Origin of the sequence: uncultured Campylobacter sp. (assembly GCF_937980635.1) — a bacterium.
Lineage (GTDB): Bacteria > Campylobacterota > Campylobacteria > Campylobacterales > Campylobacteraceae > Campylobacter_B.
In genome coordinates, this window is sequence record NZ_CALJPG010000021.1 from 57672 (window position 1) to 173014 (window position 115343).

At 47.1% G+C, this 115343-nt stretch carries 104 protein-coding genes, 1 tRNA gene and 1 pseudogene (2 of these 106 cut by a window edge); 32 read left to right on the top strand and 74 right to left on the bottom strand.

The features are described from left to right. Together Q0460_RS05085 and Q0460_RS05090 are read right to left on the bottom strand one after the other, a co-directional pair. On the bottom strand, positions 1 to 4399 hold the 5' portion of the coding sequence (locus tag Q0460_RS05085) for an autotransporter outer membrane beta-barrel domain-containing protein (protein WP_299085590.1). The gene continues 2735 nt to the left of window position 1, outside the view; only the first 4399 of its 7134 coding nucleotides appear in the window; it begins with the start codon at positions 4397 to 4399; its stop codon lies off the left edge, out of view. An 881-nt stretch (positions 4400 to 5280) separates the two neighbouring features. Then, the gene (locus Q0460_RS05090; protein WP_298987319.1) at positions 5281 to 6702 is read right to left on the bottom strand and encodes a Do family serine endopeptidase; all 1422 of its coding nucleotides are present in this window, start codon (positions 6700 to 6702) and stop codon (positions 5281 to 5283) included. 168 nt (positions 6703 to 6870) lie between these two features. On the opposite strand from Q0460_RS05090, the gene Q0460_RS05095 reads away from it, so the two are divergent. The 3 genes from Q0460_RS05095 (at position 6871) to Q0460_RS05105 (ending at position 10240) form a co-directional block, all read left to right on the top strand. Further along, entirely contained in the window at positions 6871 to 7785 is a 915-nt protein-coding gene (locus tag Q0460_RS05095) for a DnaJ C-terminal domain-containing protein (protein ID WP_299085592.1), read from the top strand. A gap of 12 nt (positions 7786 to 7797) precedes the next feature. Then, positions 7798 to 8109: a helix-turn-helix transcriptional regulator gene (locus Q0460_RS05100; RefSeq protein WP_299085594.1), complete on the top strand. Its 312-nt coding sequence runs from the start codon at positions 7798 to 7800 to the stop codon at positions 8107 to 8109. Between the two features lie 499 nt (positions 8110 to 8608). Then, entirely contained in the window at positions 8609 to 10240 is a 1632-nt protein-coding gene (locus Q0460_RS05105; protein ID WP_295152028.1) for a cation:proton antiporter, read from the top strand. A 291-nt stretch (positions 10241 to 10531) separates the two neighbouring features. Here Q0460_RS05105 and Q0460_RS05110 read toward each other — a convergent pair whose 3' ends face one another. The 23 genes and pseudogenes from Q0460_RS05110 to Q0460_RS05220 form a co-directional block, all read right to left on the bottom strand. After that, entirely contained in the window at positions 10532 to 11644 is a 1113-nt protein-coding gene (locus tag Q0460_RS05110) for a hypothetical protein (protein ID WP_299085596.1), read from the bottom strand. A gap of 266 nt (positions 11645 to 11910) precedes the next feature. Continuing rightward, positions 11911 to 12720 (bottom strand): class I SAM-dependent methyltransferase, encoded by an 810-nt coding sequence (locus Q0460_RS05115; RefSeq protein WP_299085598.1) that lies wholly within the window; start codon positions 12718 to 12720, stop codon positions 11911 to 11913. Positions 12721 to 12993: 273 nt separating this feature from the next. Further along, complete coding sequence (locus Q0460_RS05120; protein ID WP_297959516.1) at positions 12994 to 13455, bottom strand: hypothetical protein; 462 nt, start codon at positions 13453 to 13455, stop codon at positions 12994 to 12996. Positions 13456 to 13588: 133 nt separating this feature from the next. Continuing rightward, positions 13589 to 14122 carry a hypothetical protein gene (locus Q0460_RS05125; RefSeq protein WP_299085600.1) on the bottom strand — a complete coding sequence of 178 codons (534 nt, stop codon included), beginning with the start codon at positions 14120 to 14122 and terminating at the stop codon, positions 13589 to 13591. After that, complete coding sequence (locus tag Q0460_RS05130) at positions 14115 to 14798, bottom strand: hypothetical protein (protein ID WP_299085602.1); 684 nt, start codon at positions 14796 to 14798, stop codon at positions 14115 to 14117. The genes Q0460_RS05125 and Q0460_RS05130 overlap by 8 nt, the downstream gene beginning before the upstream one ends. A 197-nt stretch (positions 14799 to 14995) precedes the next feature. Then, a complete protein-coding gene (locus Q0460_RS05135) occupies positions 14996 to 15262 on the bottom strand; it encodes an ABC transporter ATP-binding protein (protein WP_299085604.1) in 267 nt (88 codons plus the stop codon). A gap of 349 nt (positions 15263 to 15611) precedes the next feature. Next, a complete protein-coding gene (locus tag Q0460_RS05140; RefSeq protein WP_299085606.1) occupies positions 15612 to 16250 on the bottom strand; it encodes a YggS family pyridoxal phosphate-dependent enzyme in 639 nt (212 codons plus the stop codon). After that, positions 16247 to 17362 carry an RIP metalloprotease RseP gene (gene rseP, locus Q0460_RS05145; protein ID WP_299085608.1) on the bottom strand — a complete coding sequence of 372 codons (1116 nt, stop codon included), beginning with the start codon at positions 17360 to 17362 and terminating at the stop codon, positions 16247 to 16249. Before rseP ends, Q0460_RS05140 begins: the two co-directional genes overlap by 4 nt. Positions 17363 to 17487: 125 nt before the next feature. Further along, the gene (locus Q0460_RS05150) at positions 17488 to 18069 is read right to left on the bottom strand and encodes a restriction endonuclease subunit S (RefSeq protein ID WP_299085610.1); all 582 of its coding nucleotides are present in this window, start codon (positions 18067 to 18069) and stop codon (positions 17488 to 17490) included. Between the two features lie 51 nt (positions 18070 to 18120). Further along, positions 18121 to 18417 (bottom strand): restriction endonuclease subunit S, encoded by a 297-nt coding sequence (locus Q0460_RS05155; protein ID WP_367178659.1) that lies wholly within the window; start codon positions 18415 to 18417, stop codon positions 18121 to 18123. Then, positions 18378 to 18611, bottom strand: a complete 234-nt coding sequence (locus Q0460_RS05160) for a hypothetical protein (RefSeq protein ID WP_299085614.1) — start codon at positions 18609 to 18611, stop codon at positions 18378 to 18380. Before Q0460_RS05160 ends, Q0460_RS05155 begins: the two co-directional genes overlap by 40 nt. Before the next feature lie 2 nt (positions 18612 to 18613). Further along, positions 18614 to 20404, bottom strand: coding sequence for an N-6 DNA methylase (locus tag Q0460_RS05165; RefSeq protein WP_299085616.1), 1791 nt, complete (start codon positions 20402 to 20404; stop codon positions 18614 to 18616). 153 nt (positions 20405 to 20557) lie between these two features. Continuing rightward, positions 20558 to 21115: a CDP-diacylglycerol--glycerol-3-phosphate 3-phosphatidyltransferase gene (pgsA, locus tag Q0460_RS05170; RefSeq protein ID WP_299085774.1), complete on the bottom strand. Its 558-nt coding sequence runs from the start codon at positions 21113 to 21115 to the stop codon at positions 20558 to 20560. Then, positions 21112 to 21891 carry an enoyl-ACP reductase gene (locus tag Q0460_RS05175; protein WP_299085618.1) on the bottom strand — a complete coding sequence of 260 codons (780 nt, stop codon included), beginning with the start codon at positions 21889 to 21891 and terminating at the stop codon, positions 21112 to 21114. Before Q0460_RS05175 ends, pgsA begins: the two co-directional genes overlap by 4 nt. After that, positions 21892 to 22788: a 4-hydroxy-tetrahydrodipicolinate synthase gene (dapA, locus tag Q0460_RS05180; protein ID WP_299085621.1), complete on the bottom strand. Its 897-nt coding sequence runs from the start codon at positions 22786 to 22788 to the stop codon at positions 21892 to 21894. Continuing rightward, positions 22781 to 24034 (bottom strand): pitrilysin family protein, encoded by a 1254-nt coding sequence (locus Q0460_RS05185; RefSeq protein WP_299085623.1) that lies wholly within the window; start codon positions 24032 to 24034, stop codon positions 22781 to 22783. Before Q0460_RS05185 ends, dapA begins: the two co-directional genes overlap by 8 nt. Before the next feature lie 1010 nt (positions 24035 to 25044). Then, positions 25045 to 26097, bottom strand: a pseudogene (locus tag Q0460_RS05190) (quinone-dependent dihydroorotate dehydrogenase); the annotation flags it as partial. Between the two features lie 353 nt (positions 26098 to 26450). Continuing rightward, positions 26451 to 27689 (bottom strand): hypothetical protein, encoded by a 1239-nt coding sequence (locus Q0460_RS05195; RefSeq protein WP_299085625.1) that lies wholly within the window; start codon positions 27687 to 27689, stop codon positions 26451 to 26453. Continuing rightward, a complete protein-coding gene (locus Q0460_RS05200) occupies positions 27686 to 27982 on the bottom strand; it encodes an AtpZ/AtpI family protein (RefSeq protein WP_299085628.1) in 297 nt (98 codons plus the stop codon). The genes Q0460_RS05195 and Q0460_RS05200 overlap by 4 nt, the downstream gene beginning before the upstream one ends. Positions 27983 to 28013: 31 nt before the next feature. Next, positions 28014 to 29285, bottom strand: coding sequence for a glutamate-1-semialdehyde 2,1-aminomutase (hemL, locus tag Q0460_RS05205; protein WP_299085630.1), 1272 nt, complete (start codon positions 29283 to 29285; stop codon positions 28014 to 28016). Further along, positions 29282 to 29674, bottom strand: coding sequence for a cytochrome C oxidase subunit III (locus tag Q0460_RS05210; protein WP_299085632.1), 393 nt, complete (start codon positions 29672 to 29674; stop codon positions 29282 to 29284). Before Q0460_RS05210 ends, hemL begins: the two co-directional genes overlap by 4 nt. A 50-nt stretch (positions 29675 to 29724) precedes the next feature. After that, entirely contained in the window at positions 29725 to 30966 is a 1242-nt protein-coding gene (locus tag Q0460_RS05215; protein WP_299085634.1) for an ArsS family sensor histidine kinase, read from the bottom strand. Positions 30967 to 31451: 485 nt separating this feature from the next. Further along, positions 31452 to 32129, bottom strand: coding sequence for a response regulator transcription factor (locus Q0460_RS05220; protein WP_298787186.1), 678 nt, complete (start codon positions 32127 to 32129; stop codon positions 31452 to 31454). Between the two features lie 326 nt (positions 32130 to 32455). Between Q0460_RS05220 and Q0460_RS05225 the strand changes: the two genes are divergently transcribed. The 7 genes from Q0460_RS05225 to Q0460_RS05255 all read left to right on the top strand — a co-directional run bounded on the left by Q0460_RS05225 (position 32456) and on the right by Q0460_RS05255 (position 36601). Continuing rightward, a complete protein-coding gene (locus tag Q0460_RS05225) occupies positions 32456 to 32752 on the top strand; it encodes an HU family DNA-binding protein (protein WP_177389243.1) in 297 nt (98 codons plus the stop codon). 70 nt (positions 32753 to 32822) lie between these two features. After that, positions 32823 to 32909: transfer RNA gene (locus Q0460_RS05230), tRNA-Leu, on the top strand. Positions 32910 to 33024: 115 nt separating this feature from the next. Further along, complete coding sequence (locus tag Q0460_RS05235; RefSeq protein ID WP_299085637.1) at positions 33025 to 34458, top strand: acetyl-CoA carboxylase subunit A; 1434 nt, start codon at positions 33025 to 33027, stop codon at positions 34456 to 34458. An 8-nt stretch (positions 34459 to 34466) separates the two neighbouring features. Further along, positions 34467 to 34736 carry a hypothetical protein gene (locus Q0460_RS05240; protein WP_297960022.1) on the top strand — a complete coding sequence of 90 codons (270 nt, stop codon included), beginning with the start codon at positions 34467 to 34469 and terminating at the stop codon, positions 34734 to 34736. Beyond that, entirely contained in the window at positions 34729 to 35448 is a 720-nt protein-coding gene (locus Q0460_RS05245; protein WP_299085639.1) for an arginyltransferase, read from the top strand. The genes Q0460_RS05240 and Q0460_RS05245 overlap by 8 nt, the downstream gene beginning before the upstream one ends. A gap of 265 nt (positions 35449 to 35713) precedes the next feature. Further along, positions 35714 to 36112, top strand: coding sequence for a hypothetical protein (locus Q0460_RS05250; protein WP_297996637.1), 399 nt, complete (start codon positions 35714 to 35716; stop codon positions 36110 to 36112). Beyond that, the gene (locus tag Q0460_RS05255; RefSeq protein ID WP_297996635.1) at positions 36113 to 36601 is read left to right on the top strand and encodes a hypothetical protein; all 489 of its coding nucleotides are present in this window, start codon (positions 36113 to 36115) and stop codon (positions 36599 to 36601) included. It begins immediately after the preceding gene. A 159-nt stretch (positions 36602 to 36760) separates the two neighbouring features. On the opposite strand, the gene Q0460_RS05260 is transcribed toward Q0460_RS05255, so the two are convergent. The 4 genes from Q0460_RS05260 to Q0460_RS05275 all read right to left on the bottom strand — a co-directional run bounded on the left by Q0460_RS05260 (position 36761) and on the right by Q0460_RS05275 (position 39708). After that, entirely contained in the window at positions 36761 to 37579 is an 819-nt protein-coding gene (locus tag Q0460_RS05260; protein ID WP_299085642.1) for an ATP-binding protein, read from the bottom strand. Positions 37580 to 38356: 777 nt separating this feature from the next. Then, positions 38357 to 39079 (bottom strand): LPS export ABC transporter ATP-binding protein, encoded by a 723-nt coding sequence (lptB, locus tag Q0460_RS05265; RefSeq protein WP_005870257.1) that lies wholly within the window; start codon positions 39077 to 39079, stop codon positions 38357 to 38359. Further along, complete coding sequence (tsaE, locus tag Q0460_RS05270) at positions 39072 to 39479, bottom strand: tRNA (adenosine(37)-N6)-threonylcarbamoyltransferase complex ATPase subunit type 1 TsaE (protein WP_297946471.1); 408 nt, start codon at positions 39477 to 39479, stop codon at positions 39072 to 39074. The genes lptB and tsaE overlap by 8 nt, the downstream gene beginning before the upstream one ends. Beyond that, positions 39463 to 39708: an RNA-binding S4 domain-containing protein gene (locus Q0460_RS05275; RefSeq protein WP_297904011.1), complete on the bottom strand. Its 246-nt coding sequence runs from the start codon at positions 39706 to 39708 to the stop codon at positions 39463 to 39465. The genes tsaE and Q0460_RS05275 overlap by 17 nt, the downstream gene beginning before the upstream one ends. Before the next feature lie 88 nt (positions 39709 to 39796). Between Q0460_RS05275 and Q0460_RS05280 the strand changes: the two genes are divergently transcribed. From Q0460_RS05280 to Q0460_RS05360, 17 genes are all read left to right on the top strand, one after another. Next, entirely contained in the window at positions 39797 to 41017 is a 1221-nt protein-coding gene (locus Q0460_RS05280) for an argininosuccinate synthase (protein ID WP_299085644.1), read from the top strand. A 175-nt stretch (positions 41018 to 41192) separates the two neighbouring features. Continuing rightward, a complete protein-coding gene (gene rplI / locus Q0460_RS05285; RefSeq protein WP_295152082.1) occupies positions 41193 to 41636 on the top strand; it encodes a 50S ribosomal protein L9 in 444 nt (147 codons plus the stop codon). After that, positions 41629 to 42177, top strand: coding sequence for an ATP-dependent protease subunit HslV (gene hslV / locus Q0460_RS05290; protein WP_005870266.1), 549 nt, complete (start codon positions 41629 to 41631; stop codon positions 42175 to 42177). The genes rplI and hslV overlap by 8 nt, the downstream gene beginning before the upstream one ends. Beyond that, positions 42174 to 43493: an HslU--HslV peptidase ATPase subunit gene (hslU, locus tag Q0460_RS05295; RefSeq protein ID WP_299085646.1), complete on the top strand. Its 1320-nt coding sequence runs from the start codon at positions 42174 to 42176 to the stop codon at positions 43491 to 43493. Before hslV ends, hslU begins: the two co-directional genes overlap by 4 nt. A 490-nt stretch (positions 43494 to 43983) precedes the next feature. Then, positions 43984 to 44853 carry a GTPase Era gene (gene era / locus Q0460_RS05300; RefSeq protein WP_299085648.1) on the top strand — a complete coding sequence of 290 codons (870 nt, stop codon included), beginning with the start codon at positions 43984 to 43986 and terminating at the stop codon, positions 44851 to 44853. Between the two features lie 62 nt (positions 44854 to 44915). Next, entirely contained in the window at positions 44916 to 46436 is a 1521-nt protein-coding gene (locus tag Q0460_RS05305) for a hypothetical protein (protein ID WP_299085650.1), read from the top strand. Further along, entirely contained in the window at positions 46436 to 47089 is a 654-nt protein-coding gene (locus Q0460_RS05310) for a hypothetical protein (RefSeq protein WP_295152091.1), read from the top strand. Before Q0460_RS05305 ends, Q0460_RS05310 begins: the two co-directional genes overlap by 1 nt. Next, the gene (locus tag Q0460_RS05315; protein WP_299085652.1) at positions 47089 to 47517 is read left to right on the top strand and encodes a hypothetical protein; all 429 of its coding nucleotides are present in this window, start codon (positions 47089 to 47091) and stop codon (positions 47515 to 47517) included. The genes Q0460_RS05310 and Q0460_RS05315 overlap by 1 nt, the downstream gene beginning before the upstream one ends. Beyond that, positions 47495 to 49003: a pilus (MSHA type) biogenesis protein MshL gene (gene mshL / locus Q0460_RS05320; RefSeq protein WP_297951162.1), complete on the top strand. Its 1509-nt coding sequence runs from the start codon at positions 47495 to 47497 to the stop codon at positions 49001 to 49003. Before Q0460_RS05315 ends, mshL begins: the two co-directional genes overlap by 23 nt. Continuing rightward, on the top strand, positions 48996 to 49829 hold the full coding sequence (locus Q0460_RS05325) for an ATP-binding protein (protein WP_297960242.1): 834 nt from the start codon (positions 48996 to 48998) through the stop codon (positions 49827 to 49829). Before mshL ends, Q0460_RS05325 begins: the two co-directional genes overlap by 8 nt. Continuing rightward, entirely contained in the window at positions 49822 to 50829 is a 1008-nt protein-coding gene (locus tag Q0460_RS05330; RefSeq protein ID WP_299085654.1) for a hypothetical protein, read from the top strand. The genes Q0460_RS05325 and Q0460_RS05330 overlap by 8 nt, the downstream gene beginning before the upstream one ends. Next, positions 50826 to 51365, top strand: coding sequence for a hypothetical protein (locus Q0460_RS05335; protein ID WP_177389145.1), 540 nt, complete (start codon positions 50826 to 50828; stop codon positions 51363 to 51365). The genes Q0460_RS05330 and Q0460_RS05335 overlap by 4 nt, the downstream gene beginning before the upstream one ends. A gap of 5 nt (positions 51366 to 51370) precedes the next feature. Then, on the top strand, positions 51371 to 53119 hold the full coding sequence (locus Q0460_RS05340) for a GspE/PulE family protein (RefSeq protein ID WP_040303655.1): 1749 nt from the start codon (positions 51371 to 51373) through the stop codon (positions 53117 to 53119). Further along, on the top strand, positions 53116 to 54360 hold the full coding sequence (locus Q0460_RS05345; protein WP_005870289.1) for a type II secretion system F family protein: 1245 nt from the start codon (positions 53116 to 53118) through the stop codon (positions 54358 to 54360). The genes Q0460_RS05340 and Q0460_RS05345 overlap by 4 nt, the downstream gene beginning before the upstream one ends. 159 nt (positions 54361 to 54519) lie before the next feature. Continuing rightward, positions 54520 to 56763: a DNA translocase FtsK gene (locus Q0460_RS05350; RefSeq protein WP_299085776.1), complete on the top strand. Its 2244-nt coding sequence runs from the start codon at positions 54520 to 54522 to the stop codon at positions 56761 to 56763. 1625 nt (positions 56764 to 58388) lie between these two features. Continuing rightward, positions 58389 to 59549, top strand: a complete 1161-nt coding sequence (locus Q0460_RS05355; RefSeq protein ID WP_297923671.1) for an FtsW/RodA/SpoVE family cell cycle protein — start codon at positions 58389 to 58391, stop codon at positions 59547 to 59549. Between the two features lie 137 nt (positions 59550 to 59686). Further along, on the top strand, positions 59687 to 60700 hold the full coding sequence (locus Q0460_RS05360; protein ID WP_299085656.1) for a UDP-N-acetylglucosamine--N-acetylmuramyl-(pentapeptide) pyrophosphoryl-undecaprenol N-acetylglucosamine transferase: 1014 nt from the start codon (positions 59687 to 59689) through the stop codon (positions 60698 to 60700). A gap of 268 nt (positions 60701 to 60968) precedes the next feature. Here the strand turns inward: Q0460_RS05360 and Q0460_RS05365 are convergent, their stop codons facing one another. Then, complete coding sequence (locus Q0460_RS05365; RefSeq protein WP_299085658.1) at positions 60969 to 61610, bottom strand: tetratricopeptide repeat protein; 642 nt, start codon at positions 61608 to 61610, stop codon at positions 60969 to 60971. 17 nt (positions 61611 to 61627) lie between these two features. Further along, a complete protein-coding gene (locus Q0460_RS05370) occupies positions 61628 to 61978 on the bottom strand; it encodes a hypothetical protein (protein WP_299085660.1) in 351 nt (116 codons plus the stop codon). Positions 61979 to 62295: 317 nt separating this feature from the next. Here Q0460_RS05370 and htpG point away from each other — a divergent pair, with 317 nt between their 5' ends. Both htpG and Q0460_RS05380 read left to right on the top strand, forming a co-directional pair. After that, the gene (htpG, locus tag Q0460_RS05375) at positions 62296 to 64137 is read left to right on the top strand and encodes a molecular chaperone HtpG (protein WP_299085662.1); all 1842 of its coding nucleotides are present in this window, start codon (positions 62296 to 62298) and stop codon (positions 64135 to 64137) included. 444 nt (positions 64138 to 64581) lie between these two features. After that, on the top strand, positions 64582 to 65973 hold the full coding sequence (locus Q0460_RS05380) for an OprD family outer membrane porin (RefSeq protein WP_299085664.1): 1392 nt from the start codon (positions 64582 to 64584) through the stop codon (positions 65971 to 65973). Positions 65974 to 66463: 490 nt separating this feature from the next. Here the strand turns inward: Q0460_RS05380 and Q0460_RS05385 are convergent, their stop codons facing one another. The 4 genes from Q0460_RS05385 to Q0460_RS05400 form a co-directional block, all read right to left on the bottom strand. Continuing rightward, the gene (locus tag Q0460_RS05385; protein WP_299085666.1) at positions 66464 to 66916 is read right to left on the bottom strand and encodes a hypothetical protein; all 453 of its coding nucleotides are present in this window, start codon (positions 66914 to 66916) and stop codon (positions 66464 to 66466) included. Positions 66917 to 67299: 383 nt separating this feature from the next. Next, entirely contained in the window at positions 67300 to 67971 is a 672-nt protein-coding gene (locus Q0460_RS05390) for a NapC/NirT family cytochrome c (protein ID WP_299085779.1), read from the bottom strand. Further along, the gene (locus Q0460_RS05395; RefSeq protein WP_299085668.1) at positions 67968 to 68399 is read right to left on the bottom strand and encodes a cytochrome c3 family protein; all 432 of its coding nucleotides are present in this window, start codon (positions 68397 to 68399) and stop codon (positions 67968 to 67970) included. The genes Q0460_RS05390 and Q0460_RS05395 overlap by 4 nt, the downstream gene beginning before the upstream one ends. 81 nt (positions 68400 to 68480) lie before the next feature. Beyond that, positions 68481 to 70022, bottom strand: a complete 1542-nt coding sequence (locus Q0460_RS05400; protein WP_299085670.1) for a flavocytochrome c — start codon at positions 70020 to 70022, stop codon at positions 68481 to 68483. Between the two features lie 139 nt (positions 70023 to 70161). On the opposite strand from Q0460_RS05400, the gene Q0460_RS05405 reads away from it, so the two are divergent. Then, positions 70162 to 71073, top strand: a complete 912-nt coding sequence (locus tag Q0460_RS05405; RefSeq protein ID WP_299085672.1) for a LysR family transcriptional regulator — start codon at positions 70162 to 70164, stop codon at positions 71071 to 71073. Positions 71074 to 71163: 90 nt separating this feature from the next. Here the strand turns inward: Q0460_RS05405 and Q0460_RS05410 are convergent, their stop codons facing one another. The 8 genes from Q0460_RS05410 to Q0460_RS05445 form a co-directional block, all read right to left on the bottom strand. Continuing rightward, the gene (locus Q0460_RS05410; protein ID WP_299085674.1) at positions 71164 to 71313 is read right to left on the bottom strand and encodes a hypothetical protein; all 150 of its coding nucleotides are present in this window, start codon (positions 71311 to 71313) and stop codon (positions 71164 to 71166) included. A 105-nt stretch (positions 71314 to 71418) separates the two neighbouring features. Continuing rightward, entirely contained in the window at positions 71419 to 73554 is a 2136-nt protein-coding gene (locus Q0460_RS05415; RefSeq protein WP_299085676.1) for a hypothetical protein, read from the bottom strand. Next, a complete protein-coding gene (locus tag Q0460_RS05420) occupies positions 73547 to 74074 on the bottom strand; it encodes an outer membrane lipoprotein carrier protein LolA (RefSeq protein WP_299085678.1) in 528 nt (175 codons plus the stop codon). The genes Q0460_RS05415 and Q0460_RS05420 overlap by 8 nt, the downstream gene beginning before the upstream one ends. A 33-nt stretch (positions 74075 to 74107) precedes the next feature. Continuing rightward, entirely contained in the window at positions 74108 to 74653 is a 546-nt protein-coding gene (locus tag Q0460_RS05425) for a thioesterase family protein (RefSeq protein WP_299085680.1), read from the bottom strand. Further along, positions 74640 to 75764, bottom strand: a complete 1125-nt coding sequence (locus Q0460_RS05430; RefSeq protein ID WP_299085683.1) for a hypothetical protein — start codon at positions 75762 to 75764, stop codon at positions 74640 to 74642. Before Q0460_RS05430 ends, Q0460_RS05425 begins: the two co-directional genes overlap by 14 nt. Continuing rightward, positions 75757 to 76752, bottom strand: a complete 996-nt coding sequence (locus Q0460_RS05435) for a glycosyltransferase family 2 protein (protein WP_299085684.1) — start codon at positions 76750 to 76752, stop codon at positions 75757 to 75759. The genes Q0460_RS05430 and Q0460_RS05435 overlap by 8 nt, the downstream gene beginning before the upstream one ends. Beyond that, positions 76733 to 78871 (bottom strand): AMP-binding protein, encoded by a 2139-nt coding sequence (locus Q0460_RS05440; RefSeq protein WP_299085687.1) that lies wholly within the window; start codon positions 78869 to 78871, stop codon positions 76733 to 76735. Before Q0460_RS05440 ends, Q0460_RS05435 begins: the two co-directional genes overlap by 20 nt. After that, positions 78852 to 79391 (bottom strand): DNA gyrase subunit B, encoded by a 540-nt coding sequence (locus Q0460_RS05445; protein ID WP_299085689.1) that lies wholly within the window; start codon positions 79389 to 79391, stop codon positions 78852 to 78854. The genes Q0460_RS05440 and Q0460_RS05445 overlap by 20 nt, the downstream gene beginning before the upstream one ends. A 544-nt stretch (positions 79392 to 79935) precedes the next feature. Between Q0460_RS05445 and Q0460_RS05450 the strand changes: the two genes are divergently transcribed. Beyond that, positions 79936 to 80139 (top strand): hypothetical protein, encoded by a 204-nt coding sequence (locus Q0460_RS05450; RefSeq protein WP_299085690.1) that lies wholly within the window; start codon positions 79936 to 79938, stop codon positions 80137 to 80139. On the opposite strand, the gene Q0460_RS05455 is transcribed toward Q0460_RS05450, so the two are convergent. From Q0460_RS05455 to Q0460_RS05590, 28 genes are all read right to left on the bottom strand, one after another. Then, positions 80136 to 80414 carry an acyl carrier protein gene (locus tag Q0460_RS05455; RefSeq protein WP_298062739.1) on the bottom strand — a complete coding sequence of 93 codons (279 nt, stop codon included), beginning with the start codon at positions 80412 to 80414 and terminating at the stop codon, positions 80136 to 80138. The two genes, Q0460_RS05450 and Q0460_RS05455, sit on opposite strands and share 4 nt — an antisense overlap. After that, complete coding sequence (locus Q0460_RS05460) at positions 80407 to 80673, bottom strand: phosphopantetheine-binding protein (protein ID WP_299085692.1); 267 nt, start codon at positions 80671 to 80673, stop codon at positions 80407 to 80409. Before Q0460_RS05460 ends, Q0460_RS05455 begins: the two co-directional genes overlap by 8 nt. Beyond that, positions 80670 to 81425, bottom strand: coding sequence for a 1-acyl-sn-glycerol-3-phosphate acyltransferase (locus Q0460_RS05465; protein ID WP_299085694.1), 756 nt, complete (start codon positions 81423 to 81425; stop codon positions 80670 to 80672). The genes Q0460_RS05460 and Q0460_RS05465 overlap by 4 nt, the downstream gene beginning before the upstream one ends. Further along, positions 81422 to 81991 carry a hypothetical protein gene (locus Q0460_RS05470; RefSeq protein WP_299085696.1) on the bottom strand — a complete coding sequence of 190 codons (570 nt, stop codon included), beginning with the start codon at positions 81989 to 81991 and terminating at the stop codon, positions 81422 to 81424. Before Q0460_RS05470 ends, Q0460_RS05465 begins: the two co-directional genes overlap by 4 nt. Continuing rightward, entirely contained in the window at positions 81981 to 82526 is a 546-nt protein-coding gene (locus Q0460_RS05475; protein ID WP_299085698.1) for a hypothetical protein, read from the bottom strand. The genes Q0460_RS05470 and Q0460_RS05475 overlap by 11 nt, the downstream gene beginning before the upstream one ends. Further along, positions 82516 to 84051, bottom strand: coding sequence for a beta-ketoacyl synthase chain length factor (locus tag Q0460_RS05480; protein ID WP_299085700.1), 1536 nt, complete (start codon positions 84049 to 84051; stop codon positions 82516 to 82518). Before Q0460_RS05480 ends, Q0460_RS05475 begins: the two co-directional genes overlap by 11 nt. Then, positions 84041 to 84463 (bottom strand): excinuclease ABC subunit A, encoded by a 423-nt coding sequence (locus tag Q0460_RS05485; protein ID WP_299085703.1) that lies wholly within the window; start codon positions 84461 to 84463, stop codon positions 84041 to 84043. Before Q0460_RS05485 ends, Q0460_RS05480 begins: the two co-directional genes overlap by 11 nt. Positions 84464 to 84473: 10 nt before the next feature. Continuing rightward, complete coding sequence (locus Q0460_RS05490) at positions 84474 to 85703, bottom strand: beta-ketoacyl-ACP synthase (protein WP_299085705.1); 1230 nt, start codon at positions 85701 to 85703, stop codon at positions 84474 to 84476. After that, positions 85697 to 86431: a 3-oxoacyl-ACP reductase FabG gene (gene fabG / locus Q0460_RS05495; RefSeq protein WP_299085707.1), complete on the bottom strand. Its 735-nt coding sequence runs from the start codon at positions 86429 to 86431 to the stop codon at positions 85697 to 85699. Before fabG ends, Q0460_RS05490 begins: the two co-directional genes overlap by 7 nt. Further along, positions 86424 to 86852, bottom strand: a complete 429-nt coding sequence (locus Q0460_RS05500; RefSeq protein WP_299085709.1) for a hypothetical protein — start codon at positions 86850 to 86852, stop codon at positions 86424 to 86426. Before Q0460_RS05500 ends, fabG begins: the two co-directional genes overlap by 8 nt. Beyond that, entirely contained in the window at positions 86849 to 88339 is a 1491-nt protein-coding gene (locus Q0460_RS05505) for a beta-ketoacyl synthase N-terminal-like domain-containing protein (protein WP_299085711.1), read from the bottom strand. Before Q0460_RS05505 ends, Q0460_RS05500 begins: the two co-directional genes overlap by 4 nt. Further along, positions 88320 to 88736, bottom strand: a complete 417-nt coding sequence (locus tag Q0460_RS05510; RefSeq protein ID WP_299085713.1) for a hypothetical protein — start codon at positions 88734 to 88736, stop codon at positions 88320 to 88322. The genes Q0460_RS05505 and Q0460_RS05510 overlap by 20 nt, the downstream gene beginning before the upstream one ends. Next, entirely contained in the window at positions 88733 to 89275 is a 543-nt protein-coding gene (locus Q0460_RS05515) for a 4'-phosphopantetheinyl transferase superfamily protein (RefSeq protein WP_299085715.1), read from the bottom strand. The genes Q0460_RS05510 and Q0460_RS05515 overlap by 4 nt, the downstream gene beginning before the upstream one ends. Positions 89276 to 90070: 795 nt before the next feature. Further along, positions 90071 to 91060: a c-type cytochrome gene (locus Q0460_RS05520; RefSeq protein WP_299085717.1), complete on the bottom strand. Its 990-nt coding sequence runs from the start codon at positions 91058 to 91060 to the stop codon at positions 90071 to 90073. Between the two features lie 1495 nt (positions 91061 to 92555). Beyond that, positions 92556 to 93734, bottom strand: a complete 1179-nt coding sequence (locus Q0460_RS05525; RefSeq protein ID WP_299085719.1) for a pyridoxal phosphate-dependent aminotransferase — start codon at positions 93732 to 93734, stop codon at positions 92556 to 92558. Then, positions 93731 to 94210 (bottom strand): hypothetical protein, encoded by a 480-nt coding sequence (locus tag Q0460_RS05530; protein WP_299085721.1) that lies wholly within the window; start codon positions 94208 to 94210, stop codon positions 93731 to 93733. The genes Q0460_RS05525 and Q0460_RS05530 overlap by 4 nt, the downstream gene beginning before the upstream one ends. A 10-nt stretch (positions 94211 to 94220) precedes the next feature. Next, positions 94221 to 94916, bottom strand: a complete 696-nt coding sequence (gene cysE / locus Q0460_RS05535; protein WP_299085723.1) for a serine O-acetyltransferase — start codon at positions 94914 to 94916, stop codon at positions 94221 to 94223. Beyond that, the gene (gene speA, locus Q0460_RS05540) at positions 94913 to 96751 is read right to left on the bottom strand and encodes a biosynthetic arginine decarboxylase (protein WP_299085725.1); all 1839 of its coding nucleotides are present in this window, start codon (positions 96749 to 96751) and stop codon (positions 94913 to 94915) included. Before speA ends, cysE begins: the two co-directional genes overlap by 4 nt. Continuing rightward, positions 96748 to 97989, bottom strand: coding sequence for a histidine--tRNA ligase (hisS, locus tag Q0460_RS05545; RefSeq protein WP_299085727.1), 1242 nt, complete (start codon positions 97987 to 97989; stop codon positions 96748 to 96750). Before hisS ends, speA begins: the two co-directional genes overlap by 4 nt. Positions 97990 to 98201: 212 nt before the next feature. Then, a complete protein-coding gene (locus Q0460_RS05550; RefSeq protein WP_299085729.1) occupies positions 98202 to 98753 on the bottom strand; it encodes a hypothetical protein in 552 nt (183 codons plus the stop codon). A gap of 333 nt (positions 98754 to 99086) precedes the next feature. Continuing rightward, positions 99087 to 99569 (bottom strand): hypothetical protein, encoded by a 483-nt coding sequence (locus tag Q0460_RS05555; RefSeq protein WP_299085731.1) that lies wholly within the window; start codon positions 99567 to 99569, stop codon positions 99087 to 99089. Positions 99570 to 99781: 212 nt separating this feature from the next. Further along, positions 99782 to 101065 carry an ATP-dependent DNA helicase RecG gene (recG, locus tag Q0460_RS05560; RefSeq protein WP_299085780.1) on the bottom strand — a complete coding sequence of 428 codons (1284 nt, stop codon included), beginning with the start codon at positions 101063 to 101065 and terminating at the stop codon, positions 99782 to 99784. Positions 101066 to 103848: 2783 nt separating this feature from the next. Then, entirely contained in the window at positions 103849 to 105108 is a 1260-nt protein-coding gene (locus Q0460_RS05565; RefSeq protein WP_299085733.1) for a pitrilysin family protein, read from the bottom strand. A 704-nt stretch (positions 105109 to 105812) separates the two neighbouring features. Further along, positions 105813 to 106862 (bottom strand): dehypoxanthine futalosine cyclase, encoded by a 1050-nt coding sequence (locus tag Q0460_RS05570; RefSeq protein ID WP_299085735.1) that lies wholly within the window; start codon positions 106860 to 106862, stop codon positions 105813 to 105815. A 2-nt stretch (positions 106863 to 106864) separates the two neighbouring features. After that, complete coding sequence (locus tag Q0460_RS05575) at positions 106865 to 107239, bottom strand: 2-isopropylmalate synthase (protein ID WP_299085737.1); 375 nt, start codon at positions 107237 to 107239, stop codon at positions 106865 to 106867. Beyond that, positions 107232 to 107582 carry a nucleotidyltransferase family protein gene (locus Q0460_RS05580; RefSeq protein WP_299085739.1) on the bottom strand — a complete coding sequence of 117 codons (351 nt, stop codon included), beginning with the start codon at positions 107580 to 107582 and terminating at the stop codon, positions 107232 to 107234. The genes Q0460_RS05575 and Q0460_RS05580 overlap by 8 nt, the downstream gene beginning before the upstream one ends. Before the next feature lies 1 nt (position 107583). Then, entirely contained in the window at positions 107584 to 108156 is a 573-nt protein-coding gene (locus Q0460_RS05585; RefSeq protein WP_299085741.1) for an NfeD family protein, read from the bottom strand. Continuing rightward, positions 108153 to 109073: a stomatin-like protein gene (locus tag Q0460_RS05590; RefSeq protein WP_299085744.1), complete on the bottom strand. Its 921-nt coding sequence runs from the start codon at positions 109071 to 109073 to the stop codon at positions 108153 to 108155. Before Q0460_RS05590 ends, Q0460_RS05585 begins: the two co-directional genes overlap by 4 nt. 118 nt (positions 109074 to 109191) lie before the next feature. On the opposite strand from Q0460_RS05590, the gene Q0460_RS05595 reads away from it, so the two are divergent. Beyond that, positions 109192 to 110382 (top strand): MFS transporter, encoded by a 1191-nt coding sequence (locus Q0460_RS05595; protein ID WP_299085746.1) that lies wholly within the window; start codon positions 109192 to 109194, stop codon positions 110380 to 110382. 10 nt (positions 110383 to 110392) lie between these two features. On the opposite strand, the gene Q0460_RS05600 is transcribed toward Q0460_RS05595, so the two are convergent. The 3 genes from Q0460_RS05600 to cysS all read right to left on the bottom strand — a co-directional run. Then, complete coding sequence (locus Q0460_RS05600; protein ID WP_295152293.1) at positions 110393 to 111544, bottom strand: MFS transporter; 1152 nt, start codon at positions 111542 to 111544, stop codon at positions 110393 to 110395. A gap of 525 nt (positions 111545 to 112069) precedes the next feature. Continuing rightward, positions 112070 to 113791 (bottom strand): ABC transporter ATP-binding protein, encoded by a 1722-nt coding sequence (locus tag Q0460_RS05605; protein WP_299085748.1) that lies wholly within the window; start codon positions 113789 to 113791, stop codon positions 112070 to 112072. 1077 nt (positions 113792 to 114868) lie between these two features. Further along, a protein-coding gene (gene cysS / locus Q0460_RS05610; protein ID WP_299085751.1) for a cysteine--tRNA ligase crosses the window boundary here: on the bottom strand, positions 114869 to 115343 show its end. Its footprint extends 956 nt past the window's final position; only the last 475 of its 1431 coding nucleotides appear in the window; its start codon lies off the right edge, out of view — the gene reads right to left on this strand; it ends in the stop codon at positions 114869 to 114871.

The following is a 115343-nucleotide window of genomic DNA, read 5'->3' on the forward strand; positions in this document are numbered from 1 at the left end:
CTTGGAAATTTATAGTACCGTTATCCTTGCTGATTAACTTATAGTCTTTATTATCATCAAGGTTATTGGTATTTACATTAACATTCGTCTGGCTAAGATCGGTAATAGTACTTCCTGTAAGCTTAAGTGCAGGATCGTTTCCGTTGTAGTTGTTAGGGAGATTAAAATCGATCTTCTTAAAGCCTGCGATGTTTTCTGCTTCTATACTTCCAGGGGTCATAGAGCCGTCATCTTTACCTATCTTTAAAGTATCGTCGTCATCGCCGGTAATAGTTCCTATATTATTACCCTCTACTAGAGTAACGGTTGCTTTTATAGGTTTAGCAGGATCGGCATTTACCGTATTTATTTTAAGTCCGTTAAAGTTCTTGTTTTCGCCGGCTTTACCTACGTTGATTATAGTACCTGCGGTAAGATCGGGATCATATTTTAAGACCTCTTCGCTATCGAAGTTTTTATCTGATGAGATATTGCGTTTGGTATCCTTTACTCCTTGGATAAAGATGGAGTGGTTATCCGTGCTCTTTAACATACCCTTTAAAGAGATCTCATAGGTAGAAGCATCGGTGATATTAAATACGTTTGTCTGCTGCTTAGCTTTCTCTTTGAAATTTGAGTAATCGCCTCCGTTTTTAATTAGATAATACTCCTTACCCTCTTCGATATTTAAAGAGCCGTAGCTATCGTTACTTGGATCGTAGTCTATTCCGTTTAGTTGGAACTTAGCGTTATTGATATCGGTATTGCCAGCAGTGGTTAAATTTAAAGCTGCGGCATCTGCGCTACCGTTAGCGTTTGAAATTCCATTGAAGTTTAATACATTTAGATTTGCTATATCGCCTGCGGTTTTTTGAGTAGAGGCGTTATATACGTTTAGGCTATTGTTGGTACCGCTTGTATTAGATAGACCATAGATCGTTCCTCCTACGCTTCCGCTATGGAAATTTACGCTGTTACCGCTACCGCTGCTTGCATCTGCAGCGTAAACGTTACCGTCAACTCTAGCTGAGCCTTTTAAATTTACTGCGTTATTGGTTGCGGAGCCGCTAGCTTTTGCGCCTTTTATGTCGCCGGTAACTTTGCCGTCGTTTAGAGTTATAGTGTTGCTATCCGCATTACCATTTGCTGCTTCACCGCCGTAAGCGTTTCCGTTAATAACGGTATCGTTTGTAGTTACGGTATTATCGTGAACGTTTCCGTTTAAGGCATAACCTGCGCTTACGTTTCCGTTTACCACCGCACCTTTTGAGCTATCTTCAAAGCTTAGCTCGTTGTGGTGAACCTCTTGGGTTCCGCTATCGCCGTAACCTGCATTTACGTTACCGAAATTTGTTCCTCCCTTAACTACAGTCTTATTGTTATAGATGGTATTTGGAGTTACGCTGTCTTTGACATCAGCTCTACCCGAGCTTATATTCTTACCGTTTAGATCTCCTGCGCTTTGAGATACGTTTACGGTGTTTCCTTTATTACCGAATAACTTATGAGCTCCTACTTGAGCATCATTGTTAGCTTGGTTCTTGGTTAGCTCCGTGCTATCGAAACCGTTATCGATCCAAGCATCCGTAATGGTGCCCTTTCTATATACTAGCTCTTTATCTGCGTTTTGTTTACGGAAGGTTTCACCGTCATATTGGTAGTGATCTTTATCGGTAATGGTATAGACCTGATCTTTTTGGGTGCTTCTATCTTGGAAATTTATAGTACCGTTATCCTTGCTGATTAACTTATAGTCTTTATTATCATCAAGGTTATTGGTATTTACATTAACATTCGTCTGGCTAAGATCGGTAATAGTACTTCCTGTAAGCTTAAGTGCAGGATCGTTTCCGTTGTAGTTGTTAGGGAGATTAAAATTTAACTTACCGACTCCCTCGATATTTTTAGCGGCAATATTGCCCGGCACTAGCGGATTGGCACCGTCTTTACCGACATTTACAACGTCATTGGCGTCGCCTTTTATCGTCCCGATGTCGTTGCTGCCGATCAAATTTACGGTAGCGTTAGTTACGTTGGTGGTATCGATATCTAGCCCACCGAAATTCTGCGGTGCATTTGGATTTTCGCCTACGTCGATAGTAGGATCGCCTGCAGGACCGGAGTATTTACCAACCTCGCCGTTATCGAACGCTCCATCGATAGTGCGATCGGTTTTCTTTTTACCTTGGATTACGATGGATTTTCCGTCATCATCTTTCATCAGACCCTTTAAATTCATCGAGTAGGTAGTGGCGTTTTTGATCGTAAATACGTTATCGGTGCGCTTGGTCGTTTGCGTTTCGTCAAAACCGGTAAATCCGTTTTCATTGTGGATCAGATAACGCTTCTCGCCGTCGCCTATAGCATAGGTATCTACATTATAATCGGCGCCGTCAAGTTGAAATTTAGCGTTATTTATATCGGTTTGAGCTCCGCCCGTGATTTGAAGAGCGGCTTTGCTTGCATCGGAATTCGCATTTGATATACCTAAGAAATTTAAAACGTCAAATCTAGCGATATTGCCTGCTTTATTAGGAGCAATAGTGTTTGAAGCATTTATCAAGGTATTGCCACTGCCACTGCCGCTACCGAATAATCCGTAAATCGTGCCGGTAACGGTGCTATTCGTTAAATTTACCGTATTATTATTGCTGCCTGCAGCGGTAGCTTGCGCACCATAAACTACTCCGTTTATCGTGGAGCCTTGCAAAATTACGGTGTTATTGGTTGCAGAGCCCGCCATAGCGTTACCGCCTTTTACTTGGCTATTTCCGTTGACTGTAGAATTTACCAAGGATAAAGCGTTTTGTACGGCATTGCCGCTTGAGGTAGTTCCGCCAGAAACGTGGTTGTTGATAGTCGTTCCGGTCGCGAAGAATTCATTGCCGCTGACGCCTTGTTCGCCGCGTCCGCCCAGAGCAGGACCGTTTAGTGTTCCGCCGGTTATTTGGACGTGGTTATTGTTTGCCGTTCCGCTGCCGCTACTGATTTTATTAGTTCCGCCGATTACCTGAAAGACGCTTTTGCCGGTTAAATCAGCTACTACCCAGTTAGCCTCGGCCTTGCCTTCTTCACTTCTACCGCCGATGATATCGTGGCTCATCGTAGCGCCGTTTGCGATCTCTACTCTGGCGCCCGTAACGTCGCCGTTAACGCTATTTCCGCCGATGACATCGTGGCTCACTTCACCACCGTTTAGAGTTACTTTGGTGTTTGAAATTTTGCCATTAATGCTGTTTCCGCCTATAGCATCTTGTGCTACTTTGCCTCCGCTCATTTCAACGTAACTATTTTTTATCTCTCCATTTGCGTTGCGGAAGCCGTAAGCGCTACCGCCTATCTCGCCGCCGCTTATTTTGACGTAATCATTCGTGCTAGTAGCGACGTGATTGGTACCAGAACCTCCGCCGAAGCCTCCGTGAACGTCACCTATAACCTTTCCGCCGCTGATTTCAGAGTAATTGTCGTTAGAAACGGCTGCCATATATGAGCCCGTAGTAGATTGAACCTCTCCGTTTTGTAGCTTTACGTAGTTTTTGCTAGCCGTAGCGTTGCTTCCAATGGTAATACCCTCTCTAGTAGCATTGGCGCCTGTTATATTTTGAAGCTTAGCACCGGCGCTGTTTATGACGACATAGTTTTTCTCTAACGTACTAGCGGAATTTGGAGATACCGATACCGCGCCGTCTATTTCTTGACCGTTGCTTAAGACGATAGCGCCCGTAATATTTACGCCATTGCCTTTCGCGGAGCCGCCTTGGTGTATGGTAGCGCCCTCTATCCTATATTTATCTATTTGCGCTGCACCTTTAATATTTACCGTATTATTTTCTGCGGAGCGACCATATCTAGCACGACCTCCTGATACTATAGCTTCGAAGCTCCCCATGGTGTTATTATCGCCGATTATATGGCTATTGCCTTCGATATTTACGGTGTTGCCGACGGCGTTTCCCGAATATCCTGGCTTTCCAGCCCAAGTGCCGTTGCCGCCGAGAACGACTCTATTAACGGTTGCATTTATTATGTTTACGGTATTGCCTGTTGCGCCTATGCCTTCACCGCCTATTACGGTGGTAACGGTAGCGCGGTTTTGAACGGTGATCTGATTTCCATCGGCCGATGTCGTAGGCGTAATGCTAGGATGGCCCATACCGCCGCCGTATATACTGTAGCCAGACATATCAGTACCTGAAGCATTTCCGGTGATAGTTACTATATGATTTTTGGAGCCGCCTCCGTTACCGGCACCTTCATAACCACCCGAGTAATACCCGCCGCCTGGAGTATGCAAAACACCATCACTACCGCCGCCGGTTACTGTCGCTTTTGCATTGTCGGCTAAAGCTTGCACCGGCATCAGTGCTAGCGTAGCAGCGATGCTCAGACCTGAGATAATTGGTATCTTAATATCTTTCATAGTTGTAATCCTTCGTAAAAAATAAAAACTATCCATTATACTATAAAAATACCTATTTATAATAAATTTAATAAAATTTCTAACGAAAGGTAGCTTAACGCGAAAAAATGGGTATCGCGATGTAACGTTTTCGATAATAAAGTAAAATTTCAGCTTATTTTTGTTATTGAAGCTTAAACGAAAAATTACGATTACAAAATGATGAAATTTTAAAATTCCGACCTTAGAATTTAACCAACGGAACTCCCAAGAAGCGTCGCTGCTAGAAAAGCATTAGAATCAAGAGGCAGTAGTTTCTGATGTCAAGAAATAGGGTAGGGCATAAATTTTATAAATTTGGATTTGTAGAATTTAAAGTGAAGTAATATACAAGAGGAATTAAAATTTGAAGTAATTCTAGGTTAAAAGCACATATTTCTGCGGTATGTTGTTAGCAAAGAGATTAAAATTTTAAAGCAGTCCCAGACGAGGCGATAAAAACGATAAAGTAGCGGCGTGGAGGGTTAAATTTTAAAAATTCTAAGTGAAAACAAAAGCAAAAAAGTAAAATTCTAAGAATTTCAAGCGAAAAATCTGGGCTTTCAGTTGTGTTTGAAATGGCAAAGGGCTTTTGGAGCTGTTTAATTAAAATAACAGAGGGCTTTCAGAGGTGCTTGAAATAACAGAGAGCTTCCGGTAGCTTTAATGCCTGCCAAAAGCCCATTTTTATAGTTTATGTATCTCTTACGCTCGAAAGCTAGGAATTCCGCTTGTCAAAAAGTCCAAAACCTCAAAAGATTCTGTTAGCTTATTCGCATGTTCCGTAATGCTTTGTCCTGGGCTTGCCGCGGTTAAATTTTAACGCTTTCGCGTTTCTCGCCGCTAAGCTTAGTGGACCAAGCTTAGCGGATTACAAGACCTTGCGGAATTCCGCGTCTGATAACCCAGACTAGGGTTTTCTTGCCCTTGTAATCTTTGATATATCGATCAAAGTCGTCTGAGCTTTTGACATCGTTTTGACCGACTTGGATGATCACGTCGCCTACCTCAAAGCCGTAATCATCGGCTTTTGAGCCATCTTTGACGCTTAAGACGAGGGCACCCGAGACATCGTCGTCGAGGTTATATTTGCGGCGCAAGCTGTCATTTAACGTCCTTAGCTTTAGCCCCTCTATTGCGCTTTTTGAGTCCTCGCCAGCTGAGCCTAAGGTGGTGGAGTCGGATTTCATCGCGTCTAGCTTGATAGTCGTGCTCTTGCTTTTGCCGTCGCGTTCAAATTCTACATCTACCGAACTTCCCGGAGCCATTGAGCCGATTAAATTCTTTAGCTCGTTGGCGTTTTTGATAGACTTGCCATTTATTTTGGTAATCAAATCGCCGCGCTTGATGCCTGCTTTATCGGCAGGCATGTCTTTTTCGACGCTTGAGATTAGCGCGCCCTCTTTGCTTTCATAGAGCTCTTTTTGATCTTTAGACATATCTGAGATCGTAACGCCTATAAAGCCACGCTCGATCTTGCCGTTTGTGATGAGCTTTTCGGCGATCTCTTTTACCATATTTGAAGGGATCGCAAAGCCTACGCCGTTATTTCCGCCGCCGCGACTTAAAATAGCGGAATTTATTCCCAAAAGCGCGCCGCGACTATCCACTAGTGCACCGCCTGAGTTGCCCGGATTGATCGAAGCGTCGGTTTGGATGAAATTTTCATATTGATTTAGCCCGATATTGTTTTTATTTAGCGCCGAGATTATGCCTTGAGTGATGGTGCCGCCCACGCCGAAAGGATTTCCGATAGCAAAGACGATATCGCCCTCCATAGCCTTGGACGAGTCTGCAAATTTAACCGCAGAGAGATTTTTTTCGTCGATTTTAATAATTGCAAGGTCGGTTTTAGGGTCGGTGCCGATCACCTTGGCTTTATATTCCTTATCGCCTTCTAATAGCGTAACTACGATTTCGTCGGCGTTTTCTATTACGTGATTATTTGTGACAATATAGCCGTCTTCGGAGATGATGACACCAGAGCCTAGTGAGCTTCCCTCGCGCTCCTGCTGCTGCGGAATGTCAAAGTCGAAAAATTGCTTAAAAAACGGATCGTCAAACATCTGTGACATCGGGCTGTTGCCTGCTTTGATCTTGGTTTTAGTTGCAATATTGACGACGGATTTTTTTACGTCCGCAACGGAGCTGTGATATGAGAGCACCACGTCTTGATTAAAGCCCGGATTTACGCGCTCATAATTGCTTGGAGCTTCTTTAATGTCTATATTAGCGCCAAAAAGCGCACCTGCTAAAGCTATCGATATGATGATCGATTTTTTCATTTTTGCTTCCTTTGTGATAATGAAATTTTGGCGGAATTATAAATTTTGTCCGCTAATATATTCTTAACGCAAAATTAAAATTTATAAATAGAATTTAGCAAACTTGATTGACACTCACTAAAGTTTTATGATATAATCTACATAAATTTTAAGATTTTAAGGATTAAAATGGCAAGCACAAGCAGTTTATACGAAACCTTAGGCGTAGATAAATCAGCAAGCGCCGAGGAGATTAAAAAAGCTTACCGCAGGTTAGCTCGCAAGTATCACCCGGATATCAATAAAGAACCAGGAGCTGAGGATAAATTTAAAGAGATTAACGCCGCGTATGAAATTTTAAGCGACGAGAAGAAGCGGGCGCAGTATGACCGCCATGGCGATGAGATGTTCGGTGGGCAGAATTTCCACGATTTCGCGCAGGGCTCGGCAAACATGGGCGATCTAAACGACATCCTAAACAGCATTTTCGGCGGCTCCTTCGGCGCAAAAAGCGCAGGTTCGCGCGGTGGATTTAGTTTCAGCTCTTTTGGTGGCGGCGAAGGTTTTAGTGGCTTTAGCGGCAGCAGTTTCGGTGGCGGATTTGGCGGCGCGCAGAGCCTAGATACGCACAGCTCGATTGAAATTCCTTTTGAAACCGCGATACAAGGTGGCGAGATGAGCGTGCGCGTAAGCGGCGAGACGGTTAAATTTAAAGTGCCCGCGGGCATCAATGCAGGCGAGAAGCTGCGCATCAGGGGAAAAGGACAAAAATCAGGCGCTCAAAGCGGCGATCTGATTTTAGAGATAAAAATCGCGCCAAGTGCCGAGTATAGCCGCGAAGGCGACGATCTTTTCAAAAAGATTGACGTGCCTTTGAAAACGGCGATGTTTGGCGGAAAGGTAGAAATTTCGACGCCGAGCAAAAGCGCAACAATAAAGATCGCAAAAAATACCAAAAACGGGCAGAAATACCGCCTAAAAGGCTACGGCGTGCAAAATCGCAAGAGTAAAATTTTAGGCGATCTATACGCGGTGGTAAATGTCGTTTTGCCCGACGTCGATTCGCTGAGCGAGGACGTCAAAGCCGCGCTACAAAAGCTATAAGGAGGCACCAAAATGTATGATTACGATGAGCCGGTTTATCTCATATCGATAGTTTCGAAGGTTCTAGATATCCATCCGCAGACGCTGCGGCAATACGAGCGCGAAGGGCTCGTAAGCCCGGGGCGCACTGAGGGTAAGATGCGCCTGTACTCGGCGCATGATATGGATCGCATACGCATGATTTTAAACCTTACAAAGGAGCTTGGCGTCAATCTTGCGGGCGTGGACGTGATCTTTCGCCTGCAAGAAAGGATTGCCGAGTATGAGCGCGAGATCGAGGAGCTGCGGGCTAGAATTTTAGAGCTTGGCGGAGAGACAGATTAAAGTTTGCGAAATAAAAATTTTAAAGCTCAGCAAAAATCAGATCCTGGTGCTATAAGCTGAGATTTTAATGCTATCAAAAAGCAAGATCGCCTCGCAAGCGTAGATCCAAGCGATAAATTTTGATTTTCAGTGCGGATTTGTGGGCGCGTTAAATTTCGCGTTAAATTTAAAGTTGCGCTAAGCAAACCCAAGTAAATTTGCTTGCGATTAAATTTAAAAGCCGTCTTATATAATTTAGTTTTAAAATTTAAAATTTCAAGCCGCGTTAGATTTTAAAATTTTGTCGCGAGCCTCTAAATTTAGCGATAAAGTGCGACATAATTTCTCTATTTTTAAGCGGGATTTTAGTAAAATCACATTATAAAATTTACCCGTAAATTTATATGAAAAGATAAAATTTCATCGATTATCGCCTCCGGTAAATGGTCGCGGATAATGTAAAATTTGACAATAAATTTAGCGCTAAATTTTATGCATAATCTTACAAAAAAGGGAGTTAATGGAGCTTGTTATAGAGCTATTTCTTGCGATCACCGCGCTTGCGATAGTGCTAAATATCGTCTTTAAAATTTTTGAAATTCCCACCATCATCGGCTATATCGTCGCGGGCGTGTGCTTTTCGCAGATCTATAGTCTAAGCAGTGTCGAAAACGCCCATATGTCTGAGCTGGCAGAATTCGGAATTGTTTTTTTGATGTTTACCATCGGGCTTGAGTTTAGTTTCCATCACCTGATGAGTATGAAAAAGGACGTATTTTTTAACGGCATACTCCAAGTACTCGGCACCGGTATTATCTTGGCACTCATCATCGATCAAGCTTTCGGCGGAAATATAAAAACCGTGATGATTATCGGGCTTGCGCTCGCGCTTAGCTCTACGGCGATCGTGCTAAAAACGCTCAACGAAACAGGCGAAATCAACCAAAACTACGGGCGCAAGGTGCTTGGCATCCTGCTATTTCAAGACCTCGCCGTCATCCCTATTTTGCTGATGATTGACATATTCGGCTCGACTGACAATACCCCCGTGAACTATCTAATCTTAAAAACCGCTGTAAGCGCCGCCATAGTGGTAGTGATCCTTTTCGTGCTCGGTAAATTTGCTTTTAACCGCTTCCTCTACTACGTCGTAAGGACAAATTCTAAAGAAATTTTCATCGCGACCATTCTTTTTACTGTCGTGGGGGCTAGCTTTTTGGCGCATGTTTTTGGTTTTTCGTACACGCTGGGCGCATTCATCGCGGGCATGCTCATCGCAGAAACCGAGTATAAACACGAGATAGAGGCCGATCTGACGCCGTTTCGAGACATACTGCTGGGGCTTTTCTTTATCACGATTGGCATGCAGATAAATTTTGAAGTAATCGTCTCGCACTATGGGCTGATCCTGCTCGCTATTATCGTTATAATGGCGCTTAAAACGGTTGTGATTTACGCGATCTTATTTCTCTCGACCGGCAAAAGGATAGCGCTAAAAGCGGCGCTGTCGCTATGCCAGATAGGTGAGTTTGCGCTTGCGATCTTTTCGCTACTGATGAGCCGCGATATGCTAAGTAAGGAAAACGGGCAAATTTTAATTACAGTCGTAACCGCGACGATGATTTTAACGCCGTTTATTCTTAAAAATTTAAACAAAATCGCCAACCGTTTCGAATCTAAGGTTGAAAAGCTCGAGGATGAGGAGCATAAAACTCAAATCCCGCCGATGAAAAATCACATCATTGTAGCAGGCTACGGCAGGATAGGGCAAGAAGTTGTGCTACGCCTTAAAGATCAGGGGCTGCTATACGTAGTCGCCGAGAGTGATTTAGAGCTTGTGGATCTGGGCAAATCGCGCGGAGAGAATATATACTTTGTAAATATAATGCAAAAAACTGCGATCGACGAGCTGCATGCGCGCGATGCGTCGGTCATCATCCTGACGATCGCAAATCAGCAAAAGCTCGACATCGTCGCTAAGATGCTAAACGGCTCTAATTTAAAAGCAAATATCATAGTGATGCATACGGGCGCCGATCCGCAAAGTGAGTTGCAGAGCGAATACGGCGAAAATTTTATCTTCGTAAAAAAGGAGAGAGTAGTAGCCAATGCACTTTTGCAAGAGGCGCTGAAATGCAAGCTAACGCAGTAGCCTTGAGCGTTTAAGATCAAATTTAAACGCATTTGCTATGCCTAAAATCTCCACGCTTCTTTATTCTTACTTCTACACTCAGCTAATTTGGAGCGTTTTAATAAACGCAGATAATAGATATATTTAAAGATGGCGGGCTTGCAAATTTAAAGACGCAAAGTGCTGCTTTGGATTGATTTAAATTCTAAATTCAAGCTGTTATTCCACAGCAAAAGGATACTCCGACAAGGAGCTGATGAAATATATTTGCGCGATAAAGTTATTTAAAAATTCGTTTAAATTTTACTAATTTCACTCTTTTATCTCTTTATAAACGCTTAAGTTGCGTGCTAGGCAAACAAGGGTAGTAATAACGGACACAGGCGTCACTGCTAGAAGATAAAATAAGCCAAAAAATAGCCCTATATCGTTAGATTCACTACCGCCGCCGGCAAGCCATAACGCTATAGCCATAATGGGATAATACAAAACTAATGTCACAATCGCAAAATTTTCTATCGCGAAAATCGTATTGCTTTTTTCGGGATTTTCTACGAAAAATTTGCTGTATCTGCGTTTTGAAAAGAAAAATATAATCGTGCAAACGGCGCTAACTATAAACGCCCAGTGTAATTCATACGAATCTGGTGAAAATAAAATCAAAAAAACCGTTGTCGCAAAACTCGCGAAAGCAAATCTGATCAAACGGTGAAGTTGATATTTTTGCTTTAAATTTTTTGCAATTTGTGCTAGAGCTTTGCCGTATTCCAGCGCTTCCTCTTTGCTTTGGATAGATTCTGTTTCAAGGCTCGCGTCATTAAATTTTTGCTCAAATTTAGCGGCTTCATCTTGGGCACCTTGCGCCTTGTCGTTTATTTTGTTAAAATTTTGCTCGCCGGAAATTTTATCAGCGACCGCTCCGCCGATTTTTGTCTGCGATTTTGGTGCCAGTAGATACACGGTCTCATCGGCGTCAAATTCCGGATTTGCGTTATATGTTATTATCGCCACCGGAATAGCTATAAAAATAGCGGGTATAATCTGACGTGTATCCCAGTCTATGTGATATTTTATCTGTAAATAAAATCCGATTAAAGCATAAAGGACGTAAAATATCGCAGCCACATGTATGCATATAAGCATAAAGGCTTTATCTGCATCGCTAAATAAAAGCAGGGCGTATTTTTTATACTTCAGCCTGTTTAGGCAGACGAGTATATTTATCGCAGATAGCGCAAGCATGCATAAAAACGACATTATGGGCGCATCATGTACAAACGTAAGAAACACGACGATATAAATCAGGAAGGTCAAAAGTGCCCCTAAAAACAGATATCTACAAAAGCGAAATCTATCGTAGCTTTTTAAAATTTCTTGCGGAATTTGGCTGATGTCCGCGGGGATTTTGTCTTTTTGCGTTTGCATTTTACCGCCTTTCCTGGTTATTTTAGCTCAAATTTTGCTTTTTTACTCCGTAGTGTTTTAAATTTAATGAAGCGAGATTTTTTTGGCTTGCTTCTTTTTTAGCAGGCAAACAATCTCGATTTTGCATTAAATTTTTAAAAATGAATACTTACCGGCTCTTGCAATTTTATCGATAAAATTTTTGGCAGGCTAAATTTACGCTTTTTTTCTAGCTAAATTTAGCTTCAAAATTTATCCTGCTTCATTCATAAAATAAGGCAACCAAGCTAAAGCTCATCCATTTTATCCACCCGCACGAACGCCCAGTGCATAAAATCTCGCTTTGGCTCGTATTTGCCGCTGTTAAAATACTCCGCCAGCCGTGCTTCCTCCGTGCTGCTTAGCTCGCCGCCTAGCATCCAGCGCGTCTTTTGCACAAACTCCTCCGCGCTTTTAGCTCCGCCGCCGTGGCACTGGGCTTTGATATAGCTGAGGCTCGGCAGATAGCCCATTTGAAACAAGATATTTAAAAGATAGACGAAGCCTGGCTTTTGTTCCACTTCGCGCCCTATCGCGTCCAAAATATCCCCGTCCACGAAGCTGCCGCCCACCTTAAACGTGATGTAAAGCGATTTTTTAGTCTTTGAAAGAAGCTTATTAAGTGCAGTTTTTAGATCGTCCACCTCAAGGCAGCGCGAGGCAAAAACCACGTCGCACGCGGGCACGTCCGACCAGTCGTCCTCGAAGGCCTTTTGCGCAAATTTTGCGTTTTTTGCGCCGTAAATTTGAGCGTTCTCGCGGGCGAATTCCAGCATTTTGGGCGAAAAGTCGTAGCCGTAAATTTGATCCACCTTTTCCGCCGCCAGTACGCTTAGCGCGCCCGCTCCGCATGCGAAATCAAGCAGCGTAGAAACACCCGTAAAATCGACCTTGTCTATAAACTCGCGCGCGTAGGCGCTTTTCATCACGCCCTCGTTGAAGCTCGGCGCCTTTTTGTCCCAATGCTCGGCCAGCTTTTTGCCGAATGAGCTTTTTGCCTTTTGCGCCCTATAAAGCGCGTCAAAGTCGATTTCATCGTAGTTTGAAGCTAAAATCATAATTATCCTTTCCTGAATTTATCGGGCAGATCGCACCGATTTTCGTTAAATTTTTAACGTAATTTTATGCGCCACGCCCAAATTCGCCTGAAATTTCAAACCGCCCGACGAGAAGTGCTAAGGCGAGCCAACCTTTGCATATTTTATCCGCTAGAAATTCTTTAAATTTCTACCGAACGATCGCAGTTAAATTTTAAAAGTCCGCTCATAAATCAAAATTTTTAGTCTATCGCCCGCACTTGTTCGCTCCGCATTTAAATCGCCGCTGTGGATTTATTGCAAAGCTCCCAATCTAGCCGCTATAACCTTTTGCATCGCTTGATTTTTCTTGTTTTTGGCTAAAATTTGCAGCCTCCTTTTGCCGATGCGCTTGTCGGCGGCCTTTAGGATATTTGCAAGCCCCCATTCATCGGCACCAAAGTGCTTTGCAAACAGCTCCTCTTTGGGCGTGTCGATATATTCGCGTATAAGCTCGCCGATGCCGCTTATGTCGTTACCATACGGATAAATTTTCGTTAGAGCGCCCCCTGCTAGGCTTTTTACGCCACCGCTTTTTAGCACGAAATCCTTCGGGTAGTCAAAAATAATCTCGCCCGCAAGCGTGATAAAATATCGTGGCAAATCCGTGCTGCCGCGTCTGCTTTGCATCCTATAGACCGTGCAGTGGAGCTTAAAATCAGTGCTTTCATCCACGAGCTCGTAAAGCCGTTTTTGAAGTTTGCTCCAACGTTTCATTTTGCCTCCCATTATCTATTTATCACCTCTTGCGGTTTCGCGCGTAGCTTTTTCCGCCCTTTGCGATGATCGCGCCTGAAGGCTGCGCGCCTTTTCTATTTTTTTGCAAATCGCTTTGTAAAATTCTGCCGCGCTAAACGGTCTCCCAAAATCTCGTCTCCGTCTTGATCGCGCCTCGGTTTTTCTCGCGTAAAATTTGCAAAAATTCTTTAAAGCTAGGCTCAAAAATCGAAGCGGCGGGCGCAAATTTATACTCGCTTGCGCCGTCTTGCTCAGGCTTGTTCGTACTGCTGCGTTCAAGCTCGCTCGCGCCGCCTGCAAAGCGGATCCGCCAAATCCTAGCATGATTTATCCGAATTTTTGTAACTTCAAGCGTCAAAATTTGCTCAAATTTATACCTCGCCGCGAGCTTTTGTCCATCAAAAACGTAGATGAAATCCTGATCAAACCAAAGGCTCTCGCACGAGATAAAAAACCGCTCCAGCCAGAACAAAAACGGCCTCACGGAAAGCCTTTTTACCGCGCCTGCTTCGCTTATCCCATCTATCGCGGTAAGTCGGCGCGAGCTAAGCTTGCGAGGGTTGCGCCGAATGAGTACCCAAATAATCCCGCCCAGAAGCAAAACGCTAAAAACAACGATTAAAATTTGAATTAAAATTTCAGCCATTTAAAATTTTAAGTCCTTTTACAAATGCGAATTTGGCCTCCGTATCGCCCATAAACGAACTCCTGCTAAAATCCGCCTCCGCGCCGTTTGCAAGCTCTTCGTAAAGCTTATAAAATCGCCCTTTGTAGGTGCAATCGCTTAGGCAGATGTTGAAAAACGCCTCCGCCGCGTCCTTGCCGCCGAAATAATATACAAAGTAGATCGGGTACAGATCGAAGGCGCTTAGATTTTTGTTAAATTTAGCCCCGCGTTGCGTCATAAACTCCACCGCCTTTTGCTTGTCCGCAAAGAGCTCAAAAATAGGCAGCGCGTAGTCTTTGATAGCCGCGCTAATCTCGCGAACGCTGGGCTCAAAGCTAGCACCTGCGAGCTGCCAGTCGCGAAACTGTTTGCGCGGCGTGAGATAGCCCAGGTGCGATACGAAAACAAGGTTGGTCGAGTAGGACAGCTCCTCTTGCATTAGCTTTTTTAGGCGCTTGCAGTAGATCGCGATCTGCGGTAGGATGCTCACGCTGCCCGAGTAATTGCGCATGCTGGAGCTAAAATAAATTTCAAATAAAATTTCCTTATCGCTTGCAAGCTTTGTTAGTTTTTGCCCCTTTTGCGTGGGCTTGAAGTACGTAAAATTTGCCGCGATCTCATTGCAGCCGTTTAAAAATATCTCACGAGGAGTCATGATTTTCCTTTTAAATTTATCGTTTAAATTTTAGACGTTTTGCTCGCTAGCAATTCGGTTTGCTGCTTGCATTGCCGAAGTCGCGATTCGCAGCTTGGCGTCTTATCGGCGCGCTGTCTTGCCGCCGAAAAGTTCTTCTATGCGCGCAATTTTACCCTAGTTCGGCTAAATTTAACGGCGCTACGCACCCGTAAAATTTATAATCTATCCTCGTACTTTTCGTAGTTTATGCCGTAAATTTTATCGATATTTTCGGCGTTTATGAGCTGCTCGCTGCGCCCGAAGACTAAAATTTCTCCGTCTTTTAAAAACAGCGTCAAATTTGAAACAAACTTTGCGTGGCGCGGGTAGTGCGTCGTCTGCACGAAGGTGTAGCCCTCGTCGCCTAGCGCCTTTATCATCTCGAGCAGCTTGATCTGATTGCCGAAGTCCAGCCCGTTTGTCGGCTCGTCCATAAAGATCACTTTCGCGCCCTGAACCAGCGTGCGCGATGTACGCCAGCTGCCGCCACTTGAAATTTCGCCTTTTAAGATTCTGTCTTTATATGGATTGCGCTTAGAATTTTATATCGTCGCGTCTTTGAAATTTTTCATCACTGTAAATAAAATTTTATCGAAGTTTAAAATTTAATATCGCATTACCGCACCGCGTAAAATTTCAAATAACGCGCTAAATTTTAAGTGGTATGCAAAATTAAGCATTGCGCTAAATTTCAAGTTACGCGCCCGATTTGGCTTGCGCGGCAAATCAAGCGCGCCGCCTAATAAAAGCGGTATAAAATTCACTCGCGCTATAAGGCCCGTCTTTCGGGGCTTAGGCGTATAAAATTCTACCCAGGCGGATCATGTTCGAGCCGCATTTGATCGCGAGCTCAAAATCATCGCTCATCCCCATCGAGCAGATCCGCGCGCCGTACGGCACGAGTGCATCGAATATCTCACGCGTCGCCTCGAAGCTTCGCGCGATCTGCGCGGGCTCGCTCACGTGCGCTCCGATGCTCATCACGCCGATTAAATTTAGATTTTTGCATTCCTGCTTGATGCGCAAAAACTCCTCCACCGCGCGGTTTTTATCGAGTCCCGTTTTAGAGCTCTCGCCCGCAGCGTTGATCTCCAGCAGCGTATCTAGCGGATAAGTTAGCCGCTTATTTACGGCAAGCGCGAGCTCGCAACTGTTGCAGCTCTGCCACAGCGTCGGGCGCAGAGCGATGAGCTGATTGATTTTGTTGCTTTGTAGCGTGCCGATGAAGTGCCACTTTAGCGGCAGTTCGCGCAGTAGTTCGCTTTTGCGCTTCAGCTCCTGCACTCTGTTTTCTCCAAACGCGATCTGTCCTTGCGAATACAGCTCGCACACCTCATCCGTGCCTACGTTTTTGCTCACCGCGACTAGCTGCACATCGCCTGCGCCTGCTTTTGCAGCCTCAACGCGCTTTAAAATTTCATCCAGTCTCATTTGTAAAATCCAAAAATTCTAGCAAAATCATTCAGCACCGTAAATATCATCAAAAGCGCTAAAATCCCCATACCTACGTAGCTGGCACCCACGAATACCCGCTTTGGCACCGGGCGGCGGAAGATGAGCTCAAAGAGATTAAACGCGATGTGCCCGCCGTCGAGCGCAGGGATCGGAAAGAGGTTGATAAGCCCTAAATTTACCGATATGAGCGCCACGAGCGCGAGTAAGACCGCCGCGCCGTAATCGACCGCCTTTGAGGTGATGTCGGTGATAGCGACGATACCGCCCATCTCCTTGGGCGAAACGACGCCGCTGGCGAGCTTCTCGAGCCCCACCAAGATGAGCTTTGATGCCTCCACCGTTTGATCCCATGCGAAGCTAAGCGAGCGAGCACCTTTGTGATATAGCGTCACGGTCGCGTTGTAATCGGGCGAAATGCCGATGAGCGGCACTCTGATGCTCTCGCGCCAGATGGTTTTTTTCTCGCCGAGCTTTGGCGTGAGCTGCAGGCTCAGTCGCTCGCCGCCGCGTAAAATTTCTAAGCTTAGAGGTGCTGCGGTTACCTGCTTTGAGATGTCGTCCCACTCGCGGATCTGCTTGCCGTCGATCGATAAAATTTCATCGTTTAGCATAAGACCTGCGCTTGCCGCGGCGGAATTTGGCGAAATTTTGCCGACCTTCGGCGCTAGCTTTTCGACGCCGATGTAGCCCAGCGCGATGTAGATCAAAAACGCAAGCAGCAGGTTAAAAAACGGCCCCGCAAAAAGTATGATTATGCGCGCGATCGGGCCTTTGGAGTTGTAGCTGTCGGGATCCGTGCTTGCCGCGGCGGGATCTAGATCCTCCTGCCCCTTAAGGCTTACATAGCCTCCCAGAGGGATCGCGCTGATGGCGTACTGCGTCGCGCCGATGCGCTTAGTAAAGACCTTCTCACCGAAGCCCACGCTAAAGACGTTCACCCCCACGCCCAGCGCCCGCGCCGCCAAAAAATGCCCCAACTCGTGGAAAAAGATGAGGAAGCTGATCGCCAGCACTGTGACCATAAAATTTATCGAGTAAAAATAAAATCCGACCGCCAGGATCGCGAGCGTTAAAATTATGCTTTTCAAATTTCAGACCTTTGTAAAAAATGGGCTAAGCTTACTATTATTTTGCAAATTTTAAACTTAGAAAAGAGATTGTCTAAAAGCATAGCGGTATAAGCATGCTTTAAAATATATAAATTTAAAATTTTTTATTTCGCAATATCGGCAAGATGCAGATAATAATCAATTAGTTTTTGCGTATAATTTTGTTTAATTTCTTTTATGAAATTTTCCATTAAAGTAAAATTTGGATTTCCATTGCCATTGACCGGGAGCGCAATTTTTTCCTTTTTTAAAGCAGTTTGAGAGCACATTTGATTAAAAGAATAACGATCTCCAAAGGACTTATTTAAAATAGATACTATGAAAAATCCAATATTTTGATTAAGTTCAAATTTTGGTTTTAAAATATTTATACGACCATGGGATACTGCATAAAAATTTTTTGGCTGATAAAAACATTTCCCAAACATATCTACACTTAAAGAATTACCGTCGAATTTTTCACTTAGCTCATCACAATTTTGCACATACGCAACTATCCCATTATTAAAATTCCCAGAGCTTATTAAATGATTGTTTCCACTTTGAAGTCTTTTAGCTTGCAAATCACCTTTGGCTAGCAGAATTTCAAACAAATTTGCAAGTTCAAACTCATCCCATTTGCAATTAAGTTTACCAAAAAGACTTGCAGCTATTCGCATGATAGCCTCTTGGATATAATTTGCCAAATGTGAATTCGTAATAAAAACATCGCCGTTAGGCGAATTATTCTCTCTCTCTCAAAGGGCAAGCGCGTTATGATATAAAATCAGTTTTTGCATTTTAGCTTCTATACTTTTTATATAATTTTCCATAAAATTAAAATCAATCATATCGTTAGTTACAGGAAGCCTTATGTATGACTTTTTTAAATCGGTACTCGAAATTTGATCATTATAAACGCCATTGAATGATTTTTTAAATAGATTTACCAAAAATAAAGCAGTGTATTTATTAAGCATATATCCTATTGGCTTTAAACTATGAACTTTCATATCTAAACTCGCCTTATACGGATGATAAAAACAAGTTCCCAAAAAAGAAAAAGATATAAAATTTTCTTAACTCTGTAATTATTTGACGACAAATCATTATAATATCCAGAAATGCCATTATCTAAATTTGTCACAGATATTCTTGGAGTTTTTCCAGATTTTAATTCATTTTGTGGTATATTTGCTCCGGTTTCAACTATAAAAATATCTGTTACTTTAAAATTTCTATACTCCAATTTCAAACCTTTATCTTTATCTCGTCATCGTCTAAATTTATCTCACTTCCATATAAAACGCTATCCAAAATAGTTTTTTCAAACTCCTTTTTATCGATACCGTTTTCAAAAAGCATATAATCAAGCACGACTTTTTTAAAATCTTGCTCGGTTATCTCAAATTTAGGCTCGGGCATTTTATACTGCAAGCTCTCATTCGGCTTTATCCATTGGCAGCTTTCATCGCCGCTTTGCTTATATATCACATCTACCCAGTAATCTTCAAGTTCTTGCCATTTGCCTTTTAAGTCATGACGCCCTTGATTTTTAACGGTTTCCAGTCCATCTTCTTTTATATAGCAACCGAAAATTTCTTTATTTCCTTGTGGTTCATGCGCTTTAAATATAAAAATCGATGTTTCGTTCGCACCTTTCATACGAGCAAAAACTTCTTTTGGAAGTTTGATGATTTTCAAAAGAGAGTGCTTTTTAAGCCATTTCGAAACTTGCTTTTTGCCGACTTCAAGTTTATTACTCGGTAATAAAAACGCGCAAATCGCGCCGTCCTCGACATTATCAAGTACGTTTTTTACTATTTTTAAGCAACCAAATTTATTTTCATAAGGTGGATTCATCAAAACTTTTGTGATATTTTTGCTTTTTATCCATTCACAGGCCGCCTCGCTTCTAGCATCGTCATGAGTCAAATTGGTTTTCCCGTCTTTATGGATTAACATATTCGCACAAGCTAGAGCAAATAGCTCTTTATCAAATTCTATTCCAAAAAGTCTATCATTTTGTATAATTTTAACCGCGCTTTCATTGAAATTTCCGCCGACTTCGTTTATCATATTATTCATAGCTTTTACTAAAAATGCACCGCTACCGCAGCATGCGTCTAAAATTTTATCTTTGTAGCTAACGTTCGCGATACGATACATTAGGCTTGTAATATGATCCGGCGTAAAAACTTGACCCGCTTCACTCTTGCCCTTATAGCGAGTAAATTCGTTAAAGAAAATTCCCATAACGTCTTTACCGTTCCAACTTTCGGCTTTTATATAGCCTGAAATCGAAACGACATCGTCGATAAAGCTATCAATCGCTTTTTGATTTTTTGTATAGTTAAAACTGATTAGATTAAACTGCTCTTTTATGATGTCTAGCTTTAAATTTAACGCCTTTTGTTCACTATACGAGCTTTCGAGAGTTTTTATGATTTCGCTTTGTAGCGTTGCGAAATCGCGCCCTTTAAGACCGGCTAAATTTGCGCCTTTTCTATCGGCTACCAAAGCACAAGCCGTAAAAATCATCCTATGCTTTAGGTTGTTGATGCCAAAATTTATATGTAGGTTATCATTTATTGATTTGGTACATGAGTAAATTTTAGGCTTATCTATATTGCTCTGAGTAAATAGCTTAAGATAGTAATCTTTGCTAAAAAGCTCACTATCTTCTCTATAAAATTTATCGTTTTTATAAATTATCGCTTCGTTGCCATTGTATAAAATACCTATTACTTGATTGTATTTGCTTCTTGTTATGTTTATATATTCTTGAAGTTGCGGTAAATTTTGATCCAGATTTGAATTCGGCTCATAGGCTTTGGTCTCTAAAATTATGGCAACTTCGTTTATATCGTGCGGAAAATACCAACCGTCGGGCTTTTTATTAACCCCGCTAAAACCAAGTTCATTAAACGTAGTTATTTGTCCGATACCACTTTTAGCGTATTTTGAATCTTGAAATTTTAGTAACGCTCCAGCATTTTGCCTAATTACATCTTCGCTAACTCTCGAAGTCCCATACATCATAACAATTTTCCTTAATTTTGCCTATATATTACTATTAATCTAATGAGCGGCACGTAGATTTTTATCCTACATACACCCAAGGATAAGATCGCATAATTTGTGATCCATCATATTTCATTTGGTTCAAATTTTATTCCAAATTTAAACCAAACTCTAACTCTTTTTTGTCGCCTTAGCATACGCCGCGACGTATTCAAAGCCCGAATATAGCGTCAGCGCAACCGCGATCCAGAGTAGGGTGTTTGCGTAGGGCCACTGCATCGTTAGCCAGCCGATAGCGATCATCTGAAAGACCGTCTTTACCTTGCCCGCCATCGACGCGGCGACCTCTACGCCGTCGCCCGCCATCGCTACGCGAAGACCCGTGATGAAAAACTCGCGGATTAGGATCAGATAGATCGCCCACGGGCTAGCGCGTCCGATAAACATAAGCCCTAAAAAGCCCGCAAGCGTCAGCATCTTATCGGCGAGCGGATCGATGATGGCGCCTAGCCTCGTTTTTTGGTTCCAAGAGCGCGCGATGTATCCGTCAAAAAAGTCCGTGACGGAGGCGATGACGAAGACGAGCGCGGCGAAATAATCGATCCAGCTTACATGCACCGAGCCTATCATGCCGCCGTTCGCATGACCGGCTAGTAAGATCAGCCAAAAAAACAGCGGCGCCAGCGCAACGCGAAAGCTCGCTAAAATATTGGGTAAATTTAGCATTATTTAAAGGTCGTTCCGCCGTCGACGATGAAGGTGTGCCCCGTCACCCAGCTAGCCTTGCTCGAGCATAGAAATAAACATGCTCCCGCCAAATCCTGCGGCTGCCCCATGCGTCCTAGCGGGCTAAGCTCGGCGGTCTTGTCGCGCACCTCTTCGTAGTTCGTAAAGGCCCTAAGCGCGTCTGTCTCGATCGGGCCGCCGCTTACTACGTTTACGCGGATGTTTTTCTCTCCAAGCTCGGTTGCGGCGTAGCGCGCCATCGCTTCGACGGCGGCTTTTGCCGTGCCGTGACCCGCGTAGTTCTCGATATAGACTAAATTTCCCGTGGAGCTAAGCGAGATGATCGAGCCGCCGCTTACCGCCTCCATGCGTTTTGCGGCTTCTTGCGCGCCCACGACGAAGGCATTTACGGTCGCGGTAAAGATATTGTTGATGCCTCGCGGCTTTAGCCTCATAAATTTCGTGTATCCGCCCGCGACTGCGCGACCGGAGATGATGGCATTTGAGATGAAAAAATCCACTCGCGCAAAATCCTCGTCGATCTTGGCAAAGAGCTCCTTGTAGGTTTCGGGCTCTAAGATATTTAGCGCATAAGCGCGCGCCTTGATGCCGTAAGCCTTCTCAAGCTCGGTTGCTTGCGAAGTCGCTAGCTCCTCGTTGGAATTATACGTAAAAGCGATATTCGCTCCCGCAGCTGCGAATTCCAAAACGATCGCCCTGCCTATGCCTCTCGTGCCGCCGCTGATAACTAGCGTTTTTCCTTTAAATTCGTTCGTCAATTAAAATCCTTTGATAGTGTATTGTTTCATTACGTTTTCTATTTTTTTGAGGTTTTCCGCGCTCGGCTCGCAAAGCGGCAAGCGGTACTCTAAACTCGGCGTTAGGCCTGCGATATACATCGCCGCTTTGATCGGGATCGGATTGCTCTCGCAGAATAAAATTTTATTGATCGCGTAGAGATCGTCGTTGATCTGCTTGGCTTTTAAAAACTCATTTTGCAGCGCAAATTTCGTTAGTCTCGCCGTGTAATCGGGCAGTAAATTTGCAGTGACCGAGATCACGCCCTTGCCGCCGTTACTTAGGATCGGATAGTTGATCGCATCCTCGCCGCTAAGCACGCTAAGGCGCGGCTCGTGCGCGAGCAGATCGACGCATTTATCGATGCTGCCGCTGGCTTCTTTAACGCCGTAGATGTTCTCGCAGTCGTTAAAAAGCTTGATGATAGTATCTGCGGCTATGTCGCAGCCGGTGCGCCCTGGCACGTTGTAGAGCAGTACCGGCAGATCTACCGAGCTTGCGATCGCCTTGTAGTGCAGATACAGCCCCTTTTGGGTGGGTTTATTGTAGTAGGGCGCTACGGATAAAATTCCATCCGCGCCGTGAGCCTGCGCAAACTGCGCGAGCCCGATCGCTTCGTGAGTTGCGTTGCTGCCCGCGCCCGCTAGCACCTTGACGTCCGTGCCCTTGCACGCGTCTACTGCGATCTCGATACAGACACGGTGCTCGTCGTGCGTCAGTGTCGCGCTCTCGCCCGTGGTGCCAACGGGCACGACCACGCTTATGCCGTTTGCGATCTGTCTTTTGATGAGCTTGGCGTAGGTCTGCTCGTCGAGTTTGCCCTCTTTAAAAGGCGTGATCAGCGCCGTCATAGAGCCGATTATGACATTTTTATTCATCGTTTTCCTTTCGTAAGATAATGCTCGTGGAGCTTTTAAGGCTTAGATAGGTTTTCATCGCTTTTTTAACCGCGCTTTTATCTAGACTTTTGATCTCGCGCTCCAGCCTAAATAGCGCGTCCAGATCGCCGCGGACGATGTAGCTGCCGTACATCTGAGCTACCTTGCTAGCGCTGTCGAGGGAGTAGATCAGATCGCTGCTTAGGGTGTTTTTGATCTTTAACATATCATCGTCGCTTATTTTAGCTTTTTTGGCTTTTTCGATCAGCGCCAAAATTTCATCTCTTAGCGCCTCGCCGCTTACGCCCTGGTTGCAAACGGCAAAGACTATAAATAAATTCTCGTCCTTGGCGCTCATATCGTAGATGTTGATCTGATTGGCGAGCTTTTTCTCATCGACTAGCACGCGCTGCAAAAGTGAGCTCTTGCCGCCGCTAAGATATATATCCATCGCTTTGATCGCCGCGGCGTCAGGGTGGTTAAACGGCGGAATTTTAAAGGCGACTGCTACGATCTGCGCCTCGCTGTTTTTGTAAATAACGCTAAGCTTCTCGCCGTCTTGCGCGGGCTCGGTGCAGTGAAGGCACGGAATTTCGCTTTTGTTTTTTACGGGCGCGAAGTGTTTTTTGGCTGCATCAAACGCCGTCTTTTCGCCGATGTCGCCGGTGATCAGCAGCACGGCGTTTTGCGGCTGATAAAATTTAGCGTGAAATTCCTTGATATCTTTGATGCTCCAGTTTTCGATATCCTTGCGAAAGCCGATCGGCGTCCAGTGGTACGGGTGGTACAAAAACGCGGCGTTGTAGAGCCTAAAAAATAGATATCCGAACGGATCGTTATCGGTGCGCCACAGCCGCTCCTCGAGTACGACCTTGCGCTCGGGCTGAAATTCTTTGTCTTTGAGGCTTAAATTTTGCATTATGTCGGCGTAAAGATTCAAGCAAACCTCTAAATTTGAGCTCGCGCACTTTATGAAATAGTGCGTGTAATCAAAGCCCGTGCTTGCGTTGTTCACGCCGCCAAAGCCCTTTACGATCGCGTCGAACTCGCCCGCCTTGCGATTTTTCGTGGATTTAAAATTTAGATGCTCCAGCATGTGCGCGATGCCGCTTTTGCCCATCGTCTCGTCGCGCGAGCCGACGTTGTAAAACACGTCCACGCTGATGACGCCGCTGCCTTTATTCATCGGGATGTGATAAATTTGAAGCCCGTTTTGCAGCGTGATTTTCTTAAATTTCGGAAACATTAATCTTTTTTCGCCTTTCGTTTTTTGCTTGAGTTTTGCTCTGCGCTTTGGGTGTCGGTCGCTTCTTTGACCTCTTTGGCCTCGGCATTTTTAGTTTTGGCGCTGCTTCGTTTTACGTTTTTAGCCTTGGAGCTTTTGCTTTCTGCGCTACTTTTTGACGCGGCTTTAGTTGCGGTTTTATTTTTCGACGCAGTTTTAGTTGCGGTTTTATTTTTCTGCGCGGTTTTAGTTTTGGCGGTTTTACTTGCCGTGCCGCTTTGCTTTGTGTTTTTAGCCTCTAAATTCTCACTCTTTACGCCGCTTTTCGAGAAATTTTTTGCTTCGGCGCCATTTTGCTGCGAGGCGTTGTTATCCTGCACGATGTCCTTCCGTGAGGCGCCATCATCCTGCGTAATACCCTTCTGCGCGGCATCTTTTTGCGTAGCGTCCTTTGAAATTTTACCGCGTTTGGAGCTTACGCCGCTTTTTGAAATTTGACTTTGTTTTTGATCCGCATCGCTTTTGGAGGTAGTTTTTGAAATTTTATCCTGCTTATGATCCGCGCTGCCTTGCTTTGCGCTTTTAGCTTCTAAATTTTCGCTTTTTGCGCTGCTTCGTTTTGTATTTTTAACCTCGGAAATTTTGTTCTCCGCGCTACTTTGCTCGGCTGAGCTTTGATCCGTCGCGGTATCTGCGCTTACCAAGGCGTTTAAATTTGCCGAAGTGCTAGAATTTTCGTCCGATTCAGAGATTGAGTTTGTTTGAGCGCTCAGAATTTCATCTGTTTTAGCGACGAGAATTTCATCAGCTTGGGCGCTCGATATCTCGCTTTTGCCGTCGTTTAAAATTTCATCCACATCCTTGCCCTCGGGCGCGTTTGAAATTTCGCTCGTTTCCTCGCCTTTGGCTGCGTTTGAAATTTTATCCGCTTTAGCATTCGCCTCTTTGTCTTCGCAAGCGCGCAAATCCGCGCCGCTGCCGCGATTTTCCGCCTGATCGTCTCTCGCGCCGTATCCTTCGCCCGCGCGAGTTTTTAAATTTACTCCGACCGCCTCGCCGATGCTATTGAAGCCGTCTGCGCGCAGAAGCTTCGCGAGCCCCTCGTTGATCGATTTTGCGACGAACGGACCTTTGAAGATAAAGGCGGTAAAAATTTGAACCAGGCTCGCGCCCGATTTGATGCGCTCGTAGGCCTCCTGCGCGCTGTCTATGCCGCCGCAGCTGATTAGGATCGTGCGGCCGAAGAGCTCGCGAGCGACCTGTGCGAAAAGCTTTCGCGATTTTTCGGTGATCAGCCTGCCGCTTAGGCCGCCGAAGTCCCTAGCGTTGGGGCTTAGCGAGTAATCAACGCTCGTGTTGTTTATGATGATGCCGCTTGCGCCGCTTTGCACCGCGCACTCGCACAGCGCGATCGCCTGATCCGCGCTCATATCGGGCGCCAGCTTTAAGACGAGTGGTCTGTTTGTGATTTTTTTCATCGCTCCGATCAGCTCGCTTATGAAGCTGTTTTCTTGCAAAGCACGCAGATTGGGGGTGTTCGGCGAGCTTACGTTGATGATGAAAAAATCGCACAGCCCGTTAAATTTACGACCCAGGGCTTCGTAATCGCTTAGCGCGTCCTCGTTCGAAGTGGCCTTATTTTTGCCGATATTTGCGGCGATCGGGATTTTAAAAGGATAAATTTTTCGCACGCGACGCTCGATAACATCGGCGCCCTCATTGTTAAAGCCCATCGCGTTTTGAATGCTCTGCTCGCTAACGAGGCGAAAAAGTCGCGGCTTTTCGTTGCCACTTTGAGGACGCGGCGTAAAGGTGCCAAAATCGATGTGTCCGAAACCAAGAGCAGCTAGCGGCGCGATCATCGTGGCGTTTTTGTCGAATCCGCCCGCGATACCTACTGGATTATCGAAGCTTAAATTCCATATATTTTGAGTTAAAATTTCATCTTTATAAACGCCGAATTTTGCCAAAGCCTCAAGCCCGCCCGGAGTCGCATAGAGCGCGCGAAGTCCGAATTCTGCGATCTTGTGGGCGGTTTCGGGATCAAATCGAAAAAAGATTTTTTTCAAGGTATCGTAATTCATAATTTTTCCTCAAATTTTGCATAATGGTAGCTAAAATTTAATTAAATATAGATAAGGGTTTCGCGCTGAATTGCAATTCGCGGCGGTTAAATTTAATTTTAGAATTACGCGCCGAAATGCTGCGTAAAATTTCTACGGCTCACCGCGTTGATCTGAATTTACGCAGAAGTTCAAAGATGCGCGGCGCAAATTTTATAAATTTAGCGCGTCCGAGTGCGTGCTGAAACGCGCGGCGTCCGTGGCGCAGCTCGCGATGGCGGGCATCGCCGCGATTTTATCTTGCGCCAATATGCGCTCAATCCCGCTGAAGCTAAATTTTAAAATTTAAAGCGTCCACTCGCGCCGTTTGAGCTTTAGTGTGCGTCTTTGTCAGCGAAGGCAACGATCATCGTGCCCAGAGGAATGATCGTAACGCCCAAGATAATCGCCAGAGGATTTAGCAAGGACAGCTTGGCAAGCAGGTAGATCGCCGTCACGAGCGCTGCGTAGGACAAAATTTTAAACGGAGAGAAAAACGCTTCCGCAAAATTGCTCCGAACTTCGCCTCTTTTGCGCTCATCATCCCAACCATCAATGCTGTCGTCCGCGCCTTCGAAATCATCCTTTGATCCATCGCGCGCGCCGCTAATCCCGCCCCCAAAATCGCTCGTATCGTCGCCAGGCTCGCTGCTATCTACATCGCCGCCACGATTGCCGCTATCTGCGCCGTCGCTATGATTGTTACGATCTGCGCCGTCGCCCAGGCCGCCACTATCTACGTCGTCGTCCAAGTTACTGCCCGCTCCGCTTTTTAAGTCGTCGCAACGCGCGCCTATGTCGCCTTGCGAACTATCGCTAGCTTCGTCGTTTATGCCGCCGTGTGAGTTGTCGCAAGTCGCGCAATCTTTCATATTAAATTTATCGGCGGCGGCGCGTCCCAAAGCGGTTACGCCGCAAGCGGAGGTTTTGTCGTCGCTCTTCGTAGAATTTACGTCGCACTCGCCAGCGGCGGCTCTGCCGTATTCGGCGTCTAAATTTGAGCCGCGAGTAAAATTTATATCGGCGGAGCTTGCGGCGCGCTCGGCGGAGGTTTCATCGTACAGAGCGTGGCTATCATCGTTTTCGGTGCTGGTCTCGCCGCTAGTGAAATTTACCGCGCCTTTGGAATTTTGAGCATTTAAAATTTCAGCGCCTGAATTTAGATCGCTAAAGCTTTTGCTCTTTAAAATTTCATTGCCGCAAATTTTGCCGTATGAAATTTCATCGCCGCTGCTCGCGCCGCCTAGATTTTCGCCGCCAAAGCTTGCGGAATTCGTATCGTTTGCGGAAGTTTTGCCGTTCATAAAACCAGTGGAATTTTTAGGGCTTTGCCGTAAAATTTCATCGTATTTGCCGGCTCTGAGCTCATCTTCTATTTTATTGCGGTAAGCGCGAAACGAAAAATATACCGCGCCGAATGCACCCAAAAATCCAGCCTCCAAGCTAAGAAGCCACGCAAGCGCCCGCACGCCGAAAGAGCCCGAGCCGAAAAATCCTGCGCCGCAAAGCGCTAGCCCAAGCAGGGTCAACGCCGCGTTTAGCGCGCAGTATATGAGCAAAAACCGCCTATTCAATCTCGCTCATTCCATTCGTCGTCGTCGAAATTTTTCGGATCCGCCTTGTATTTCGGATCGTCCTCAAGCTCTTTTAGGCTCGAGTTTAGCGCCTTGCACGCGCGGTAAACATTCAAAAAAGCCGCCGCGATGCCGATAGCGATGCCGAGCCATAATAAAAGCAGCGAGCCTGTGAGGTGCCGCAGTCCAAGCCCGATCGCTACGCCGATGCCGATCGCTACGACGATTGAGATGCCTAGGCTGATGTCACAGGCGTCCTTTACGATTTTGTTTAAATTTTTCGTTACCCTCATCTAAAATCCGTAAAATTTTAAAATGCAGCCCTTAAAGCGCCGCCATCGCTTCATCCGCGGCGTTTAGCGCAAAGTCGATCTGCATTTCGTTCATCGTGGCGCAGATAAAGCCCGTCTCAAACTGACTAGGCGCCAAAAATACGCCGCGCTTAATCATCTCGCCGTGAAATTTCGCAAAACGCGCGGTGTCTGCCCGCAGGGCACCGTCATAGTCGCGCACTTCTTCGTCCGCAAAAAAGTAGCCGAACATCGAGCCTACGCAGGCGGTTTGAAGCGCGATGCCGCGGCGCTGCGCTATGGCGCAAAGCCCGTCCGTAAGCCTGCGCGCCAGCTCACTGAGCCTTTCGTAAAGGCCGCTGCTAGCGTAAATTTTACTTAGGCTAGCGATGCCCGCAGCCATTGCGACGGGGTTCCCGCTTAGCGTGCCTGCTTGATACACCGCTCCTAGCGGGCTTATCATATCCATGATTTCGCGCTTGCCTGCAAACGCCGCCACGCTCATGCCGCCTCCGATGACCTTGCCGAAGGTTACCAGATCGCCGCGGACGCCGTAGATGCCGTAGCTGCCTAGCTCGCTCGCGCGAAAGCCGCTCATTACCTCGTCTATTATCAGCACGATCTTTTTCTCGTCGCACAGCGCGCGAAGCTCGGTCAAAAATTCGGGACTCGCCGGCACCAAGCCCATATTTCCCGCGATCGGCTCGATGATGATCGTGCCGATGTCATTTTGCGCTAGGACGTCCTTTACACTTTGTATGTCGTTGTATCTGGCTAGGTAGGTGTTTTTTGCGACGTCCTGCGGTACGCCCGCGCTGCTTGCGTTACCGAAGGTGCTTGCGCCGCTGCCTGCTTTGACGAGCAGACTGTCGCTGTGGCCGTGGTAGCAGCCCTCAAATTTTAAAATTTTATCTCGTCCGCTAAAGGCGCGCGCAAGGCGGATCGCGCTCATCGTAGCTTCCGTGCCGCTGCTGGTAAAGCGGATCTTATCTAGGAAATCGAAATTTTTTAGCACCAGCGAGGCAAGCTGCGTCTCAAGCGGGCTGGATGCGCCGAAGCTTAGCCCCTTTTTGGCGGTTTGCACAACGGCGCGCTCAATGTCAGCATCGGCGTGACCGAAGATGAGCGGGCCCCAGCTCTGCACGAAGTCGAGATATTTTTTGCCCTCGACGTCGTAGATGTACGAGCCCTCGCCGCGATCCACCATAAAAGGCTCGCTGCCTACGTTGCCGAATGCTCGCACCGGCGAATCGACGCCGCCGGGGATAAGTTTTTGCGCTGCTAAAAATTCGTCGTGATTATTCATTTTTTCTCCTTCTTTTTGGGTTGATTTATCGATTTTATATATTTGTAGATGATGATGATCTCGTTTTGCGTCAGGAAGTAGCTTGGCATCACGTCGCGCGAGCTGCTGATCCCGTCGGCGAGCTCCTGAAGCGATAGAGCGTTAATCGGCGGCGCGTTTAGGGCGCGCTCGTAGTAGGCGCCCGCGGTGCGGTTAAATTCTTTATACGTCGCGATCAGCAAGCCCTCGCCCTTCTCGCCGTGGCACTTGTCGCAGCCGATGCCGCGGGGGTTTTTATACAGCATCGCGCCGTATTCTTCGTCGGTGATGAAGCTCTCGGCTTGTGCGCCGCGAGGTAGAAAAAATATGGTCGCGTTTAAAAACAGCGCTAAAAATATGAAATTTCGCATCTTCTCGTTTCGAATTTTTGGCGCAATAATATAAAAAATGTGCTTAAATTTCATAACGTAGCTATCTTTTCGATTCCCTCGAAATAAAAGACATTTAGCTCGTTCTGCCTGCGGTAGAGGAATTTTAGCCCGTGCGCCTTGGCGATGTTATCGACAATGTAAAGCCCAAGGCCGAAGCTTTGTTTGGCGTTCGTGCCCTTGACGAAGGCCTCTTTGTAGTAGCTAAAGTCCTTCTGCAGCGGCTCGCCGAGCGTTATAAAGTCCATCGTCTCGGCGTTTAGGCGGATTAAAATTTTACCGTCTGCGGCGTATTTTACGGCGTTGTCGATTAAATTTTTCACCGCGACGCAAAAGAGCTTCAGATCGACGTTTAAGCTCAGGCCTAGCGGATTTTGCAGCGTTACGCAGCCGGGCTCGATCATCGCGATACTAAGCGCTTCTTTTAAAATTTCATCCATTGAAAAAATCCCGCATTCGCCTAGCGCCGTGCCCGCAGTCGCGCGCTCGACTGCCGCAAATTCGTTGATTAGACTCTCCAGTCGCTCAAAGACCGAGATGAGGCGCTCCTGATTTTTGCCGTGCTCGATCATCTCGACGGCGATGCGACCCTTTGTGATGGGAGTTTTAAGCTCGTGCATTATGTTTCGCAAAAACAGATGGCGCGATTCGTTAAGCTTATTTATCTGCGTGACCGCCTCGTAAAATGCGTGCGAAACCTCGGAAATTTCGTCGTTTCCCGCGCTTACGTCCTTGATCTGAAGATCGCCTTTAGCAAATTTATCGATCTGGCGCTTGAGTTTGCGAAGAGGGCGAATTTTGCGGATGATGAAAATATACGCAAGCAGGATGATCACCAAAATGACGCCATAGATCGCTTTGAAAATATCGTAGCGGTAGGGCTGATACTCCTTGTCGTTTAAAAGCCGCGTCTCGCCAGCGTGAGTGATTTTTAGATAGTGCTTGCGTTTAAAAAGCAAGATGTCTGCAGAGCCGATGTCTGCGGAGATGCTGTCTAAAATTTCAGCGCCTTTAATGATCTCATCGCGCTTGGCTTCATCGCGGATGGTCGAAAACTCGAAATTCGCGACTTGCCGTTCGTATTCGACATCGCTGATGAGCTTGCTCATTTGATATAGGTTCGCGCGCGCAACGATGGAGTATTTGGAGTTTAGCTCGCGGGTGTAGTTTTGCTGATCGTAGCCAATGAGCCAGAGTAGAGCGAGCGAAACGCCCACGGCAGCAAGCGCGAAGATGAACGTGATGGTATAAAAAATCGACGATCTGACTTTCATTAAATTTATATGATCCTTAAATTTTTAAAATTTCAAAGCTTTGAAGCCGCGGGCTTGCTTTAGTTTTGGCGCGCGGACCGGCTTGCCCTACTTTAAATTTACGGCGCGGCTTAAAGGCGCGCTGCTTTAAATTTTAAAATTTTACTGCAAAGCAGGGCGCTTTTAAATTTAATAGCCGCGCTGCTTTAAATTTTAAAATTTTTCTCGCTGCCCTGGGCTCTGTCTTTTACAACTCGCCTCGCGCGTAGAGCCGAACTGCTTGTCAAATTCGACGATAAAATCCCGCGCGCATCTAACCGCGTGCTAAATTTATAACTACAAATTTTATCGTAAAATTTTAACGCTTCAGTTGCGGCGTCTTAAATTCAAAGGGCAAAATCGCGCGAGCCGGCTTGCGATTTCAGTTTCGCCGCGCGAGTGCCTATTAAATTTTAAAGCCGCGGGCGGCTAAATTCTATCGCGCCGCCCGCCGGACGCAAGTGCGCTCATTGTATCAGCTTGTATCCTACGCCGCGGATAGCATGGATGTAGCTGGGCGCTTTGGACGTTTCGCCGAGCTTTAGGCGTATGCGGCCGATGATGACGTCGATGCTCTTGCTCGAGGACTCCTCGCTTATGGAGCTGCAGTTATAGATGAGCTCCTCGCGGGTGATCGCGCCGCCTTCCTTTTTGATGAGATACGAAAGCACGTCGTATTCGGCGATGGTGAGCGACAGGGGCTGTCCTTTGAAGCTGATGACGTGGCGGAAATCGTCCACTTCGAGGTCTTTTTTTGGCTTTGCGGCGCGCTGGATAGAGTTTATGTCGTAGCGCTCGATGTGGCGTTTGATGCGCGCTAAAAGCTCTTGCGGATTATAGGGCTTTGGCAGATAATCGTCCGCGCCGAAGTCAAAAGCGTTGATCTTATCGGTCAGATCGTGGCGGGCGCTTGAGATTATGATCGGTATATCGGTGTTTTTGCGGATCTCTTTGCAGACCTCAAGCCCATCCATCCCAGGAAGCGTGAGATCTAAAATCACGAGGTTGAAATTTTCTAAATTTAACTTAGAAAGCCCCAAGAACGGATCGTCCGCGACGGTTACGTCAATATCGTATTGTTGCAGATATTCGCTTAAAATTTCGGCGAGCTCTAAATCGTCCTCTATCATTAAAATTTTAGTCATAAAAAACCTTTGAAATTTTGCGCGGATTATAACAAAATATAGTTTATATATTTTAAAGCGGCAAATTTGGGCGAAATTTTACAAAAATGAAGCTCGGAGAGGAGAAATTTTAAAATTTTTCAAAACCGGGCGAAATTTCAAAAATCAGCCCCAAAAATATGGCGGAATTTTGAAATTTAAAGAAGCAAAATCTGGAAAATTGACGAATTTGGGCTAAATTCGGCTAAATTTTGCCGATTTTTGCGTTTTTTTCTTAAAAAACTATTGTATTTTTTGCGAAACTATTGTAGAATACCGCCGAAACCACTTTATTTTAAAGGATTAGCATGAAAAAAGCTGATTTTATCCAAGTAGTTGCCGAGAAGGCAGGTCTTTCTAAAAAAGATACCGTTAAGGTAGTAGATTCTGCACTTGAGGCTATCAAAGAGCTTTTGGTAAAAGGTGATGACATAAGCTTCATCGGCTTCGGATCTTTCGGCATCGCAGAGCGTGCAGCTCGCGAGGGTAAAGTTCCTGGCACAAACAGAACTTACAAATCTCCTGCTACTAAAGTAGTAAAATTTAAAGTCGGCAAACAGCTAAAAGAGGCTGTTGCAGCTGCAAAAGGCAAGAAGAAAAAATAATTTTCTTGCTCCAAGCCCCGTCTTCGGGGCTTATCTTTTTTAAATTTATACAATCATAACTTTTCAAAATGCCCGAGTGGTGAAATTGGTAGACGCACCAGACTCAAAATCTGGCGAGGGCGACCTCGTGTCGGTTCGATTCCGACCTCGGGCACCATAAATCTTCTTTAAATTTTATCCGTAATTTCAACCGCCTTTTGTAAATTTCAACTTGCTATAAAATTTTTTATACTATTATTACCGCGGTATTTCTTTAAAAAAGGCAATTATTTATGATACGTAAAATTCTTATCGCTAATCGCGGCGAGATCGCGGTTAGGATCATTAGGGCCTGCAGAGATCTGCATATCGGAAGCGTCGCGATCTACACCAAACCCGACGTTGATTGTTTGCACGTAAAAATCGCCGACGAGGCCTACGAGGTAAGCACCGATGCGCTAAAAGGCTATCTGAACGCCAAAAAGATCGTCGAAGTCGCCAAAGAGTGCGGCGCTGATGCGATACATCCAGGATACGGCTTTTTGAGCGAGAATTACGACTTTGCAAGAGAAGTCGAGGACGCGGGTATTATTTTCATCGGCCCAAAGCCCGACGTTATTCGCAAAATGGGCAACAAAAACATTGCTCGCTATCTAATGCGCAAAAACGGCATTCCGATCGTGCCCGGCACCGAGAAGCTAAATCACGAGAGCATGGATACGATTAAAAAATATGCGCGGGAGATCGGCTACCCCGTGATTTTAAAAGCTAGCGGCGGCGGCGGCGGACGCGGTATCCGCGAGGTGTGGGAAGAGAAGGATATGGAGAGCGCCTACGACTCGTGCACGAGGGAGGCGAAGACCTTTTTTAACAACGATGAAATTTTTATGGAAAAACTCGTCGTCAAGCCGCGCCACATCGAGTTTCAGATCATCGGCGATAATTACGGCAACATCATTCACCTTTGCGAGCGCGATTGCTCGATCCAGCGCCGCCACCAAAAGATCATCGAGATTGCGCCGTGCCCCTCGATAAGCGAGCATCTGCGAAAGACGATGGGTACGACCGCGGTAGCTGCGGCAAAAGCGGTGAATTACACAAACGTCGGCACGGTGGAATTTTTGCTCGATGACTACAACAACTTCTATTTTATGGAGATGAATACCCGTATCCAGGTCGAGCACGGCATCACCGAGGAAGTTACGGGCGTCGATCTGGTCGTGCGCCAGATCCGCATAGCAAACGGCGAAATTTTAGAGCTTGAGCAAAGTGATATTAAGCCGCACGGCTACGCGATCGAGGCGCGCATTACCTCTGAAAATGTCTGGAAAAATTTCACCCCGGTCCCCGGCACCGTTAGTGATTATTATCCCGCGCTAGGTCCCTCCGTGCGCGTTGATAGCCATATCTACAAGGGTTATAAAATTCCGCCGTTTTACGACTCGCTTCTAGCCAAGCTCATCATCAAAACCACCGACTACGACCTAGCCGTTAATAAGCTAGAGCGCGCGCTGAAGGAGTTTCGCATCGAGGGAGTGCGCACCATCATTCCGTTTTTGCTTAGCATCAGCAAATCGCGCGAATTCCGACTCGGCTTTTTCGACACGAGCTACGTAGAGAAAAATTTAGACAAAATTTTAGAAAACACCATCGACGATATGCAGCCGAATAAAAACGAAGCGATCGCCGCTATCATCGCTGCGATGCGTAAATCTGCGCGGATTTAGGAAAGAGCATGGATTTTTTAGATAGCCTAAAAGATATAAAAAAGGATATGCTTAAGGACAAGGCGGCAAGCTCCGCCCCCAAAAAGCCTAAAAGGCCCAATCCAAATCGCGATGAGTTTAAAGATATTTTCAGAGATGATGATAGCGGGGGCGGCTTAGACGGCGTCGCAGAGGAATTTGACGTAGCCAAAGAGAGCATCGCCGCACGCGAAAAGCGTCTTAAAGACGAGTTTTTAAAATACGTGGACGCGGCGAATATCAAAAAGCTGAATGACTGAAATTCCATTTTGCACGCTGGATTTTGCCTGCCCCTATCTGGACGGCAGAGCCGCGCGCAGCGAGTATCTCTACATAAAAGACTGCGACTTCGAGTATAATTCAAGCTTAGTGCAGCACGGCTACCGCCGCTTCGGCAGGTATTTTCAAAAGCCCATTTGCGCAGCTTGTGCAGAGTGTAAAAGTTTGCGCATCGATGCCGCAAATTTTAAGTTTAGCAGATCGCACCGCCGCGTCTATAAAAATAATCGCACGACCGCCTATGTATGGCAATCTCGCCCGCTTTTAAACGATGCGCGTTTAGAACTTTTCGCGCTTTATCACGACTACATGCATCTAAAAAAAGGCTGGCCTCTGCAAGAGATCGATTTTAGGCGATATGATGAAATTTACGTCCAGGGCCACGGCGACTTCGGCAAAGAAATTTCTTACTACGGTGAGGACGGACGGCTTATCTGCGTCGATCTCATTGATATCGTGGATGACGGCATCAGCTCGGTGTATTGCTACTACGATCCGTATTTGCCGCATCTAAGTCTGGGTAAATTTTCGCTTTTAAAACAGATCGAGTTTGCCCAAGATTTGGGGTTGCGTTGGATTTATTTGGGCTATGCGGTTGAGCAGTGCCCGAGCCTGGCGTATAAATTTAGCTACGAGCCGTATGAAATTTTATCTAACTATTCTGGCCTAAACGAAAAGGCGACCTGGAAATAGATAGTATAAATTCGGCGTTAATGCTTGTTATTTTATGCTTTTGGATATCTGTTATAGTTGCCAACTTTTCGTTTGCGGAAATCAATTCTTATTAAAGTCTATGAAGTTTAAATCAAATCCTAGTATATTTTTTGCTACGTAGCATTTTATTTTAAAAATTTATGTATTAAATCAAAAAACTATTTAAATTATATTAATTTTTTAAGGTATCTTTTATATGCACGTCTATATAATTCCAGCTAATTTTTTCATTAAAGGAGTTTAGTTGAAATATATTTTTTGTATTATGGTTGCGTTACTATTTTGCGGTTGCGGGCAAAAATATAGAGAAATTTTACTTGTACCGGATAGTAAAAAAATCGGCATAAAAAGTTTCTATGTAGTTAAAAACCCGTCTGATCAAAGTGGTATCTCTGGTATGATTGAACGTTCTATATCTCGTCAAGGTTTTAATATTACATCCGATCAAAAAAGTGCAGATTTAGTAGTGACCTATGATGTTATACATCTAAGTTATGGAGTACTCTATATTTTCTTTAGAGATGCTAAAGATAATTTTCCTATGGTTATATGTAATGACATACGATATGGCTCTGAGGCCATAAATAGAGAACTTGCGGTTCAAGAAATAATCGAAGCCATGCTGAAAAAAGAAGGAATTTAGATGAGATATGCATTAATTTTAATTACGGCGCTACTTTTAGGTGGTTGTGTCCAAAAGACCACTTATACCGAGCTTACACCAAATTTTGCAGGGGTAAATACGTTTAATAAAAGTGTAGAAATTCACGCTTCGGGTGTGGCAATGCAAGAAACGGGGTTTTATGATGAATTTGAAAAGGCGATTGGAGAGAGCATACAAAGATCTAATTTGTTTACTCAAGTAGCTACAAATGGTTCAGATGTAACTCTAAATGCATTTTTGGTTAGAGTCTCCATGCCAATAATGGCCCTTAGTTTTGACGCTACAGTAGAGGTTGCATGGACGTTAAAACAGAATGGACAAGTGATTTATAGACGCTCATTTACGACTAGCTCATCTCAAGTTCGAGTGAGTTTTGCTGCAGCAGATCGTGCAAAATCTGCAATCAATGCAGCGGTAAAAGAAAATATTGCTCTTGCGCTTACCGATATATCGAGGCAGAAGCTTTAAGAAAAAAGATATATTCAGGATATGAATTTAGTTAAATTCTATGTCTTAAGATATTAAGCTTTGTAGAGTGGCTATTTGAGACTACTTGCAAATTCCTAAGCCGATTTGAAATTTACAAATTTTAAATCGGCTTGAGAAGTTGTGGAATTTTTAAAATTTTTATGGCAAATTTATCAGCTCGACTTTGTTTTCCAGCGTTTTTGGGATCAATAAAACCTTGCCGTCGCTTGAGATGTCCGCAGGTCTTTGCATCGCGCCGAGGTTTATTTTGCGTATCTGTCCGTTCGCATCGATACGCCAAATTTTACCGCTTAAAAGGTTCTCACCCCAGTCGCTAATTAAAATTTCGCCGTCTTTTCCGCGCGCTATGCCGTAGAAAACCCCTTTCATATCGGCAAAGATCGAAATTTCGCGAGATTTAAGATCCATGCTTAGCACTCGTCCGTCGGTCTTGCCCGCGGGATCAAAAGTCGTGATCAAAAGCCTCTCGCCTTTAGCCAAAAGCCCGTTTGGACTGCCTAGCGATGGATCGATGCGTGCAAACTCTTCTGCAACGCGCGAGAGCAGATCGATACGCCAGATCGTCCCACGCGAGGGATCGCTTGCGAGCAAAACCTCGCTGCCGAGCGTCGTAATGTCGCCAAGAGACTGCGCTCCTTCGATTTTTAGGTTAAAAACCTCCTCGCCTTTGGTAAAACCCCTGATCGTATCGATATCGCAGACATACAGCACATCTGCGATCTGCGCCATTCCGCCCGGATTTACCAGATCGTCTATAAAATTCGTCTCAACGACACCCGAGTTTTTTACTATGCGGCTGATGAAGCCGTCGCGCTCTTGTGGATCTTCGCTACTGCCACGATTTGCGATATAAAAAGCGTCATCGGTAATGAGCGAACCACTAGGTGCGCTAAATCCGTCGATCTCTAGGCCAAAAAGCGCGCCCGCCAAGGCGCACGAAAGTAGAACTTTTTTCATAATCTCTCCTTGATCTCGCCAAAATTTTAAGAATTTTAAAATTTTAAGGGAAGCGACGAGTGCTGGGTTAAAATTTTAAAATTCGCAGCGAGCTTTAAGATGAGCGAAATTTAAACCCGCAGAGCAAATAAAAGCGCAATTTTAATTAAACAAGGTGGCTTAATCGGCAAAATTCTAGCGGGTTGGAAGGCCTTGCTTCGCGCGTCGCTTTTAATTTGATGCGTCGAAGCTGAAGCGAGTAGGTTTTGTGTGCGCTTTAGTTTATGCCATCACTCGCGGAATTTAGCCGTGAAATTAGACAGCATCTCGCGCGTAATTTCAAGCACCGTTGCATATGTAATTCATTTGCGGCTGTGTTCGTTTTGAAATTTAATTCTACGAGCGGATATTCTTTGCAAACTGCCGCGTGATTTTGATGCGCAGATGAAAGCATTACGTTTAAAGACGCCTCACGCTTTAAAATTTGATTTAATTTAAACAAAGTGCGATTACAATGCGATTTAAATTTTATGTACCGCGGGTGTAAATTTCGGTCGCGAAAAGAGAACCTACAGCAAAAATTATTTAAAATTTGCAGTGCACAAAATACCTTTTGAAATTTAAAAATTTTAAAACGAACCTGGGCACTTTTCAAAAATTTAATACGCGAAATTCAAGCGCACGGCTAGTTGCAGCCGTTTGCTTGAAATTTAAATCGCAGAACTTAAATTATAGAATTTAACTGCGCGCGCCGAAAAAAAAAGGGGGGGGCTAAAAATCTAAAACGCCTTTGCCGGCTTAGATGCTAAAATCCTCGCCGAGGTAGAATTTGCGCACATTCGGATCGCTAGCTATCTCTTTTGCGGTGCCGCCTGCAAATAGCTCGCCGTCTTTGATGACGTAGGCGCGGTCGCAGATAGCGAGCGTTTCGCGGACATTGTGATCGGTGATGAGCACGCCGATGCCAAGATCGCTTAAATCGCGCACGATGCTTTGGATGTCATTAACGGCGATCGGATCGACGCCTGCAAATGGCTCATCTAAAAGTAGGAATTTCGGCGTTATCATCAGGCTTCGCGCGATCTCGCAGCGCCTGCGCTCGCCGCCACTTAGGCTTACGCCCTTGCGCAATCTGATCGGCTCGATGTTGAGCAGATTTAGCATCTCATCGACCTTACGTGAGGCTTCGGCTTTATTTTTATAGGTAATCTCTGCAGCGAGCATTAAATTTTCCTCAACGCTGAGCTCCTTAAAGATGCTGCTTTCTTGTGGCAGGTAGCCAATGCCGAGCTTGGCGCGCTTATGAAGCGGAACCTTTGCGATGCTATTTTCATTAAGCAAGATATCGCCACCGCTAGCGCTTATCAGCCCGCAGATCATATAAAACGTCGTGGTTTTGCCCGCGCCATTGGGCCCTAGCAGCCCTACGATCTCGCCATTGTAAAGTTCTAGCGAGATTCCTTTGATGATCGGCGTGCCTTTTATGGTTTTTTTTAGACCCCTGACTTCCAGTTTATGCATAGCTTACCTCGTATTTTCGCCCTTGCGCGTGCGGCGTGATCCTCACTACGCAAAAATCAAGCTCATATTTTTTAAGTAAATTTATCAAATTTTCATCCGCCCATTCGATCAGATGAAGTCCCTCTTCAAATAAATTTTCAAATAGTCCGTTTTTTAAAATCCCCTCGCAGCCGCCGTTGTAGATGTCGTAATGATAAATTTCGCCGTAGTTTTGCATGATCGAAAACGTAGGCGAGCTCACGTGCTCGTCTAGCCCGTGCGCCCGCACGATCGCGCGCGCAAGCGTCGTTTTGCCGCTGGCAAGATCGCCGATTAGCAATATTATGCCGCTTTTTGGCAGCGCTTGCACGAGGCGCGAAATTTCATCCTCGCCGCAGATGAGTTCAAAGCTCTTGGACATACTTTGCCTGCTCGCTTTTGGGCGTATTTTTTGCGCTAGGAAAGGCTAGGACTTTAAAGCTTTGTTTTCTATCTAAAAAGCTTATTGTGATTACATCGCCGATTTTAAGCTCTTTGGCGGGCTTTGCTACCGCGCCGTTTACGGCTACGACGCCGCTTTTGCACATATCTTCGCTGATGGCGCGCCGCTTAGTGATATTTACTGCGTTTAAAAATTTATCGATTCTCATAGGCGTGAGTTTAGCGATATTTGCCTTAAAAGCAACTATTAAACTATTTTTGGTAGAATTTCGCCAAATTTTACGTAAAGGATTTGAGATGGCAAAAGATGTAAAAAAGGTCGTTTTGGCGTATTCCGGAGGACTAGATACTAGCATTATTTTAAAGTGGCTCGGCGATACTTACGGCTGCGATGTGGTGACTTTCACCGCAGATATCGGTCAGAATGAGGATTTGGAGCCGATCAAAAACAAAGCTGTGAAACTGGGCATCAAAAAGGAAAATATCTTCGTAGAGGATCTGCGCGAGGAATTTGTGCGCGATTACGTATTTCCGATGTTTCGCGCAAATGCCGTCTATGAGGGCGAGTATCTTTTAGGCACGTCGATCGCGCGCCCGCTGATCGCTAAAAAGCTAGTCGAAATCGCTAAAAAAACTGGCGCGGACGCCATAAGCCACGGCGCAACCGGCAAGGGCAACGATCAAGTCCGCTTCGAACTTGGCGCATACGCGCTAAATCCCGATATTAAGGTGATTGCGCCGTGGAGGTTGTGGGATCTGAACTCTCGCGAGAAGTTGCTTGCCTACGCTAAGAAAAACGGCATCGACATCGCCTCAAAGCCCGGCAAGTCGCCGTATTCGATGGATGCGAATATCCTTCACATCTCCTACGAGGGCTTGGTGCTGGAAGATCCCGCTCATGCGCCTGAAGAGGATATGTGGCGATGGACCGTGAGCCCTAAAAATGCGCCAGATAAGAGCGAGATCATCGAGATCGAATACAAGCACGGCGATCCCGTAAAGCTAAACGGCAAGGCGCTTAAGCCGCACGAGATGCTGGCCGCGCTTAACGAGCTCGGCGCTAAAAACGGCATCGGCAGGCTCGATCTAGTAGAAAATCGCTACGTCGGCATGAAGAGTCGCGGCTGCTACGAAACTCCGGGCGGCACGATCATGCTAAAGGCTCATCGCGCGATCGAGAGCATCACGCTAGATCGCGGCGCGGCGCATCTAAAAGACGATCTGATGCCGCGCTACGCCGAGCTCATCTACAATGGCTTTTGGTTCAGCCCGGAGCGCTTGCTGCTTCAAGAGCTGATAAACAAATCCCAAGAGCACGTAAACGGTAAGGTTAAGCTAGAGCTTTATAAGGGCAACGTGACCGTGCTGGGCAGGGAAAGCAAGAACGATAGTTTGTTTAATACCGATTTCGTGACGTTTGAAGAGGACAAGGTTTTCAATCAAAAAGACGGCGACGGATTTATCAAACTAAGCGCGCTAAGATTTATCATCGCGGGCAAGAACGGACGCAAGCTTTAGCTGAAATTTTGCCACAGGGCGGACGGGCAAATTTCACAAAACGAAATTTTAAAATTTTATCGAAAAAGTAGCGAGCGGCTGCGGGCAGGTTTCATGAAATTTCACTAAATTTCATATCCGCCCGCGCCGCTTATAAAATTTTATAAATTTAAAGCTAAATTTAAAAGGATAATGGATGAAAGTATTACTGATTAAAGACGTTAAGGGGCTCGGAAAGGCGGGCGAGGTAAAGGAGGTCAAGGACGGCTACGGCAACAACTTCCTAATCGGCAAAGGCTACGCTAAAGCCGCTACGACTGAGGTTTTGCGTAAATTTGAAGCGGATAAGAAAAAGCAAGCCGAGCTAGAAAAATACGAGGTCGCGAGCCTGCAAAAACTAGCCGAGGAGCTAGCTAAGATCCGCGTAAAGATCGTAAAGCAGACGGGCGAGAGCGGCGCGCTTTTCGGTTCGGTTACCAAAGATGAGATCGCAACCGCGCTAAAAGAGCAAAAGGGGATCGAAATCGATAAGAAAATTTTAGAGACCGAGGCTATCAAAACGACCGGGATCTACGACGTAAATGCCAAGCTAAAGCACGGTATAAGCGCTAAATTTGAGATAGAGGTGGCTAGTGTTTGAAGCGACTACCATTTTAGCCTACAAAGGCGCGAAAGGCTCCGTCATCGGCGGCGACGGGCAGGTTACGTTTGGAAACACCGTCTTAAAGGGCAATGCGACTAAAATTCGAAAGATCGGTAAAGAGGGTAACGTCTTGGCGGGCTTTGCGGGCAGCACTGCCGATGCGTTTAATCTTTTTGATATGTTTGAGAAGTGCTTAGATGGCGCAAAGGGCGATCTTTTAAGGGCTGTGATAGAATTTAGCAAGCAGTGGCGCAAGGATAAGTATCTGCGAAAGCTCGAAGCGATGATGCTGGTGCTGGACCGCAAAAATATCTTTTTGCTTAGCGGCACGGGCGATGTGGTAGAGCCGGACGACGGCAAGATCGCGGCGATCGGAAGCGGCGGGAATTACGCTCTTAGCGCGGCGCGAGCTTTGGATAAATTTGCAAGCTTAGACGAAGAGGAGCTCGTAAAGCAAAGCCTTAAAATCGCGGGTGAGATTTGCATTTACACGAACGAAAATATCAAAACATACGCAATTTGGGACGAAAAGAGATGATGACGCCAAAGCAGATCGTAGAAAAACTAGACGAATATATAATTGGACAAAATAGCGCTAAACGCACAATAGCAGTGGCTTTGCGAAATCGCTACCGCAGAATGGCGCTTGAAGATGAGATGAAAAACGAGGTGATGCCCAAAAACATCCTAATGATCGGCTCTACCGGCGTGGGCAAGACTGAGATCGCGCGCAGACTTTCGAAGATGTTTGGGCTTCCTTTTATCAAGGTTGAGGCGAGCAAATATACTGAAGTGGGCTTCGTGGGACGCGACGTGGAGAGCATGGTGCGCGATCTGGCCGCCGCGTCGGTAAATTTAGTGCGCGGCGAGGAATTTGAAAAGAACAAAGACAAGATCGATGATTATATCAAGCGTAAAATTTTAGAAAAAGTCCTTCCGCCGCTTCCGCGCGGCGCGAGCGAGGAGAAGGTTGCCGATTACGAAAAAAGCTACGAAAAGATGGCAGCCAAGCTCGAGCGCGGCGATCTGGACGATCTTAGTATCGAGATCGAAGTAAGCGAAAATGCGCTTGAATCGAATCCGAATTTGCCGCCCGAGATGGCAAATATGCAGGAAAGCTTCATCAAAGTAATCGGAATTTCGACGCGCAAAAGCAAAAAAGAGATGAAGGTCAAAGACGCCAAGGTTGCCCTTAAAAGCGAGGCTAGCGAGAAGGTCCTCGATATGGAGAGCATCAAAGCGGAAGCCGTTAGGCGCGCGCAAAACGAGGGCATCATCTTTATCGACGAGATCGATAAGGTGGCGGTCTCAAGCGGCAATAGCGGTAGGCAGGATCCGAGCAAAGAGGGGGTGCAGCGCGATCTGCTTCCGATCGTGGAGGGTAGCAGCGTAAGCACGAAATTCGGCAATATCGACACCGATCACATCCTTTTTATCGCCGCGGGCGCCTTTCATATCAGCAAGCCGAGCGATCTCATACCCGAGCTTCAGGGGCGCTTCCCGCTTCGCGTCGAGCTTGACAGCTTAGACGAGGCGGCGCTGTGCGAAATTTTAACCAAGCCAAAAAATTCGCTTCTTAAGCAGTACTCGGCGCTTTTAAAGACCGAGGGCGTGGAGCTAGAGTTTAGCGAAGACGGGGTCAAAGCGATTGCGAAATTTGCGGCAAGCACGAACGAAAAGGTCGAAGACATCGGCGCTAGAAGGCTACATACGATAATGGAAAAGGTGCTTGAAGATATCAGCTTCGAAGCGGATAAGTTTAAAGGGCAAAATATCGTCGTGGATGAAAAGCTCGTAAGCGAAAAGCTCGCAGGCATCGCAAGCGACGAGGATTTGGCAAAATACATTTTATAAGACTGCTGATGGCTACTCTTAGAATTCTGCAGAGTCGCGGAATTTGGCGGTTTTGAAAATTGCAAAGCGTTAGAATTTTAGGTTTGAGATTTAGCGAAATTTTAAAAATGCGCAGAATTTCGTCCTTTTAAATTTGGTGATACTTTGAAATTTTAAGTCTGTAAAATTTCAAGGATGATTGAATTCTGCGCGGTGCGGGCTATATATAATGTAGTCGTGGGATGAAATTTAAAATTTTGCAGATAATTTACGAAGCTGTAGAATTCGCGGCTCGCGGGATTTGTAGTAGATAGAAATCCGCGCTGTGACGGGTAAAATTTATCGCTACCGCGCGGCTTAAAATTTTGAAATTTTACCCGCTTATGTGATGGCGGAATTTCAAATTTTAGCCGCTTATGCGGAGTCAGCCTACGCAAAACGAGATTTTAAATTTGCCCATTGGAGCTTAGCGCTGCGGTCTCAAGATAAAATTTATAAATTTAAGGAAAATATGAAAAGCGGATTTGTAACGCTCATTGGGCGGACGAATGCGGGCAAGAGCTCGCTGTTAAACTATCTCTGCGGCGAGAAAATTTCGCTCGTCTCGCACAAGATCAATGCCACGCGCCGCAAGATTAACGGCATCGCGATGAACGGCGCAGATCAGGTGATTTTCACGGATACGCCGGGGCTGCACGAAAGCGCCAAGCTGATGAATAAGCTGATGGTCGAAGTGGCGCTCGGGGCGATTGAGGGCTGCGATTTGGTGCTGTTTTTGGCGCCGGTACACGATGATACCGCGGAATATGAAAAATTTTTAAATTTAAACGCAGGCACCAAACACATCGTGATTTTAACTAAAATTGACGAAGTAAATGACGAAAAGATCGTACAAAAGCTGCTGCAATATCAAAGATTTACCGATAAATTCGAAGCGATAATCCCCGTTAGCATCAAAAAAAGGGTCTATAAAAAGCAGGTTTTGGACGAAATTTGCAAAATTTTACCCGAGCATGAGTATTTTTACGACCCCGAAATTTTAAGCGCGACGAATGAGCGTGAAATTTATCGCGACTTCATACTTGAGGCGATCTTTGAGAGTATGAGCGACGAGATCCCGTATTGCAGCGACGTCGTGATGGAAAAAATAGTAGAAAAACCCGGTCTGATCTCGGTATATGCGCGGATCATAACGGACAGCAATTCACACAAAGAGATGCTGATCGGAAAAAACGGCGAGGCGATCAAGCGGATCGGAATTCGAGCCAAAAAGTTAATTTCAAATTTTTCTAAGGTCAAAATTTACTTAAAATTAACAGTTTTTGTAAAAAAAAGCTGGAAAAATGACGAATTTATGGTGAAAACCGATTTTATCTATTGACATTTTATTTTATTTCTATTAGTATTAGCAGCGTAGAAAATTTCATTTGGAAGTGGAGTGTTATGGCAAAGAATAGTAAAAATGCTAGTTCGATTGTTGCGATTAACAAAGTCACGCAAACCATATTCGGTCTAAGTGAGAATGAAGTTTTCGAGCACGACTTCTCAAAAGCGAATCGTGCGAAGGAAACTTACGTCTCATATATTCCGTATAAGGATATAATGACTGCGACGGTCGAAATAAGCAGATCGGTAGAGGACGCGGATCTTTTAGATGCGATCGTCGTTAAGGTGTATGAGGAGCTGGGGCTTGACACCGCTTTGGATTACAAAATCACTTATAGTGAGGTAATAGGTGCTGGCGGCGATGATAGAATTTTCAATGTCTTCGTCGTAGATAATGCCAAACTCACTTCAGAATTCGATGCGATCGCCGCTAGGACGAACTACATCGACTATGTGGCTATGGCTCCGTTTTTATATGAGGGCTTGTATAATAGAGGCGTCCTAACTCGCGACGGAATCGACTGCTTCATCTACTTGCAGCGCGACGATGCGTTTTTGGTAGTGTATCAAAACGGCGAATATTTTCAATCTCGTCAAGTAAGATACAACCTAAAATTCTTGCATGAAAAATATGTCGAGCTAGTCGGTAGCAGGGTCGATGAAGAGAGCTTTTATAGATTGCTCTCCAAACAGGGAGTAAATTTAGAAAATCCGACCGAACGCGATTATATGATCCAAATTTTTGACGATATGTTTTACTACATCAACGACGTATTGAACGGTATTAGTAAAATTTACAACGTCAATATTCAAAACGTCTATATCGGAACGGATATTGGTAAAATTCCTGCGATCGAGGTTTTTGTAGAAAATAATCTGAAGCTAAGATACAAGGATTTTAATTTTAACGTTGCAATCAACGCAAAAGATTATCCACTCACTCAGCTAGATATTTTGATGTTCTTGGTGGGTCAAGATTATTTGGTTACTAAAGACGATGATCACAACTATTCGCCGTTTATGAGACCTCCGCCTTTGACCCAAAGATCAACCGGCAAGCTGATAGGCTATATGCTGCTAGGCTGCTTACTTGGCGCTGTGTATCCTGCGTATAACTTCGGCTATGGATATTATAATAATATGGTAGCTAACGATAAAACTAGCGAATATCAGGGTTTAGAAGATCAGATGGTTCCTGCTAGAGCAGAAAATGCGCGTTTGGATAAAGAGACTAAAGAGGTAAATGCCCAGGCTGCTAAGAGTGGCAAGGAGCTTAATGACAGGCGCGATCTAATTAATGCCATCTTAGATAAGAAAAATAATTACGCTATGAAGGGTGTTTCTATTTTCGAGCTAACCAATATGGTCGTTAAAAATAAGGGCAATATGGTTAGGATCGGTGATGAGAATAGGACTCTGACTGTTCAGGTGCGCACCAAAAACGATAAGCAGATGACCGAGCTTTTAGAGGATATCAGTAAAAAAGAGGTGTATGGCGTGGATACTAAAACAATCGCGCTACAAGAGGGTAATAAAACCGTCTTTTACGATAGTAATATCAGTGTGGAGGTTAGATAATGAAAAAGAAAAGTTCATTAGATCAACTTGATCAATGGTTTGCCTCCAAGGGAAATAGTGCAAATAACTATTTTTACATAGCTTTATTGTTTGTAGGTGTGGTAGCTTACTTTATTTTGAGTGGCTATGCGGATCCGTATTTAGAGGAGAGCGAAACAAATCTAAGTACTGCCACGACTAAGCTTGAAGGCGCACAAAGAGAATATAATGAGTTTTTTGGCGGTGATCCTAAAGCTTTCGTTGATAATAAGCGCAATATCCTCAATGGTGCTAGGACCAACCTTAACAATATCATTGAAGAGCGTGGGTATCTAGACGGTAAGCTAAAAGAAATTTCAAAGCTTACCTATAATGAAAAGAACTGGGCTAAATTTATGGATAGCCTCTCAACGATCGCAGAGAATAACAATATTAAAATTTACGCTATTCACAGCGATAGAAGAGAGCCTAGCATCAAACAAATTTTTCAGCCTGAGGCTTTGCTGGATATAGATGTGAAATTTGAAGGAGCATTTTCGAATGTCCTTAGGTATATCAACCTAATCGAACAATCGGAGATGATCGTAGATGTAAATAAGATGGATATCAATGCCACTAAAAATGGCAAAATCGGTGGAAGTATCGGTATATCTATCTGGGGAGTAAATTACTAATGAAAAAGTTAATTTTATGCTCTTTGCTGATTTCTACTGCTTTATTTGCTGTAGATAATAATCAGACGGTAGCGCCTAGTAATGGAGCCTATAAAGCTAAATACGATGCGATATTCGATGATCTTAGTAAGCCTAGAGTGGGTCTTAGCGATGAGCAGATAGCTTCTTTGCAAGATCCATTTTATCCTAAAGAAGCCAATGCGCCTAGAGAAGCTAATCAGCAGGTGGATCTAGGTTATCAGCTAGTAGGTATTATGGGCGATAAGGTTAAGCTAAACGATAAGTGGTATGGTTTGGGCGAGTATGTAGGCTCATATAAGATCGTGCAAATAACGGGTAATAGCGTTATTATTACCAACGACGATGAAAATAAAGTCGAACTAACACTAAAACAAGGAAGTCAAAATGTCATTATTACATATAAGTAAAAAGCTTAGCATAGCTGCTATGCTTGCTTTGTCTGTTACGGCTACTAGTCTATATGCCGCTCCCGCAACTGCAGGTAACTGCGATAGGAAGGCGCTAAATATTAAGATTAACGATACCGTTACGCTAAACGAGATGCTAACTCAGCTATCCGATATGTGCCGCTTTTCGGTGGTAGCAAAAGACGCTATCGCTCAAGAGGAGATGAGCAAGCCGCTGCAAGGCGTAAGCATCAAAGACCTTTCTTTACGCGAAGTTTTAGATCTACTCATAAAAGAGAATAATCTAAGCTATGAGTATTCTCATGGTATATTAAAAATTTCGGCGCTAGAGACTAGGACTTTTAAGGTGGATTACATCACTTCTATTAGAGAAGGTACTGCTGTTACTAAATCTTCTGTCGATTCCGCACCTACGAAAGTGGATGATAGCGACGATAAAGAAAATAAAGAAGACAATAAGATCACTACCAAAGAGAAATTTGATTTTTGGGAGAAGATTAGCGAGGAAATCACCTCTGTTTTAAATAACGGTACCGAAAAATACGTCGCAGTCGCTCCTATTATAAATCAAAATGCCGGTTTAGTAACCGTTACTGCTATGAAGTCTCAGATAGCTCGCGTAGATAGATATCTAAGCGGTATGCAAAAACGCCTTAGTCGCCAAGTCTTGCTAGACGTAAATATCATATCTGTCGAGCTAAATAACGAATACACTACCGGTATTGATTGGAGTAAATTTCAACTAGGATTTAATACTTATGTAGGTGGAGATCCGACTAAGCTTTCAGGATATCACATAGATAACGGAAATAGAGGAAAGGCTAGCGATACTCACGGAACTTGGACGATAGGGGCTAATCTAAATTTCAATATCGACGGTTTGATTAACTTCCTAGAGACTAAAGGTAAAACCAAGATTATTTCAAGCCCTAAAGTAACTACGATGAATAATCAGCCTGCTATTATCTCTGTAGGTGATACCATTAACTATGTATTGAAATCTACTACTACAGGCGATTATCAAGGTGGAGATACTCAGTCGGATGATCAGTATTCAATATTTGTAGGTATTCTTTTGAATATCTTGCCTGAAATTTCAGACGATAATAGGATTATGCTACGAATTAATCCATCTTTAAGTTCTCTTAAATATGCTGAAGATAATGTAAGGAGAGAGAATGGCAGAAGAGATATCGCACCTGATACCTTGCAAAAGAAACTCTCTAGTGTAGTTTGGGTAGATGATGGCGATACTGTAATTTTAGGCGGTTTGATTGGTGCAACTAAGTCCAAGAATAATACTAGGGTACCTGTGCTAGCTGAAATTCCATTAATCGGAAATCTTTTCAAAAGTACTGCCGATGTTTTGAGTACATCAGAGCTAATCTTCGTAGTAACTCCACATATCATCGACAATACCGGCGCGCCGCTTGCTACCTCTCTTAAAGAGCTAGGTTACTCAAAATCTATCTACGAAAATGAGTAATAATAATTATACGGCGATCAAGGAGATTTTTATCGAGGATAACGAAGTCTCGGACTTCGTTAATCTCGATAAATCGACCCTTGCTTATCATAAAATTTTAAATGCTTTGCAAAAGCCGTTAAAACTTATACTTTTCTACGGCAAACCGGGTTGCGGCAAGACATTTTTGCTTAATAAGATCAAGGTCGATCTTGAAAAAAAGGTAAGAGTCGTATTTGTGCCGCAGCCGTTTTTTGATGAGAAAGAATTTTTCTTAGAGCTTTATTCGCAGATTTTTCATTCAACTCCTAGCGAGCCAATTGATAATTATGAAAATTTTATGCGGGTTTATAGAGAGAGATTTGGAATTTCTACGAATGTGGGAGCGGTGGAGCAGGTCGTTATTTTGCTCGACGAAGCTCAGCTGTATCCAGGAAATTTAATAGAAAAAATTCGCCTTATGGCGGATACCAGATTATTTAAATTTTTATTTACGGTTCATAAGACAGACGAGGAAGATCGCCTCGCAAAGGATTATTTTAAAACTAGAATTTGGGAGAGCATCGAGCTTCCTAATTCAAATTTAGGTGAAGTCAAGCTGTATATTGAAAAAAAGCTCGTGCTTCATGGCTTTCAACAATACTATTTTATGTTTAGCGACGATAATTTCGATTTGATTTTAAATTTAACGGATGGCAATATGAGGAATATCAACAAGCTTATGTATAAGATGTATGAGCTTTTTGAGTATTACGAAGTAAATAAACCTACGGAAATTAGTTTTTCGCAGATTAATAATAAAATTATAGAGATGGCAGCGATAGGCTCGGGGATAATAAATGCTTGAATTTTACGAAGTAAACGAACTTGAAAAAAAATGGGAAGAGTATAACAAAAACAGAAAGCAGTTTTCTTTCCTGAAATCTAAGCCGAATTTCGTATTGAGATTCGACAAGACGATTTTGGGGCTTTTGATATTGATCTCGGTTGCGATCGGAGCGATATTCTGGCTGCTTAAAGATAGTGATAGCGTCAGTATGGCAAGTATCAATCAAAATATTGAAGACAAAGGTGGTGCTTCAAATTCTGCTAATGATGCCGAGCAGCAGGCGGCAGATCTTGCAGTGCAAAATAATATCTCCAAAGAAGATTACAATATCAGCGCGCCGAAAGTTGCCCGCGCCTCTAAACACGAAAAGGAACGCCCAAGCTTAAATTTAAACGATGTGGGTGTGCTATCTAGCGAGGATTCCGGTGGGTTTAAGATGACCAATAATTACGAAAATGGCGGAAACTATGGCGGGCAAGCTCAGGCTCAGAATTTCGGCGGTCAAAATTTTGGTGGACAGAATTTTGGCAATCAAAATGTTCCTACGTTTAACGTACCTAATACCAATAACGCAGCTTTTGCAAATCAGCCACCCAAAAATGAGGTTATAGATTTTGGACGCGCTCCATTGCCACCTAAATCAAATTTCTCGGGAGGTTCTACAAATGCCGCAAGTAGCGCTCCGCTAAGTTCCAGGATTGAGATAAAAACTTCAAATTTAAGCGAAGATAAACAGAGCTTGGAGAGCAAATTTTACGCGACAAATAAGATTGAGTATTCGCTATCGCTAGCCGAAGAAGCGTATAATAAGAAAGACTACGACAATGCGATCAAATGGGCTCTTACGTCAAATGAGCTTGATAAGGACAACGTCGCTAGCTGGATAATTTTTGCTAAAGCCAATTATAAAAAGGGTCGTAAAGAAGACGCGCTTTACGCTCTTGAGACCTTTAACGCAAAGGCGAAAAATAGTGAAATTTCTAACCTCATTTCAAAGATAAGAAGCGATAAACTATGAAAATTTTATATATTTTAGCTTTTGCGATCGCGTCGTTATTTGCAGTTAGCGCCGATGACGTGCGCAACTGGGATCAGATCGGTCAGTATAACCGTATCTGCCAAGAAAGCGTGCGAAATTTATTCATCGAGGAGCAGAGCGAGGCGCTTGCGAATATGTATGCTAAAGCATGCCTCAAGATGGATAAAGTAAATGAGCTCGTCGTGCCTACGGTGATGCTGTATAAAACGAAAGAGGCTCGCGAGAATGCTTCTCTTTATTCGACTATAATTTTTCAAAAAAAGATGCTTTATTTGGCGCTTTGCGACGGCGTAGACATAAGCTATATAAGAACGCCTAAGATCAATTATATTTTATCTGAAATTTTTGATAAATTTACGGAGAGAGCATACGTAAAAAAGAGTGATACGTATGTCTTTACCCTAGAAAACGGCGAGCGTGCCGAGCTTTTTATCAAAGAAGAGGAAGAGGTAAAAAAGATGGTAATTGCAATTTATGCTGGCGATAAGCTTAGCTCGATTAAAATTTATTGGTGATCGCGATGACGAAGATTGAAGAGCAGATTGTTGCGATTTTAATACGAAACAATATCCTTACTAGCACCGTTGTTCCAGAAATCAAGGACAAGATGGATATCGGCTTGACGCTGGGCGAGGTTTTAGTCGGAGATAACTATCTAAGTCAGGATGATTTTTGCTCAATTTTAGTTGAGTTATACAAGCGTCGTCAGATAGAATTTGATGATATAAGCGAAAAATTTTCGATGGATCCGAAAGAATTTTTGCAAATTCTAGCCAAGAAAATGAACCTATCGTATATGAACTTAGACGATATCGACATAGATTTCAGACTATCGGAACGCACTCCTACCGCACAGCTTAAAAGATACGGCGTGATACCGGTTAAAGCGGATGATCTGAATATTTACGTTGCTTTTTCTGATCCGTTTAATCTTGAGTCGCAAGATAAAGCGCAGGCTATGTTTAGCAAACAGCTGCTTAAAATCGTAGTAGCCGATCCAAATCAAGTAAATAAATATCTATCTAAGCTTGAGCTTTCAGAGAGCATTAAAGGGCTCGTAGCGGAGATCCGCAAAGAGCTTGCTAACACCGGCGGTAGCGGAAGCAGTGATGATACCTCGGCGATTTTAAAGCTCATTGAGATGATAATCAGTCAGTCTATTAAGATGCGCGGTAGCGATATTCACATAGAGCCGACCGAGAATAACTGCGTCGTGCGCACGCGTATCGACGGAATGCTTGCTGAAATTTTTATCTTCGATAAAGACATCTATCCGCCGCTAGTAAGCCGATTGAAGCTGCTTTCGAATATGGATATCGCCGAGCGCCGCAAGCCGCAGGACGGCAGGTTTAGTATGAAAATTTCAGGTCGCGAATACGACTTTCGTATCTCGACGCTGCCTATTATCAACGGCGAATCTACCGTTATGCGTATCCTAGATAAATCCAAGGTTATCATCAGCCTGGAAAAGCTCGGCATGCACCCTGATAGCTTTAAGAAATTTAATAACGCTATGAAGGCTCCATATGGTATTATCTTGGTTACCGGACCTACGGGAAGCGGTAAGTCTACGACGCTATATGCGGCGCTAAACGATATTAAAAATATCGATACAAAGGTTATTACCGTAGAAGATCCAGTCGAGTATCAAGTAAATTTAATCCAACAAGTTCAAGTTAACGAAAAAGCAGGTCTTACCTTTGCTTCAGCACTGCGCTCGATCTTAAGACAAGATCCCGACATCATAATGATCGGTGAGATCCGTGATCAAGAGACCCTTAGGATTGCAATCCAGGCTGCTCTTACGGGACACTTGGTTTTCTCGACCCTGCACACAAACGACGCCGTTAGTGCGATCCCGCGAATAGTGGATATGGGTATCGAAGCCTATCTCATAAGTGGTGCACTGATTGCGGTAGAGGCGCAGCGTCTTGTGCGAAAGCTTTGCCCACACTGCAAGCAGCCTACGAATCTTCCTAAATCGATGCTTGATCAGCTGAAGGAATTTTTGCCTGAAAAATACACATTTTTCAAGGCCGTAGGTTGTGATCAATGCGGTCAAACGGGCTACATGGGGCGTGAGATGATTAGTGAAATTTTACCTATTACCGATAAAATGCAGAGCTTGATCGCTAACGGTGGCTCGAAGGACGATATGAGAGCCTTGGCGAAGGAGGAGGGTTTTATAGATATGTTTGAAGACGGTGTTATACGTGCTGCGCGCGGAGTAACTAGTATAGAAGAAATTTATAGGGTGGCTAAACAATGAAAAAGCAATTAGAAGTTGAATACAACGCCAAGGGCGCAAGAAGAAAGATGTTTTTGCAAGCTAGCGATAAGGTGCAAGCAAACAATCTCATGAAGCAGCGCGTAGGCGGGACGATCGTAAAAAGAGGTGAAACCCAAGTCGTAGCCAATACGGGCGGCGATTTTAAGGCGCAGGTTTCGCGCATGCTAGGTGGAAGCGGAAGAGTTAGAACGCTGCCGTTAGTAGCGTCGATCCGCCAGCTTTCGGTTATGACAAATGCCGGAATTTCAATCCACGACTCGATCAAAGAGGTCGCAAGAGCGGCAGAGGATAAGACGCTAAAAGAAATTTTCAGCGCGATGAACGATGATCTTAACGCAGGTCTTAGCTTGACAGAGTCTACGGAGAAATTTAGAGGCCAGCTCGGCGATGTCGTCGTTGCGATGGTAAGTCTGGGCGAAGCTACCGGTAATATGGCAGAATCTCTAGCCAAGCTTGCCGCTATGCTTCAAGAGCTTTGGGAAAACCAGCGTAAATTTAAAAAGGCGATGCGTTATCCGATGATCCTTATGATCGTTATGGCGATTGCATTTTCGGTCTTGATGATGTATGTCGTGCCGAAATTCCGTGAGATTTTTGAGGATTTAGGCGCGGATTTGCCACTACCTACTAGAATTCTACTTGGTATCGAAAGCACGCTTAATAATTATGGAATTTTTGTTTTAGCGGGCATCATAGGCACTATCATAGCTCTTAGATGGGCATATCGCAATAATCCCGAGTTTAAAAAGGGCTTTGACAAGACGATTTTAAAGGTCTATCTATTCGGTAAGATCATATTTTTCTCGACGATGTCGCGATTTATGCTTATTTTTACAGAGCTCGTGCGAGCGGGTATTCCTATCGCTGATGCGCTGGATACATCTGTTTTAATGGTGGATAATCATACTTTAAAAGAGAAGCTCTCTACCGTTAAAATTGCCGTGCAGCAAGGTGTAAGCCTAACCGAGGCGTTTAACAATACAGGGCTTTATGAGAGTATGCTTATTCAGATGATCAGCGCGGGCGAGCAGGCCGGTAACCTCGATAAGATGCTCGGCAACGTTACAGATTATTATAAAGAGAAATTCGACGATATTATCGATAATATCTCAAGCTACGTAGAGCCGATCATGCTATTTTTTATGGCGGGCATGGTTCTTCTTTTGGCTCTGGGTATCTTCATGCCTATGTGGGATCTGGGCAAAGCCGTCAAAAACTAACCCCTTTAATTCCGCGCCTGCGAGGGCGCGGAATTTTATCAAAGCATTAAAATTTCGTCCTTCAAATAAAATTTTAACCTTCGTTTGGCTAAAATACCGCTTTAAATTTAAGGATCAATCATAGTTAAAGAAGTATATTTTATCGTCGTATCGGCTATCATAATATTTTTTGGGCTTGCTACTATTGCGCCCGATTCCGCGCTTGTAGGCAGCGCAGGCAATGCCATCCGCTCGTTTAATACCCAGCTATTTGGTTATTTTGCATACATCTATCCGCTATTTTTGCTCGCTTTAGCATACGTAGCCTATAAGCATTTTCGCGGTTTTGACTTTAGATTTTTTGAGTTTAGCATCGGCGCGATTTTGCTGTTTTTTACCATTTTGATGGTGCAGTCGAGTCTCTTTGGTGCTAGCGGCGGAGCAGTCGGCAGCTTTGCAGTGGACGGGCTTAGGCGAATGATCGGAAGCGTCGGCGTGTGGATTTTTAATATTACGATTTTTGTGCTTTCGCTAGTGCTTATATTTGAAGATCGCTTTACCGACATCATCAAAAACTGCTTTATTGGCTCAAGAGATGAAAGCTCGCAGGATGAAATTGGGGATGATTTTGCTAGCGACGCGGATGCAGCACAAAGGGGCGGGCTCGCAAGGCATTCGTCTGCGCAAGGATTGAGAGGTGCGGAAAATTTTAACGCTTCGAATGACACTTTAAGCGCAGAGGAAAATTCGGCGAAACAGGGTAATTTTGCGGAGCAGGGCGCAAGCGGACGCGGTTTTGAAAGCGGGCAAAATTTTCAAAATTTAAACGATGCTCGCGAGCCCGAGAATGAGCAGAATTTCGGTGACGCGCAGGGTCCGCAGGCTTCCGCTGAACGCGAGCTTAAAATGCCGCAAAAGGGAAAGCCGAGCAGACTAAAAAGGGTCGAGCGCCTAAGCGAGGTCGCCGAAAATAAAAGGCTTTTGGATCAGCTCGATAAGGGCAGGATGGCTAAGCCCAAGGATTTTAAGCTGCCGCCGCTTGATTTTTTAAACTTGCCGCCGAAAAAGAAAAGTAGCATCGACGAGAGCGAGATCGATCGTAAAATTTACGACCTGCTCGATAAGCTGCGTAAATTTAAGATCGACGGCGACGTAGTGCGGACCTACTCAGGCCCAGTCGTTACGACCTTTGAGTTTCGCCCCGCCGCGCACATCAAGGTGAGTAAAATTCTAACGCTGCAAGACGATCTGGCGATGGCGCTTCGGGCGCAGACCATCCGTATCCAGGCGCCGGTTCCGGGCAAAGACGTCGTAGGCATCGAGATACCGAATCAAAATATCGATACGATCTATCTGCGCGAAATTTTAGAAAGCGACGTGTTTAAAAGCGCCTCCAGCCCGCTTACCATCGTGCTTGGCAAGGACATCGTGGGGCAGCCTTTCGTCACCGATCTTAAGAAGCTGCCGCACCTTCTCATCGCAGGCACCACCGGAAGCGGCAAGAGCGTGGGCATCAACGCCATGCTGCTTAGCCTTTTGTATCGCAACTCGCCCAAGAGCCTGCGCCTTATAATGATCGATCCGAAGATGCTCGAGTTTAGCATCTACAACGACATCCCGCACCTGCTAACGCCCGTCATCACGCAGCCTAAGCAGGCGATCATCGCGCTAAGTAATCTTGTTTCAGAGATGGAGCAGCGCTACTCGCTCATGGCGCAAAACAGGACGAAAAACATCGATAACTACAATGAAAAGATGCTACGCGAGGGCGGTGAAATTTTGCCTTACATCGTCGTTATCATCGACGAGCTCGCGGATCTGATGATGACGAGCGGCAAGGACGTGGAGCACTACATCGCGCGTCTGGCGCAGATGGCGCGCGCCAGCGGCATCCATCTCATCGTAGCGACGCAGCGCCCTAGCGTGGACGTCGTCACGGGGCTTATAAAGGCGAATCTGCCTAGCCGCATCAGCTTCCGAGTGGGCTCGAAGGTTGATAGTAAGGTGATTTTGGATCAGATGGGCGCGGACAGCCTGCTCGGGCGGGGCGATATGCTCTTTACGCCGCCTACCGCGCCGGGGCTCATCCGCCTGCACGCGCCGTTTACGACCGAGAATGAGATCAACAAGATCGCGGAATTTTTAAAGGCGCAAGAAAGCGTCGTTTATGACGAGAGATTTTTGATCGAAAACGAGGGCGCCAAGCAAGAAGGCGGTATAATCAATCCGCAAAATATCGTGCTTGACGAGCTTTACGACGAGGCGAAGGCGATTGTTTTGGAGGAGGAGAAGACCTCGATCAGCTACCTGCAGCGCCGCTTGCGTATCGGGTATAATCGCGCCGCGACGATCATCGAGCAGCTCGAACAGATGGGCGTTTTAAGCGAGATCAACGCCAAAGGCCAGCGCGATATAATTAAGTAAGCTTCAAAATTTCGATAAAATTTAAGCGGCGAAATTTTGAAATTTATTGGATTTGCGGGCGCCAGAATTTTTAAAATTTAATCGATCTGCGTCGGTGAAATTTTAAAATTTATCGGATATGAAGCGGTAGAATTTTAAAATTTTTTGATCTGCATGGCGGATTTTAAATTTTAAAATTTGCGCGTTTCGCAGCTCGCGCTTGTGCCTCTGTGGCTGCAGCAAGGCAGACGGTTTATACGGATGCGAGGATGTGTCGAAGTTCTTTGCGGTGCGGCAGGCGTTTTAAAGTAGTGCTCGGCGGGTATAAACAAGCGCGTTTTACAGCTTGCGCTTGCGACGTGCGCGCTGTCTAAATTTATTATAAGGCGCGAGTTTAATGTGCGCTGTGCTCTTGGCACTAAATTTCAACTGCGGTGTGAAATTTCAAAGTGCAAGCGGAGTAGAAATAGGGCAGTTTTAAAATTGAGTACTAAAAATTTTACGGTTTTAAATTTTATAAATTTACAAAGCTCCGCAGAATTTAAAATTTTAAAATTTTGCTTCTTTTTGGGCTTTGGAATTTTGAAATTTTAAAATTTGCCGCAACGGACCCGAATTTAAATCGCGCCGCGCCGATATGAAACGTCTTGCGACTGCGCAAGCGGAAGAAGTTGCTGCAGACTTGGCTTGCGGCGCGCGAGTACATGAGTAAAAAGTTCGTTGTGTGCTGAAGGTTAGTAGCAAAGTATTGCGGTTGTGCGTGGCGACCGACGTGCGGCACGAGTGCTCGCGCTGCACACTAAAAGCCGTTGTGTCGAAAGCCGCTCGACAAAAGCTGTTTGGCGCGCGGCGTTTTGTGTGGGTATAATTCGCAGTGCGGCTGCATTGGCGGTATGTTTTGTGATGCGAATATGCTTACATGCTCTGCGATGTAAAAATTTTAGAATAAAATTTTATCGCTGTGCGTATAAATTTAATGAAATTTGCGACGTAGCAGCGAATGAATTTAAAACGAAATTGCGCACGGACTATGCAGTGCAAACGCGGTTTTGCAGCTAAGTCATATTTTACAGTGTGGCTGCGTTGTAAGATGCGACATGTTTTACGCCACTGCGCGTTGAAAATAGATCGGCACGCGAGCGCGTTTGCAATGATGTTGCGGCGTAAAATTTTGTAACTACCGCGCGCTACTCTTGTGTGATTTTGCGTAGTTGTGGTTTGCGACCTTGTTATCGCGTGCCGAAAGTCGTCGCGATACGCCTACCAGAGCAGAATGCACCCGCCTGTAATTAAAAGGTTGCGCTCTACGGTGCGGCAGCGTGCGTCAAAAGTCGTCGCGATATGTTAGAATAGAACGTACGCAATGCACACTTGCGGGATAACTAGAGATCGTACCTTGTGGCGCGCTACCCTGCAGTGTACGCCGAAAAGCCGCCTATGTGTGAGAATAAAATTCGCGCCGCGTTCCAAAAGACAATGTGTGATCGTGCCACGCGTAAAAGATGCGCGATCGCGCTGCATGCCAAAAAAATGATGCGCGATCGGCGCCATGCAGCACGGGCGCGATGCGAAGTCCGAGCCTCGCGCAGCAGACGAAGCGTGCACGGCACACGCAAATGCGAATAAATTTTAAAACGGAGAGATGATTGAAAACCGATAAATGGCTTTATTACTTCACCTGCGCGCTCATTACGATCGGCATGATATTTTCGCTGTCGCTGAGCTCATATACGGTGCTTCTGCTGGGTGCTACGCCGTTACATTTTTTTTATCGTCAGTGCGCGGTAGGGATCGCGTGCATCGCGGTGATGTGGATCGTCTCGCGCGCCGATCCCGATAAATGCTTAACGCCGGTGTGCATGTCGCTTTTTGCGATAATGGGGATTTTGATGCTCGCGATGGGCTTTTTGCCCAAATCCCTGGTCGCCGACGTAAACGGCGCGGCGCGCTGGATCAGACTGCCGTTTTTTAACCTCGCGCCGGTGGAATTTTTCAAGGTGGGCTTCATCTACTTTTTAGCGTGGAGCTTCTCGCGCAAGCTCGATCACTCCAAAAAAAGCATCGGGCGCGAGATTGCGACGCTGCTTCCTTACGTAGCGCTTTTCGGCTTTGTAGTGATCCTAGTCGCCATCGTGCAAAACGATCTAGGGCAGGTCGCGGTACTGGGGCTTACGATGATTTTTATGTCGCTTTTTGCGGGCACGAGCTTCAAGCTCATCGGCTTTAGCTTTATGGGGATTTTGGGGCTTGCTTACGTCTTTATCGTCACTAGCGCGCACAGGGTCGATCGCGTGCGCTCGTGGTGGGGCGGCGTGCAGGATTTCGTGCTGTCATTTATGTCGCCGGAAACTGCCGCTGGGCTGCGCATAGAGGACGCTAGCGCGCCGTATCAGGTCGGACACTCGCTAAATGCGATAAACAACGGCGAGTTTTTCGGACAGGGGCTCGGGCTTGGAAGCTTTAAGCTAGGATATCTGAGCGAGGTGCATACAGACTTCGTGCTCGCGGGTATCGCCGAAGAATGGGGATTTGTCGGGATTTTGCTCATCGTGGCGCTATTTTATGCGATGCTATTTCGCATCTTTCAGACCGCGAGTAAGTCGCCGAGTAACGTAAATTTCCTCTTTTGCCTGGGTATCGGCTTTATGTTTTTCTTTTCGTTCATTATCAATTCCTACGGTATTACGTCGATCTCACCAGTAAAGGGTATCGCCGTGCCGTTTCTAAGCTACGGCGGCAGCCACCTGCTCGCGGCGTCGTTTGCGGTGGGGCTCGTTTTGATGGCGTCGAAAAGAGCAAAATTTTAAGGCTTTTGCGGGTTTGTGGCGAGCGCTGTTTAAATTTAGACGTAAAATTTAGAGCCGAATTTGCGCTTAAAATTCTGCGCCGAAGTGCGCTGAGGCTTAAATTTAGCGGCGAAATTTTATAAATTTAAAGGAAAAGTATGGTCATAGCAATCAGCGGCGGCGGCACCGGCGGGCATCTGATAATCGCTAAAAATTTAGCCGCCCGCCTTGCAAAGCAGGGCATCAGAGCGATCTTCATCGGCTCAAATCGCGGACAGGATCGCGCGTGGTTTGAGGGTAGCGAGCTTTTTGCGCGCACCTATTTTTTGCAAAGCTCGGGCGTTGTCGATAAAAAGGGATTTGCCAAGCTAGCCTCGCTGCTAAATATCCTGCGCCTTTCGCTTACGGCGCGTAAAATTTTAAAGCAAAACGGCGTCCGCGCACTCATCAGCGTGGGCGGATACAGCTCGGCGCCCGCATCCATCGCGGCGATCCTTTCTCGCGTGCCGTTTTTTATCCATGAGCAAAATGCCGTTTGCGGGCGGCTCAACCGCCTGCTGAGGCCCTTTGCGCGCGCGTTTTACAGCTCCTATGAAAAGCCCGCGTTTGCTTATCCGATCGCGGATATTTTTTTTGAGACGGCACGGCCGCGCACGGCGCTTAAGACGGTCATCTTTTTGGGCGGCTCGCAGGGGGCGAGCTTTATCAACTCACTTGCTGTGGAGCTTGTGCCTAAGCTTTTGGGCCTCGGATACGGCGTGATCCATCAGTGCGGCGAGCGCGAGTTTGAGCGTATCTCGCAAATTTACGCACAGCAGGGCCTTGACGTGCAGCTCGTGGGCTTTTGCAAAAACATGCACGAGCTCATCGCAAGCGCCGATCTTTGCGTCGGACGCAGCGGCGCCAGCACGCTGTGGGAGCTCTGCGCAAACGGCCTGCCCGCGATATTCGTGCCGTTTCCGTTCGCGGCGGCGGACCATCAGTTTTATAACGCGAAATTTCTTAAAGAGCGCGGGCTTTGCGAAATTTTACGTCAAGAGGACGCGAGCGGCGAGCGGATTTTAGGTTTGATTGAGAGCTTCGACGTGGCGCGCGCGAGCAAAGGACTGCTTGAGCTTGCGGATCGAAACGGCGCGCAAGCGATAATCGACGATGTGATGAGTAAAATTTAAGGCGCTTCTGTTTTTATGCCTGCGCTTTGCACGTAAATTTCGTCGCATGGCAGGGTGAGTAAAATTTAAAATTCACTTTTTCATGCGCTTTGCTACGCGCGAATACGGCGAAAGAGGGCAGGATACGATGCTTTAAGAACAAAAGGCGGCGCAAGGATCGGCTACTACGCAAGGGCGGCGCAAACGAGAGCAGCGAAAATTTAAATTTGATTTGGGAAAATTTGAGAGGTTTTACCCGAGCTAAATTTGTGCTCGGGTAAAATTCGGATTATTTTAGTAATTCATACATATCGCAAGCTTCTTGAAGATATTCTGCATCGTCAGTATTTTTTACAAGCTCGCAAGTTTTCTTATAATATTGCGCAGCTTCGTCATTATATTCATACTGATAAAGAATTTTGGCTATATCATTGCACGCATATGGGTATCCGCCGTCGCAAGACTTTTTATAATACTCGCTACCTTTTTCTTCATCTTTGGGTATTGTTCTATATATATCTCTCCTATCCCCCTCAAAATATATATATCCTAATCTATAATATACCTCCTCAAGCTTACCATCATAAGCCGTATTAAATAGTTCAAAAGCTTTTTTATCGTCTTTCTCAACGCCAAGCCCTCGAAGATACATATATCCTAGGCAAAAGTAAGCCTCTCTAACATCAAACTTGTCCTCTTTTTTAACGTTGTCTTTTTTGCAAGCTTTTTCAAGGAAAAATTTTGCTTTTATATAATCCCTGCGAATATAATCGCTAGAGGTCATATATGTACCAAAAAGATATTTTATGCCATAACTAAGACAAGTATCAACGCTTCCACTCTCACACTCTTTTTTATTCTCTGAAAAATTTTCTCCTCTTGCAAATGCCAAATTCGCTAGAACTGCTAAAACCAAAATTGCTTTTTTCATTCTTTTCTCCTTTGAAATTATTTGTGAATGCAATACGCTAAACACGCAAGTAGAGCCATTATTATGAGCAAAAGAACAATCAGAATAGGAAATCCTATCTTTTTATCTAATTTCTTATCGTACCAAGTTATTGTTGCATAGACAATAAAGCCCGCTACAGCTATAGTTAATACATTAATCCATAAATCTTTATCTAATATATTAGCCCATGCGCCGCCTACTATACCGCCCAAAATCGATAAAGAAACCTGGACAAAAGCTTCATTTTCTTTATCTTCATTTATATTTTTCGTTTCACTTTCTTTTTTATTGTTGTCCGTGCCGTTTTGGGTCAAGACTTCGTTCTCATTAATTTTATTCTCAGCCATATTTTTCCTTTCAACCAAAAATTTAGCGCATTCTATCCCCCCCACTTAAAAATCTATAAATTTAATTATCGGCTTTTCGTTTTTCCTTTTTGCAATGAATACTCACTGCAATACGCCTAAATTTTTATTAAAATTTTACGTCGAGTGAGCGGCTATTTCATAGGTAGCAAATCGAGCGAAATTCCACGTTAAATTTTAAAGCGAGCCTCTAAATTTACAAAACTTGATAGTATTCATATCAAGTTTATTTATTCTACTCTTGACAAGATTAGCACTCCATGATATAATCTGCCAAAATTTTTAAAAAGGACCGCATAATGGCAAAGAAAAAATTTAAGACCGAAGTGAATGATCTGCTAAATTTGATGATCCATTCGCTTTATTCAAACAAGGAGATTTTCCTGCGCGAGCTCATCTCAAACGCAAGCGACGCGCTGGATAAATTAAACTATTTGTGCCTTACAAACGACGAATATAAGGCGCTTTCGTATGTGCCGCGCATCGATATAAAGATCGACAAAGAGGCCAAAACGCTAAGCATCGGCGACAACGGCATCGGCATGGACGAGGCCGAGCTCGAGAGCAATCTAGGCACTATCGCGCGCAGCGGTACGAAGGGCTTTATGGCGAGCCTTAGCGGCGATGCGGCGAAGGATAGCAACCTCATCGGACAGTTCGGCGTCGGGTTTTATTCGGCGTTTATGGTAGCGGATCGTATCGAGGTGATCAGCCGCAAGCCGCTCTCGCAGGATGCCTTTAAATGGAGCAGCGACGCGAGCAACTACGCGATCGAAAAAGCGCAAAAAGAGGACTTCGGCACGACGATAATCCTGCATATGAAAGATGAAGAGTTTTTGGACGGCTACAGGCTCGAGGGCATTATCAAAAAATACTCCAACCACATCCCTTATCCGATCTTTATGGATAAAGAAGAATACATTCCCGCGCAAAAAGAGGGCGAGCAGGGACATAGCGAGGTTAAAAACGTCCAGATCAACCGCGCGAGCGCGCTTTGGCAACTGCCAAAAAGCAGCCTAAAGTCAAGCGATTACAATGAATTTTACAAGCAGATCAGCCACGACAGCGGCGATCCACTGTTTTATATCCATACTAAGGCTGAGGGCACGCACGAATACACGACGCTTTTTTACGTGCCGAGTAGCGAGCCCTTCGATCTGTACCGCGTCGATTATCAAAGCGGCGTGAAGCTCTACGTCAAGCGCGTTTTCATCACCGATGACGCTAAAGAGCTGCTACCTAGCTACCTGCGCTTCGTGCGCGGCATAATGGACGTCGAGGATCTGCCGCTAAACGTAAGCCGCGAAATTTTGCAAGAAAATCGAATTCTAGCCTACGTCCGCGAGCAGAGCGTCAAAAAAATTCTATCCGAGCTGCAGAAGCTTTTGCAAAGCGATCGCGAAAAATACATAAAATTTTACGAATTATTCGGCAAGGTTCTGAAAGAGGGGCTTTACGGCTTCGGCGCAAACAAAGAGGAAATTTTAAAGCTTTGTCTTTTCAAATCAAATCTGCGAGACGGTCTCATCACGCTTAGCGAGTATAAGGAAAAAATGAAAGAGGGTCAAAAAGAGATCTATTATATCGCGGGAAACAGCGCCGCGATGCTTAAAAGCTCGCCTCTGATCGAGAAATTTAACGCCGAAGGCACGGAGGTGTTGCTCTGCGATGATGAGATCGATACGATCGTGATGCCGGGCGTTTTTGAGTTTGATAAGACGCCGGTTAAAAATGCGACTTCGATCAAGCAAGAAGCTGCGGACGACGACGCTGCGACGCCGCAAGCCAAAGAGATCGCCGCAAAGATCAAAGAAATTTTAGGCGAACGCGTCAAGGACGTTAAAATTTCATCGCGTCTAAGTGGCTCGCTTTCCTGCCTTGTTTTTGACGAGAACGATCCCGATTTTGCGACGCAGCAGCTGCTTAAGCAGATGGGAGGCCGCAATCTGCCGCCAATAAAGCCGATTTTGGAGATCAACGCAGATCACGAGATCATCAAAAAGCTGCAGGCCGACAAACTGATGCTGCCGCAGGTAGCCGAGATAATCTACGATCTGGCGCGCCTTAGCGAGGGGCAGGAGCTAGAAAATCCGAGCGAGTTTATCAAAAACGTAAATGAGCTGATCGCAAAGGCTCTGTAGATTATCTAAATTTAGAGCTTCGATCCGCTACCTAAATTCCGCGCGGCTGCATAGGCTGTATAAATCTATGGAGTCGCGCTTTAAATTTAAAAAGAAATTTTAGCTTGCAAACTTCACCGCGCTTTCTAAATTTTAAAATTTAAAAGCGGCGTAATTTCACTCTTTGATTTCGGTAAAATTTTATCCGGCGGCTCGGTTTGGCGTTTTGGAAATTTTGAGGTTTTGATCGCTTTTATTCGCGAGTCGAGGTCGGGGTGAGAGCCGAAAATATTCGTCAAATCATGAAATCATAAATAGGGCGATAAATTTCACTATTCATTAATTTAATCTTTACAAAGTTGCGTAATTTTATTTTAATTTCCCCCTTTTTATCGCAAACAGCGAGATTGTTTGATATAATTCATTTTATAAATATTTGTAAATCTTTATGAAAGGAGATTTCGAATGAAACTCATCAAACTAAGTTTGGCTACGGCAGTTTGCGCATGCGCTGTATCATCGCTAAGCGCGGCGGACAGCGTAGCCGATGCGATTACTAACGGTAAGCTTGGCGGAACGGTAAAGACAACTTACGCCAATAAAACCGTAGACAATAGAGGCGAAGCCGCTACGGGCGATAACGACTACGAGGCATTCGGCGTGGGTCTTGAGCTTGGATACGTTACTGATCCTCTTTACGGCTTTAGAATAGGGCTTACCGGGCAAGGCTGGTTGATGCCGTATCACGTAGGCTCAAGCAATAAGATCGCCTACGATAAGGAGTGGTATACCAAGGGTGCGGTATTGTCTGAATTATACCTGGGATACGGCATAGGCAATACCGATATAAAAGCAGGAAGACAATATGTCGTTACTCCGCTGGTAGCAGGCAACTATACGAGGGCGTTTAAAGAAGCTTTCGAGGGCGTGGCGATATCTAATAAAGATATCCCCGATACTACCTTGTGGGGCGGATGGTTTTATAAATTCCAAGGAAGGAGTAAAACCGCTATGGGCGCTCCGGCTGGCGAAGGAAAGGCTCCTTTGTTTAAAGATCGGGTGATTCTGGGTAATATGACGGGTCCCGTCACCGTAAAATTTGAAAATATCTTCTCCGCATACGTTCAAAACAAATCCTTGCCTTATACTACTTTAACTGGCGCTTACGCAGCGATAACGGACGTAAAACCCGCTAACGCGTTAAAAGACGGCGACGTTAACCTATATCTTGCCGAGGCAAATGTAAAAGTGCCGGTAGGCGAGATTTTAAAGCTAGGATTTGATCTTAACTACAAAGGCTCGCGCGTAAACGGAGGGCTGGAGCCAAGAAGGCTTGACGGCGATATGTTCGGAGCAAGAGTCTCGGTTAGCGAGTTTTTCGGATTCGGTCTATCGTATGCCTATACGACCGTTAGCGACGATGATGCCGTTATTTTGGGCGTCGGCAACGGCCCGGGATCATACACCGCTCTGCCTATTAGAGGTCCATTCGTATTCACAGGATACGCGGGTATGGATACGCATAAGATCGTACTTGATTACAACTTCGGCGCTATCGGCCTAGATGGCTTCAAAACCGCACTGCACTACGTAAAAGGCGATCAAGACAGAGTAGGCGGCACAAATAATATCAATGCTAGCAGGGCTGCGGGACAAAGGGTCGGCACCAGCATGGACGTAGAGGGCTGGGCGGTAACGGCAAACTATGCTCCTAAGGCAGTGAAGGGGCTAAGCTTGGGCGTGAGCTATACTGCGCTTGAGAGGAGCGACCACTATGCTAGCGGCGTAAATAGAAAGTTCGACGAGAACGAGATATGGTTACAGGCTGCGTATAAATTTGATTTAAGCGGCAAGTAAAATTTTAAAGAGCGGAGTATTTCCGCTCTTTTTCATCTGCATTATTTTACCTCGTATATGACGCAAAAAGGGGCGTTAAACCCGAAATTTACTCTTTACCATCTGCATTATCAAGCAGGCTCGCGCTTGATAAATGTTTCATCCAAACTAAACTCCTTAAATTAAACATGCTCTTAAATTTTAAATGAAACGGAGGTGGAATTTATCTAAAATTTCGCCGCAGAGCTTGACGTACCAAAATTTAAATAAAGCCTGGGTGTTGAAATTTTGGCGAGGATTTTGTTCCGCGTGCTTTATAGGAATTTTAAATTTATAAGATTTTAGAAATTTCCTTATAATTACAAGAAATATACCTTTCTAGCGTTTTAAATCTTTTGATATGAAAGCGCGTGTATATTCTTTTAGGTGCATCGTTACAGACTCTCTTATTCCAGGCACATTTAAAATTCCTTTTGGAATATACTCTGCAACAAACACCATTTTATTTCTCTTACTTATCGATTAAGTTTTGTAACTCCATAGTGTAGTTCTCTCTTGATTTATATAGATCAATATCTCTATATGTTTTCAATGCAGCTTCTAATATATTTAAAATATCTTGAAATTTTAAGGTTAAAGTATATTTTGGTTTTAAACTTAAAAGTTGCCAAATTCTATGAAACTCATTCGGTATTTTTGTTTTATTGATTTTACAACTTTCGTCTAAAATAGCTTTGATATATTCTCCATCATAATATAAAACCCAAATAGATTTAGAAAGAAAAGCTCTATCATAATTTGGATCCGGAAAGCTATAAATTTTTAAAAGCCAACAGTCTAATTGCCTATCTATTGTAAAATTTAGATTTGGCAACTTTGCTCCATAATTATATTTACCATATAGCGCACTCAATCCATACTTCTCATCATCCTCTTTCGTGATGATTGCGTTTTCAAAAGCCATCGCTTCCTCCTAAAATTTTAATTCGATTATACCCTCGATAATTTATGCTAGCCTTATGCTCTCATAAATGTATCGTGAGTATGAAATTTCAAGTTAGCACTATAGTAAGGCTAAATATGCAAATTTAAGGGTTTTTGTCGATACTTTTCGTTTACAAGCTGGTGAGTAAGAAGCGCATAAACTTAAGTTGCGGGCAGTTGGTTTAAATATAGTCTGATAGATGAAATTTTAAATCGAGAATTCGGGTAAATTTTAAATCTAAAAACCGATAAATTTAATAAAAACTTCGCAAAACTTCGTCAAAATTTCAAAAATCCCGTCAAGGTCTCAGCTAAACCTCGGCGGAATTTTGAAATTTAGAAATTCTAGGATTTCAAGCGGCGTTATTTCTTCGCGCTAGAAGCGTCCATAAAGGCCTGCTCTTCGGCGCTCGGTTTATACTCATCGCCGAAGAATTTCTTCTTCGCCTTGATCTTCTCCTCCATCATCTTTTTTTCGTAAATTTTATACGTCGGTCGCCAGTACTCTAGGTAGTTGCGAAGCCCGATGCCGTGGCCCGCGCTTACGTGGCAGCTCGCGCATTTAAGCTCGCGCTCGGTGCCTAGGAGCTTTTTGTAGTGCGCGTGCATGCGTTGCGCCTGCTCGGAGGTGATCTTGCTGTCGATCACGGTGGCGTGGCAGCTCGTGCAGCCGTTGTCAAACACATAGTGCTCGCGGTTTTCGCGCCTTTTATTCCAATCAAATTTTTCGGGCTCGTCGAAGAAGTGCGAGTAGCCTTCCAGCACGCCGTTTTTGGCCTTTTGATAGACGTATTTTACGATATTGTCGTGCGGTAGGTGGCAGTCGACGCATTTGGCTTTGATGCCCGTTTTGCCCTTGCCCGAGTGGACGTCGTCTTGATAGGCGATCACCATCGGATCCATCTCGTGGCAGACGTCGCAAAATTTATCGGTGCTCGTTTTCTCAAGCGCATAGTGCACCGGCACGACGACGAAAAACCCTATAATACCGCTTATTAAGATGATAAGCGCTAGTAATTTTTTAGAAATTCTCATGGCGTCACCCCCATCCATTGCGGCACTTCGTGCTCGTGGCATTCGGTACACATATTCGTAGATGCTTTATGCTCGGCATGGCATTCGTCGCAGTATAGCGTAGGACCGTCGTGGACGGAGTTGTGTGGATTGGCCTTAAGCGTATCCATAAATTTTAGCCTCAAAGCGAGCTGCTTTTTGTCGCCGTGGCAGCTGATACAGCCCTTGTCGCCGATACTTTTAAATTTAGACGGATCGCTTCCTTGATTTATGTGGCAATCGACGCAGTCAAACGACAAATGCTCATGATGAGGTTTGATTTTATATTTTGCCCGAAGCTCATCTGAAACGACTATGTTCGTGGCGTTGGCGTCGTTAGCACTCGGCGCGCCGAACAAAGTCGCGATGATACAGCACAGAAACAGCGCCGTAAAACTGAAATTTTTCATTTACAACCTTTTGTAGAAGTGCCTTGCCGGCCCGCTTTCGCTAACCGGGCAAGGCTTAAAAGAGCTTGCGCTCAGACCAAATTAGGCGATCTGCTCGCCCGCGATCATTCCGAAAACTATGCAGTCGGTTATCGCAACGGTGCCTAAGCGGCTCGCGCCGTGAGTACCGCCGGTGATCTCGCCTGCAGCCCAGAGGCCTGGGATCGGTTTATTCGTCTTAGATGATAAGACCTCGGCTTTGGTATTGATTTTTAGTCCGCCCATCGTGTGGTGAGGCTTCGGCGATAGGCGGATGACGTAGAAAGGTCCCGCTTCGTTGATCTCGCTTAGCGCGCTTTCTTGTTTGCCGAACTCGTCTTTTTTAGCTCTCACGCCTTCGTTGTATTTTTTGACGCTCTGCTTTAGCGCATCCGCAGGCACGCCGTATTTACTGGCGATCTCATCTAGGCTCGCGCATTCGCCTACTAGCTTGCCGCTTGCCATGCCCTTGGAAATTACCTCTTCGCTTAGATCTTTAAACGCCATTTTGGTATCTGCAAATGTTATCGGATAGGCTTTCGGATCCTCGCGTAAAATTTTAAACTCGGCGTCCGCTCTAGTCTTGCGGTCTGCAAGCTCGTTCATAAAGCGTTTCCCCGTGCGAACGTCCACGGCGATACCGTATTTAAAGGTGCCTTGCTGAGTTAGGATCGGAGCGGTGCCGAAGCCCTTCTCATCGGGGCTTGCCCACGGACCAAACTGGATCCAATCGACCTGTACCGGATACGCGCCGATCTCAAAAGCTTTTAGCAGCGCGCCCGCGGTGGCTCCAGGATGGTTCGTGCTATCGACATCATCTGGGATGCGCGGGTCTTGAAGCTTGCGGAAAATTTTATCGCGGCAAAATCCGCCCGCTGCGAGCACTACGCCTTTTTTGGCTTTGAGCGTCTTTTTGGTACCGCTCGTGTTTTCAAGATCGTCGCTGTAAAGATTCGGATCAAATTTATACTCCTCGCGGATCACGACGCCCGCTACACGATCACCGTCCATTACGAAATCGTCAAATTTCGCGCGGCGGCGAAGCTCGCAGCCCTTATCTTTTAGCGCTTCAAATTTTTCAAGCATCGGCTGGATGTAACCTGAGCCGCTATCATTTGTAGTTAGCATCGAGCGCGCGACGCTGTGTCCGCCGAAGTGCGCGCAGTGATCCATTTTAAATTGCACGCCGTTATCTACGAGAAATTTAAACGCGTCTAAGCCACGATCGGCTAAGGTGCTTAAAAGCTCAGGGTGGTTGATGCCAAGTCCTGCTTTTAGACAGTCGTTCATAAATAGCTCTTTGCTATCCTTGATACCCGTTTTTTCCTGCACTGGGTTCATCGGCACGCTCATACCGCCGCCGTTGATGACGGAGTTTCCGCCGATACGGCCCATCTTTTCTAGGATTAGCACTTTATTGCCTTTTTGCGCGGCTTTTAAGCCTGCTGCAAGTCCCGCAAAGCCGCTGCCGATGATGATTACATCCCACTCCTCGTCAAATTTAACGTCCTTTGCGTCCACCGCACTTGCTTGCGCATTTACCGCGCCGAGTGCGAGCGCGCCGGCTCCTACCATACCCATTTTCAGTATGTCACGTCTCTGCATATTGCTCCTTTACTTTGAAATCCCTTAATCTTAAAGATTAATATTGTAATTTTATATTAAATCTTTATGTAAGTCAAATGTTATTTGGTATATAATTTAATAGCTAGAGGCTATAAAATTTCAACCGAAAGGGCAAAATATGAGCTTACGACATATGGAATTTGCGGTAAAAATTTCGGAGCTTAAAAGTTTTACAAAAGCGGCGAACGAGCTTGGAATCGCGCAGCCGTCGCTTTCAAAAAGCATTATGCTTTTAGAAAAGGAGCTTGGGGTCGAAATTTTCGATAGAAAAAACGGGCTTGAGCTTACCTACGCGGGCGAAATTTACATCGCCAGAGCGAAAAATATGCTTAGGCTCAATAAGGAGCTAAATAACGAAATACGCGGGCTTTTGTCGATCAAGACGGGCAAGCTCATCATCGGCGCGACCTCGACCAGCTTTAAATTTATCGAAAAGATCATCGCGGTCTTTTGTAGTAGGTTTTCGAAGGCCGATATCAGGATCGTGCACGTCCACTCCGAGCCCGCGCTCATCGAGATGCTAAAAAGCGGCGAGCTTGATATCATCTATGCCGCGCACTTCGGCGAGCTTTCTGCAGAGGGGCTTGAGTGCGAGTTTATAAAAAAGCGTAGGCTGCTTCTAAGCGTCTGCTCCTCTCATCCGGCTGTTTCGCGAGCGAGTATAAATTCTACCGAGAAATACCCTAAAATCGCACTTAGCGAGTTTAAATCCGATAAATTTGCAATAAGCGGTAAAATTTTAAAAAGCGAATCGAACTTTAAAAAGATCTTTGAAAACGCGGGCTTTACGCCTCAAATTTTCTGCGACACCTCATATTTTTACGTAGCTAACGCGATGGTCGCGGCGGGGCTTTGCGTGAGCTTTAGCTTCGCGCGGTACATTTTTGAGACGCAAAAGGACTATATCACGCTCTTTGACGTCGCGGATGAGCCGCTTTTGGACGTGTCGTTTTCAGTCGTGTATAAAAAGCCATCCAAGCTCGCAAAGGAATTTATAAAGATGATAAAAGCGGGCAAAAGCGGCGAGTAGGGCGCGCGGGTTTAAATTTAATAATGCGCTACAAAGGTTTAAATTTAATAACGCACCGCGAGGCGCTGCAGTCAAAATGCTTTTAAAATTTCATCTTACAATCTTGCTCTTTAAATTTAAGCTCGCAGCTTGCTTGGCTGAAATTTTATCTAAAATTTTATTTTGCGCTAGTCGGTTAAATTTTATCTTGCGCCACGCCAGGCTAAATTTTATCTCGCGGCGAGTCAGATTAAATTTCATCCGCTGCGGCTGCGTAAATTTACGGCGCGCTCTTTTATAAAATTTTATCTGCAAGCGGGTAAAGAGCGTCTATTTAGTACTTTGGGCTCTTTGGCTCCCGCTTGATTAGCTTTTCTTGCTCGCCGCTAAAACTTGCGCCAAGATCGCCGCTAGCGCGATATTTAGGCTGACGCATAGCCCAAACAGCGCCACAGCCTTGGTAGAGCTAAAAGCAAGCGTAAAAAAAGAGATTATGCTGGTTAAAGATGCGAGCGTTATGCCGAAAATTTTATCGCTAAGCGCCATTTTATCGTTATTTGCAAAGATCATATAATCGATCCCCACGGCGCCTGAGAGGATCAGCGCAAAGATCGCAAAAATATTTACGCTCACGCCGAATGCGCTAAGTAGGGCGAGCACGGCTAAATTTGTCGCAAAGACACAGATGACGATCAGCCACGCCGTCCGCGCTCCGAAAAACGCCCATAGCAATGCGAGTGCGAGGGCGTATGCGGCGCATTTTAGATACAGAGCGTTGATTTTGATCTGCGAAAACGCCTCGCTTATGGCACTTCGCATGTTTAGATGCAGCGCGCCCATCTGAGCGGCAAGCTCACTTACGGCTGTTTTATCGTGCACGCCGCGCAAAAAAGCGATATGCGGATCGATGCTCGGCATCGCGGCAAAAAGAATAGAGCTTCTGGCCTGCTCGTAGCTTAAAATGGGCGCATCTGCAATCTTGGCAAAGTTTGCATCCACGAGCTCGCGGCTGAGCCCGAGATTTAAAAATGCACTTCTATCGTAGTTTGCAAAGGCTTGTTTGATAAATCTCTGCGTAGCGGGATCCAAAATCGGCGCACCCGCGTATGAGTCCGCAAGACCGCGCGCCACGGCCTCTTTGGCTACCGCACTCGCGTTCTTGCCCACTATCAGATCAAAGCTGGAGCCGCCGATGCTCGCGAGCTTAGCGCTCATCGCGATTAGGTTTTTATCCAAGCTCGCGTATTCGCTGACGTCGTCCTTAAGCTCCATTTTAAAATACAAAAACGCAAGCAACGCCGTGCAAATGATGGCGAGCGCTTTGAAGCTTAAGCTTATCTTGCAAAGCGCCTTTGCGTAGAGCTCAAGAGCTTTTGCAAAAGCCGTAGCGGGGCGAAATTCTACCCCTTCAAGAAGCAGCGGCAGGGCGAAGTAGCTAAAGCAAAACGCCCCCGCAAGTGCGGCTATGGCAAAGATCGCGATCTCTTTGAGCAGAAAAAACGGACTGAATAAAAATACGAAGTAGCCCCCCGCCGTGATGAAAAAGCCTAGAAGCAGGATGTTTCGCATGCTTTTTATCGAGCGAGCTTTGATCCGACGCGCGATGTTTGCGCCGAGCCAGTGCACGGCATAATCCAGCATCAGCCCGATTAGGCTCGTCGAAACCACGGCGCTTAGGATATGGATCGAGCCGCGGATCGCCATCGTGGCGGCTACGCCGCAGGCGAGCCCGAAAAGCGCGGGCAGCAGCAGGCAGAATATCCGTGCGCGCGAAAATGCCGCCAGCAGCAGCGCCGCGCACAGGCTAAGAGAAACGGCGCCCGCGACGGAGCTTTCGCGCACGCCCGCGCTTTTGCCCAATGCGCTAAAAAGGGCGGTGCCGGAGATTAAAATTTCGCTCTTTTGCGCCTCGCGCACCAGAGCGCTAAGCGCGTCGTCGTTTGCTTTCGGAGCGAGCCTAGCCGTAGCGAAGTAGTACGGCGCGCCGTCAATGGTCGCGATGAAGCGGTTTTGCGCAGGATCAAGTCTGATAGCGCCGTGAGTGCCGAGGCGCGAGTGAAGGCTGAGCGAGAAAAAATCCTGTGAGAGGCTAAGCGGGCGAAATTTTGAGTAAAGCTCACGCGCGCTACGCTCAAAAAAGGCCTGCGGATCGTTTTTCAAAAGCTCCACGCTCGCATCGTCTAGCATCGCGGGCGCAAAGCGCGCAAGCTCGCTCTGATACACGCTCGCGTCCTTTACTTCATAGATTATGCTCTCAAAAAGCCCGCTTTTTTGCATATCCGCAATGAACGCGTCAAAGCTCGCTTTCTCTGCGCTTGCGACGATTATTTGCCTCGCGATCTCGCGGTTGAAATCCTCGACGCTCTGTTTCTGCTCGCCGGAAATTTCAATACCGCTTAGCTCGTAAAAATCGGAATTTACGCGGTTTAAATTTAACGCTATAAATGCGCAAAGCGCGATGAATGCCGCGCCGAATACCGCTAAAACCGCACTCTTACTCATCTAAGCTCACGACGCTAGAAAATACGTTTTCGCTCACGTCGCCGTTAGCGCTGTTAATTCGTAGCACCCTGACGTAGGCGCCGCCCTCGATCACGATATTTTTAAAGATATTTTGCAGCATCCCTTTTGGGCTTAGCTCGGCGCGCCACGCATCTTTGCTGCCGCTTAGCGCGATCGAGAAATTTTTGCTAAGTCGCGCTACGTCCAGGCGCGAGATCGCCAAAAAGGTGTCCTTATCAAAAAGCGAATCGGCGCTTTTGACCCATACTTCGCCGCTGCGTTCAAAAACGCCGTCCGCGCCGATTTTTAGCTCGCTTCGCACCGGCTTTAGCGTCGTCCAAAACAGCTCGCCACCTTTGATCCTAAACTCGCCGCTGCTTCGTACGGGCTCAGCAAAGCCCTCAATGCTGAGCGTTTCGCTAAATTTGCCGCCGATATTGTCGGTCTTAAGCGCCAGATCGCTTACTTCAAGCGCGCTCGCAAGTCCCAAAATCGCTAAAAATAAAGCTAAAATTTTCATCGTAGTCCTTTAAATTTTTATGCTCGCTAAATTTCACTGCTCGTTATCGCTAGGCAAAATTTCATTCGCCGCGGCGTTTTGAGGGCAGTCTTGCTCGGAAGCGGCTTTGTTCGCTACTGAAATTTCATTCACTGTCGAAATTTTATCTGCCGCCGAAATTTTACCTGCGGGATTTTTCTCTGCTAAAATTTTATCCGCGCACGCCTTTAACTGCGGCGGTATCTCATACAGCGTCCTTTTGGAATCAAGCTCCACCGCAGCTTGAGACGTAGTTGCCTTGGCTAATAGCGCGCCCGACAGGCTTTTGATGCGGTAGGAAAATTTTATGATCGTATCGCATTCGAGCAGCTCGATGCTCACTGCAACCTCGTCGTCAAAAAGTATCGGCGCGATAAATTTAAACTCCATTTTGATAATGGGATATATAAATCCATCATCTCTCATCTGCATATATGTGTAGCCCGCGTCGCGCCAAAACTCGCATCTAGCGTCCTCACAGAGCTTTACGTAGTTGCCGTGCCACATCACGCCCATCGGATCTGCGTCGTAAAATCTGGCGCGAAATTTATACTCTTTCATTCCTCTCTCCGCTATGAAATTTTTCGTCTTGCGCGGAGGATTTTGCGGCGGCCAAATTTGAATTATCTAAATTTAGCGCAGTATCCGAGCTCGCCGTACTTTTTAAATTTGACGCGGCATTCGAACTTGCCGTGTCGTTTAAATCCGCTACGCCATTTAAATTTGACGCAGCGTTTGAACCCGTCTCGCCGAAATTTTGCGCGCCGTCGCGCTCCGCATCGCTCGCGTTTTCCTCTTGCGCCCAAAAATCAAAGAAATTATACCATTGAGAAGGAAATTCTTTGGCATAAAGCTCTAGCTGCCGCACGTAGCTTTTAAGAGGCGGCGCGACCGATCGCGCCTTATCGCGGCTCTTTAGCGGCGCGGGTAGCGGCTGCAGCCGAAGCTCGTGGCCGCTGCGCCCTTCGTAGCACCATAGGCTAAATAGCGGCGCGTCTAAAATTTTAGCGAGCAGATAGCCGCCGATCGGGAAGTTTGCGCTGCACCCTAAAAAATCCTCGCTTTGAAATTTATCCGAGCCCACCGGCATGCGATCGCCCATTATCGCGATGTGCTCGCCGTTTTGCAGAAGCTCTTTGATTTGCAGCATCTCGCCGATGCCGAGCTCGCCGACGTAAAGAATTTTCACGCCGCCGCCCATCTTTTCGATAAATTTCATAAAATTTTCGCTGTGTTTGCGAAAGATCAGCACGTTGATTTTTATCCCCGCCGTGCTTGCCGAAAGAGCGCGCGCGATCTCGGTGTTGCCGAAGTGCGAAGTGATTAAAATTTTGCCCGTTCCGTCGCTTAAAAGCTCCTTCATACCGCTTTGCACGCGAATTTGATCCAGCGCGATCTTGCCGTTCCAAACCGCGATTTTTTCGCACAGACTGAGGGAAAATTTATAAAAATTCGCGTAAATTTCGCGAATCTTGGGCTCGCGATCAAGCGCGCGCCGCAAAAACTCCCCGATCGCGCGTCGCTCGTTTTTAAGCAGCGCAAAATAGATCGCCGAGATGCAAAGTGCTGTGCCTCGCATACAAAAATCTGGCGTGTGAAGCGTGATGAAGCGGGCTAAATTTAAAAGCGCCGCGCCCGCCTTTTCGTTGTTTTCGCTCCAGTGCTTAGCCATCGCGCCCGTCCTTTGCGACGGCATGTTGCGACGAGGCTTTTACGAGCGAACTTTGCGCTGAATTTTCCGCCTGCGGGCTTTGTGCTGCGGCCTTGTCGCCGCATTTTTCGGTACCGGCTTTTTCGTCTGCGCCGCCGCCCATCTCTTTTTTCGCACCTTTGCAGCTATCGCGCCGCGCATCGCTGCAAAGGTTTTGCCCCGATAGCCCTTGCAAAATTTCGTCTGCACTCTGCTCATCCTGCAAGCCGCGCTTTTTAAATTTATCGCAGGCGCGCTTTAGCACCCTTTTTGCAAGCCAAAGCGGAAGCTCGCAAAATAGCCTCGCGTGCATCAGCGAAATTCCAAAATTATCTCGAAACGGCGCGAAATGGCTCACCCCGCCCGCTTCGTAGTGCACCGCCAGATCGAGCCATTTTATCTCTAGCCCCGCCCGCGCGGCCAGGATTAAAATTTCAGCATCAAAGCCCATCCTGCGGCTCTTAGTGTGAGGCAGAAGCGGCACGATCCCCTCTAGCGGGTAAATTCTAAAGCCGCACATTGCGTCTTTTATGCGGTGCGAAAGGGTGTTGATCACGCACCAAAAATTCATTATCTTGCGTCCGTGCAAGCGGGACTTGGGCGCGCTTTCGTCATACACGGGCGCGGCGCAGATCAGCGCGGCGGGCTTGCGCGCCGCAAGCGCCAAAAACTCCTCGCATCTGCTTACGTCGTGCTGAAAGTCCGCGTCGATCTGAAAGGCGTGCGTAAATCCAAGCTCCTTCGCCCACGCCAGCCCGTCGCACACTGCAGCGCCTTTTCCGCCGTTTTGCGCGCGGGCGTAAATTTGAGCTGCAAGCCCCTTTAGCGCGCTTTTGCTCGCCTCGTCGCTGCCGTCGTCCACGATCAGCACGGGCGCGATGGGCGCTAGGGCGCTTACGAGCTCGGCGATACGCGCGGGATGGTTGAAGTAGGGCAGTAAAAACGCAGGCTTAAAGGCAGATTCTTCCACTGGCGCAGACCTTGTCGTTTGAAATTTCAAAGCGGAGCTTGCCGCTTGCCTCGGTGATTTTGATTGAAATTCCATCGCCCGGGCGAATGAAATTCGTAAATTTTAAATTTTCTATCTTTTGCGTGCCGTCCAGCTCGTAGCCGAGGGCTTTTGCGCAGATCAATACGAAGTGAAGCTGCATAAACGCGGGCACCAGCGCAAATTTCGCAAAGTGTCCGTCAAAATAAAAGTCGCTGGCGCGCACCTTCGCGCGAAACTCATTCTCCGCGCTCCGCTCGAAAACGGGCACCTCGTAGCGCTGCAGAGCGCTTAAAAAGTCCTTTTTGCTTAGCTTTCCCTGCTCGTTAAAAGGCAGCCTGCTTGCGATTTTAAAGTAGCGTAAAATCGCGCCGAATTCGGGCTTCAAAAAGGCCTTTAGCTCGTCCGTGACGCCCTTTTTACCGCCTGCGCGAAACGCCTGCTCGCCGCGCTCGCTAAGCTTGATAAGAGCTACGGCGCGCTCGCGCTGCGGGTGCAGATCGATCCTGCATTCGCCGATAAATTCGTGCGAGCGGAGCTTAGCTTCGAGCAGATCGAGGCTCACGCGGTTTTCGTTGATCTTGACGGTGCGGTCGCCGCGCCCCAAAAGCGTGATCTCATCTGCGTGCACATAGCCAAAATCGCGGCTTTCAAAGCGCTCGCACCAAGGCGAGCTGATCGTAAACTCGCCCGTTTGCGAAAATTTGTCGGCGGGCCGCTTTGCCGTAAATTTATCGAAAAGCCCCTCTGTCTGCGCAAATTTATCGTCGTGTTTCGTCGCGGCGATTGGTGCGGGGCTGTTTTTCTGGCCGGCTGCGGTTTTATCGCTAGCGTCTGCATTAAATTTAGACGCTAGCTCGCTCGAGAGGTTTGTGTCTTGTCTGTCCGCATTTTGCCCATCCACACGGCTCGTTTTAGGCTTTACCGTAGAATTTTCGCCGCAAGAGCTTGCTGCAGGATCGAAAGGCTTGTTCTCGCGTTTTGCCGCGCCGCTATCAATATCTGCGCGGATATGCACGCTAACGGGAACGAATTTTTTAAGTCCTGCACCCTCGTTGCAGGCGATCACGCCCGTTTCGCTGGAGCCATAAATATCGACGATACGGGCACTACTAAGCGCTGCCAACCTATCTCGGATCGCAGGACTTAGCGGCGCACCCGCGCTAAAAATAGTGCTCAAAGGCGCTATATTTGCGGCGTCTGCGTGCTCGCACAGCGCACCGAGCACCGTGGGCGAGCTGATCAGCACGGCACCGGCAAGATCGGCCGCAAGGATGATTTCAGGGTAGTTTAGGCCGCCTTTTTGCGTGCGCGAGCCGCAAAGTAGCGGCACGAAGATGCTAAATGTGAGCCCAAACATATTTTGGTGCGAGACGCCCGATAAAAATCGATCGCTTGCGCAAAGGCCGAATCTTTCTATCAAAAATCCCGCCTCTAAAACCATATCGCGCAGGCTTTTTTCGATATTTTTCGCCTCGCCCGTGGAGCCCGAAGTTTTGATATAAAATTTTTGATCGGCGCGCAGTAGATGCAAAGAGATAGGCTCTTGCTCGCAGGGCGCGTGATTTCGCAACGCGTTTTTAGATGAAATTTTAGGTGCAGATTTTTCGGTATCGCAAGACGAAATGTTTTCTAAATCATTAGGGCTGAATTTGTCTAAATTTTGCGCTGCGGCGAGATTTGGAATTTTCACGTCGCCGCCTAGATGAAATTCGCCGCTAAATTTGGGCTCTCGCAGCAGTACGGGCGCAAAGCCCGCAATCAGCGCGCCGAAAAAAAACGCAATGAACTCTGCCGCGTCCTCGCCGTAAATTTCAATCATCGACGCGTTTTTTTGCTCTTGCGTCTGCGCCGTTTGCGTGGCGTGCGCGGTATCTGTACCGCCAGAATTTTCTGCATCATTTAGATTTGCGCTTCTGCTAGAATTTTTCTCGTCTTTTAAATTTACGCTTGCCGCGCCACTTTGGGATTTGTCCGCGCCTTTTAAGCTTGCCGTTTCGCTCTGCTTGCACCCCGTTTTTGTCAAATCGCGCGCAATAGCCGCCGCAGCAAGGATTTCGCGCTCATAAGGCTTTAAAGAATTAATCAAATTTTTTAACATAAAATTTCCTAAAAATCATCTCGCCGCCGATCAGCGCGCCGATGAGGACGTATGAGATCGCGCCGCAATAAACGCTCCAATAAATTTTATCTCGCGGTAGCAGCAGTGCCGCGCTAAGCAGGCCGTTTAGCACGAAAAATCCGAGCCACACCTCGGTCAGCTTGCGCGTGTAGGCGCGACCGCGCTCGTTAAGACCTGGCTGCTTCAAAAGCGCTAGGCGCGTGATCGCGGGCGTCGATCTTAGGCTGAGCGCAAAAAGCGCCGCGAGCGAGAAATTTATTATGAGCGGATACAGATACGCGAGCGTTCCGCCGCTAAATATGGCGCACAGCGCAAAAAATGCCGCGCTCGCGCCCTTAATAGCGCGATCTTTACTTTCAAAAACAGCTCGCGCTCCCCATAGCGCGCTCATCGCCGCGAGCAAGCAGACCCGCGCGCCGCCGTGCAAAAAATAGAGGCCAAAAGGGTAAAACACGCTCAAAATTATGGTAGCTGTTTTTAAAAATATCGTTCGTCGCAATCTTTGCAATCCTTAAATTTAGCCGCGAGGGCTTGGTTTTTTTACCGCGGCGGTTGGGCTTTTATCGCGGTGGCTTTAGTTTCGTCGCAGCGGTTTTTAGCTTTACCGCGGCTGGCTAGGCTTTTGCTGCTGCGATTTTGGTTTTACCGTGGCGGTTTTTTTGGTTTTGCCGCTAGCAGCGCAATCGGCTCGATCTATACCGCGCCGAGATACTTTAAATTTAACCTCGGTGCCACGGTTTTGGGCGCCATACTTTTAAAATTTTAATTCAGCCGCGCCTACCGCATTTAAATTTCAGCAGTGCCGCTTTTAAATTTAACTGCGTCCTAATTTAACTCGCGGCGCCGCACCCGCGATCAGATCTGCTAAATTTAAATCCAGTCAAATTTTAAAATTTTGAAATTTTATGAAAACGACGATCGCAAAAGAAACGACGCCTTTTAAAATTTCAAAATTTCACCCAGGCTCGCAGATTTAAATTTTAAAATTTTAATCTGCAAAGCGCTTTACATACTAGCTTAAAAGCGGCAGGTAAGCGGACTTTATGCCGTGCCGCTTAAGCGCTAAGCCCGTAAAAGCCGCGCGTCGCGCACCTTTGATAATATGTGCCGCGCGTTACCAAAACACCGCACGCCGTCAAATAAACGACGCCTATGTTATCCGCTCGCTCGCCGTCTTTGTGCCGCCGCAAAGTAAACTGCCAAACCGCAACACCCGCGATCTTGCCGCGCCGCACGGCGAAATTTAACTCTCGCCGCCCGTAGTTTCCCCGCTCGCGCCTTGATCGAGCTTCGCGGCTACGGCATCCACGATGTCGCCGAGAGTTTGGATGTTTTTAAAATCATCGGGCATCAGCTTGTAGCCCGTGTTTTTCTTGACGTAATCGACCAGATCTATCGCGTCGATACTGTCTATCTGCAGATCCTCGTAAATTTTAGCCTCCGGCACGACCTTGCTCTCGTCGATCTCGAAAAGCTCCACGAGCGCCTTTTTTAAAATTTCAAAAATTTCATCTTTACTCATTTTTACTCCTATTTTCGGCGATGTATTGCGCCAAAGACGCAACGGATGAGAAAATTTGCTTTAAATTTTGGGTTTTTGAGCTAAGCACGATGCCGTATTTTTTCTGCACCAAAAGCCCGAGCTCCAGCGCATCGACCGAATCAAGCCCCAGCCCGTCGCCAAAAAGCGGCTCATCGTCATTTATGTCGCCTGGCGCGACGTCTTCGAGGTTCAGCCCCGAGATGATCAGCTCCTTAAGTTCCAAAATTTCTTCGTTCACAGATTCTCCTTTTCATATAGATTTGATATTTTTTCGTAGAGTTTGCGCACTCGGATCGGGTTTGGGCGATCCGGCTCGAAGCCCGTTAGATCGAGCGCGCACAGCTCGTAGAGGTCGTACTTCATCCGAACCTCGGGCGTATCGTACCATACTTGTCCTTTTTTTAGGCTTTTAGGATCCATTTTTATCGCGATGCAATTCATATTTTTTGCGAAATTTATCGCGATGTAAAACGCCGCTTTGTGCATGGCGATGCGATCTGCGGTGCGCGTGCCCTCGGGGAAGATGATTAAGCTTTCTCCTTGCTCAAGGGCGCTGCGGCACGCATCTATCATCGCTTCCGAGCCGGTATTTGGGATATAGCCCGCGGCTGCGATGGCGGCGGACAGGAAAGGGTTTTTGCACAGGCTTTCCTTGACTACGCAGTTTGCGCGCCGCACGTGAGCTAAAAAGATCACCACGTCAAGCAGGCTGGGGTGGTTTGCGATGATGAGAGTGCCGCCGGGCGGGAGCTTGCAGCGCCAGCTTACGCCGATACTGCCGTAAAGTCGCGCGAGCAGCAAAAATATGCGCCACGAGATCATTATAAAATCGCGTACGAAATTTCGCACGGCGCCTATGCGGTTTAGCCTCAGTAGCGCTACCGGGAGAAAGAGCAGGTTGCCTATCATACATAGCGCGCCGAAGCTTGAGAAGCACAGCGCGATGCCGATCTGCTTGATTTTGCGCCTTAGCGGATTTGTCTGCTTCATCGCGCGGCGCCTCTTTCGGCGGAGATTTTGCGGCAGCTTTTGTTGGGAATTTTGCGGCTATCGGCGAGGGTTTTGTTGTTCTCGGCAGGGATTTGATGGTTCATCATGCGCGCGATCTCGATAAAATTTCTACGGCTTGCCGCTCGCCGCATCGCATTGAAATTTCTGCGGTTCTCTGCGCGCGATATTTCGCCTTGCGGCGTGCGCCGAAGTAATATATTTTTCGTGCTCTGAGCGGAGGCGATCTCGGCGCCGTGCATATGCCGAAGCAATATAATTTTTGTGACGCGCGGTAAACTGTGATCTTGTAGAATTCCCGCCGCTTGCTGTGCGTACTGTCTCGGTAAAATTTTCGCAGCTTGCCGCATGTTTCGTCGTGCGTATTGCTGCGATGAAATTTCTATCTTTTGCCGCACATATCGCTGCAGTGCAATTTCTACGGCTTGTCGCGCGCGCCGTCGCGACGAAATTTCTGCGAAATGCCATATATGGTGTTTTGGCGCCGCCATATGACGCGCCGTCTGATTAAATTTATAGCTCGCAGCGCCGTTAAATTTAAAATTCATCGCAACCGCCTTGCTGTGCACATCTTACCTGAGCGGCTACTCGGCTCATCGCGCGGCTAAATTTAAACTCGTAGCCCAAGCTTTGCTCTGCTAAATTTATAAAATTTACAGCCTGCCGCGCGTACCGTTTCAGCTCGCCGCATCTGTCTTTATAGTGGAATTTTACGGTGTTTTCCGCGCGCCGCTGCGGTAAAATTTTCATAGCCCGCAACTCGCACCGCTTAGGAAGATTTTTTTCAGTTCGTTGCATATGCCTCAGCAGCGCATTTTCGCAATGGACCTCATTGCAACGCGATTTGGGGGCGTATGGCGCGCGCCCTTTCAGCGTGCTTTTAAGATGCGCCGTTTGATCAAGCCTGTATTTGATAGCGCGGCTAAATTTAAAACTTTCACTATATCTGAGCTTGGCGGAGCGGCTAAATTTAAAGCTCGTCGTTCGCGCCTTTGCAGCTCCGTGTAGCCCGGAATTTTGGTCAAATTTGCTTGTCTCGCCGCGCTTGCTCATGCGATGAAATTTTGCTATTTTAACGCTCACGATCTTGCCTTAAAAAAGCTGCGATTTTAGCGGGATCTTTGACGCGCCAAAGATAGACCAAAACCCCGTCGCTGCTGCGCCATTCGCGCTTGCCGGAGAGGATTTTAGCCAAAAATTCCACCGCGGTATCCAGAGGGATTTCGCCACCCTCTTTAAAGCTTCGTAAAATTTCATTTTCGGCTCGCGATTTCGGATTTTGTGCCTCTATGCTCTGTGCCGTCGCATCCGTAACGTGCGGCGAAATTTCAATCTGCACGTCATCTCCTCGCTGAAGCACCAGAAGTAGGGCACAGGCAAAGTCGCAGCGCTTCAGATAGTCGTTATTTGCCTCTTCAAAATAGCAGAGCAGGGCGATTTTATCGTTATGCGACTTGCATTCGCCGTTTTTTCCATTTTCGTTCGCGTCCTGCGCGGAGCCGGAATTTTCCGCGCCTTCTTTCAGCCTCGCAGTGGCGATTATTGCGCCGTTTTCGAGCGCGCACGCTGCGGAGATCGTCGAAATTTCGGCGTGATTTTGCGTAAAAATAGCATTTTGCGCCGCAATCGCGTTGAGTACGCTGACGCAAAAGCTCGAAGGCGAGACGCTTTCCTCCATCGAACCGAGCAGGCTAAAACAGCGGTTGATTTCTCCCAAGCGCGAGCAAAAGACGAGCGGCATCCCTTCGTGCTGCATCGCGGTATTATCGTTCGTTTTGAAATTTTGCATTGCTGAATTTAAGGAATTTTCATTTATCAAATCTTGCGGCGTCGAATTTAAATTTTGCGGCATACAATTTAAAGAATTTTCGCTAGAAAAATCTTGCTGCTGCTGATTTTGTGCGGCGGTGCGGCTTTTATTCGCATCTAAAACTTGCGACGCGAAATTTAAGGAGCCTTTATCGGCTAGGCTCTGCGGCGTATTTTGCGAAATTTCGCCTAAAAGCGAGATGCAAAGTTTTGCCCCAAGCCCCAAGCGGCGGCGCTGTAATGGCGGAATGTGCGTAAGAGACGGCTTTTTCTTTAAAGCTTCGAGTGCTAAAATTTCCTCTTTTAAGCGGGCGTGAGCAGAAATTTTTAAATTTTCTACGGAGCTGTTTCGCAAAGCCTCGCCCTCGCGCGCGGCGAAATTTTTATAAAGCTCCGCCGCCTTTTCGGAGCTGCAATCAAAAGTGCGCGAGGGATTAAATTTAGACACATCCGCTTTGTAATTTAATACTTGCTGCGAGCCGAATTCGGTAGATTTTTCATCAAAACCTTCCGCGGCAAGGTCGCAACCTGCGCTTTTGTTATTTTCGCACACTGTAAAATTTGCAGAATTTATAGAATTTTGCTCGCAGTACGAAATATCTGTAAAATCTTGCGTAGAATTCGCCGTAAAATCATACGTAAAATTTTGATCCGTATCGCAAGCGGGATCGGATTTTTCGCCTAAGCTTACTTCGGAAATCCCGTCCGAGCAAGCGGCGAGGTTCTTATAAAACTCCGCCGGCTCGCCCGAAATTATCGCGCTTGCGTAAGATATACCGAAGCTTAGTTTATTTTGCAATGTAGCCTCTTAGCGTGACGCCGCTCATTATCGAGCCTACGCCGCACTCAAACTCTTTGTCGCTTACGAAAACGTTTTTGTAATAGTAGCTCGTGATATTGACGACCTTGTCTCCGCCCTCTTTTTTGGCGCGATCTTGAAAGCTAAGTAGCGCTGATAAAAACGCGCGGTTGCATGCGGCTTGATCGGTCTTATTGATACTGTTTGTTTTTTTGTTCGAGCTTAGCTGCTGCGTGATCTTTCTGCCTGCGGATTTATTGCCGAAGTAGAATTTTATGTTTGGATCAAGCTTGGCTTTAGCGTCGGGCTCTGCGAGTGCCGCGGCGATCGGGAAGCGCACGATATCGTTTTTGGCATAAGCCAAATTAGCGACAAAAAGTGTCGCAACTACGAAAAATAGAAATTTTTTCATTTTCTCTCCTTTAGTCGATAAATTTTTTAAAAATCAAAGATGTGTTTACGCCGCCGAAAGCGAAGTTGTTATTCATAACGTAATCCGTCTCTATCTCCTGCGGCTGCGTGAGGTACCTAAGCGGCGCGCACTGCGGATCGATATCTCGTAAATTTAGATTCGGATAGAATAGCCCCTCGTTCATCATCATCACCGAGATAAAGCTCTCCAGTGTCCCGCACGCACCTAAAGTATGACCCAAATAGCCTTTGTAGGAGCTCACGGGCGTTTGCGAGCCAAAAATTTCATGCGTTGCGGTAGATTCTGCGACGTCGCCCTGTCTGGTCGCCGTAGCGTGAGCGTTTACGTGCCCGATGAGATCCGGAGAAATCGCGGCGTCTTTGAGCGCCAGCTGCATCGCCGCGCGCATAGTCTCGCTCTGCGGACGGGTGATATGCGTGCCGTCGCAGGTCGTGCCGAAGCCCACTATCTCGGCGTAAATTTTAGCGCCGCGAGAAAGTGCGCTTTCGAGGCTTTCTAGCACGAACATAGCGCCGCCTTCGCCCAAAACCAGTCCATCGCGCGCTATATCAAAAGGTGCAGGGCTTAGGGTAGGGGTGTCGTTTTTACAGCTTGTCGCGTAGAGCTTGTCAAACACGAATGCCTGGCTTGGGTGCAGCTCGTCCGCGCCGCCTGCCAGCATCATATCTATCAGGCCGAATTTTATCGCTTCGTAGGAGTAGCCGATCGCTTGAGACGCGCTCGTGCACGCAGAGCTCGTGGGGATGAGCCTGCCTTTTAGCCCGTAGTGGATCGCGATATTTGCAGCGACGGTGTGAGGCATCATCTTGACGTAGGAGTTGGCGTTGAAGGTGCTATCCTTGCCATGCAAAATATCTATGACCTCGCCCGTAGCCTTTGCATCGCCGCTGCAGCTACCCGCTGCGACGCCCATACGGCCGTCCTTTATGCGCTCATCTTCCAAAAGACCCGCATCCGCCAGAGCCTCATTCGCAGCATCAACGCCAAGCATCGCTACCTTACCCATCGAGCGGGTATCTTTGCGGCTCCAGTGCGCGGGCGGCGCATAGTTTGGTATCGGCGCGCCCAGCCTAGTGTTTAGCTCCTCGCCGAAGATATCCCATTCGCTCATATAGACTACGGCGCTTTTTTGCTGCGCCAAATTCTGCTTTATGCTCGCCCAGTCCCGCCCGAATGCACAGACGTTGCCAAAACCCGTAATAACTACTCTATTTAACATAATCCACCGTCTATTTTGATAACCTCTTTTGTGATGTATGCGGAATTTTCGCTTAGTAAAAACTCCACCAAATGCGCCACCTCGCTCGGCTCGCCGATGCGGCCCAGCGGAATCGCGCCCAAAATTTGCTCGCTTGCGGCTTCGTTTATACCTTCGCTCATCGCCGTTTTGATGAGCCCGGGAGCTACCACGTTTACCGTGATCTTGCGGCTTGCAAGTTCTATCGCCAGCGATTTTGCCGCGGCGATTAGGCCTCCTTTGCTAGCTGCGTAGTTGCTCTGACCGCGGTTGCCGGCAATTCCGCTAACCGAGCTCATCACTACGATACGCCCGCCCTTTTTGGCGCGGATCATCGGCATCAGCGCGGGCTTTAGGACGTTATAAAACCCGCCTAAATTCGTATCTATCACGCTTTGCCAATCCTCGCGCTCGAACCACACGAAGGAGTTATCCCGCGTAATGCCGGCGTTTAACACGATGCCCCAGTACGCGCCGTTTGCCTCTATATCTGCTTCGATATGCTCCTGCGCCGTAGCGGTATCTACGACGTCAAATTTTAAAATTTGAACTTCCGCCGCGCCCGCGTCCAAGCAGCGCTTCGCCACATCTTTTAGCTTTGCTTCGTTGCGCCCGTTTAGCGCCAAGCCGTAACCCTTTTGCGCTAAATTTAACGCGCACGCCTCGCCGATACCGCCGCTTGCTCCGGTAATTAAAATTCTCTTAGCCATTTATACTCTTTATCATTTCGTCGCTCGCGCGCATTACGCTTAGCGTGGCGCTTGCGATATGTTCGCCGCCGCAGCGGATCTCGCAGTCGAAGATATATAACCCCTCGCCGTCGCTCACGCTCTGTCTCGCCGTCGTAATCACGCGCTCGCCCACCTTCAGGCTTGCGCGCGAAATATCGAGGTTTCGCACGCCCAGCAAAAACCCAAGCCTCGCCTCGCCGCCGTTTCGGTAGCCCGAATACACGCCGATACACTGCGCCATTATCTCCATATACGCGTAGCTGCCGAGCTTACCGTCTTCGGTAAACGGCGAGTCCTCTTTAACGCTAAACGCGCAGCTCGCATACCCGTCGCTAACCTCTAAAATTTCATCCGCGAAGACCATATATCCGCTCTGGGGTAGGATGCTAGAGGCTTTCATACGCGTCCTATTATGGTTACGGCGTTGTCTCCGCCGAAGGCAAAGCTTAGATTCATCGCGGTATCTACGCGCGCTTTTTTTGCTTCGCACGCGAGATTAAATTTAGACAGCGTCGCGGAGATTTCGCTCGTTTGCGAAGCTTGATCCGCAATGTCTTTTAAAATTTTATCTTCCGCGCCATGCAAAGCTTTAGACGCAGCCAAAATTTCATCCGCGCTGCTTTTTGAAATTTCACCCTGCGCGTTTTTCAAATTTTCATCGCCCAGTCTGGACGAAATTTGATCGCTTTCGCTGTTTAAAATTTCATCGTTTCGCTCGCCGTGACGCGCCTGCGCGCCGCGAAAAATTTTAGCCTCAGAGCCGAGCCAAATTTTATCGTTCGTAAAATTCGGCGGAATTACGCCCTGTCTGATCGCCTCGTAGCACACGGCAAGCTCGATCGCCCCCGCCGCGCCCAGGGTGTGTCCGATCGCCCATTTGGACGAGCTTGCGGGCGCTAAGGGTAGGGCGGCGCTCATAGCCAAGGCCTCCATCGCGTCGTTGGCCGCAGTGCCGGTGCCGTGCAGATTTACGTAGTCCACGCTTTGCAGCTGCGCCGATTTTAGCGCGGTTTTGATAGCCGTGATTTGCATTCGTGCGCTAGGATCGGGCTTGGTGATGTGGTAGGCGTCGGAGTTTGCTGCGTGAGCCAAAAGCGCGACGTCGCTTATGCGCTCGCGCGAAAGCACGAATGCGCAGGCTCCCTCGCCCAGATTTGTGCCTGATCGCGCCTCTGAAAACGGCTTTAGCGGCTGCTCGCTTAAAATTTCAAGCGCGCTAAATCCCTGCAGCGTGAGCTCGTCTAATGCATCGGCGCCGCCGAAAACGACCGCGTCGCAAAATCCGCAAGAAATGAGGCGCGAAGCTTCGATTAGAGCCTTGTTTCCGCTGGTGCACGCACTCGAAACTCCGATCGCGACGGATTTTAGTCCGAAGCGTTCGCGGATAAAATTTGCGGGGTTTGCGTGGGAGTTGCGCTCGAAGCAGAAGTTTTTAAATTTATCGTTTGCGTCTTTTGAATTTTTGACGAAATTTTCGCCGTTTGGAGTGGGAATTTCACTGCACGGCACGGGATTTTCGCCGTCTTGCGAGATAAAATTTCCCGCGCCCTTATTGCAAGCGAAAAATTCCGCATAGTTTTCCTGCACGCCGGTATTGGTGGTCGCAAACACCACTCCTACGCGGTGTGCGCCGAATTTTTGCACGGCTTGCTCTATTTGCTCTTGCACACCTAGGCAGGCGTAAAGCGTCAGGGCGTTTGTGCGCGTGGCGTAGGCGCGATCCTTGATCTGCGGCAGCGGCGTATCCACGCGCCCAAAGATGAAATTTTTGCCAGAAACGCTAAGCTTTCGCAGCGCGGATCTCTTCTCGCACAGCGCGCTAAAAAGCTCTGCGGCGCTGTTTGCGCCCGCACAGATGAGCCCCGGGTTACTTAGATACTGCGTCATATCGGCGCCCCTTTGCGTTTATGGTGAAATTTGCTTTATCCGCATTCTTAAGCAGGGTTAAAAATACTCGCTCGCTTCGCGAATCGGGCGGCAGGAAGCCGTCGTTGCGAAATTTTGCTTCGCCGCCTTCGATCGATAAAATTTTACGTGCGATCGGCGCGCCTAGCATATCGAGCCAGACGAGCTTGTAGCGGCTCTCCTCGCTGTTTGTGGGTGAAATTTTGGAGATCAGGGCTCTGCTTTTTGCGCCGAGCTCATCCGTTAGGATGAACTGCTTTTGGCTAAATTCCGCTATCCGCTCGGGCGCCTTGCGCGCGCATCCGCCTATAAAAAACGCGGCGTAAAGCAGAATGAAAGCCGTTTTAGAAATAGCGTAAAAACGATAAACAGGTCTCAAAAATTCTCCCTAAAAACGAGCGAAATCAAAATTTCGCCCTCTAAAATATAGCTCTTGTGTGACCATGCCTTGCCGCGCTCATCAAGCGCCAAAGCCTCACCGCCTGCGCCGCGCGCCAACCCCACACGAGCAAGTGCGTAAAAACCTAGACTTCGCGCCTTAATCAGCGCCTCTTTGATCGTGTAAATTTTATAAAAAATGAGTGCCTTTTCGCTCTCGTCCGCCGCCGCTAAAAGCTCGCGCTCAAAGACGTTGAAACAAAACTCGCTAACTGCGGCAAAATTCCGCGGTTTTAAAATTTCAAGATCGAGCCCGAATTTTTGCCTCGCAAAACCCACGGCGACGATCGTTTTGCTATCTGCGCTTTTGTGCGAGATGCAAAATTTGCCGCGTTTTTTAAAGCGCGCTTTAAGCGCCCGCGAAACGCGAAACTCGCGCAGATGGGCTCGCGCGCACGCCAGCTTCTTATCGCGCCTGCTCAAAAGCCGCCTCGGGGCGCACAGATCTTCGTCGGTGATTAAAATTTTTATCTCGCTCATAAAACCCTGATTTTACTAAAATAGTCTTTATAAAAATATAAAATAGCGCTGCAGCGTTAGAATTTCGTTTAAAATTTATTTGATGCGATTGGGTTCAAAGGCGCGCTAAAACATAAAATTTATCGCGTTTGCGCCAAGGCCTCGGACGCGGTAAAATTTTAAAATTTAGCTCGTTTTCGATCTGCGCCGCCCACTTTTTGGTTCGTCGCGTGTCGTTATGCGGCGTCGGTTGTGTTCGTTACGCTCGTCTTGTTCGTCGTATTTTGCGTGACCGTTCTGTTTGGTTAAATTTTAGAGTAGCGGCGGCAAGCGGCGCAGGGTTTGAAAACATCGGCGCGGAATTTTAAAAATCCGCGATAAAATTTCTACTGCGGGCGGCGTTTGTGCTAGAACTTTTGCGACGAAATTTAGATGCATCGTGCGATGAAATTTTAAAATTCCGAAGCGAAATTTTAAATCGCGAGCAGTGCGCGGCGCAGCAGGCATCGTAACATAACAGCGCAAAATTAGCCGCATTTGAATAAAACGGCATAAAATTTAAGCGCTCCTGAATACGGCAGCTTGAAATTTAAATACCCTTAAATTAAAGCGGCACGAAATTTAATCGTGCTAACTGCCGCAACCGCATTAAATACCGAGCCGTGCCGCGCTGCGCCGAGCAGAATGCTTTAAGATCCGTGCCGCAACACGTTATTTGTATTAAATTTTGTGTCGCGTCGCACTAAATTTGCGTTAAATTCCGAGCCGCATTAAATTTACGTCAAAATTCCGCCGCCGCAAGGACGGCGTTTGATTTTATTTTTTGATCATGCGCTTGTATGGGCCGAAGCGGTGATCGTTCTCGTCAAATCCGTCGTTGTAGGGCCCCACGTCCATATCCATCTGCTTGACGTCTAGATCGGGGAAATCTTTCTTCCTATCGGGTTTGATCTTGCGCGGTTTTGAGTTTATATACGCCGTCACGTCGAAAGCTTCCTCCCAGCTTAGCGAGGCGTCCCCTTTAGGCATAGTGGCTTTGACATACCTCGCTCCTTCGATGAGCCTATACATACCGGCGCCCGTATTGTAGCTATCATCACCCCAAAGTGCGGGGAATGTGTAGTAATCGCCGCTTTGAGCAAACCCCTCGTTTTTTATCCCTTCGCCGTTTTCGCCGTGGCAGGCGGCGCATTTTGCGGCGTAAATTTCGCGTCCTTTTTTAGGATCCGCCGCGCGGTCTAAAAACTGCGCCTTCGGTAGCCCCTGGCCTTTTACCTTTGCGCCGACCTCATATCCTGCGGAGAGCCAGTGCATGTAGGCGATCATCGCGCGCATCTCTTTGGAGTTCGTAGGGATCGCTTTGCCCGCCATCGAGCGCTGAAAACATCCGTTTATGCGGTCTTGCAGCGTGACTAGCTGATCCGATCTCGCGACATACTGCGGAAATCTCGCGTAGATACCCACGAACGGGCTTTGATCGGGCACGACGCCGCCGCTCGTATGACAGCTCGAACAGGAGAGGTTGTTGCCCGCAAAGCGCATTTTTTCGTCCTTTGCCTGCGGTCCGAGATACCTCGTCGTCTCGTTGATGAGCTTCGCGCCGTAGATGACGGTCTTTGCATAAGGCGAGTCGCCGAGCTTCGCCTCGTCTATGACGCCGTTTTCGTCGATGCCTACGGGCAGCCTAAATTCCTGTGTTTTTTGCTCGTACGGCACGGCTTTTTTGGCGTTGAGTTTGGCTACATCAAAGCCTAAAATGGGCGTAAAAAAGAGCGGAAGCGCTAAAACAAGGGCGGTTTTTCTCATATGTTCTCCTTTAAAAAAGTAAAATATACATTTGAAATTATTGAATTTTTTAGTTAAATGTGCGTTAAAATTTCAGAAAAGAAGCTATTGCGAGGGCTTGCGCGTAGCAAAAATTTAAAAGAGCCGAAATTTTAACTTAGCGCGGCGATGAAATTTAACGCAAATTTTGCGCGGCCTAGCGATAAAATTTAAAGTAAATGGCGAGATTTTTTAAAATTTGAGCGGGTGATTTTGTCAGAACCTGCGCGATTAGATTACTTGATTTCATCATGCGATAAATTTTGGCAGTGCGGCGAGCTACGCAGAAAAAGAAGCCTGGCTGTGACGCAGCGGAGTTTTTTTAAGTCTTGCGAGAGAAAAATTTAAAAGATTGCCTCACTCCTGCCGCTCGTTTCGTGCACCGCTCGGCCGCTTCCTGCGTTGTTGTATTTCGCGCCGCCGCGTTTTTTGCGTCGCGCACACGGACCGCTTCATTTTTGCGTCGCGGATACGGCGTCGCACCGCGTATAAATACGGAGTGCATGCAAGTGCTTGCGAGAAGCGAACGGGTAAAATTTAGGCGGGCATTTCGCTCGTGCGCAACCGCAGTATATTTGATCCGTGCCGCCCCTGCTACTCCGCCACAAACGAGCCGTTTGCAAAAACGTGTCGCGGTGTGTCGCCGAAATACAAGCGCAAATTAGTATTTTAGCGCGAGATCTGCAAAAGTGTGTCACGATGCATCGTAGCAGGATCACCGCCGTATTTGAAATTTTTCTAGGTCCGTCTGTGCGATAGGGCGAGGCGGATCGTCTCGTCTATGCGCCGTTTAGGCGGCGCGCGTATTTATGCTCGCCCTGCACGCGCTTTAAGACGGGTGCTAGGCTTGAAATTTAACCCGAGTGGGCTTGGAATTTTAAATTTAAGCGGACTTGGGCTTTGGCGGTCGGATCTGCCTGCGCGCCGCGCAGGACCGTATCCGCGCTAGAATTATCGTCGCCGAGATAAAATTTCGCGCGGCAGATGCCGTAATGCGGCGGTATGAAATTCTAAGCTCTTGAGTAAAACGTAAAGGAATTGGGGAAATCGAAGTAGCATCGGCAAGTATGAAATTTTAATGCTTTTGAATAAAACGGCGCGAAATTTAATCGTTCTTAAGTAGAGCAAGAGCAAATTAGCCTTTATCGCCAAGCTCGCGATAGTTATAATTTTGAATTAAACAGCGAAATTTAAATACTCTTGGATAAAACAGCATGGAATAAACTTAAACGCCTCGGATCAAAAACGTTAATTTTAACCGCACTGAACTTACCGCGCTATCTGAGCTAAGCCGAGTCGTATCGTGTTGTGATAGGCGGTTGAGTTAAATTCCGTGCTGCATCGCACCGGATTTGCTTTAAAATTCGTACCGAACTCGCCGTGCCACACTAAATTTGCCGCTAAGCTGCATTAAATTTTATGTAAAAATTTCGCTGCTAAGCTATGACAAATTTAGATCAAAATTTCGCTAGCGTGCCTATTTGTGGTAACTTTTTACGAATTTTTCTATGCGCTCAAAGCCGCGTTTTAGATTTTCCATAGAGCACGCAAAGCTTACGCGGAAGTGCCCATCCATGCCAAATCCGCTTCCTGGCACCGTGGCTACGAGCCCTTTATCTAGCAGTTGCATGCAGAATTTCATACTATCAGGTTCTACCTGGGAACAATCTATGAAGAAATAAAATGCGCCATCTGGTTTTACGACACTAAGACCTGGGATCGCACCTATCGCGTCCGTACCGAAGTCGCGCCTGCGCTCGTATTCGCGCCGCATCGTCTCGATATAATCGTCCGCCTCGCCGCGCAATACCGGCATCGCGCCTGCCTGGACGATGCTAGCTACGTTGCTGACGCTTTGGCTTTGTAAGTTTATCATCGCCTTATTTAGCTCATCGATCGCACAGGCGGTGTAGCCGAAGCGCCAGCCGGGCATCGCGCCGCATTTGCTTAGCCCGTTGATCGTCACGGTGCGCCTAAACATATCCTCGCTGATGCTTGCTGCGGCTATGAAGCTCTTGCCGAAGACGATTTTTTCGTAAATTTCATCGGCAATTACCAAAACATCCGTGCCTTTTAGCACTTCCGCAAGCTCTTGCAGCTCCTGGCGCGAATATACGGCGCCTGCGGGGTTACTCGGGTTGAAAAGGCACAGCGCCTTCGTGCGCGGCGTGATCGCGGCTTTGAGCTGCGAGGCGGTGATTTTATATCGGTTTTCCGCCTTGGTGTTTACGATGACGGGCTTGCTGCCACAAAATTTTACAATTTCGGGGTAGGTGACCCAATAAGGCGCCGGTATTATGACCTCATCGCCTTCGTTTAAGATGCAGTTAAAGGCGTTAAATAGCGAGTGCTTGGCGCCTACGTTGGTGATGATCTGATCGGGCCTGTAATCTAGGTCGTTGTCGCGCTTTAGCTTCTGCGCGATTAAATTTAAAATTTCAGGCGTACCGGCAACCGGCGTATATTTTCCGCAGCCCTTAGCCATAGCTTCTATGACCGCCTTTTTGGCGACCTCTGCAGTATCGAAATCAGGCTCACCCGCACTTAGGATTACGACGTCTTGCCCCTGCGCTTTCATCTGCTTGGCTTTGGTGCTGATTGCGATCGTTAGGCTTTCGCCGAGCTTGCTTACGCGACTTGAAAGTGTTAATTTCATTGATGCTCCTTGGATTGGTTTAGACAATTTAAAATTTGATTTTTGACGCTAAAAGCTCTGCCGCTACTTGGGTCTTGGTCGTAGATATCGTCGATTTTATAATCGCCTCCGCTACGGACGAGTTTGTAGATTATCGTCTGCGCACCGTAGGGGCAGGTCTGAGTTACTACGACGGTATCGCGTTGTCCTAGCTCAAAATCATATTTCGCATCGTCGCAGACATCTTGACCGCCGATTACCGGATCGTAGTCCAAGCAGCCTACCTCACCTTCGCCGGCAGAGGCTTCATCCTGCATAAGCGCGGATCTGAAAGAAGCTGATAGGGCATTTTTGTGATCGCCGAAATAGGTATCCTTGATGTATAGACTTTTTACTAGGCTTATTCTGGCGTCGTCCGCGGAATTTTTCGCGCTATTAGCATCGCTGCCGCTTGCCGATAAAATTGCACAAATTATAAAAAATAGAGCTTTTTTCACTTTAACCCTCTTATTTCAATGATTTCAGATACTCTTCGTAGAATTTGTTTAGATCCTCATCCATTGCGGCGATATCTTTTCTGCCGCTGCAGATGCACTCTTCTAAAATTTCGATACGCTTGATGAGATATTTGATAAGCTCCTGGCTGATATCGGGAATTTTATTATGCGCTAAAGGATCGCTCTCGCAGCCGCCTAAAATTCTAGCCGGCACGCCCACGGCGGTGCAGTTTGGCGCTACGTCCTTTACGACGACGGAATTTGCGCCGATTTTGGAATTTTCGCCGATAGTGATATTGCCTAATACTTTAGCTCCCGCACCCACTACGACGCCGTTTTGCAGCGTCGGATGGCGCTTTCCGTGCTCTAAGCTCACGCCGCCGAGAGTGACGCCCTGATAGATCAGACAGTTATCGCCGATGATCGCGGTTTCTCCAATGACAAGCCCCGTAGCGTGGTCAAAAAACACTCCTCTGCCGATCTGTGCGCCCGGGTTGATATCTACGGCGGTGATTATGCGGGTAAGTCCGCTGATCGCGCGAGCTATGAGCTTAAAACCTCGCTCGTAGAAAAAATGCGCGAAGCGGTAATTTATTAGCGCCCAGACGCCTGGATAGCAGAAAAATATCTCAAATACGCTATTGCATGCGGGGTCTTGACGCAAGGGCTCGGTAAAGTCCTGTTTTAAAATTTGCCAAAAACTCATTTGATCGTCTTTAAGTAGCTATTGTCGTTTAAAAACAGATATAGCTCGCCCAGGATATGCTTTTTCTCTTTATCTCCGATAAGATTTGATTTTTCGACGCGCTCGTTTAGGCTTTCGCGGATATCTACTACGTCGTAGTCCATATCCTCCAAGATGTCGATGACCGATTGAGATTCGATAAAATCCTTGATCTCAAAGCCGCCGTCATCCTTTAAAATCACGGTCGCCTCTGTTGGGTGTGCAAAGAGGTTGTGGCTCATGCCAAGCACCTCCTGATAGGCTCCGACAAGGAAAAAGCCCAAAAAATACTCCTCTTTTTCAGGATCGAAATCGTGCAGAAAGAGCGGATTTTTTTGATTGTCGAATTCTATCTCGCCGTCGCTATCGCAGGTGATATCCCAGATCGACGCAGATAGCGTGGCGCGCTCGTCCAGCCTCTCTAGAGGCATGATTGGGAAGTGCTGCTTGATGCCCCAAAAATCGGGCAGGCTTTGAAAGATCGAAAAATTTACTAAATAGCGCTCTTGGGCGTTGCCTAAGGAGTTTAAGAAATTACTATATTCTTGCTTGTTGCCTAAAATTCCATACGCCTTTCGCATTATTAGATGAACTAAAATTTCGCCGTTTGAGCGGTCGATCAGATCGACGTATCCCAGATCAAATAGAGTAAGCACGCTCTCCATGTGCGACATGGCGTCGTGCAGATACTCTAGCGCGTTGGAGGGTTTTAGAGTTTTATACAGATCGTATAGTTCGGCGACTACCGGCGGATTATCCTTTTTTAGGGCGAGCTTTTCTTCGGCGTATTCTTGGGTAAAAAGCTCCAAAATCGGCGCCACGAGCACCGCGTGACTGGCGGCTACGTATCTGCCGCTCTCGATAAAAATATCCGGCTCGGCCTCTTTTTTATCCTCTGCGATCGATTTTAGCAAAAAAACCACGTCGTTGGCGTATTCTTTTAGCGTATAGTTGCGGCTGGAGCTTTCTTTGGCTTGGGAGTATTCGATAGCGAGCCCTCCGCCTAAATTTATGGATTTTAAATTTTTCGCGCCCATTTTTCGAAGCTCAGTATAGATATTGCCCGCCTCGATGAGAGCCTTTTTGAGCGGGTGGATCTCGGTAATCTGCGAGCCGATATGAAAATGGATCATCGTAAACTGCTCGATGAGGTCGTTTTTCTTGAGTAAGTTTATCGCCTCTATAAGCTCGGTTGAGGTAAGACCGAATTTGGAATTTATCCCGCCGCTTTTCGCCCACAGTCCGCTTCCGGAGTTATGCAGCCTGATGCGTAGCCCGATGAAAGGCTTTGGCGCAAACCGCTCCTTAGCCGTTTCGATGATGGTTTCAAGCTCGTTTAGCCCCTCGATCGTAAGCGTTACGTTATGCCCCATCTCGGCAGCGATGAAGCCGATATTTATAAGCTCCTTATCTTTAAAACCGTTTACGGTAATCGGCGCGCCGTATTTGTTATACGCCATCGCTAGTAGCAGTTCAGGCTTGCTGCCGGCTTCGAGTCCATATCCGTAAGGCTCGCCGATATCGACTAAATTTTTAACGAAGCCCGGGAATTGATTTACCTTAAGTGGATAGACGGCGTGGAATTTTCCCTTGTAGCCAAACTCCTTAATAGCGCGGTTAAAATTTGAGTAAATTTCGACTATTTGCTTTTTGATGAGGTGCGGAAAGCGCAGCAGTATCGGGCCTCGCACGCCGTCTGCGCGGATCTCTTTTATGATATCCACCAAAGGCTGCTTGAAATCGGAGTTTAGGCATAGCTTACCGCCGTCTATTGTGAAGTTGGAATTCCCCCAAATATTTAGTCCGTAATCGCTCATGCTCTATCCTTAAAAAATGCTTCGACCTCTTTAAATTTAATCGCAAAGCTGCTTTGATCCTCTAAATTTTTGCACCACACCTCGGCTCGGTCAAACTCGTCCTGCCCGATGCAAAGGCAAAATTTCGCCTCCGCCCCGTCGGCTGCTTTTAAATGCTTGGCTAGGCTCTTGGGCTCGTATGAAATTTGAGTTTTACAAAGCTTTCGCAGCTTTAGCGCAAATGAAAATGCCGTGCTAACAAACGCCTCATCCAGCGCGCCGATATAAATCCCCTCGCGCTCTTGAGGGGCTTCGCGCGTTTTTAAAATTTCGGCTATTCGCTCGATGCCGATCGCAAAGCCCACGCCAGCCGTCTTTCTGCCGCCTAAAAACTCCACGAGTCTGTCATAGCGCCCGCCGCCGCCTACGGCACTTTGTGCGCCAAGCTCGGATGAGACGAACTCAAAGGCGGTTTTGCAGTAGTAATCAAGCCCGCGCACGAGCTTCGCATCGATCTCAAATTTTTGTCCGTTTTGGGTTAAGATTCTTTGCAGCTGCTCAAATTCCGCGGCGCAGGCGTCGTTTAAATTTTCCGTTATAAGCGGCGCGGCGGCTAAAATTTTCTGGCAGCTTTCGTTTTTGCAGTCCAGCACGCGGATCGGATTGGTATCGATGCGCCTTTGGCAGTCCTCGCAGAGCCTGTCTTTACGTTCTTGTAAGAAATTTACGAGCTTGGTTTTATATGCCGGCATGCACTCCTCATCGCCTAAAGAGTTGATTTTAAGCGTTGCGGCGACATTCAGCTCGCGTAAAATTTGAGCTAGCATCAAGATCACGCTCGCATCCTCATAAACGCTACTTTCGCCGAAGCACTCGACGCCGAATTGGTGAAACTCGCGCAGACGCCCCTTTTGCGGGCGCTCGTAGCGAAACATCGAGCCTTGATAATAAAATTTATGCACGCCGCCGCTGCGGTCTAGCTTTTTTTCGATAAAGGCGCGCACGACGCCCGCGGTGCCCTCGGGGCGCAGGCAGACGCTATCGCCGCTTTTATCGCTAAACTCATACATCTCCTTGCCGACGATGTCGCTGCTCTCGCCGACGCTGCGGCGAAATAGCGCGGTCTGTTCGAGCTTGGGCGTTTCGATGAGACAAAAGCCGTAATTGCGCGCCACGCGCTCGCATACGCTTAAAATTTGCGAGTAGATGCGCGCTTGCTCGCCTGAAATATCGTTCATACCGCGAAGTGCCTTGATCATCTATGAAATCCTTTGTGAAATTTAAAATTTTCAAATTTTTGCGGCGATTATAGTTAAATTTTCCTAAATTTTAAGCCCTGCCGCTCGCGGTTTTGTATCGGTTCTGCTTATTTGCATCGCGCACCGCAAAATAAAATACGCTTCATGATAAATTAAATTCGGCAAAGTACGGATAAAAAGGCAAACCTCAAAGGTCGCTAAATTTCAATCGCCTATGCAAGCTCGAGCGAAAGGATCTCCGTAACCTTGCCCGCTTCGTCCTCGCAGCTTACGGCAATATAATCAAAGCCGTTTGCTTTAACCTCATCCCACGAGGCGGTCCCGCCGTTTATCAGTAGGACTCTGCCGCTCTCGTCCGTTTCGTATTCGTCCATTTCGTCGTCGTAGAGGGTGCTATAGCCGAATTTTAAGCGGATTTTGCACGGCGGTAGGTTAAATTTCGCTAGCTCGCGGCGGGCTACTTTTTCTGCGTCAAGCTCGTCGCAAAACATCGCGTTGTAGCCGTGCGCGGCGCCGTCAAAAAGTAAAATTTCCTCGCCGGTTTTTACGCATTTGGCTATGAGCTTGCACGGCACGAGCTCGTCCTCGTCGTAAAAATCGGCGATATAATCGTTCGGCAAAGCTTCGCCGCGAAAAAGCTCGCCGAAATAATAAATTTCAAAATATTCGCCGCCCGCGCCGGATCTGATTTGGGCATTTAGATAATCGTCCCAAGTTACGTTAAATACGTTGTTTGCTAAATATGTCGGCACCCTCTCGTTCATCTTCGCTCCTTTAGCGTAAATTTTAAAATTTCGCAAAATTATAACATATCTCGCGTCCGAGGCGTCTGCTCGCGCAACCGAAAGACAGGTCGTTTGCAAGCCTGCTATCGCCGCGCACCGCATGAGTTTAATGTATCTCGCACTGCGAAGCGGTTTGATTTTAAAATTTAATTTGCGATGTGTCGCGCCAGCTCGCGCCATGCTATGTAAATTTAAAGCGCTACGCAAAATTTAACGCATTGCATAAAATTTTAAATTTTACCGCGGCGCAGATCACGCGCCGTTTCGGCTTAGGCGTCTATTTTAAACCGGCTAAGCTCGGCGGTAAAATTTCTACTTCGCCGCCTTGAAGCTCAAGAATTCCTCGTAGCGGCGATCGATGATCTCTTTGATCTCGGCGTAATTTTGCGGCGAGTTTTCTATGTAAAAATAGGCGTTGTCGAAGTTTTTATCGCCGAATTTGCGCGCGACGAAATCGTCGTAATCTTGCAAATACCAGCCGTGCGTTTTGGCAAATTTCGTGCGGTCCGTGGTGTAGTAGGCATTTGCAAAGGCCTTACCAGCGGTGTTTAGCTCGTCGCTGCTTAGCACGCCGTCCATGGCGTCGAAAAAATACTGACGATAATCAAAGCTATCGACCATCTTTGCTATATCGTCCGCGAAATCCGCCGCGAAGTCCTTGGAATAGAGCTTGCGCTCCATGCACCAGCGAAAGAAAAACGCTATGTGCGTCGCGCCGTTTTCCTGCGGAATGTCAGTCGGCGCGTTTTTCGCGCCCCAGTGCCATTTTGCCTTGTCGTAGGTCACGTAAGCCATTTTGCTCTCCTTTTTTTGGACTTTAAGTTGCATAAATTTTAGAAATTAAAAGCAAACGACGCTTGGTAAAGCTCTAAATTTTATCCGATGCAATCTGCGCCGTGAAATTTCAAATTTTATATCAGATCGCCCGTTACCTCATAATTACATTCGCTTCGTAAAATTTTGCCGCGACTAAATTACGTTTAAATTCTATCGCATCTCGTAGAATTTCACGCGCCTCGTCCTATGTCCTTTAGTCGCTGCTTTGCCGCAGCCGTCACGTCCTCTTCGTAATCATACCACGCAAACATCGCGCCGTGCTGCACCGAGCCGCCCAGTAGATCGCCTCCCTGGCGGTTTTTCAGATCGATATTTGCGACCTTAAATCCATCCAGCGTCGCTGCGAACTCGCGCAGGCGCTGCGGCGGGGATTTGAGCTTGGTGTATAGGTAGCAGCGCCCCGCCTGGCCCTTGCGCCCGACGCGCCCGCGCAGCTGATGAAGCGACGCAAGCCCCATCCGCTCGGCGCCCACGATTAAAATGACGCTAAGCCGCGGCAGCGAAATGCCCACTTCGACGATCGTCGTGGTTATCAGCAGTCGCCCCTCGTCTCGGAAGCGGCGCAGGATCTCCTCCTTGTCCTTGTCGCTGCCGTGAGTAATCATCACGTCCGCAAACTGAGCCTTCCAAAACGGCGCCGCCTCCTCAAGGCTTTGATAGACCGAGCTCTCGCTTTGCTGCACTAGCGGATAGACGATGATCGCTTGATTGCCCGCGGCAAGCTCGCGGCGCAGATCCTGCATAAAGCCCGCAAATCCGTCGTTTTGCAGGATTTTGGTTTTGATCTGCTTTTCAAACGGCAGCTGTTTTAAAAAGCTAAAGCTCACGAGTTCGGACTGGATCATGCTCAGCGTGCGCGGTATCGGCGTGGCGCTAAACTGAATGAAATGCGCTCGAAACTCGCCGTTTTCGGTGAGGCGCGCGATCTTTTCGCGCTGGTTGGAGCCGAAGCGGTGCTGCTCATCGACCATTATGAGATTTGACGGCGCGAGCTCGTGGTAGAGCAGGGCGTGAGTGCCGATGACAAGGTGCGCGCCTGCGAAATTCGGCTCGCGATCGCCGCTTTTTACGAGCAGGACTTTGATCCGCGGCGGCAGCAGACGGCGCGCCTCGGCGTAAATTTGCTCCGCCAATATGCTCGTAGGCGCCATCAGATAGCTGATGCGCGGATAGTTCATCGCCGCGCTCGCGAGGATCACGAGCGTCTTGCCGCTGCCTACGTCGCCCATGACGACGCGGCGGCGCGCCAGAGGGCTTTGCAGATCGCTAGCGATGTCCTTTATCGCGCTTAGCTGATCGCGCGTAGGCTCAAAAGGAAGCGAAACGAGCCAGTCCGAAATGTCGTGTAGCGGGTAAATTTGCGCCGGGAAACTTGTTTTTTTCGCGCTTAGCTTTTGCAGGTAGTTTAGAATTTCTACAAATTTCAGCGTGCGTAAAATCACAGCACCACTCATCTGCGTGACGGCTGCGGCTCGGACGGCCTCGGCGGCATGGACAGTTCCAGCGTCGCTTGCAATTTGAGCGATTGTAGGTATGGCGGTCGTAGCTTGGGCGGCTGCGGTCTGGATAGTTTTGGTTTGATAATGCGTAGGTTGCACGGCACAATCGCGCAATGCGCTCATCGGTGCGGCGAGCGCGTCTTGAACAGCCTCGGCATCGCTTGCATTTTGAGCGATCGTGGGCTTTGCGGTTGCGGTCTGCGCAGCTATTACCGTCTGAAAATTTTCGGTTTGATTGCATACAGGCTGCACGCTCGTAGCTTGCGCGCTCAAAGTTTGGGTAGTCGCGGCTTGCGCGCTCACTACTCGGCTTGAAGTTTGGATTGCCGTAGGTTTTCCACTTACCTCTTGAGTTTGGGGGGTTACGGGTTGCAAATCTGCGATTCGAACGTCTGAAGTTTGAATCGCTGCGGGTTGCCTACCTACGTCTTGAGTTTGGGTGGTCGCGGATTGCGTATCTACGTCTTGGGTGCTTGAATTTTGTTGGGCGGCTATGGACTGCTCAGTCACGATATGCTCTAGCATGGGTTGTGCGGTCATAGCTTGAGCGTCTGCTGACCGTGCCGCTGTTTGGGTGATGGATGCTAGGTCGTTTGAAATTTTATCGCCGCTCGCCACAGCGTCATTATTGTCTTTAAGATGGTCTGAAATTTCATCTTCGCGCGCTTCGGCGCCGTATGCGGCAAGAAAATCAGTGCCGCTTTGAACGCTAAAATTTTCGTCGTTATAAATCTCTGCATCGTGCGCTTGGCGCCCTTCGACATCTAAAATTTTATCGCTCGCAATCTCGCCGTCACGAAGGCTTGGGAGGAGCGAGGTCTCCGCAACCTTTGGAATTTCGCCGCTTAAAATTTCATTCGCTGTGTCGCGCTTTGTCTCGCAGGCAAGAACTCCGCCATTTTGCGGATGGACTGAAACTTTGCCCCTAAAAATTTCATCATTTTGCGATCCGTCCTTTAAAATTTCGGCGGCGAAGCTTTGCGAGCCTGGAATTTCGCCGTTATCTGAAATTCCGTCGCCATTTAAAATTTTGTCGCTGTTTGAAATTTCGCCATTTAAAATTTCACTGCCGCTCGGAATTATGCCGCTGTTTGAAATGTCGTCGCGCTCGCCGAAATTTTCCGCGCCGTCCCCCTTGAGCTGCCTATTTAGCGCGGCTAGCATTCGTACGCTGCGCGGCGAGCTCTCGTGTAGCGCAAGCAATACCGCCGCCTCGTCCGCGCGCAGTCCGCAGGCTAAAAGCGCATCCGCGCTTAGATATTTTTTGATCAGCTTTTGCGCTGCCGCGTCGCTCAGTGCGGCTTTATATTTGGGTGCGATCTTGCCTGGCTCGCTTACGATTTTTGGGTTTACGAACTGCCACGAGCCGAAGCTTTCGTCGCATTTGCCGTGGATGAAAAATTTTTTGCCGCGCTTAAAGGCGCCGAAGTGCCAGTTTTTGGCGTTGAAGATCACGATTTTGATCTCGCGTTCCCAGCTGAGGCAGTGCGCCGTGACGATGAGCATCGAGCCGCGCCTGTGTTGGAAGAGGCACTCGACCTCCGCCGTGCTCTCGCCCGCGCACGGCGCATCCCCCACGCTCAGATCGTCGAAGCTTTTGGGCAGAAGCAGCGCCAGATCCAAAAGCGTCGTGATGCCTGCCTTTTGCAGTGCCGCCGCGTCTTTTGCTTCAAAAATCAATTTTCATCCTTTAATTTTATAGGCATTAAGCCATTGCGCTACGAAATTTTATGCGCCGAAGCGAAATCGCCCACCTAAATTTGATCGAAATTTTACGCGCCGCATCGAACAATTGCTTAAATTTGGCCGAAATTTCGCTATTGCGGCAAATTTACTCGTCGGCTTCGCCTGCAAATTTTACTCGCCCTGCGCGTTGTTTTGTTTGGCAGCCGTACCTTTGCGGCGCGCACCGGGTTTTAAAACAGAGCGCGAGCACTTGAAATTTCACGGTGCGATTTGCGAACATGGACTTGGCGCCGCTCGTGAAAGCCCAAGTCGCGACTTTAAATTTCGCCGTGCGGTTCGCGGACATGAGCAGTATCCTAACGCGGCTTTTAAATTTCACGGCGCAGTTTGAAATCTAAGGCTTCGGCACGAGCTTTAATCGAGCGCGCGTTTTGAATTTCACGGCGCGGCTTACAAACGACGTGCGAAATCGAGCTTTATATTTTGCGCGCTAAAATTTTACCGAGCCGCGCACGGTGCCTTTAAAATTTCCCGCCGCCAGAAGCTATCCGAATTCTACACGCCGCGTAAGTTCTCCTCGCCGCAAGCCATGTCTTGCGCTGCCAAGCCGCACGTCGCGCTTCTTGCTAACGATTGCGCTTCGCGAGTGCAGTTTTAAAATTTAATCGGGCGGCTTGCAAGCTGAAAGAGCTCATCCAAACCGCCGGTACGGCGCAAAACGGCAGCGATCTGCTTGCGAGCAAATAGCGATTTGTCCGCCGCGCGCAAATTTTAAAATCTGCTCGCATAGAGGCCGTATGCCTGGGTTACGACACGAAGATCGCGCATAAATTTTGCTCCACGTCGGCGCGCCCGCAAATTTTCTTTGAATTTGCCGCGCCGTACGAAGCACGCAGACTTGACCGCGATTTTAAATTTAAACGCAAGCCGTCCGCAAACGGAGCGAAAAAGTAAAATTTAGCACCATTCGCGCCTTAATATCGTTCGCGCCGCTTTATAAATTTAGAATTTGCTCAAATTTTACGCCGATCGCGGATACGCGCCGCGACGGGCTAAATTTCAAGCCCCTTTTTCGCGGCGGCCTCGTCGCAAATGACGGAAAAGCTTAAGTTCATGATCTCGTCGTGCGACTTGATGAAATCGTTGAGCGCTCCAAGCTTTAGCGTCTCGATGCGCTTTAAATTTCGCTCGAACTCGCCGAATGCATAGCCCTTGTAATACTCGCTCTGCGCGATCGCCGCGCGCTTAAACATCGTCTCTTTTTGTAGCACGGCGCTTCCGATCAGGAATTTTTTAGCGCTTTTTAGCTCCGCTTCGCTCACGCCCGAGGCGATAAATTTTGCGATCTCCTCTTTTACGAGTGCGGCGGCGTTTTGTAAATTTTCGTTTTTGGTTTGTAGATAGCCCCAAAACTCGCGGTGGCTAAGCTCGAAATCGCCGCGCGCATAGACCGAGTACGCAAGCCCGTGCTTAACGCGGATACGCTCCATCAGCCTGCTGCCGAAACCGCTGCTTCCGAGCACGAAAAGCGCGGTGTTTGCGATGAACTCCTGCTCCTTCGGCAACGCAAAGGGCGCGCCGAAGTAGATGTAGGCTTGCTGCGTCTGCTCCTTTTGGATCTTTATCTTTTTCGCATCGCTCGGCGTGAAAAACGGCAGCTCGCGCTTTTTGCCGCTTGAAAAGAGGCTTAAAATTTCTACGATTTTCGGGTTTTTATCGCTCACGTCGCCGCATAAAACGACGTATAAATTCTCTAAACTCAGCGAGGCGAAAAACTCCCGCACGTCCTTCATCGTGATCCGCTCTATGCTCGCCTCGTCGCCTATGAGCGGCCGCTCGAGCCTCGTGCGCGGATACAGAAGCGCTTTTAGGTTGCACGTCGCGATGTAATCAAACTCGCTTTTTAGCACGGCGATCTCGCCTATGGTTTGCATTTTTAGCTTTTCCAGCACCGAGGGCGTTAGATTGGGCTCTTTAAGCAGCTCTCGCAGCATGTCTAAGCCGAAATCGAAGTGCTCTTTTAGGCAGTTTAGCTGGATGCCGAAGGTCTCAAAATTGCTCGCGGCGCTGATCTCGACCGCGCGGATATCGAGCTTGCGGTGAAATTCGCTCACTCCCAGCGTCTTTGAGCCCTCGCCCAAAACGCCCGCGCAGATGCGCGCAAGGCCCAGGGTCTTCTCGCTCACCGCGCCGCTTGCTTTAAAAATTAACTTGAAGCTCGCCACCGGCAGCGAGTCGTCGAACTGATACAAAAAGTCGATTTTAGCGCTCTTGCCGCCTTTGGTCTTAAGTGAAATCTCTTTTTTTTCCATCGTTTTCCTTTATAAAATTTTTAAATTTCATCGTTCTTGCGAGAGCGGTTTTAAAATTTTGGCGCAGCCAAGCGCATTGCTTTTGAAATTTACGCCGGGCTCGCTTTTAAAATTTCGCTAAAACGAGTTTTCAAAAATTTTGTTCAAAACTCGCTTCTAAAATTTCGCGCTAGAGCAGTTTTGCCCGTCCTGCTTAAAAATTTTAAATTTAATCGCGCCGCATTTTTATAAAATTTCAGCGCCCCAAACGGCACGTCGCCGCGCATTCCAACTATGAGGCGAAATTATCGCAGCGCATTTGCGGTCTAAAACGAAATATCCGCGCCTAAACGGGGTGCATTACCACTGCCAAACATACAGCTCTGCGGCGTATCGAAACCCGCAATATGTTTTCGCCGCAAACGCGGCAAGCGCCTTCACGAGATGCCTCTCATGTGCCGTCTCCGCCGCGTTGATCTTTCGGCGTAGAATTTCGCGTCCGAAAAATTTTAAGGCGAAATTCCGCAGCAAAATGAAATTTTACTGCGCAAATTCCGCTCGTGCCTATAAATTTAACCTCCGTACTGATACCAAAATTTTAAATTCCGTTGCAAAATTCCACGCTCGCGATCGCAAAAATTAGCCATCAGTTTTAAGCCAAATTTGCCGCTAAATTCGCCCCGTAAGCGCATAAATTCCTGCTGCAGATGCGCAAAAGCCCGCACCTAAGCGTACGTCTCCAAAATATTGTAGTTGGTGTTGCGCTTGGCGGGTATTTCGCCTACGTCGCGGATCAGCGCTATCATCTCGTCCTTGCTCATCCGAAAGCTCGCGCCCGCGGCCTTTACGACGTTTTCCTCCATCATCGTGCTTCCAAGATCGTTCGCGCCGAATTTCAGCGCCAACTGCCCGATGTAGCTGCCCTGCGTGACCCAGCTGCTTTGGATGTTTTTGAAATTATCCAAAAATAGCCGCGAGACGGCGAGCAGGCGCAGGTAGCGGTTCGGGCTTTGCTTTTTGATCTCTGGATGCTCGCGCAAAAGGCGGGTGTTTTGCCCCTGGAAGCTCCATAAAATGAACGCTCGAAAGCCGCCCGTGCGGTCTTGCAGCTCGCGGATTTTATCCCAGTGCTCTACGATCTCGCGCGTGCTTTCCAGCGTGCCGAACATCATCGTGGCAGTCGTTTTCATGCCGATGCCGTGCGCCTCCTCGTGAACTCTAAGCCACGTGGCGCTGTCGCTTTTGCGCGGCGCTACTAGCTCTCGCACGCGGTCGCTTAAAATTTCGGCTCCGGCTCCGGGCATCGAGTAGAGCCCCTTGGCTTGCAGCCTGCGAAGCACTTCAAGCGTGCTGATGCCGCTAAGGCGCGCGATATAATCGATCTCGATCGCCGAGAAGCCGTGGATCGTGATACTCGGATAATTTTTGTGGATGAACTCCACCAGATCTTCGTACCATTCGATTTTTAGCTTCGGATGGACGCCGCCTTGAAATAAAATTTGCGTGCCGCCCACGGCGATGAGCTCCTCAATCTTTTCGCTAATCTGCTCAAAGCTCAGCACGTAGGCATCAGCGTCGCTTGCGTGACGGTAAAATGCGCAAAATTTGCAATCCACCATGCAGGCGTTGGTGTAGTTTATGTTTCGATCGATGATGAAGGTCGTTACGCGGCCCGGGTGCAGCTCGCGCTTGCGCGCAAACGCCGCGCGCCCAAGCTCGTTTAGATCGGCGTGCTCTATTAAATTTATAGCTTCGTCTATACTTAGTCTTTTCAAATTTATCCTTCCGATTTGCCTTTGCGATACGGCTTTAGTGCGTCAATAATTTTTTGATTTAGCGTCGGTAGATAGTCCTTGATGGCTATCTCTATCAGCTCAAAATTTAGCCGTTCGTATTCGTGCGAAGCGATATTTCTGATGGCGTTGATAGCTCTTGTTTCATCTTTACTAAAGATCGCCAAAGCCTGCAAATCGTTGCTTTCTTGTAGCCCCTTTAGCAGGGCGTGGATATTGATGAACTGCATCATTATCGCAGGCTGCAAAACGTCCTCGTCTGCAAGCGCCTGCGCTACGCCGCCCTCGCATTTATTTAGGATGGATGAAATTTTATCAGATATCTTTTTTAACCGCTCTACGCTTGATTTTTCAAACATAAATCGCTCCTTGCAAAAGCTTCATTTTTTCTTCGCGACTTAAAGAGGTAGTATCGCACAGATCGACATTTGCATTAAATTTACTGGATAGCTTTTTTTTAAAATCGTCTAAAAAAACCAGCGCCGAAAAAGGGCTTCCTAGATTTTTTACCATTTTTGCTCCGTCGGTTTCGATCGCGATGTCGATGTCTGAAAACGCGTCGGCGCTGCCCTTAGCGTAGCTGCCGAAAAGCCCTAGCTCGGTAACGCCAACCGCAAAAAGCCTCTTTTTCTGCGACGATAAAAATTTTAAAATTTCATCTTTGCTGTTGATCGTTTTTTTCGGTGCGGTTTTAGCGCTCACTCTACGCCTCTTTCGGGTCTACGGGCGCTTCTTCTTTAGCGCCAGAGCTTTGCGCGTCTTTGCTAGCGGCGGCGTTAGAGCTTTTATCGTCGGCGCTCGTACTGTCCGCGCCGCCTAAATTTGCGTCGCCGTTATTTAAATTTACGCCGTCTGCGCTGCTGGAATTTCGACTGCTATCTTTTTTAAGCACGATCTGGCCGTTTTTTACGCCTAAAATTTCGACGCGGTCGCCCTCGTTAAGATTTGAAATTTCATCGCTTTTCCAAAACGTGCCTTTGAAATAGACCATGCCGTTTTTGACGGTGCCGGTGCCGCTTTCGTCTAAAAAATTATCCTTATGCTTCTCTTCTGGTTTGAAAAAGCGTGATTTTAGCGGCTTTTTAAATGTGATCAGAAGCACGAAAGAGAGCACGAACGAAAGTAGAATTTGCACGTCCCAATCAAGATGAAAGCCGAAGCTCAAAAGCCCCGTGATAAAAAATCCGGCGCTAAAAAATATAAAGGTAAAATCCATCACCAAAAGCTCGACGATCGCCAAAATCACGCCGATTATGATAAAAATCAGCGCGTTCATTTGAGCTCCTTCGCGCCGTTTTTGCCGAGGAATTCTTTAAGCACGCTAAGAGAGCCTAGAAGCTCGCTCGTTTCGTAAGGGATCAAAATTTTATCCTTGCTCGGGTTTTTGGACAGCTCGCTGAAAGCGTTTACGCGACCCTGCGCGAGCAGGTATTCCGCCGCGAAGCTGGAAGCGCTCATCGCTAAATTTATATTGTCCATCGCGTCTTTTTGACCTTGCGCAAGCGCGATCTGCTCATATTTTTTCGCATCCGCCATACGCTCGATCGCCTCGGCTTCAAGCACCTTCTCCTGCTTTAGCGCTTCGGCGTTTCGGATGAGGGCCGCTTTTTCAGCCTCGGCTTTAAGCTCGATCGCGCGCTTTTCGCGCTCGGCCTTCATCTGCATATTCATCGCCTCTTCGATGCCGTGCGGTACCGAAATTTCAGAAATCTCCACGCGCATGATCTTTACGCCCCAGTTATCCGCGGCGTCGCCTAGAGCGATTTGTAGCTTGGAATTTAGCTGATCGCGCGAGCTAAGCGTGTTGTCTAAGCTCATCTCGCCGATCGCGCTACGTAGCGTCGTCATCGCTAAATTTGAAATCGCGCGGCGATAATCCTCGACGTTGTAAAGCGCCATCTTGCCGTCGATGACCTTCAAAAACACGATACCGTCGACGCTTATGTTGACATTATCTTTGGTGATGACCTGCTGCTTGCTGATGTCCACGAGCTGCTCGCGCACGCTCATCTTCGCGCGCACCGCGTCAAAAAACGGCACGATGATGTGAAAGCCGCCGTCGAGCACTTTGTGAAAGCGACCCAGCCGCTCGATGATTAAAATTTCCGATTGCGAGACGATCTTGACCCCCATCTTTAGAATTGCCGCGATGAGGACGCAAAATACTATTACCGTAGTTACGAACCCTTCCATTTTCACTCCTGAATTAAAATTTCGCAATTATAGCATTTTTAGCTTATTTTGGCTTTTAAGGCGCGCCGTGATACAATCGCTTAAAATTTTTTATAATTAATTTACGGGATAAAATTTTATGATCAGATACATAGTGCTGCTTCGCCATTCACGCAACTACCGACTGCTCTTTTCGGCGGGTTTTATATGTATGTTCGGTTTGTGGTTTTCGGTCGTTGGGGTCGCTACGCTGCTGATTGAGCTTGGCGCGCCGGTATGGGCGATTACGGCAGTGGGCGTCGTTTCATTCGTGCCGAACGTTTTTTTAGCGCCCATCAACGGCATCATCGTGGATAAATTTCAACCAAAGCCTCTGATGACGGCGATGTTTATAACCGAGATGATCAGTATTTTCATGCTGATTTTTATCGATAGTTTGGATTATTTGTGGCTGCTGCTTTTGATCGTGGTCGTGCGCAGTGTCGCAGGCACGCTGTTTTTTCAAACCGAATCATCTACGCTGCCGAAATTTCTAAGCCGCCCCTATCTCAAGCTTGCTAACGAGATGACGGGCATTATTTGGACGATCACATATACTTTCGGTATGGCGAGCGCGGGTATTTTTATCCACTATTTCGGCGTGCGAGCGGCATTTATTTTGGATTTTTGTTTATATGTTTTTTCGTTTTTTATCCTACTGCGGCTAAATTTTAAAGACCTCGCGCAAAATACGCGTGAGTCGGTGTTTAAGATGCTAAAGGAGGGCTTTTCTTACCTGCGCTCGCATCCTTTGGTGGTGCATCTCATCGTCCTTCACGCCTTCGTCGCCGTCACCACCTACGATAATCTCATCGCGCTTCTTGCGAAGTATAAATACAAAGAAATTTTAAGCGCCTCGCTAGTCATCGGGCTTATGAATATGTCGCGCTCGGCGGCTGCATTTTTCGGGCAGATATGGCTAAGCAAAATCGTGAATAAACATACGTTTTTTTGGCTATTGCTGGGTCAGTTTACGGGCATCGCGCTGTGGGCGGTGCTGGAGATTAACTACTGGCTTTCGTTTGCGGGCATGATCGCGGCGGGATTTTTCATCACGACGGTGTGGTCGTATTCTTTTACGCAGCTGCAAAGCCACGTCGACAGGGAGTTTTTCGGGCGCGTTATCGCCTACAACGACATGGCGTATTTCATCGTCGCGACGCTCGTGTCGGCTGCGATCGGATTTTTTTTCGAGCTTGGATTTTCGCTTTCGCAAATCACCTTCGGCATGGGCTTTATGTTCGCAATCGCGGCGTTTTATTATAAATTTTTGATCTACGAAAAAATTTAAACCCCGGTCGCTATCTTTTAGGCGCGATCTCGGGGCGAAAGATAGCAAATATAAATAAAAAGCTCATCGCTGCGAAAAACACCCAGATAAAGCCGTTTGCGCCCAAAAATTTCATCATCGCGCCGATGATCAAAGGCGAGCAGAGAGACGCGCTCGAATAGATAAAAAGCATCGCCGCCGAAATTTGCACGCGAGAGGCGCCCTCGCCGGTGATGGAGTCGTTTGCGCGCGCGATGGCGAGCGAATACAAAGGAAAGGCGCCAAATCCTAACATCAACGCAAGTGCGCACGTTAGGATGAAGCTTTTAGCAAAAAATAGCGCCGCGCAGGAAGTAAGACCCACGACGCAAACTATCATTATGGCGCGTTTGCGACCAAACTTATCTGAAATAGTACCGCAGACGAGCTGCGCTAAGAAACCTCCTGCCATCGCCGATCCCATAAATGCACCCACTGAGCCCACTCCAAGCCCTGCGCTTAGCACGAAAACGCTCGCCATCGAAAAAAAGCCGTTAATCAAAATGCCCGCGCAAACCACCGTCGCAAACGCAAGCGGCGGCACGATCGAAATTTGCGGCATCGAAACTCGCATGCGAGCGGGAACTCTGGGAGGGTTGAAGCGGATTAAATTTACCGGCAGTAGTGCTAGGATGATGAAAAATGCGCTTAGCACGAAGACCTTCATCGTTCCGAAATTTAGCGCCAAAATTATAACTCCTATCGCAAACGCGCCGTAAAAAACCGCTTCGTAGATCGCCAGCACGCGGGAGCGGATGGAGTTTGTGATCTTTGAGTTGATCCAGCTTTCGATTATCATCAAAAGCGCGTAGTAGCAAAAGCCCAAAATAAAGCGCAAAATCGCCCAATACACGAGGTTTGAGCCAAGATCGTGCAGCATTGCAGCAATTCCGAAAAGCGCCGTAAAGACCGCGTATGCCCGCACGTACGAGAGCGCGCCGATTATCGAAGGCACGAAAAAGCCGCTAAAGATCGCACCTAAAAAGAAAAACGCCGAAATTAGTCCGATCTCAAGCTCGCTGTGGCCGGATTCTTTTAGCATGATGCCCGCGCTTGCGATGACTAGCGCGTCGCCGATAAACATAAAGAAAATCCCCAGAAATAGGGGGCTTAGCGAGCGTGCTGCGCGCATGGATTCAAACAATGACTTTCCCTTGGAATTAAATTTGGCGTTATTGTAGCCTTTTATTGATTAAAGCTCGGTTTTTATGTAAAAAATATTTGAAAAATTTCGATTCGGATAGGGATTTCAAAAAGATGGGAAAATTTATAAAGGAAAATAAAGCCAAAATTTTATCGCAGATGCCGAAGATCAAGTGCAGGTAGCGCGCCGAAAAGCCCAGCGCGCGATAAAATTTTACCGCAGCGGTTTTAAAACGGCGCGAGCGTTTAAATTTAGAGGCGGCTCGCAACGAAGCGCTGAAATTTTAAGATAAAATTTTAATCCAAAAGTTAAAGCTCCGGCAGCCGTGCCTCGTCGCACCAAAGAGACGAGCTTTATTAAAAAGCCCTGCAGCCAAAGCGGCGAGCTGCTAAATTCCCGCGCGCAGCAAAATTTCAAGGCAAAATTTCAATCTTTGCGGATAAATTTATGCGGCTTGCTTCAAAGATAAAATTTTAAAATTTCGTAGAGCAAAACCGGGCGCAAAAGGCGCAGAATTTTAAAGCTCTAGCTGTTTTGCATTATCCCCTTTAGGCCGCGATACTCCTCGCATTCGCCCGTTAGCTTCGCGTCGGTGCCGATGGCGAGGATGCGTCCGTTTTTCATCACGGCGATATTATCGGCGCGCTCGATCGTGGAGAGGCGGTGGGCGATTACAAAGACGATTTTGCTTTGTTTGATCTTTTCGATGACGTTTGAGATCTCCTTTTCGCTTGCGTTATCCAGCGCCGAAGTCGCCTCGTCGAATATTAAAATTTGCGGATCCTTATACAGCGCGCGCGCGATGGCGATACGCTGGCGCTGCCCGCCGCTAAGATTTGCGCCGAACTCGCTAAGCACGGTGTAAATTCCATCCTTCATCGAGCTTGCGAACTCATAGGCGTTGGCGAGCTTCAGCGCTTCAATGACGCGCTGCTCGTTAAATTCCGCGCCGTAGCTTACGTTTTGCGCGATCGTGTCGTTGAAAATATAGACGCGCTGGCTTACGAGGCCGATATTTTCGCGCAGGCTGGGGATGCTAAACTCGCCGATCTCGTCGTTGCCGTTGAATAAAATTTTACCGCTACTTGCGTCGTAAAAGCGCATCAGAAGGTTCACGACCGAGCTTTTGCCGCCGCCGCTGTTTCCGACGAGCGCTAAAATTTCGCCCTTTTTGACGCCAAAGCTTATATCTTTCAGCGCCGCCTTGTCGCCGTAGTTTAGCGATACGTCGCAAAAGCTCACCGAGCCTATCTCGCCCATCTGCTTTCCGCCTCCGACGATCGTAGGCTCCAAATCTATGAGCTCGAACGTCCGCTCGCTCGCCGCGATGGCGTCTTGCATGTTGTTGTAGAGCGATGAGACCTTTTTTATCGGAGTGTAAACCATAAAAAGTGCCGTAAGGAAGCTGAAAAAGCTGCCGATGCTCATCTGGCCCGCGATGACCTCCTGTCCTCCGACGATGATCACCACGGCGATACCCACGGCGCCTAGCATCTCCATGATCGGGCTTACCAGACACGTCGTTACGACCGCCTTTAAATTTAGACTGAAAAATTTCTTGTTTTCGGCGTTAAATTTCTCCACTTCAAAGCTCTCGGCGTTGCTTGCCTTGACGATTTCGATGTTGGAGTAAATTTGACTGAGCGCCGAGGAGATATCGGAGGTTTTCTCTTGAGATTCGCGTGAAATTTTTTTCATCCGCTTTGCAAGGCGCGAGAGCGGATATATCGCGCACGGAAAGACCACGAGCGCGAAAAACGAAAGCTTTGGGCTCTGATAGATCACGACGCCCAAAAGCCCCAAAATCGTAATGATCTGCGTGAAAAAATCGGGGATCATGTTTGAAACCACGACGCGGATACGCTCTATGTCGTTGATTGTGCGGCTGATGAGCTCACCCGTGCGGAAACGGTTGAAAAAATCCACGTCCAGCCGCACGAGGCTCGCAACGAGCCTGTCGCGGAAGCGGCGCACCGTGTCTTGACCGATGAAAGCGGTGAAGTAGTTTTGCATAAACGCGCCGCCGCTTTTCATCGCAAAAACCACGATGATCGCGATCGGAAGCGTATAGAGATACGGCTCGTTTTTTTCGACGAAAATTTTATTTAAAACGGGCTCGACCAGCTTCGCGCTCGCAGCAGTCGCCACACTCGTCATCACCATACCCAAAATCGCCAATGCAAACTGCGGCTTGTAATCCCTAAAATAGGGCTTAAAGCGCGATAGTAAAGTTTTAAAACCGTTCAAATACAATCCTTTTTTATAAAATTTTTAAAATTTATAATTCTAAAATTTATGAAATTTATGAAATCCCAAAATTCTTGAAATTTCAAAATTTATGCAATTCCAAAATTCCTTAAATTTTAGAATTTCGACCGCGAGGCAGCACAAAATTTATGGGGCGGCGCGGGACTAATTTGCGCTTCGCAAGCTCGCTAAATCAACTCACTCGCATGCGGCGACCGTGCGGACGACGCCGAGATTCAGCTTTTTTATTTGCTGCTTTTAAAGCGTTAAGCGCTTAAAGCAAGCGAGTTTTTATTTATCGCGATCTTTCGCTTTCGCAAGCCATTTTTAAAACGCCGAACGCTTTGAGGCGATATAAAGCGCTACAAAATGCCGTATCGTTATACATCGCGTTTATCGCGGCTTCGCATCGCCGCGCTGCATTGCTCTTTTGCATCACTGCGCTACCGAATAAAAATCGCGGCCTGCCTTGTGGTTTTGCCGTTGCATCAGCCGTATCGCCAAATGAAATTGTGACTTTCGTTGCTGCGCGCACCCGCGTACAATATCGCCGAATAAAATCGCGCCGAAATTTGCGCGTCGCCGCAGCGCATTCCACTGCACCTAGTCGCGTTAAAATTTACGCACAAGACGCGGCAGTGCTGCTTTTTACTGCGCTGCGGCACAACTCTGCATCGCCAATTGCCATAAAAAATCACACTGAAATTTACGCACAAGCAGACACATAGCGTTGCCGCTGTACCGCGCTATATCACGCCGCCGCATCGTCCATTGCCGATAAAACGCGGTAAATACGCGCAGACGAGCCGTAGCGTTACTTCATTTTGCCGCGCTATATCGCGCCGCCGTATCAGCCGCGCCGACGAATGAAAATCGCTATCCACCTCGCGCTTCTGTCGCCGCGTCACGTCACACATCGCTCCTGCACCTTATCAATAAATAAAATCGCGCCGCGGCATAGCAATGCTTCAGATAAAAATCGCACTGAAATTTTCGCGCGGATTAGCATCCTGATTTACGCTTCGCATCGTAAAAATCACAAAATTTAATGTAAAATTTTACGCTAAATTTTACGTTTTATTCTGCTACTACCTCCCAAACGGTGCCACTAGCCGTATCCATCACTTCGATCTTCATATCCGTAAGGCGCGCCCTGATGGCGTCTGCACTCGCAAAGTCCTTTTCAGCCTTCGCCTGCGCGCGCTGTTTGATCAGCTCCTCTATCTGCGCTCTTTGCTTCTCGCTCACGCCAAAGCGAAAGTATTCGGTCTCATCCTCATATAAAATTCCGAGCGTCTGCTTTGCAAACTCCAAATTTGCGGCGATTATAGCCTTTAGCGCCTTATCTTTTGGCGCGCGATCTAGCGCTTCGTTCGCGCTTGCCACGAAGCTATCAAGCACCGCAAGCGCGCCTGAAGTATTGAGATCGTCGCTTAAAAACTCCATCATCTCCGATCTAAATTTAACCTCCGCAGCAGGCAGCTCGGACGCGAAATTTTGCCCTGCAGCGGGAACTAAAACGTCACGGACGCGCTTTTTAAGGCGGTAAATT

Coding starts and splice junctions, on each gene's coding strand:
- Q0460_RS05090 (WP_298987319.1), bottom strand. CDS start 6,702: ATGAAAAAATCGATCATCATATCGATAGCTTTAGCAGGTGCGCTTTTT.
- Q0460_RS05095 (WP_299085592.1), top strand. CDS start 6,871: ATGGCAAGCACAAGCAGTTTATACGAAACCTTAGGCGTAGATAAATCA.
- Q0460_RS05100 (WP_299085594.1), top strand. CDS start 7,798: ATGTATGATTACGATGAGCCGGTTTATCTCATATCGATAGTTTCGAAG.
- Q0460_RS05105 (WP_295152028.1), top strand. CDS start 8,609: ATGGAGCTTGTTATAGAGCTATTTCTTGCGATCACCGCGCTTGCGATA.
- Q0460_RS05110 (WP_299085596.1), bottom strand. CDS start 11,644: ATGCAAACGCAAAAAGACAAAATCCCCGCGGACATCAGCCAAATTCCG.
- Q0460_RS05115 (WP_299085598.1), bottom strand. CDS start 12,720: ATGATTTTAGCTTCAAACTACGATGAAATCGACTTTGACGCGCTTTAT.
- Q0460_RS05120 (WP_297959516.1), bottom strand. CDS start 13,455: ATGAAACGTTGGAGCAAACTTCAAAAACGGCTTTACGAGCTCGTGGAT.
- Q0460_RS05125 (WP_299085600.1), bottom strand. CDS start 14,122: ATGGCTGAAATTTTAATTCAAATTTTAATCGTTGTTTTTAGCGTTTTG.
- Q0460_RS05130 (WP_299085602.1), bottom strand. CDS start 14,798: ATGACTCCTCGTGAGATATTTTTAAACGGCTGCAATGAGATCGCGGCA.
- Q0460_RS05140 (WP_299085606.1), bottom strand. CDS start 16,250: ATGAGACTGGATGAAATTTTAAAGCGCGTTGAGGCTGCAAAAGCAGGC.
- Q0460_RS05165 (WP_299085616.1), bottom strand. CDS start 20,404: ATGATGTATGGGACTTCGAGAGTTAGCGAAGATGTAATTAGGCAAAAT.
- dapA (WP_299085621.1), bottom strand. CDS start 22,788: ATGAATAAAAATGTCATAATCGGCTCTATGACGGCGCTGATCACGCCT.
- Q0460_RS05185 (WP_299085623.1), bottom strand. CDS start 24,034: ATGTTTCCGAAATTTAAGAAAATCACGCTGCAAAACGGGCTTCAAATT.
- Q0460_RS05200 (WP_299085628.1), bottom strand. CDS start 27,982: ATGAGGGTAACGAAAAATTTAAACAAAATCGTAAAGGACGCCTGTGAC.
- hemL (WP_299085630.1), bottom strand. CDS start 29,285: ATGAATAATCACGACGAATTTTTAGCAGCGCAAAAACTTATCCCCGGC.
- Q0460_RS05210 (WP_299085632.1), bottom strand. CDS start 29,674: ATGCGAAATTTCATATTTTTAGCGCTGTTTTTAAACGCGACCATATTT.
- Q0460_RS05215 (WP_299085634.1), bottom strand. CDS start 30,966: ATGAAAGTCAGATCGTCGATTTTTTATACCATCACGTTCATCTTCGCG.
- Q0460_RS05220 (WP_298787186.1), bottom strand. CDS start 32,129: ATGACTAAAATTTTAATGATAGAGGACGATTTAGAGCTCGCCGAAATT.
- Q0460_RS05225 (WP_177389243.1), top strand. CDS start 32,456: ATGAAAAAAGCTGATTTTATCCAAGTAGTTGCCGAGAAGGCAGGTCTT.
- Q0460_RS05235 (WP_299085637.1), top strand. CDS start 33,025: ATGATACGTAAAATTCTTATCGCTAATCGCGGCGAGATCGCGGTTAGG.
- Q0460_RS05240 (WP_297960022.1), top strand. CDS start 34,467: ATGGATTTTTTAGATAGCCTAAAAGATATAAAAAAGGATATGCTTAAG.
- Q0460_RS05245 (WP_299085639.1), top strand. CDS start 34,729: ATGACTGAAATTCCATTTTGCACGCTGGATTTTGCCTGCCCCTATCTG.
- Q0460_RS05255 (WP_297996635.1), top strand. CDS start 36,113: ATGAGATATGCATTAATTTTAATTACGGCGCTACTTTTAGGTGGTTGT.
- Q0460_RS05260 (WP_299085642.1), bottom strand. CDS start 37,579: ATGAAAAAAGTTCTACTTTCGTGCGCCTTGGCGGGCGCGCTTTTTGGC.
- lptB (WP_005870257.1), bottom strand. CDS start 39,079: ATGCATAAACTGGAAGTCAGGGGTCTAAAAAAAACCATAAAAGGCACG.
- tsaE (WP_297946471.1), bottom strand. CDS start 39,479: ATGTCCAAGAGCTTTGAACTCATCTGCGGCGAGGATGAAATTTCGCGC.
- Q0460_RS05275 (WP_297904011.1), bottom strand. CDS start 39,708: ATGAGAATCGATAAATTTTTAAACGCAGTAAATATCACTAAGCGGCGC.
- Q0460_RS05280 (WP_299085644.1), top strand. CDS start 39,797: ATGGCAAAAGATGTAAAAAAGGTCGTTTTGGCGTATTCCGGAGGACTA.
- rplI (WP_295152082.1), top strand. CDS start 41,193: ATGAAAGTATTACTGATTAAAGACGTTAAGGGGCTCGGAAAGGCGGGC.
- hslU (WP_299085646.1), top strand. CDS start 42,174: ATGATGACGCCAAAGCAGATCGTAGAAAAACTAGACGAATATATAATT.
- era (WP_299085648.1), top strand. CDS start 43,984: ATGAAAAGCGGATTTGTAACGCTCATTGGGCGGACGAATGCGGGCAAG.
- Q0460_RS05305 (WP_299085650.1), top strand. CDS start 44,916: ATGGCAAAGAATAGTAAAAATGCTAGTTCGATTGTTGCGATTAACAAA.
- Q0460_RS05310 (WP_295152091.1), top strand. CDS start 46,436: ATGAAAAAGAAAAGTTCATTAGATCAACTTGATCAATGGTTTGCCTCC.
- Q0460_RS05315 (WP_299085652.1), top strand. CDS start 47,089: ATGAAAAAGTTAATTTTATGCTCTTTGCTGATTTCTACTGCTTTATTT.
- mshL (WP_297951162.1), top strand. CDS start 47,495: ATGTCATTATTACATATAAGTAAAAAGCTTAGCATAGCTGCTATGCTT.
- Q0460_RS05325 (WP_297960242.1), top strand. CDS start 48,996: ATGAGTAATAATAATTATACGGCGATCAAGGAGATTTTTATCGAGGAT.
- Q0460_RS05330 (WP_299085654.1), top strand. CDS start 49,822: ATGCTTGAATTTTACGAAGTAAACGAACTTGAAAAAAAATGGGAAGAG.
- Q0460_RS05335 (WP_177389145.1), top strand. CDS start 50,826: ATGAAAATTTTATATATTTTAGCTTTTGCGATCGCGTCGTTATTTGCA.
- Q0460_RS05340 (WP_040303655.1), top strand. CDS start 51,371: ATGACGAAGATTGAAGAGCAGATTGTTGCGATTTTAATACGAAACAAT.
- Q0460_RS05345 (WP_005870289.1), top strand. CDS start 53,116: ATGAAAAAGCAATTAGAAGTTGAATACAACGCCAAGGGCGCAAGAAGA.
- Q0460_RS05360 (WP_299085656.1), top strand. CDS start 59,687: ATGGTCATAGCAATCAGCGGCGGCGGCACCGGCGGGCATCTGATAATC.
- Q0460_RS05365 (WP_299085658.1), bottom strand. CDS start 61,610: ATGAAAAAAGCAATTTTGGTTTTAGCAGTTCTAGCGAATTTGGCATTT.
- Q0460_RS05370 (WP_299085660.1), bottom strand. CDS start 61,978: ATGGCTGAGAATAAAATTAATGAGAACGAAGTCTTGACCCAAAACGGC.
- htpG (WP_299085662.1), top strand. CDS start 62,296: ATGGCAAAGAAAAAATTTAAGACCGAAGTGAATGATCTGCTAAATTTG.
- Q0460_RS05380 (WP_299085664.1), top strand. CDS start 64,582: ATGAAACTCATCAAACTAAGTTTGGCTACGGCAGTTTGCGCATGCGCT.
- Q0460_RS05385 (WP_299085666.1), bottom strand. CDS start 66,916: ATGGCTTTTGAAAACGCAATCATCACGAAAGAGGATGATGAGAAGTAT.
- Q0460_RS05390 (WP_299085779.1), bottom strand. CDS start 67,971: ATGAGAATTTCTAAAAAATTACTAGCGCTTATCATCTTAATAAGCGGT.
- Q0460_RS05395 (WP_299085668.1), bottom strand. CDS start 68,399: ATGAAAAATTTCAGTTTTACGGCGCTGTTTCTGTGCTGTATCATCGCG.
- Q0460_RS05400 (WP_299085670.1), bottom strand. CDS start 70,022: ATGCAGAGACGTGACATACTGAAAATGGGTATGGTAGGAGCCGGCGCG.
- Q0460_RS05405 (WP_299085672.1), top strand. CDS start 70,162: ATGAGCTTACGACATATGGAATTTGCGGTAAAAATTTCGGAGCTTAAA.
- Q0460_RS05410 (WP_299085674.1), bottom strand. CDS start 71,313: ATGAAATTTAATCTGACTCGCCGCGAGATAAAATTTAGCCTGGCGTGG.
- Q0460_RS05415 (WP_299085676.1), bottom strand. CDS start 73,554: ATGAGTAAGAGTGCGGTTTTAGCGGTATTCGGCGCGGCATTCATCGCG.
- Q0460_RS05420 (WP_299085678.1), bottom strand. CDS start 74,074: ATGAAAATTTTAGCTTTATTTTTAGCGATTTTGGGACTTGCGAGCGCG.
- Q0460_RS05425 (WP_299085680.1), bottom strand. CDS start 74,653: ATGAAAGAGTATAAATTTCGCGCCAGATTTTACGACGCAGATCCGATG.
- Q0460_RS05430 (WP_299085683.1), bottom strand. CDS start 75,764: ATGGCTAAGCACTGGAGCGAAAACAACGAAAAGGCGGGCGCGGCGCTT.
- Q0460_RS05440 (WP_299085687.1), bottom strand. CDS start 78,871: ATGTTAAAAAATTTGATTAATTCTTTAAAGCCTTATGAGCGCGAAATC.
- Q0460_RS05450 (WP_299085690.1), top strand. CDS start 79,936: ATGCCGTGCCGCTTAAGCGCTAAGCCCGTAAAAGCCGCGCGTCGCGCA.
- Q0460_RS05455 (WP_298062739.1), bottom strand. CDS start 80,414: ATGAGTAAAGATGAAATTTTTGAAATTTTAAAAAAGGCGCTCGTGGAG.
- Q0460_RS05465 (WP_299085694.1), bottom strand. CDS start 81,425: ATGAAGCAGACAAATCCGCTAAGGCGCAAAATCAAGCAGATCGGCATC.
- Q0460_RS05470 (WP_299085696.1), bottom strand. CDS start 81,991: ATGAATTTTAAATTTAACGGCGCTGCGAGCTATAAATTTAATCAGACG.
- Q0460_RS05485 (WP_299085703.1), bottom strand. CDS start 84,463: ATGAAAAAATTTCTATTTTTCGTAGTTGCGACACTTTTTGTCGCTAAT.
- Q0460_RS05490 (WP_299085705.1), bottom strand. CDS start 85,703: ATGTTAAATAGAGTAGTTATTACGGGTTTTGGCAACGTCTGTGCATTC.
- fabG (WP_299085707.1), bottom strand. CDS start 86,431: ATGGCTAAGAGAATTTTAATTACCGGAGCAAGCGGCGGTATCGGCGAG.
- Q0460_RS05500 (WP_299085709.1), bottom strand. CDS start 86,852: ATGAAAGCCTCTAGCATCCTACCCCAGAGCGGATATATGGTCTTCGCG.
- Q0460_RS05505 (WP_299085711.1), bottom strand. CDS start 88,339: ATGACGCAGTATCTAAGTAACCCGGGGCTCATCTGTGCGGGCGCAAAC.
- Q0460_RS05515 (WP_299085715.1), bottom strand. CDS start 89,275: ATGAGCGAGATAAAAATTTTAATCACCGACGAAGATCTGTGCGCCCCG.
- Q0460_RS05520 (WP_299085717.1), bottom strand. CDS start 91,060: ATGAGAAAAACCGCCCTTGTTTTAGCGCTTCCGCTCTTTTTTACGCCC.
- Q0460_RS05525 (WP_299085719.1), bottom strand. CDS start 93,734: ATGAAATTAACACTTTCAAGTCGCGTAAGCAAGCTCGGCGAAAGCCTA.
- cysE (WP_299085723.1), bottom strand. CDS start 94,916: ATGAGTTTTTGGCAAATTTTAAAACAGGACTTTACCGAGCCCTTGCGT.
- speA (WP_299085725.1), bottom strand. CDS start 96,751: ATGAGCGATTACGGACTAAATATTTGGGGGAATTCCAACTTCACAATA.
- hisS (WP_299085727.1), bottom strand. CDS start 97,989: ATGATCAAGGCACTTCGCGGTATGAACGATATTTCAGGCGAGCAAGCG.
- Q0460_RS05550 (WP_299085729.1), bottom strand. CDS start 98,753: ATGAACGAGAGGGTGCCGACATATTTAGCAAACAACGTATTTAACGTA.
- Q0460_RS05555 (WP_299085731.1), bottom strand. CDS start 99,569: ATGGCTTACGTGACCTACGACAAGGCAAAATGGCACTGGGGCGCGAAA.
- recG (WP_299085780.1), bottom strand. CDS start 101,065: ATGAGTGGTGCTGTGATTTTACGCACGCTGAAATTTGTAGAAATTCTA.
- Q0460_RS05565 (WP_299085733.1), bottom strand. CDS start 105,108: ATGGAAAAAAAAGAGATTTCACTTAAGACCAAAGGCGGCAAGAGCGCT.
- Q0460_RS05575 (WP_299085737.1), bottom strand. CDS start 107,239: ATGTTTGAAAAATCAAGCGTAGAGCGGTTAAAAAAGATATCTGATAAA.
- Q0460_RS05585 (WP_299085741.1), bottom strand. CDS start 108,156: ATGAACGCGCTGATTTTTATCATAATCGGCGTGATTTTGGCGATCGTC.
- Q0460_RS05590 (WP_299085744.1), bottom strand. CDS start 109,073: ATGGAAGGGTTCGTAACTACGGTAATAGTATTTTGCGTCCTCATCGCG.
- Q0460_RS05595 (WP_299085746.1), top strand. CDS start 109,192: ATGATCAGATACATAGTGCTGCTTCGCCATTCACGCAACTACCGACTG.